Origin of the sequence: Krasilnikovia sp. M28-CT-15 (assembly GCF_047159595.1) — a bacterium.
In the GTDB taxonomy this organism is placed as follows: Bacteria; Actinomycetota; Actinomycetes; order Mycobacteriales; family Micromonosporaceae; genus Actinoplanes.
Genome location: NZ_BAAGAK010000001.1, coordinates 1 through 114526 on the forward strand (window position 1 = coordinate 1; position 114526 = coordinate 114526).

The following is a 114526-nucleotide window of genomic DNA, read 5'->3' on the forward strand; positions in this document are numbered from 1 at the left end:
AAAAAAGGTGAGGGCCGCCCCTTGTTGGGGGCGGCCCTCACCATGGTTTGAGTCCGGCGGCGTCCTACTCTCCCACACCCTCCCGAGTGCAGTACCATCGGCGCTGGAGGGCTTAGCTTCCGGGTTCGGAATGAGACCGGGCGTTTCCCCTCCGCTATGACCACCGGCACACTGGCCAGCGCACCAACCCCCCACTCCTGTCTGCCCCGGGTGTTGCACCCAGGCCTATAGGGGGGGTGGTTGTTTGCTGAGATATCACACAGTGGACGCGTGTCGAGCACCTTGTTTAATGTGGTTAAGCCCTCGGCCTATTAGTACCGGTCAACTGAACCAGTTACCTGGCTTACATCTCCGGCCTATCAACCCAGTCGTCTAGCTGGGGGCCTTACCCACTCAAAGGTGGTGGGATACCTCATCTCGAAGCAGGCTTCCCGCTTAGATGCTTTCAGCGGTTATCCCTTCCGAACGTAGCCAACCAGCCGTGCCCCTGGCGGGACAACTGGCACACCAGAGGTTCGTCCGTCCCGGTCCTCTCGTACTAGGGACAGCCCTTCTCAAGTATCCAACGCGCACGGCGGATAGGGACCGAACTGTCTCACGACGTTCTAAACCCAGCTCGCGTACCGCTTTAATGGGCGAACAGCCCAACCCTTGGGACCTGCTACAGCCCCAGGATGCGACGAGCCGACATCGAGGTGCCAAACCATCCCGTCGATATGGACTCTTGGGGAAGATCAGCCTGTTATCCCCGGGGTACCTTTTATCCGTTGAGCGACACCGCTTCCACTCGCAAGTGCCGGATCACTAGTCCCGACTTTCGTCCCTGCTCGACCTGTCAGTCTCACAGTCAAGCTCCCTTGTGCACTTACACTCAACACCTGATTGCCAACCAGGCTGAGGGAACCTTTGGGCGCCTCCGTTACCCTTTAGGAGGCAACCGCCCCAGTTAAACTACCCACCAGACACTGTCCCTCGACCCGATCAGGGCCGCAAGTTAGATACCCAAATCCAACAGAGTGGTATTTCAAGATTGCCTCCACCCGAACTGGCGTCCGAGCTTCACCGGCTCCCACCTATCCTACACAATTGCATTCAGATACCAATGTCAAGCTATAGTAAAGGTCCCGGGGTCTTTCCGTCCTGCCGCGCGTAACGAGCATCTTTACTCGTACTGCAATTTCGCCGGGCCTGTGGTTGAGACAGTGGGGAAGTCGTTACGCCATTCGTGCAGGTCGGAACTTACCCGACAAGGAATTTCGCTACCTTAGGATGGTTATAGTTACCACCGCCGTTTACTGGCGCTTAAGTTCTCCGCTTCGCCCCGAAGAGCTAACAGGTCCCCTTAACGTTCCAGCACCGGGCAGGCGTCAGTCCATATACATCGTCTTACGACTTGGCATGGACCTGTGTTTTTAGTAAACAGTCGCTTCCCCCTGCTCTCTGCGGCCATACCACGCTCCACCCGCAAGGGGCTTCACGCGTCCGGCCCCCCTTCTCCCTAAGTTACGGGGGCAATTTGCCGAGTTCCTTAACCACAGTTCGCCCGTCGCCTCGGTATTCTCTACCTGACCACCTGTGTCGGTTTGGGGTACGGGCCGCTCGGAACATCGCTAGAGGCTTTTCTCGGCAGCATAGGATCACTGACTTCACCTGAATCGGCTCGGCATCACGTCTCAGCCACATGCGCCACGGATTTGCCTATGGCACGGCCTACACGCTTACCCCGGCACAACCACCGGCCGGGATCAGCTACCTTCCTGCGTCACCCCATCGCTCAACTACTACCCACCAGGATCCCAACCTCACCCACCTCACCCCGAAGGGATCAGCAGACTCAGATGGTTAGCACAGTGAGGTTCATCGCTGGCGCTCCTACGCGGGTACGGGAATATCAACCCGTTATCCATCGACTACGCCTCTCGGCCTCGCCTTAGGCCCCGACTCACCCAGGGCGGATTAGCCTGGCCCTGGAACCCTTGGTCATCCGGCGGAAGGGTTTCTCACCCTTCATTCGCTACTCATGCCTGCATTCTCACTCGTATGGCGTCCACACCTGGGTCACCCCGGCGCTTCACCCGCCATACGACGCTCCCCTACCCACCCACACACCTGCACCACAACCTCAAGGATCATGGCGAAGTACTTGTGTGAGTGCCACAGCTTCGGCGGTGTGCTTGAGCCCCGCTACATTGTCGGCGCGGAACCACTTGACCAGTGAGCTATTACGCACTCTTTAAAGGATGGCTGCTTCTAAGCCAACCTCCTGGTTGTCTATGCGATCCCACATCCTTTTCCACTTAGCACACGCTTAGGGGCCTTAGCTGGTGATCTGGGCTGTTTCCCTCTCGACTACGAAGCTTATCCCCCGCAGTCTCACTGCCGCGCTCTCACTTACCGGCATTCGGAGTTTGGCTGATTTCGGTAAGCTTGTAGGCCCCCTAGACCATCCAGTGCTCTACCTCCGGCAAGAAACACGCGACGCTGCACCTAAATGCATTTCGGGGAGAACCAGCTATCACGGAGTTTGATTGGCCTTTCACCCCTAACCACAGGTCATCCCCCAACTTTTCAACGTTGGTGGGTTCGGTCCTCCACGCAGTCTTACCCACGCTTCAACCTGCCCATGGCTAGATCACCCCGCTTCGGGTCTAGAACACGCGACTCAACGCCCTCTTCAGACTCGCTTTCGCTACGGCTACCCCACCCGGGTTAACCTCGCCACGTGCCACTAACTCGCAGGCTCATTCTTCAAAAGGCACGCCATCACCCCGAAAGGCTCTGACGGATTGTAGGCGAACGGTTTCAGGTACTATTTCACTCCCCTCCCGGGGTACTTTTCACCATTCCCTCACGGTACTCGTCCGCTATCGGTCACCAGGAAGTATTCAGCCTTACCAGGTGGTCCTGGCAGATTCACGGCAGATTACAGGGGTCCGCCGCTACTCGGGATATCTGCAAAGAGGTCGAAAGCTTTCACCTACAGGACTCTCACCCTCTACGGTTGGCTTTCCCACACCATTCAGCTAACCAACGACTTTGTAACTCTCCGGAAGACTGTCAGATCTTCCCCGCAGATCCCACAACCCCGATGACGCAACCCCTGACAGGTATCACACGCCACCGGTTTAGGCTCCATCCGCTTTCGCTCGCCACTACTCACGGAATCACTATTGTTTTCTCTTCCTACGGGTACTGAGATGTTTCACTTCCCCGCGTTCCCCCCACCACCCTATGAATTCAGATGATGGTGACACGACATGACTCGTGCCAGGTTTCCCCATTCGGACACCCTGGGATCACAGCTAGGTTGACAGCTCCCCCAGGCCTATCGCGGCCTCCCACGTCCTTCATCGGCTCCTGGTGCCAAGGCATCCACCGTTCGCCCTTGACAACTTAACCACAGAAAACAAGATGCTCGCGTCCACTGTGCAATTCTCAACCAACAACCAACCCACAACCCCCCGCCCCCCACCAAACCCCGAAACACACCACCACAAACCAAGGTGGCCAACCCACAAACAGGATCTCCGCGTTTCGAGCGGTATGAGGAGCCAGGTCATGCCTGGCGCTGAACAACAACCCCCAACCCTCCCGGGCCGGGTGCCCGTGCCGCTGTCCGCAGCATCCGGGCCTGGTTGTTCCTTCAGGACCCAACAGGGTGTCTTGATCTGAACGCCTCGTCCCCGCCGCACCCACCCACCGTTCCCCCACCCCTCACAGGATGCGTACTAGATGAATCGGCCGTTGCCGGAACCAAACTGGGCCAGTGTCTCCGCCATCGAGCACCCCGCCACCACACTCGGGCGACGCGGGCTCCTGGCCCGCTTTCACGGGCTAGGTGCTCCTTAGAAAGGAGGTGATCCAGCCGCACCTTCCGGTACGGCTACCTTGTTACGACTTCGTCCCAATCGCCAGCCCCACCTTCGACGGCTCCCTCCCACAAGGGGTTAGGCCACCGGCTTCGGGTGTTGCCGACTTTCGTGACGTGACGGGCGGTGTGTACAAGGCCCGGGAACGTATTCACCGCAGCGTTGCTGATCTGCGATTACTAGCGACTCCGACTTCACGGGGTCGAGTTGCAGACCCCGATCCGAACTGAGACCGGCTTTTTGGGATTCGCTCCACCTCACGGCATCGCAACCCTTTGTACCGGCCATTGTAGCATGCGTGAAGCCCTGGACATAAGGGGCATGATGACTTGACGTCATCCCCACCTTCCTCCGAGTTGACCCCGGCAGTCTTCGATGAGTCCCCGCCATAACGCGCTGGCAACATCGAACGAGGGTTGCGCTCGTTGCGGGACTTAACCCAACATCTCACGACACGAGCTGACGACAGCCATGCACCACCTGTCACCCGCCCCGAAGGACCCCGTATCTCTACGAGTTTTCGAGTGATGTCAAACCCAGGTAAGGTTCTTCGCGTTGCATCGAATTAATCCGCATGCTCCGCCGCTTGTGCGGGCCCCCGTCAATTCCTTTGAGTTTTAGCCTTGCGGCCGTACTCCCCAGGCGGGGCGCTTAATGCGTTAGCTGCGGCACAGAGGACCGGAGAGGTCCCCCACACCTAGCGCCCAACGTTTACAGCGTGGACTACCAGGGTATCTAATCCTGTTCGCTCCCCACGCTTTCGCTCCTCAGCGTCAGTATCGGCCCAGAGACCCGCCTTCGCCACCGGTGTTCCTCCTGATATCTGCGCATTTCACCGCTACACCAGGAATTCCAGTCTCCCCTACCGAACTCTAGCCTGCCCGTATCGGCTGCAGGCCCGCGGTTGAGCCGCGGGTTTTCACAGTCGACGCGACAAGCCGCCTACGAGCTCTTTACGCCCAATAAATCCGGACAACGCTCGCGCCCTACGTCTTACCGCGGCTGCTGGCACGTAGTTGGCCGGCGCTTCTTCTGCACCTACCGTCACTCTCGCTTCGTCGGTGCTGAAAGAGGTTTACAACCCGAAGGCCGTCATCCCTCACGCGGCGTCGCTGCATCAGGCTTCCGCCCATTGTGCAATATTCCCCACTGCTGCCTCCCGTAGGAGTCTGGGCCGTGTCTCAGTCCCAGTGTGGCCGGTCGCCCTCTCAGGCCGGCTACCCGTCGTCGCCTTGGTAGGCCATCACCCCACCAACAAGCTGATAGGCCGCGAGCCCATCCCACGCCGAAAAACTTTCCACCCCCGACCATGCGGCCAGAAGTCATATCCGGTATTAGCCCCGGTTTCCCGGGGTTATCCCAAAGCATGGGGCAGGTTACTCACGTGTTACTCACCCGTTCGCCGCTCGAGTACCCCCGAAAGGGCCTTTCCGCTCGACTTGCATGTGTTAAGCACGCCGCCAGCGTTCGTCCTGAGCCAGGATCAAACTCTCCAACAAAAACCTGTTGAAAAACAATCCCAGCAACAAACAAATTGTTGCCAAAGGAATCCCACCAACAAAACACGTTGGCCAGGGACATAACAATCACAATTGGCACTGGCTTATCAAAACACCCTGTTGAGTTCTCAAAGAACAACCACACACCAAAACCAGACCCCCAACCGGAGGCCCAACCCCGGGGCACTCGTTCAACTTTACCGGGTCTTTCAGTCCCTGTCAACCGGATTCTCCCGGTTGGTTCCTGTCTGCCCCAGTACGCCCGCCTGTCCGGGCGCGCGGCGTTACCACGCACTCGAAGTCGTTGGGCTTGGCAGGCCGGCCGCCGCGGTCTAGCCGCTGGCTCGTCCGTTCCCCTGCCGAGAGAGAACATTACCCGGTCGTATCCAGCGCACCAAATCGACCCCCCTGGGTCCATCAAATGCGCAGGTCAGCACGGTTGTCCGGTCAGTCGAGGGCGCGGAGCGCGTCGCCGATCGCGCGGTGGAACGTGGGGTACGCCCAGATCGTGCTGCGCAAGGTCGCCACCGGCACCTCCGCATGCACCGCGACCGACAGCGCACCGAGGACCTCGCCGCCCGCCGGGCCGGCTGAGGTCGCACCGACGAGGACGCCGCGCGCCCCGTCGGCAACGAGCTTGATGAAACCGTCGTTGCCCGGCCCATGGATGAACCCCCGTGACGAGGACGGCAGGGACATGTGGCCGACGCGTACCTCGATTCCGGCGTCCTGAGCCTGCCGTTCCGTCAAGCCCACTGCGCCGATCTCGGGGTCGGTGAAGGTCACCCGTGGTCGCGCACGATAGTCCGCGCTCGGCCCTTCCCGGCCGAGGATGTCACGGACCGCGACATCTCCCTCGTACATGGCCATGTGCGTGAAGGCGCCGTTGCCGGTGACGTCGCCAACCGCCCACACCTTGTCGGCGACCCGCATGCGGTCGTCCGTCACGAGGTGGTGTGCGGTCGGGTCGAGCCCGATGGAGTCGATACCAAGGTCGCCGAGGCGGGCGGTGCGGCCGGTGGCGACCAGCAACCGCTGGCCGGTGACCGTCCGGCCGTCGCTCAGCGTCACGGTAAAGCCGTCGCCGGAGTGCGCCACCCGCTGTGCACGTATCCCGGTCAGGATGGTCACTCCGTCGCGGGCCAGCGCCTGTGCGGCCAGCTCGGAGGACTCAGGCTCCTCCATCGAGAGCACCCGATCGCTGCCCTCGATGACCGTGACGGCGACCCCGAAACGCGCCATGACCTGGGTCAGTTCGAGGCCGATGGCGCCGCCGCCGAGCACCAGCAGGGTCTCCGGCAGCCGCTCGGCCTCGACGGCCTCGCGGTTGGTCCAGAACGGCGTGCCCGCCAGACCGTCGATCGGGGGCACCACCGGCGCCGTACCGGTCGCGAGGACCAGGGCGCGGGCGGCCACGTACTCCTGATCGTCGACGCGGACGCGGCCTGGGCCGACGATCGTGGCCCGGCCCCGCACGAACCGGCCGCCCTTGCCCGTGAAGCGGTCCACCGCGACCTTGTCGTCCCAGGTGTCGGTGGCTTCCGCGCGGATGCGGCGGGCGACCGGGGCCCAGTCCGGCTGCACGGTCGACGCACCGGCCAGGCCGGGGATGCGGCGGGCCTCGGCCAGCGCATTACCCGCCCGGATCATCATCTTGGTCGGGATGCAGCCCCAGTACGGGCACTCGCCGCCGACCAGCGCCTGCTCGATGCCGACCACGGACAGACCGGCCTCGGCCAAGCGACCGGCGACCTCCTCGCCGCCGACGCCGAGGCCGACGACGACCGCGTCCACGTGCTGCGCTTCGCCCATGGGCACCAGCTTGGCATCGCTGCCCACGACGACACGGCAACTGCGCCGGACATTTTCGTCGGGAAATCCTTGAGTGGCTCGGCCGGTGGCCGATTCTCAACGCCGCGGAAGAGGTCACACCGAAGGTGCGGCTGTGAGGGGGCGAATGGCGGGCAGGGCTGGTGCCCGCCAACCTCATGGCCGCGACACCGCGCTCGCGCTGTCCGGGGATTCCCCGGGCAGCGCGAGCCGCGGCGCCCGGCTCCACCGCCTGCCGGGCCACCTGCTCGGCTGTCAGGCCCGCAGCCAGCTCGCCTCCCCGTGGGGGGACTCCAGCGGTGGCGGATAGTCCAGGTCGCGGCGTACCGGGTCGGACAGCCGCCAGGGCTCGTGTATGGCGCCGCCCGGGACTGCCGCGAGTTCGGGAAGGTAGCGCCGGACGTACGTCCCCTCCGGGTCGAAGCGGCGCGCCTGCCGGATCGGGTTGAACCGGCGGTATGGCCGGGTGTCGTTGCCGGTGCCTGCCACCCACTGCCAGTTGCCGGCGTTGTTGGCGATGTCGCCGTCGAGCAACCACCGGAAGAACCAGCGCACCCCGTCGCGCCAGTCCAGGTAGAGGTGTTTGGCGAGGTAGGCGGAGGTGATCAGCCGCGCCCGGTTGTGCATCCAGCCCTCGGCACGCAGCTGCCGCATGCCGGCGTCCACCACGGGCACTCCGGTCCGGCCGTCCTGCCAGTGGCGTAGCGCGTCCGGCTCGCGGCGCCAATGAGGCTCGGCCGCCGCCCGGTAGGCGTCGGTCGCCAGCCGGGGGAAGGCGCTCGCGACCTGGTGGTAGAAGTCGCGCCAGCACAGCTGGCGGAGGAACGCGGTGGGTCCAGGCCCGTCGAGGGCGCGCGCCGCGTTTGCCACCGTCAGCGGGGACACACAGCCGAAACGCAGGTACGGGCTGAGGCGTGAGGTCGCGTCGGCGGCGAGATCGTCGTGGTGGTCGGAATACCCCACGACGCCCGCGGAGATCCCGTGTCCGTTGCCGTTGTCGCTGGTCAGCCAGGAACGCAGGCGGCGCAGTCCCGCACTCTCGCCGCCGGGCACGGCGTCCGGCGACTCGCCGGGCGGAGCCGGGGGCAACTCGCCGGGGTCGATCCCGTCGGGTAGCCGGATCGCACGGGGAGCGGCTTCCTCCGCACGCCACGAGGCTGCCTGCCACGCCCGGTGGTACGGGGAGAAGACGCGGTAGTGGTCGCCGCCACCGGTGGGACGGATGGCACCCGGATCGACAACGGTGACCCCTGGGAACGTGTGCAGGGCGATGCGGTGCCGGGCGCATTCGCGCGCCAGGCGGTGCTCGCGCCTGCGGGCGTACCCGCTGATGTCGGCGGTGATCGTGACGGTGTCGGCCGCAACGGCCCGGGCCACGCGAATGGCCTGCGCGACCGGGTCGCCCTGGCGGACCACCAGGTCGCCGCCGCGACCGCGCAGGGTGTGCCGCAGATCGGTGAGCGCCTGGTGCAGGAACCGGGACCGGTTCGCCGAGATCGCCCGCAGATGCGGATCGAACACGAACAACGGCACGACCCGGTCGGCGGTGGAGCAGGCCGCGGTGAGCGCGGGATGGTCACGCAGGCGCAGGTCACGGGTGAGCAGGACGACCGCGGTGCGCATGTCAGGCCACCGCCGCCACCGGGGTGCCGGGGCGGGTGAGCAGGCACCGCAGCGCGACCGTCGCCCGGCGCCGGTGGGGCACCGCGGCGCGACGTGCGAAGACGTCGTGGTCGGCTGCGGCCACCTCGTCGAGAATGCCGGCGTAGAGCCGGAACGCCGTGCGGAGACATGCCTGCGAGGTGGGCGCCAGCAGGGGGATACCGGGGGCGGCGGCCGCGTAATGGTCGCGGGCGCGCTGGCATTCCGCCCGGATCAGGGCCTTGATCGCCGGGGTCGCCCGCCCGGCGGCACGGGCGGCGCGCAGGTCGTCCCGGGTGACGCCGTGTTCGGCGAGGTGGGTGTCCGGCAGGTAGGTGCGGCCGCGGTCGAGGTCCTCGGCGACATCGCGGATGAAATTGGTGAGCTGGAACGCCAGGCCCAGCTGGCGGGCTGGTTCGCGGGCCGCGGCCGGATCGGTCGAGCCGAGGATCGGCAGCATCATCGTGCCGATGACCGCGGCCGAGCCCTCCATGTAGCCGAGCAGGTCGGCGTAGGTGGGATACGAGGTGACCGTGAGATCCATCGCCATGCTGCGCAGGAACGCGGCGAAGTCGTCGGGGTCGAGGTCGAACACGGCGATGGTGTGCAGCACCGCGGGGAGCAGGGGGTCCTCGACCGGCTCGCCGCGCAACCCGGCGAGGAAGCGGTCGGACCATGCGGTGAGGCGGGCGGCGCGCTCATGTGGTGGCAGCGCCTCCGTGCGGTCCACGATCTCGTCCGCGAATCGGGCGAAGCCATACAAGGCGTGGACATGCCGACGTTTCCATCCGGGCAGCATCCGGGTGGCCAGAAAGTACGTTCGGCCGTGGCGCCGGTGCAGCTCACGGCACCGGTCATACGCAACCGTCAGGTCCACGCGGGCCCCCTCCGTCAGGAATCCCATCACGCCGAATCGACGCACGGATCGACGCAACTGCCTCGATGAGCGTACTCTCATCCCGTGGCCAACGACATCCTCGCCGGACATCCGCGTCGGACCCTGCCGCTCCAGGCCGTCCGCCGCGACGACGTGATCGGCGCGGTGGAGGGCACGCTCGCCGACTTCCTCGCCGGCCAGACCGCCGCGCTGGACGGGGTCGATCCGGCACTGGGCGGATTCGCCCGCGCGGCCCGCGACCTGGTGCTCGCGGGGGGCAAGCGGCTGCGGCCGACGTTCGCGTACTGGGGTTGGCGGGGAGCGGTCGATGCGGCCGAGGCGGTCGATCCGGTGCTGCCCGCGCTCGCGGCGTTGGAGCTTATGCACGCGTTCGCGCTGGTGCACGACGACGTGATGGACGACTCGGCGACCCGGCGGGGACACCCGGCGGTGCACCGGGTGTTCGCGGCTCAGCACGAGAGCGCCGGGCGTCGCGGCGCATCGGTCCACTTCGGGCAGAGCGCCGCCGTCCTCGTGGGCGACCTGATGCTCGTCTGGGCAGACCAGCTGCTGGCCCGCGCCCCGCTCGCCCCGGCCACCCTGCTCGCCGCCCGCGCCTGCTATGACCGGATGCGCGCCGAAGCGGTCGCCGGGCAGTATCTGGACGTGCTCGGGGAGGCCGAGCCACCGAAGTGGTCCGTGGAGCGGGCGCTGCGGGTTGCCCGGCTCAAGACCGCCGGTTACACCGTGCGTCACCCGTTGCAGTTCGGCCTGGCGCTGGCCGGACCGGCCGGGGACCCAGCCGCACAGGAGGCGTACCACCGGTTCGGCACCGCGGTCGGTGAGGCGTTCCAACTGCGCGACGACCTGCTCGGGGTGTACGGCGACCCCGCGGTCACCGGCAAGCCCGCCGGCGATGACCTGCGTACCGGTAAGCCCACCGTGCTGCTCATGCTCGCCCGCCAGCTCGCCACCCCGGCCCAGCGCGCCGTCCTCAACCGGATCCCCGGTCTCGCGCCGGACACCGGCGACGTGGACCAGCTCGCCCGGGTGATCGCCGCGACCGGGGCGGTAGCGCGGGTCGAGACACTCATCCGGCACCGGGTCGCCGAGGGGGTCGCCGCCCTGGCCGACGCGCCCATCCACCCGGACGCCCGCGCCGCCCTGACCCGGCTGGCCGTGACCGCCACCCACCGACCGGCATGATGAGGCCCCCGGACATGTTCGCCGTCCCGAATCCCAGGAGGCGCTGACGTGCGCACCGTGACAGGACCCACCGATCGGGTGGTGGTGGTGGGTGCCGGGCTGGGCGGGCTGGCGTGTGCCCTGCACCTGGCCGGGGCCGGGCGGCAGGTGACCGTTGTCGAGCGCGAGTCGGCACCGGGCGGGCGGGCCGGACGGCTCTCCATCGACGGGTACGAGTTCGACACCGGGCCCACCGTGCTCACCATGCCGGAGCTGATCGCCGAGCCGCTGGCCGCCGTCGGGGAGAACCTCGCCGACTGGCTGGATCTGATCCCGCTCGACCCGGCCTACCGGGCGTACTACCCGGACGGCTCGACATTGGACGTACGCACCGACACGGTGCGGATGGCCGCCGAGGTCTCCCACGTTTGCGGGCCCCGGGAAGCCGACGGATATCTGCGCTTCGTCGAGTTCGCGCGACGGCTGTGGCAGCTCGAACGCGACCACTTCATCGACCGCAACCTCGACGGCCCCGCTGACCTGGTGCACTTCAACCTGCTGAAGCTCCTGGCCATGGGCGGGTTCCGGCGGCTCCAACCGAAGATCAACGAGTTCTTCCGCGATCCCCGTACCCGGCGGATCTTCTCGTTCCAGGCCATGTATGCGGGCCTGGCCCCGCACGACGCGCTCGCGCTGTACGCCGTCATCGCGTACCTGGACGCGGTCGCCGGTGTGTACCACCCCCGCGGCGGCATGCACGCCGTGCCGAAGGCGCTGGCGGGCGCCGCCGGCAAACACGGTGTGGACATCCGTTACGACACGACCGTGACCCGGGTCGAGATGAGCCACGGCCGCGCCACCGGCGTGCACACCGCGGACGGTGAGCACATCCCGGCCGACGTGGTCGTGCTCAACCCCGACCTACCGGTCGCCCGGCGTCAGCTGCTGCCCCCCGCCGGCCGCCCACGCCGCCTGCGCTACTCGCCGTCCTGCGTGGTGGTGCATGTCGGGTCGCGGCAGGCCTACCGCAAGGCCGCACACCACAACATCCATTTCGGTACGGCGTGGCGGAACACCTTCGACGAGGTGATCCGCCGCGGGCTGCTGATGAGTGACCCGTCTCTGCTGGTCACGAACCCGAGCCGGACGGACCCGTCCGTCGCGCCCGCCGGACGACACACCTACTACGTGCTCGCGCCCACCCCCAATCTCGACACGGCGCCGCTGGATTGGCGTGGCGGCCTGGGCCAGCGGTACGCCGACGAGTTGCTCGACGTGCTGGAGCAGCGTGGCTACCTGGGCTTTCGTGCCGGAGTCGAGGTCGAACGGGTCGTCACTCCGGCAGACTGGGCCGGCCAGGGCATGGCCGCGGGCACCCCGTTCGCCGCCGCGCATACGTTCCGGCAGACCGGCCCGTTCCGGCCCGGCAACCTGCACCCGACGGTGCCCAACGTCGTGTTCACCGGCTCCGGCACCCAGCCCGGCGTCGGAGTGCCGATGGTGCTGATCTCGGGCAAGCTCGCCGCCGCGCGGGTCACGGGGGGCGTCAGATGACCGAGCGCACTGCGGGCCGCGATAGCCTGCCCGGCCGGCACCACATGACCGGGCGCAGCGAGGGCCTCGGGAGCACGGGTATGACCTCCCGCGAGCAGCACCTCGTCGAACTGGTCGACGCCGACGGCGCGCCGGTGGGCTCCGCCACGGTCGAGCAGGCCCATCAGGCACCCGGTTCGCTGCACCGGGCGTTCTCCGTCTTCCTACGCGGCCCGGACGGCCGGGTGCTGCTGCAGCAGCGGGCCGACATCAAGACCCGGTTTCCGCTGCGCTGGGCCAACACGTGCTGCGGGCATCCCGCGCCCGGGGAGGACCTCACCACCGCGGCCGCGCGTCGCCTCGCGGAAGAGCTCGGCCTCGACGGCGTGGCACTCACCGAGGCCGGGGTGTATGCGTACCGCGCGCAGGACCCGGCCTCCGGGCGGGTCGAGCACGAGTACGACCACGTCCTCGTCGGTGACCTGCCCGCCGCGCGGGCGCCCAGCCCCGACCCCCGGGAGGTCGCTGCGATCCGGTGGGTGGAGCCGGGGGAGCTGCGTTCGGCGCTGGCGGCGGATCCCGGCTCGTACGCGCCGTGGCTCGCGGGGGTCACCGAGTGCCTGATCCGGCATCTGGACTCCGGCGGGGAGTCCGCGGGTGGCCGATGACGCGCTCACCGCCGGGGCCGCCGCCCGGCGGCTCGGCGTCGCCGTCACCACCCTGCGCACCTGGCACCAGCGGTACGGACTGGGTCCGAGTGCGCACAGCCCCGGGCGACATCGGCGCTACACCCCCGAGGACATGGACCGCCTGGAGGTGATGCGGCGGCTCACCGCCCGCGGCATGACGCCCGCTGAGGCCGCGGGATGGGCGCGGCGGGCGGTCGTACCGATGGATGTCGCCTGGCCGTCGTCGCACGGCCGTGACGCGACCGCCGAGGGCGCGGCGCCCCGGCGCGGCGGCGGCCGGACCGTTGCGCATGCCCGGGCCGGACCGGGCGCCCGAGGTGTGGCCCGCGCCGCCGCACGGCTCGACGCCGCGTCCGTGCGCGATCTGCTGGAAGCGAACGTCGCCGACCACGGCGTGGTCGGGGCCTGGCACGAGGTGATCGTGCCGGTGCTCGTCGGAATCGGCGAACGCTATGCCGCGACCCAGCGCTTCATCGAGGTGGAGCACCTCGTCTCCCGCTGCGTGACCGAGGTGCTCGGCGCGGTGCCGCGGCCGTCGCCCGGCACGGACGCCCGCATCCTGCTGGCCGCCACCGACGAGGAGCAGCACACCCTGCCGCTGGAGGCACTGGCCGCAGCACTCGCGGAGCGGGGGGTGCCGTGCCGGTTGCTCGGTGCCCGGGTCCCCCCGCAGGCGCTGGACGACGCCGTGACGAGGACCGGGCCGACCGCGGTGGTGCTCTGGTCCCAGCAACGGCTCACCGCCGACCCGGGCCAGCTCGGCCGGTTGCTCGACGGCCCGCACCGCCCGCTGCTCGTGGCCGCGGCCGGACCCGGCTGGGACCGGGCCGAACTGCCCGACGGGGTGCCCGTACTCGGCAGCCTGCCGGAGGCGGTCGCGGCGGTCACCGCGGCGGCCGACCCGGCACGGCCGCGGATTGATCTCCGTTGGTGCTGATCGGCGGGCCGCCACGGCGACGGGGATACCGGTTTGGAGACCGCCCGGCCCATCACGTATGCTTTCGAAGCCTCAAGCGGGGCCGGTAAGGGCCCACGCCGCCAGGATTGCGGGTATGCAATGATGGCGGAGTTGCCCTCATCGTCTAGTGGCCTAGGACGCCGCCCTTTCAAGGCGGTAGCACGGGTTCGAATCCCGTTGGGGGTACGGACCGGCCTCGGTCGGGTAGTTACGCGGGTTTATGCAAGGTCCTGTGGAGCAGTTGGAGTGCTCGCCGCCCTGTCAAGGCGGAGGTCGCGGGTTCAAGTCCCGTCAGGACCGCCAGCGCCACCACGGCCAGGTAGCTCAGTTGGTACGAGCGTCCGACTGAAAATCGGAAGGTCGGCGGTTCGACCCCGCCCCTGGCCACCAGCGCCCAAACGGGCTTCCGAAGCGCCGACCAGCGGAAACGCAGGTCGGCGCTTCGTCGTTGCGGCCTCCGTCCCGGAGGACGATGTAGCCGTTGCTCACCGCTGGAAACCCATGATCACCGCCCTGAGTTGCACGCTCGCTGCACGCCGCCGCTCGTCCTTCGGCCATCCCGTTCACCGTCGACCCACCCTCCGGGGCGCGGGCCGCCGCCGGGGCCGCCATAACGCGGCCACCGCGAGAACGCGTACGGAGGCTGGCGGCCCCGGCGGTGGTCTGCTCGGCTTGCCTGGGTCGATGGTGGGCGGGATGGCTCCCCCATCCCGTGATCCCGAGCGCCCCCGCCGGAGGCGCTATGCGCGGGGTCGGAAGATCCGGCGGAGACCGTTGTGTCCGAAAGCCCAGTACAACGACGTGGAACGGTGACCGTTCATGCCCGTCCGGGACCGCTATGCAACCCCGGCTACCGACCCGTGGATAGCCGATCTTGCCTAGGGTGAGCGGCGTGCCAGGACAGGTACCCAAAAAGTATCGGCTCGGCGTCGCGGCGCTCGCCGCCCTGACTGCTGCAGTGGCCCTGGCAGGCTGCTCGGACGCTCGGCCGTCGGGCGACGGCTGCGCCAACGACCACGACCGGCAGCGTGCCCAGTCTCTGGCCTCCTTGCCATTCATCACAGCTCATCCGGATCCGGCGGAGGTTGTCGATCAGGGCGGCGGGTGTGGCTCGGACAGTGGGCAGATCGGTGCCGGGCGTGAGTACTACTGGGAGAACTTGGACCAGCGCGGGGTGGCCGCCTTCCATCGGGCGATCGCCATGCAGGACGGCTGGACGGTGGTGCCGGCACCCGCCGAGAGCCAGGCCGCGAGCAACGCCGCCCGGGACCCCGACGCCGATCTGGGTGCGGCCAGACCCTCGACGCTGAGCGAAGACGACGACCTCTGCTTCACAAAGACGATCGACGGCAGTGCGGCGTTCATGCAGCTCGAGTTTCCCGATTCCTCAATCCATGGCGCCTACGGCAACGTCTACACGGTCAGCGCGTGGTTCCCGGGACCCAGCGAATCGCCTGGATGCTGACCAGCGCCCTTACCGTCGCCGTCCAGGTGCCTCTGCCGTAAGGCATTCTTCAGTTCGGCACCCCGCTGGTGCGGCGCGCCGCGGTGCGCGATGCCGGCCGCAGGCCGCCAGCAGCGGGCCGCGAGTGCGCACGGTGCGCCGCGCTTGCGCGGCGCCTTGATCCTGAAAAGGTCAATTCGGCAGTACAACGGGCATGGTTTTGCCCTCCATCTCCGCAGCTTCGAGCTGCGCCTGCCGATATAGCGGCCCGTGACGCGAAACTGGGGCCTCCACGCAGTAGCCGTGCTCGCCGGTTTCGCGATGATGCTCATGGTCGCGTCGGTCGTCGTGAAGAACCGACGCGAAGAGCAGATGGCGCAGTCGTATCGGGCCGCTCTCGCTAAGAGCAACGTTCTCGCAGAAGATCCGCTCGCTGCCAAGGACGCCAGGCGGGCCGCCGATGACCTCATCCGCAAGTACGCGCCGTTCGTCGGTCCGGTGGCTCTCGGTGAAGTCTTGGCCGTGACGGGCGACTTCGGCTTCACGGCACGACTCCGGGTCGTCCCCGGGAACGATGCGGCGTCCTACACAGTCCGGATCCAAAACGGCGGGACCAAGCCGTTCGATGGCTCGTTCTCCAAGGGCGGCGCATGGTTGGACACCGACCACGGCAGGTTCTATCCGCCAACGGTACGGATCCTCCCGACCGGGACTGCCGCACCGTCTGCGATCGGTCCGAACACCGAGGCCAACCTTGCTCTCACTTTCAAGATCCCAGCCCAGGCCCGGCCCACCGGGCTAGTACTCTCCCTCCGCCTCGGGAAGTACTACCCGAACGCGCAATGGACCCTGACCCCATGATCTAGGCGGATTCCCGGACAGTCATGGAGCCGGGGCGGACGAACGCGCAACTCGAGTCGGTGTTGAGCCGGGGGCTCCCTCGAGGTAGTCAACTGCGAGGTCCCGGGCGCCCTCGTCAATCTCGCCAGGACTGAGGCGTTCCTCGGCCGACGGGTGAGGGAATCGTCGGCCCCGGCTCCATCAGCCCGCGCCTTGAGCGGCCGAAATTTGTGGAGGCGGCTCCCTGGTCCCTGGAGGCCGCGTTCACCCTTATCGGACTCTGGAAGGCCTACATGGAACAGGACGTCACCGCCGCACAGAAGCGACGCCCCACTCTGCCGCGGGTATCGGTCGGACTATTCGGCCGGATCTCGGTCGGTACGAGGATTCTCGCCGCGGTCGGCCTGATGGCCCTCATCGCGGTGGTGGTGGGTGGCGCGGGTCTGGTCGCGCAGGCCAGGGCCAACAGCGCGGCGAAGGCGACCTACCAGCACGCGCTGGTGCCGGCCACCACGCTGGCCCGGTTGAAGTCGTCCATCCAGCGGAACACGATCTTCATGAGCTTCGGCGCGATGTCTCCCGACCCAGCCGTTGCGGACAAGATGGTGGGCGTCGCCGCCGCCGAGGACCCGGTCCAGGACCAGACCCTGGCCGCCTACAGGGCCACCAGCACGTTCGCCCACGACCCGCGGCTGACCGAAGTCGCCGAGCTGGTCACCTTCTACCGCCAGGTACGCCACGACAAGATGGCCGCGCTCGCCAGGGCGCACAACACCGACGAGTACTTCCGGGTGTGGAACACCGAGGTCAACCCGAAGGTCCAGAAAGCCAACGTCGCCCTTGAAGGCCTGATCAAAGCCGAGACCGAGGCCGCAGAGAAGCAGGCCAAGGCGAGCGCGGCCTCCTATGCGGCCAACCGGCTGTTCCTGATCGCGGCGCTTACCGTCGGGCTTCTCGTGTCGCTCGCGGTCGCGTGGACGGTGACTCGCCGGATCAAGCATTCGCTGGGCGCGGTCGCCGGCGCACTGCACCAGGTCGGCGACGGTAACCTCACCGCCCGGGTCGAGGTGTCCACGCAGGACGAACTCGGCCAGATGGGTCAGGCCCTCAACCGGGCCACCGAGAACATGAGCCAGCTCATCCGGGCGATCGACGACTCGGCGGGCGAGCTGACCGGCGCGTCCCGCGACCTGTTCGACGTCTCCGGTCAGATCGCCACCAGCGTCAGCGCCATCAGCTCCCAGGCCGAGGTGGTGGCGAGCTCGGCGGACAACGTCTCGGCGAACGTCGCCGAACTCGCCGCAGCCAGCGAGGAGATGGGCGCGTCGATCACCGAGATCTCCCGCAACGCCAGCCACGCCGTCGGCGTCGCCGACCGGGCCGCCGACGTGGCCGACTCCACCAACCGGATCGTCACCGAGCTGGGCGAATCCTCCGGCCGCATCAGCGAGGTCATCCAGACCATCAACAACATCGCCGAACAGACCAACCTGCTCGCGCTCAACGCCACCATCGAGGCCGCACGGGCCGGCGAGCAGGGCAAGGGCTTCGCCGTCGTCGCCGGCGAGGTCAAGGACCTGGCCCAGGAGACCACCCGGGCCACCAGCGACATCGCCAGCCGCATCGCCGCCATCCAGAACGACATCACCAAGGCCGTCGACGCGATCAGCGAGATCACCTCCATCGTCGGTGGGATCAGCACGCACCAGACCAGCATCGCCACCGCCGTCGAGGAACAGTCCGCCACCGCCAGCGAGATCAACCGTACGGTCAGCGCCGCCGCGCTCGCCTCCGCCGACATCGCCGGCACCATCGCCGCAGTGGCCAACGCCAGCCAGGTCGCCAACGCCGGCGCCGGTGACGCGCACACGGCCGCCGAGGCGGTCTCCCGCAGGTCGGACCACCTCAAGACCCTGATCGCCAACTTCACCGTCTGACACCTGTGGCACGTACGACGGACGTCCCCTGAAGCCAGAGCCGCCACCGTCCCGGAGCAGCACGGGACCGAGGTCAAGCGCTCAAGCCAGGGGGGCGTCCGTGGTGCGTGCGGCGAATCGCGGCTGGCGCACAGCGCCGGCAAGCAACCAGGATGATCATGGCGCCCACCATCCGGTCGGCGGTTCGACCCCGCCCCTGGCCACCAGCGCCCAAACGGGCTTCCGAAGCGCCGACCAGCGGAAACGCAGGTCGGCGTTTCGTTGTTGTGGCTCGGTCTCCACCGCCGATGTGGCCCCGCTGCATACCCATGATCGCCCTCGTGAGTTGCACGTCCGCTGCACGACTGGCACCGCTCTGCTGCCATCCCCCGGACCGGTGCCAGAACTACGACTCCCACCCGGGGCGATCGGCTGCCGCGCCAGCAAGCTGGCCTGCGGCCAGCCGATCGCCCCGCCTCGATGGGTCTCAGCCCCCACTGGGCCTCAGCCCCGCTGGCGATCGTCACGGCCTCGGTGGCGTGCTCACATTGGTCTGTACCGCGCCGATGATGTCGGCGGCAGCGCCTCAACGAAGGTCTGCGGTGGGGCGCGCGTGGTTTACCGCCACGCTGGGACGGAGGTGGGAGGTCTGCATGTCCGGACGCGCGGATCGGCGAGCCAGGCACGCTTTGATATACCCGCCGGAAGAGCGCGGTCGTCGAATTCTGTGGCGCACGGTTACCTTCGCTGGTTTTACGGCGCTCACTGCCCCCGTCGTTTGGTTTACATACATCCGTGGATGGATCGACGAGCCGTTCATCCGGAAGGGGCTCCTCGCGCTCGTTGCATTGCCGTACTGGGCCGTGGTGATGGCCGTCTGGAAGCGTCGCGGTCCGTACCTGCCGAAACTGCACGGTAATGAGCGGCCTGCCACGACGACCCCCGAGGAAAGGTCGTCCGACGACGCCCAGTCCGATCCAGGAGATCAGACTGGGGCCCTAGTCGAGGATGCAGGAACGGCCCGCTGAGCAAATGGGGCGGCCCGCCGCGCCGGCATGGGTCCGAGGGCAAGCCAGCTTGCTGGCGCGGCAGCCGATCGCCGCGACCTCGACACGGCTCAGCCCGCTGGCGATCGTCGCGGCCTACCGGGTTTGTCGGCGTCGCGGACGCCGCTCACATCGGGCCGCGGGTGCTCAAGCTGATAAGCGAAGCGCCGTTGAGATCGTCATGGCCCTGTTCACCAAGCCGCCTGCGTCCCCGGTATGGGTCATGCTCTACGGCTTCCTAGCTGGGAGTTTCGTCACCGACGGTGCCGGTGATCTAGTGGATCACGATTGGTTCGGATGGGTCGGGCTCGTCGGCAGCGCCGTGTTCCTGGCCTTCATGATGCGGATGTTGCGGGAGCTGGTCGGTCGACGGGTAGGTCGAGGATCGGCCGGATGGCGGCGGTTGCGGCGTCGACGGCTCAGCTGCCGGTGTGGTTACTACGCGGCGGTGCCTCACGCGGCCGGCGCGTGTTCGTGCCGGCGCAGCACCAGCAGTTGAGCGCGCCGCTTCGGGGCCTCCGCCGCCAGGAACAGCTCGGCCTCCAGCAGCAGGTTGTCGGCCGCACGCGCGCCGAGCTCCGCGCGCAGCCCCGCCGCGTTCCCGGGGTACGACATGAATAGTCGCCGCCAGAAGCCGTCGTGCTCGGTGTTGTCCAGGACCAGCTCCGCATCGAATCCGGCGACCGCCGCCATCGTCGGCCAGTCGTCGGCGTCGGCAGGCTGTTCGCGTACGGTCAGCACGAAGCGGCCGCCGGGTGCCAGGATCCGGCTGGCCTCGCGCAACGCCCCCTGCCGGTCCGGGCTGAACGGCAACCCGTCGACGCTGACCAGCCCATTCGCGTAATGGTCGGGTAGGCCGGTTCGCTCGAAGCTGCCCTGGCGGAACTCTGCCCGGCCGGGAGCGACGAAATCGCCAGCCCGCTGGGCCGCGAGCTCGACCGCAGCGGCGCTGAAGTCCACGCCGGTGAGCCGAACCGACAACGCTCTGGCCAGCCAGAGGCCCGGCCCGCCGCGACCACAGCCGAGGTCGACGAGTCGCGCGCCCGCGGGCAGGCGGAGCGCCGACACGGCGTGCCCAAGCAGCCACCAGGAGCAATAGCTGGTGGGCTCCACGCCGGTCGGATACTCGTCGCCCATCGCGCGCGCCCACAGCGCGTGGAGCAGCGGGCTGTTCTGCGCCGCGTGGTGCATCGCGTCGTAGTCCTCGGGTGAGGTACCGACCGTCCTGGACTCCGTCATGCGGCCATTCTGATCGATGAATGCCACGCGCCGCTCTCCGGTGGGCCCAAGGGTTGCTCCGCGCGGCGACCTCCCACCGTCCACACCATCCGTTCCCATCCGGGAACCGCGTCGGCGCGCAGCGGCTATCGGGCCGGGCCGAACGTGGCGGCCACGCCGGGACCGGTGCACCGCGGCAGCCGGATGACCCCCGGCGCACCGTCCGGCACCAGCACCCGGCGGTCGGGACCGCCCATTCCGCCGGTCCGCGGGAACGGCGCGCGCCGCGGCACCCGGCACGGCCACTGGGCGTCGACCAGGCGTTGCAGCAGGGCCAGCTGCTTCGCCGGATCGGTGATGGCGGTGCGCGCCCCGTCGTACGAGACGACCGCGCCGTCGTCGAGCTGCAGCACCACGAAGCCTCCGGTGCCCGGCGGGGCGGGCGGGGGATCCCGCGGGGCGGCGTGTGCCCACCACGCACCGGCCAGCGCCAGCACGGCGGCGGTACCCGATGCGAGCACGGCGGCCGGCAGCACCCGGCCTCGGCCCTCGGCCATAACCGCAGGTTACCGAAGGTACGCGGGTCAGGCCCCGACGAGGGCGGTGATGGCGGCGGCGCAGTCGGCGGCGGTCCGGGTGGGCCGGTACGGCAACCCGTCAGGCCATGATCGTCCGCGCGGCAACCACACCGTGTCGAGCCCGACCGCGGCGGCGCCGCCCACGTCGTACTCGGCGTGGTCGCCGATCATCCAGCCGCGCAGGGGCAGCCCCGCCTCGGCCGCCGCGAGTGCGAACACGCGGGCGTCGGGTTTGCGGACGCCGACGCCTTCGGAGATCACCCAGCCGGAGACCAGCCGGTCCAGGCCGGTGCGCCGCAGCTTCGACTCCTGCTGGCGTACGGTCCCGTTGGTGACCACGACCGGCGACCAGCCGGCCGCGGTCGCCTCGACCAGCGCCTGCCCCACCCGCGGGTCGAGTTCCAGCTCCTGGACCATCCCTTCGCGCAACTCGGCCAGCACCGATTCGGGGTCCGGCAGATCGAACCGCGCCGCGATGCTGCGGGCGAACCGCTCCCGCGGCTCGTAGCCGTCGTTGTCCGTCGAGATCAGCCAGTCGACGTCGGCGGGACCGCCGCCGTGGGCGGGCGCCCAGCCCGTCGCCCACCGCCGGAATGCTGCCGTACGGTCAACGAGGGTGTTGTCGAGGTCGATGAGCAGAAGCACCGCACCAGTGTGACCGTTCGGGCAAAACCGCGCGGCGCGCGGGCGCCGGTACCGGGGTTCCGCACCGCCGTCAGGGAGTATCGATCTCGGTCACCGGTTGGGGAGGAGCGACGTGCCGAAGTTCACCAACGCCGCCGAGCAGGCGGCCTGGACGCTGGCCGAGGCCCTGAACGAGAAGGGTTTCGCCTGCATCAAGCAGGCGGAGGAGGCCGCGGAGATCTTCCGGTCCGGGAAGATGCAGATGCGGCAGGCGTTCAAGGAGCGTGGGCGATCCGAGGTGGATGCGGACATCCGCTGGTCGGGGATGACCCGGGCGAAGAAGGCATTGTCCGACAACGGGTGGTACATGGCCCAGGCGACGATGTATCACCAGGCCGCCGCGGCCCAGTACGCCAAGGCGCTCTACCTGCGTACCAGCGACGACCTCTGAGCGGGGTCAGGCCGCGCGGTGGCGCAGCGTGGCCACGGTCGAACCGGCCAGGGTGAGCAGGCAGTCGGGCAGCTGCCCGTCTGCGATCGCCGCGCTGAACAGCGCCTCGCTGGTCGGCACGTCCCCGTTCGCGTACGCGCTGACGAACCGCGCCACCCAGCGCTTGTCGTAGCGCGCGTCGTCGATGCCGGGGAACTCCAGGGTCCAGGCGCCGCCACGCACCACGTCACGCCCCACCATGGCGGCGGCGAGGCACCAGGCGACGTCCCAGGCCCCGACCACCCCGGAACGGTCCACCACCGCGTCGAACGTGTCCACCACAGCATCGCTGTCGCCGCTGAGCGCGCAGTGCAGCACCTGCGCCGCGTCGTCGAGGGCGTGCTGGGGTACATCCGTCACGAGGAAAAAGGTACGTGGATCCGTCAAGAATCGCGCGCGAACCCCGCTGCTCACGCCGCCCGGAGCAGACAGGTCAGGCGGGCGGTGCAGACTCGGGCGCCGTCGGAGTCGGAGATGACGATCTCGTACGTGACCGCGGTCCGGCCCTGGTGCACCGGGGTAGCGACACCGGTGACGACGCCGGAACGCACCGCCTTGTGGTGGGTGGCGTTGATGTCCACGCCGACCGCGTACGGGCGGTCCACGGTCGCGCCGTGCAGGGCTGCGCCCACCGAGCCGAGCGTCTCGGCCAGCACGCACGACGCCCCGCCGTGCAGCAGCCCGTACGGCTGGGTGTTGCCGTCGACCGGCATCCGGCCGACGATCCGCTCGGGGCTGGCCTCGGTGATCTCAATGCCCATCCGGTCGCCGAGCGCCCCGGTGCTGCTGCCGAAGAGTTCGGCCATGCCGTTCGCCGCTGTGTCCACGAGCCGGAACGTTACCGGCGGCCCCCGGCCGGGCGTGCGATGACGGTCACATGGCGGATGGGCGGTGTTGTGCGTCAGCCCTACGTTGGCTGGGTATCGAATCAGCCAGTCCACACGAGGAGGCAGTCCATGACCGAGCCCCGGGAGACCATCGAGACGCGCGGCACCGACCGCGTCGACCTGATCGCTGGTGACACCGACGGCGACGGCCGCACGGACGTCTGGGTGTCGGACACCGACGGCGACGGCAAGCCGGACCTGTTCCAGTTCGACACGGACCAGGACGGCAAGGTCGACATCACCATGGTCGACCTCGATCAGGACGGCACCCCGGACGTGGTGGTCGACGGCGACGGCGGCCTCCCGCCCGCGCTCTGACCGGCCGGCAGACGCGCCGCCCCGCCGCGCCGCCCCGCCGCACGGCCCCGCCGGGCCCACGCAGCTCGAACCGGGTCAGCCGCCGTCCAGTGCACTCAGCGCGGCCCAGACCACCGCGACGGCCAACGCCACCGTGACCACGGCCCAGGCCCGTCTGGCCCAGGCGTCGCGACCGGTGCGCGGGGCCACCGCCTCGGGCATGCCGAGCCCGCTCAGCACGGCCCGCTGCGTACGGACCTCGGCGCACCGCCGCCGCACCCGCGCTCCCGGGTCTTCGCCGGAAACCGCGCTGGTGGCAGGCGGCGGACCGGGGGCAGGCGAGCACGCCCAGGCGCGGCTCAGCTCGACCGCGAGCCGGGCCTGGACACGCTGCAGCCGACGGACCGCCAGTAGGCCGCGTCGGCCGTACCGGATCCGCGCGTGCTGGCGGGCCGCCGCACGCAGCCCGCCGGAGCGCAGGACGGTGAGTTCGCCCGGGGTGATCAGGCCGGGGTCCATGAGCCGGGCCAGGTGGGCGGTGTAGAAGTCGGCCTCCCGGTCGTGCGCGCGCCGCACCAGCAGCAGGATGAGCAGCAGGGGCGGCAGGCCCTTGAACACGAGCACCGCCAGCAGTCCGGCGGCGCCGTTGCCGGGGCCGTCGCCGAACAGCGGCGCGTTCCACAGCACGTGCGCGCACCAGGCCCCGAACACCGCCAGCAGGGCCACCCCGAGCCGCGCCGGGCGGGACCGGTCCGTGCCCACGACCAGGTAGCCGATCCCGGCACCGGCCAGCGCCCCGAACAGCGTGTGGCTCCACACGCCGGACAGGAACCCGCGCAGCAGGAACGTCGCCACCACGGGCTGCACGTCGTCGGCGCGTCCGGCGACCGCGACCGCGCCGAGCGAGAACACGATGTCCTCGACGATCTGAAAGCCGAGCCCGACGATCGCGCCGTACACGATGCCGTCGAGCACGCTGTTGATCTGGGACCGGGCGATCAGCACGATGGCGACCACGCCGAGGGTCTTGGCGATCTCCTCGACCGTGGGCCCGGTGAGGGCCGCGCCCCACCCGGCCGCGAAGCCGGGCGAGGTCAGCTTCGCGACGATGTCCCCGAGGGCCGCGCCCGCCGGGATGGACACGGCCGTTGCCACCAGACCGCCCCAGGCGAGCGCCACGGCCAGCAGCGCGGTCGGCTCCCGTTCGAAGAAGTCCAGCTCCGTGACGAACAGCCAGAACGGTACGGCCAGCAGCCCGAACAGCACGGTCGCGGTGAGCGTGGCCAGCGGGAAGGCCGCCACGAACCGGCCGCCGATCTGGGCGATCCGCAGCCCGCCCGCGACGAGCAGGCCCGCGACGATCCAGCAGGCGGGGAGCCGGGCGAGCCGGGCCGGTGACAGGCCACCGGGCTGCACCGGGGCGTGCGCGGTCACGACACCGCCTGATAGCTCAACGTACGGGTACTCGTGTCGATCATGGGCAGCCGCAGCCCCAGGTCCAGCTCGGTGCCGCTGACGGTGACCTCGATGGTGCGCCCGTCCGCGACGAAGACGGCGTACCGGCCGCCCCGCCCGGGTGCGGTGTATCCGCCCTGCAGTCCGCTGATGCCGCTGGCGGTCGCGATCGCCAGCTGGGTGCCGGTCACCTGATAACCGGGGGTGCCGGTGATGCGCGCGCGCAGCCGCGTCGCGGCGGCGGTCAGGGTGCCGTCGAACGGCTGCACGGAGATCGCGTACCGGACCGGGCCGATCCGGAACAGCGCGGTGCCGTGGTCGTCGCCGGGCCGTGTCCCGGTCACGTCGACGGTGGCGCCGGGCGGCGGCACCACGGTCACCCCGGCCCCGACCGCGTACGGCCGGTCGTCCCGCACGGCCCGCTCGGCGGGCATCGCGCGGTCCAGCGCGGGCAGCCCGAACGCGAGAACCGCGAGCGTGGCGACGACGGCCAGTGCGCCGAGGAGATTCGCCAGCTCATGCCGAGTGAACCTCCGCATCACTAAACGCTAGCGGGTGAACGCGGCGGGTGCTGGGCGGACGGATCCCTAGGGCAGGTCGGCGGCGAGGTATCCCGGCGGCACGGCCGCGGTCAGCCAGACACCGTTGTCGGTGCGATGGAAGAGGTGCCCGGCGGCCGCCATCTCGGCCGCGGCCACGCGCAGCACGGCGACATCGGCGGAGCGCCGCCGGCCCACGACCACCGCGGTCGGCACGTCGACGGACAGGTGTACGTGATGCCTGCTGCCCGGGCGCAGCCCGTCGCGCCGGATCGAGGCCAGGTTGGCCGCCGGGGTGCCGTGGAACAGGGTGTTCGGCGGTTGCACCGGCGGCAGATCCAGGTCGACCGGGACCCGGCGGGAGTGGCCCTGCCGGGCCCGGATCCGGTCCACGCCGTCCGGCCCGGTCTCGATCGCGAAGCGCTGCTTGTCGTTGCCCGCGACCACGGCGTCCAGGTCCGCCCGGTCGATGCCGAGCGCGGCCAGCAGGGCGGCCACCGGGGTCCAGCCGTTGCAGTCGAGGGTGAGACCGGCCCGTTCGGGGCGGTGTCGCAGCAGCATCGAGATGCGCCGGCTCACGCGCACCTGCTGGCTGGTGAGCGCGGTCATCCGGTCAGCTCCATGACCGCAAGGTAGTACGGCCGGTCGGCGTCGTCGATCGATATCAGTCGCCACCCGGTGCCCACCAGCAGCGACTCCAGTTCGTCGACGGAGCAGACGAGGTAGTCGAACCAGTCGGTGGCCAGCAGCCGGTACCGCAACCGCAGGCGCAGCTGGCCGCCGAGCCGCCCATGCTCCCGATTGCGCTGGTGGTACGCCACGTGCACCGGATCGGTGGTGCCGTACGGGTCGGTGCCGTGGGCGATGATCCGGGCGCCGGGCCGGGCCAGGGCGGCCAGCGCGGCGAGGAACGCCGGGGCGCGCTCGCGGCCCTCCAGCAGCCCGAGGTTGTTGCCGAGCAGCAGGAACGTGTCGTAGCGGACGGTGGCGCGGGCGTACTCGTCGACCGTGCAGCGCACGGTGTCGCGCAGGCCGCGCCGCCGCGCGATCTCGATCGCCCCGGCGGAGATGTCCAGTCCGGTGACCGCCGTGCCGCGGCGTTGCAGTTCGAGCGCGATGCGCCCGGCGCCCACGCCGATGTCGAGCACCGCGCCGCGGACCAGGCGCAGGGCGCGGTGGTCGTGCGGCTGCCACTCGTCGGGCTCGCCGAGGTACTGGTCGGCGGGGGCGCCGTTGATCAGGCCGTCGTCGCGCTCGATGATCTCGATGACCGGCCGGGGCACCCGGCCGCCCGCGAGAGGGCGCGGTCCGATCCCGGTCCGTATCGCGTACGCGTCCTTGAGCAACTCGCCGATGACGTCACCGATGGCTGGTTGGTCCATTGGCACGAGTCTTGTGCGCATGGCGACGTTGGAGCAACTTGCCGCGGAGAAAGTACGCCTTGGTCAACTGACCCCGGATACGAAGAAGGGGCGATCGCCTACCCCAGCGCTCGCCCCTTGCTCCGGTCCCTTGGTCGACTGTTTGCGTCAGTCACCCTGCCGCTGCGTGGGAATCTGCCCCTGCAGCAGTGCGCGAACCTCCGACTCCCGGTAGCGACGGTGCCCGCCCAGCGTTCGGATTGCGCTGAGCTTGCCGGCCTTCGCCCACCGGGTGACGGTCTTCGGGTCGACGCGGAACATCGACGCCACCTCGGCCGGCGTTAGTAGCGGCTCAGGATCGTGCGTACGCGATGCCATCGGTTACTCCTCCACAGGTACCTAAAGACATCGGCCGGGGTCCCGCCGGCCGGTGCGTCTCTCATGGTCCGGCTAGTCCCCGATGTCCGACATGGGCCGAACGGCCGAACGTCCCTAGATAGACGGATGAAGCATGCCCGATTTATCCATGTTTTCTACGCCAGAAAGTGTCTCGTTTGGACCGAAAATCACGCTTCGAGCGACGGCGATTACGAAGAGTGTTCGTCTTGGGAGCGCTCTCTCGTGCCGTGATCATGCCCGTTCGTCCGGATTCACTCGGTTGGGCCGACAACACCGGTCGATCAGTTGCAGCGCTCCAGCAACTGCACCCCGCGCCACCGCGCCACCAGCTTCTCGTACGCCTCCGTGGCCGCCTCGGCATCGCCGCGCGACAATGCCGACAGCCCCGCCGCCACCAGCCCGGGCGAGTCGTCCTCGGCCAGCATCTCGTCGGGCAGCAGAGTCACCAGGCCGCCGTAGTCCAGCTCCACGATCGAGCGCGGATGGAACTCCTCCAGCCACCGGGCCCCCTCCTCCACCGCCTCGGTGATCGGGGCCTCGCCCAACGCCTTGCGCAGCACCGACACCCCGCGATGGGCACGGCGACGCGCCTTGCTGATCTCCGTCCGATATCGCAGGACCCGGCGGCGCCCGCCCAGCGCGATCTCCCGCTCCTCCAGATCCACGAAGACGAACCAGCGCAGCGGCACCCCCCACGTGGCGATCTGCTCGTGCACCCGGGGCACCCCGCGCTCCAGCACCTTCGCCCCGTTGCGCCAGTCCTCCACGACCGCCTTGGCCTGCCCCGCCAGCACCGGCGGCACGAACGCGTCCGCCAGCACACTCGGCACCCCGCTGCGGGCGCTCAGCGCCGCCTCGGCCACCCGCAGCCGCAGATTCCACGGGCACACCAGCAGCGATTCCTCCCACTCCAGCACGTACGCCTCGTCGGGCAGGTCGGGCAGCCGGGTCCAGCCGGCGCCCAGCGCCTCCAGCACGGCGGTGCGCTGCTTGACCGGTCCCTCGACCGGGCCCAGCGCTCGCCCCTCGGTCGCGTACCGGCGCCAGAAAACCTGCCGGTCGCGGTCGAAGGCGGTCAGGGGCTCGTAAACCCGCAGGTACGACGCGAACAGTGACGGCACGGCGCGAGTCTTTCACGAAATCGGCGCCAGCTGACTTCCCGCGCGGGGGGAATCCGAAGGTCGATTTCCCGATTAGGCTTCCGGTGTCGGCACACCCCGCCGATCAGGGCCTCACGAGGGCCCTCACCAATGAATCAGGAGAGCAAGCGATGGGCGTGTTCATCAACGACGGCAGCGACGCCGACGGGCACGAACAGGTCGTCTTCTGCCAGGACCGGCACACCGGCCTGCGGGCGATCATCGGTATCTATTCCACCGCCCTCGGGCCCGCCCTGGGCGGCACCCGCTTCTATCCGTACGCCTCCGAGGAGGAGGCCCTCACGGATGTGCTGCGCCTGTCGCGCGGAATGGCCTACAAGAACGCTCTGGCCGGGCTGGATCTCGGCGGCGGTAAGGCCGTGATCTGGGGCGACCCGGGCCAGCTCAAGAGCGAGGGGCTGCTGCGCGCCTACGGCCGCTTCGTGGAGTCGCTCCACGGCCGGTACTACACCGCCTGCGACGTCGGCACGTACGTCGCGGACATGGACGTCATCGCCCGCGAGACCCGCTTCGTGACCGGCCGCAGCGTCGAGCACGGCGGCGCCGGGGACTCCTCCATCCTCACCGCCTGGGGCGTCTTCCAGGGCATGCGGGCCGCCGCCGAGCACCTGTGGGGCAGCCCCACCCTGGCCGGGCGCCGGGTCGGCGTCGCGGGTCTGGGCAAGGTCGGCCGCTACCTGGTGGCGCACCTGATCGACGACGGCGCCTCCGTCGTCGCCACGGACGTCAACGAGGCCGCGCTGGCGTGGGCACGCACGACGTACCCGCAGATCGACCTCGTGTCGGACACCAACGCCCTGATCACCGGCGACATCGACGTGTACGCGCCGTGCGCCCTGGGCGGCGCGCTGGACGACGACACCGTGCCGCTGCTGCGCGCCAAGGTCGTCACCGGCGCCGCGAACAACCAGCTGGCCCACCCCGGCATCGAGAAGATGCTGGAGGAACGCGGCATCCTCTACACCCCCGACTACGTGGTGAACGCGGGCGGGGTCATCCAGGTGGCGGACGAGATCGAGGGGTTCAACTTCGAACGCGCGAAGCTGCGCGCCACGAAGATCTTCGACACCACCGGGCAGATCCTGCGACTGGCCGACGACGAGGGCGTACCGCCCGCGGTCGCCGCCGACCGGCTGGCCGAGCGCCGCATGGCGGAGGTCGGCCGCCTGCGCACCATCTACCTCGGCTGACCCGCCTCTGACACCGTCGCGCGTCCGGTCGCCGACATGCCGCGACGCGCGGCGGTGTCACCCGAGAACCCGAGGTGCCGAAGGCGGCATCGTCCATGTACCGTAAGAGCCACGAGAGATGCCTGACGTCATCGGGGCCCGCCTTCGGGCTGCCCCGAATTCTGTGCGAGGGGGTCGAGCCATGGGGCGCGGCCGTGCTAAGGCCAAGCAGACAAAGGTGGCCCGGGAGTTGAAGTACCACTCCCCGAACACCGACCTCACCGCCTTGCAGCGCGAACTGGCGAGTGCTGGTAAGTCCGATCATCACTTCGACGACGACCCGGACGAGTTCGTCGACGACGATGAGGACGACGCGGACGACGACCAGGATTCCTGGTCGCCTTCGCGGCGCTGACCTTCGTACTGCGCAGAGCACGCGGCACTCCGCGTGCTCCTGTGTGTCGCGGGCCGAGGCAGAGCGGCGTTTTCGGTAGGGGACAACACGACGCCCACGCGGGGTAACCCGCGTGGGCTCACCTTGCTGCAGTGTCAGCGGGGGCGGTTGTTCCAGTTGTAGAACGTCGGGATGTTCTCGAAGTGGTTCCACGCGCAGACCGCGGAATCCTCCTGCGTACCGGTCTCGGCCCGGTGGCGCCGCGCGACCTCCGCCTCACGCAGCAGTGCCGCCAGCCCGGCGCGGTTCTCCTGCACGCGGGCCGTCACGGGATCCGTGTCCCCGCGGTCAGACTGCGGCCGTGGGCTCGTGATCTCGTGCATGGTTCAGCACTCCCTCGAGTAGGCGAATCTTGCTGTTGCGGCAATGGTCCGTCGTCGTGCCATCGAAACGACCGTGCTCGAAGTAGCGGTTCGCCGCGTGGGCGCCACCGCAGAACCCGAAGTACGGGCAGGTGTCGCGGCAGGCCTCGACCCCGTCGATGAACTCCCGGATCCAGGGCGTGTCCAGGGCACCCGCAAGGATCTCCGCCAGCGGCGTGGTCAGCACGTTGCCGCTGGTGAAGTCGCCGTATCGCGGGTCCGAGAACCCGGCCAGCTCCGGCGAGAGCAGGACGACCGAGCCGTCATGGGCAACGGTGGGGATCGGGTCGAGGCGGCGCGGCAGCACCTCGTCCGCGGTGCCGTCCAGCACCGACGCCACATACCGCAGCGACCATTCGACCTCGCGTAGGTGGATGCGGGGGTCGCGGCGCCACGCCGCCACCAGCTCGGCCCAGAACCCGGTCACCGCCGCGGCGGGATGGCGGTTGGTCCTGGTGTTGACCCCCTCGAGTTCCTCGACGTTGATGCCAAGCACGTCGCAGCCGAGGTCGAGGAAGTACGAATACAGCTCCGCGGCCAGGCCCGGCTCGGGGTTGGCGACCACGCACAGGGCCGAGAACGGAATGCCGTGCCGGCGCAGCGCCGCGATCCCCGCCACGATCCGGTCGTACGCCGGCCGCCCGCCCCGGTTGACCCGGTCGTCGTTGCGCTGCCGGGGCCCGTCCACGCTCACGCTGACCCGGATCCGGTGCTCGGCGAAGAACTCGCACCACGCGTCGTCGATCAGGGTCGCGTTGGTCTGCACATGGTGCTCCACCGCCGGGCCGAACGGCGCCAGCAACGTGGCGAGGTGGTCGCGGCCTGCGGCCAGGGGCTCGCCGCCGTGCCACACGACCGAGAACCGCCCGGTACGGGCCCACGGCTCGACCGCTTCCGCCACCGCCTCGGCCACAGCCACGGGCATGCGCCGATCATCGGCGCGGAACGGCAGATAACAGTAGGAACAGTCGAGGTTGCAGAGCGTGGTGGGTTGCATGACGACGTAGGTGGGCACGGCCGAAATTCCGCGCATGCCGTTGAAGGGACCACCGTGTCGCGGCCGCGAAACGGCCACCCGTCCACCTCCGTCCGCCAACGTCGTCGACTCAGGTCAGGCTAAGTGCAGCCGTCCACCCGAGTTAGTCCACCCCTCCGCTTGCTGAGACACCGTGCTACCGAAACGACGATCCGCGCGCGCCGAACGATCGACACGCGCGGATCATTGCACACCCATCGCGCAGAAACTCACCCGCGCGTGTGCTGCCCCATCATCTGCACCTGACCGGTGCCCTCGACGACCTCGCCGACCTGCCACGCCTCGACGCCACGGCCGGTCAGGTACGCCATCGCCCGGTCCGCGTCCTCGGCGGAGACGATCGCGAACATGCCCACGCCCATGTTGAACGTGGCCTCCATCTCCGCGTCGTCGATCCGCCCCTTGGCCTGGATCAGGTCGAAGATCGACTGGGGGCGCCAGGTGGCCCGGTCGACGACCGCGTCGACGTGGTCCGGCAGGATCCGGACCAGGTTGCCGGGAATGCCGCCGCCCGTGACGTGCGCGAACGCCCGGACGTCCGTCTCCTCGATGAGGCCCAGGCAGTCCTTGGCGTAGATCTTGGTGGGGGTCAGCAGCTCCTCGCCGAGGGTCCGCTGCCCGCCGAAGTCGTCGACCACCGTGTCCAGCCGCATCCGGCCCGCGCCCAGCAGCACGTGCCGGACCAGCGAATACCCGTTGGAGTGCAGGCCGGACGAGCGCATCGCGATCACCGCGTCGCCGATCTCGACCTTTTCCCGGCCGAGGATCTCGCTCTCCTCCACGACGCCGACGCCGGTGGCGGAGACGTCGTACTCGTCCGGGCGCATCACGCCGGGGTGCTCGGCCGTCTCGCCGCCCAGCAGGGCACAGCCCGCGTACCGGCAGCCGTCGGCGATGCCGGCGCCGATCTCCGCGACCCGGTCCGGCACGACCTCGCCGCAGGCGATGTAGTCGAGCAGGAACAGCGGCTCGGCGCCGCAGGCCACCAGGTCGTCGACGACCATGGCGACCAGGTCGATGCCGATCGTGTCGTGGATGTCGAGCTGCTGCGCGATGACCAGCTTCGTGCCGACCCCGTCGGTCGAGGAGGCCAGGATCGGGCTGCGGTACTTGCCGGCGTTGAGCCGGAACAGGCCCGCGAAGCCACCCAGGTCCCCCATCACCTCAGGGCGGGTGGTCTTCTTGACCTTGGTCTTGAGCAGCTCGACGGCGCGGTCACCGGCGTGGATCGAGACCCCGGCGTCCGCGTACGTGACCGTCCGCTTCCGCGGGGCGCGGCCCGCACCCGCCGTCCAGGGCTGGCGGTCGGCGCCTTCGGCGCCGGCGCTGTTGCGCTCGGACACGTGCGTCACGGTTCTCCCCTTTGTGCGCGTGGTGCGCGGTTACTGTGCCGGTGCTGCCGGTTCTTACGACGTCTGTGTGCTGCGGTGGGTTCCCGGTCAGGGACGATTGAGCGCGTCCCCGCCGCCGGGACTGGCGACGAGGGGTGCGCCCCGATTCTCGTCGGTGTGCTCGGCGTTCTCATACTCGGCCTCCAGCTCGGCGACCGCGGCGGTCGCCTCCTCCGGCGTGGCCGACGGCATGGCGGCGCGACGGCCGACGCCTTCGAGCAGGTGCTTGCCGATCAGATCCCCGGCCGGCAGCTCGATCGGATACTGCCCGTCGAAGCAGGCCATGCAGAGCCGCGTCTTCGGCTGCTCGGTGGCCGCGACCAGGCCGTCCAGGGAGACGTAGCCGAGGGAGTCCGAGCCGATGGAGCGGCGGATGCCGTCGATCTCCAGGCCGTTGGCGATCAGCTCGGCCCGGGTGGCGAAGTCGATGCCGTAGAAGCAGGGCCATTGGACCGGGGGCGAGGAGATGCGTACGTGCACCTCGACCGCGCCGGCCTCGCGCAGCATCCGGACCAGCGCGCGCTGCGTGTTGCCGCGCACGATCGAGTCGTCGACCACGACCAGGCGCTTGCCCCGGACCACCTCGCGCAGCGGGTTCAGCTTGAGCCGGATGCCGAGCTGGCGGATGGTCTGCGAGGGCTGGATGAAGGTACGCCCCACGTACGCGTTCTTGGTCAGCCCCGCGCTGTACGGGATGCCGGACGCCTCGGCGTACCCGATCGCGGCGGGGGTGCCCGACTCCGGCACGGGGATCACGAGGTCGGCCTCGACCGGGTGCTCGTTGGCCAGCCGGCGGCCGATCTCCACCCGGGCCGAGTACACGTTGCGGCCCGCGATGGTGGTGTCCGGGCGGGCCAGGTAGACGTACTCGAACAGGCAGCCCTTCGGCTCCGGCGCGGCGAACCGGCTGGAGCGCAGGCCGTGCTCGTCCACCGCGATCATCTCGCCCGGCTCGACCTCGCGGACGAAGCTGGCGCCGACGATGTCGAGCGCGGCGGTCTCGCTGGCGACCACCCAGCCCCGCTCCATCCGGCCCAGCACCAGCGGGCGGACCCCCTGGGCGTCGCGCGCGGCGTACAGAGTGCTCTCGTCCATGAAGACGAAGCTGAACGCGCCGCGCAGCCGCGGCAGCACCTCGAGTGCCGCGGCCTCGACCGACAGGTCGGGGCGGGCGGCCAGCAGCGTGGTGACCAGCGCGGTGTCGGAGGTGGCCAGACGGTCGTTCTCCAGGCCGCGCTCGGCGACCTCGCGGGCCAGCTCGGCGGTGTTGACCAGGTTGCCGTTGTGGGCCAGCGCGATGGTCGTGCCGGCCGTGGTGGCGCGGATGGTCGGCTGGGCGTTCTCCCAGTTCGAACCGCCCGTGGTCGAATACCGGGTGTGACCGATCGCGAGGTGCCCGCGCAGGCTGGCGAGGGTGGGCTCGTCGAAGACCTGCGAGACCAGACCGAGGTCCTTGTAGACCACGACCCCGGAGCCGTCACTCACCGCAATGCCCGCCGCCTCCTGACCGCGGTGCTGTAGCGCGAAAAGCCCGAAATAGGTGAGTTTCGCGACCTCTTCCTCGGGGGCCCAGACACCGAAGACGCCGCAGGCATCCCGGGGGCCGTGCTCCTGTGGGTCGAGATCGTCGGTCAACCGGCCGTCGCCTCGGGGCACCTGCTCGCTCCCTCACGTGGTCTGCTCGACTCGCGGGTCAGTTCCGACGGACCAGTGTACGCGAGGCGGCAGCACACTACCCGGGCTCAGTCGCCATCGACCAGCGGCAGAAGGGCCGACAGGTCCGTCCGGGTCCCGCTGGCGACGACCCGGCCGGCCGCCACCGCGTCCGCCCAGCCCAGGCGTCCCGCGGCCAGCAGCACCCAGGTCGCCGGATCGGTTTCGACCACATTGGGCGGTGTCCCGCGGGTATGCCGCGGACCCGCGACGCATTGAATCGCACCGAACGGTGGAACGCGGACCTCCACCGATCGGCCGGGGGCACGGCGCGCAAGGTCCGCAAGGGTGTACCGGACCGCGTCACGCAGCATCGTTCGGTCGGGTTGAAGGCCGCGGCTCAGCGCGTCCACCACGACGGCCAGGGACTCGGATTTATTGTGCGCACGGGACACAGCGGGACGATACGACCCGGCCTACGAATATTGCTCGGCGGCCCTGGGTCGCGCAGAAGACGGTGAACAAGGCATAGTGACCGACGGTGTGTACTCGTCGCGGGATCTACCGGGCAACCTGAGCAGCCGGAGACCGTGCGACCGGAAGGCGGTGGACGTGACAACGCACCTACGTGCCCGGGCTGTCCAGGCCGGTGCGTTCCTGGCACTGACCGGTGGGATCCTGATGATCGCACCGGCGGCGGCGCAGGCCGCCCAGCCGTCGGTCTCGATCGACAGCCTGTCGTCCACGGAGCTGCCCTCCGGCGGCCGCACGACGCTGAAGTACACCGTCACCAACGCCAACACCGAGGGACCCGGCGACGCGACGGTCCGGGTGTCGGTCACGGGGATGAACTGCAGCGGCGACTGCACCCCCGCCGCCAAGATCGAGCCGGGGCAGAGCCAGAGCTTCACCGCGCAGCTGACCGCCCCAGCGGTCGACGCGGGGCAGAGCAGGACGGTCCAGGTCCAGATCACCGCGTCCCTCGGCTCCGACAGCGGGAACGCGTCCCAGACCGTGACCGTGCGTGGTGCCGACAAGCCTAAGACCGTGCGGCAGATCTCCGGCCGGGTCAAGGACGGCGACGGCAAGGCCCTGTCCGGCGCCACGGTGGGCCTGCAGGACAGCGCCGGACACCGGTACAGCACCACCAGCAGCAACGACGGTGGCTACCAGTTCACCTCGTCGGACCAGCAGCAAATCGCCACCGGCAACATCATCGTCGGCGCGGCGAAGCCCGGCTACAAGACCGTCACGGTCAACGTGCAGGGCGGGGCCAACCGGGCCATCAACGTGCCGCTCACGCTCGCCTCGGTGGCCACCACCCCGTCCGCGACGCCGACGGCGACCGCCACGGCCACCGCGCCGCCCTCCACGGACGCCGCGATCGACACGCCGACGGAACCCGCACAGACGCCGACCGCGGGCCCCACGCCGACCAACGCCGCCTCCACCGAGGACAGCGGCTCCGGCTCGCTGCTGTTCATCATCCTCGGCGGACTGCTCGTCGCCGCCGGGGTCGGCGCGATCGTGCTCGTGCTGATGCGGCGCAAGGGCAACGACGACACCGACGGTGCTGCCGCCGACGGCGGCGCCCCGAGCCCCAACCGGTATCCGGGCGGCGACGCCACCCGGGTCGCCGCCCCGGCCGGCAACCGCGCCAACGAGGCCACGATGGTCACGGCAGCGCCGTCCATCGGCGACGCCCCGACCATGCTGCACCAGCCGGTCCCGGCAGTGGACGAATTCCCCGACCCGTACGGCGCACCGCCGCTCCCGCAGGGCAGCTACGCCGGACCGGGCGGCTGGGGCTCGGCACCCGCCGCGGCCGGCGCCGCCGGGGCGTACGGCGCACCGGCCGTCGCCGCCGGTGGCTACGGCGCTGCCCAGTACGGCGCCGCCGCCGTTCCGGCGCAGGCCAGCGGCTACGACGACTACGGCTACGCGGCCGCGCCCGACCACGCGGACGGGTACGGCGGTTACGGCGCGGCCGACGGCTACGGCGACGGGGCGCAGCAGCGCTATGACGAGCCGACCGGAATGTACCGGCCGCAGCCCACCGGCGGCGGCTACGAGCAGGGCCCCGGCTACGACCAGGGGTACGGCGACCAGGGCGGCTACGGAGCCGAGCCCGAATACCCGCCCGCCGGACGAGGCCGCCCCGACGCGGGCGGTGGCGCCTACCACGCCGGTGGCTACCCACCCGCTCCCGCCCCCGGCGACCAGGGCGGCTACGGCGGCTGGGCAGGCCCGGCCGGTGGCGCACCGCCAGCCGGTGGCGGGTACGGCGGCGCCCCCGCGGCCGGTAGCGGCTACGGTCCGCCGACCGCTGGATACGGCCCGGGCGAGGGCTACGCCCCCGCACCCGGTTACAGCCAGCCCGGCGGGTATCCCGACCAGGGCGGCCCCGGCTACGCGGGCGGCCAGGGCGGCTACGACGCCCGCGCCATGTACGGCCGCCCCGGCGGCGCGCCGGACCAGGGCCAGGGCCGTGGTGGACACCGCGACGACGACGGGTACTACGAGCAGGGTGGCCGCCCGGGCGGGCCACCGCCCCAACAGCAGTGGCATAACGGCTGATCAACGCATCACCGAAGGCCGGCCCCGAGGCACCGGGGTCGGCCTTCTGCGTTCACTGGGGTCGGCCTTCTGCGTTCCGGCCGACAGTCGTTGTCGTTGCCCGGGCTCGTCTCGGCCCGGCAGGCGGTGCGGATCAGCCGCGGTCGGTGCCGCTGCTGTCCGCCTCGCCCTCGGTCGCCGACTCGCGGTCGGTCATGTCGTCGCCGGACTGCCGCGGCGTTTCCGGGGTGGTCGACGCCGCGCCCTGTTCCGCCACGGCCGGCTCCGCCTTGGCCGCAGTGGGCTCTGCCTTGGCCGCGGCGGGCTCGGCCACATCCGCCGCGGGTTCGTTCTGCGGGGACGCCAACGCGTCCGCATCACCTGCGGCCGCCGGTGCCGTCTCATCCAGCCGGGACGCGGCCTCCTCGACCTTCTGCCGGGCGGTGAGCTCGGCGGCGCCGCCGAACAGCCGGGGCATCGTCTCCGAGTACGCCGTCCGCAGCTCCTCCAGCCCGATGGTGAACTGGCCCTGCAGCTCCAGCGCCGGCTCCCCGGTCGTCACGCCGACCGGCGTACAGGTGACCTGGTGTTCGGCCGCGAGCGCGACGAACGCCTTGTCGTGTCCGCGCGGCACCGCGACCAGGGCCCGGCCCGCCGACTCGCTGAACAGATGGACGAACGCGGTCATCTCGCCGTCCGGCGCGGGCAGGATGATCCGCGCGCCGACGTTCCGGCGCAGGCAGGACTCCACGAGCACCTGGGCGAGGCCGCCGTCCGACAGGTCGTGCGCGGCGTTGACGTGGCCGCGCACGGACGCGGCCGCCAGCAGCGCACCGAGCCGCTGCTCCTGCCGCAGGTCCACCTTGGGCGGTCGACCACCGAGGTGGCCGTGGGTGACCCACGCCCATTCGGAGCCGGACAGCTCGCAGGCCGTGTCGCCGAGCAGGAAGAGCAGGTCGCCGTCGGCGGGCGGGGGCTGGAAGCCCATCGGGACGCGGCGGGCGACGTCGTCGAACACGCCGAGCACGCCCACGACCGGCGTGGGGTGGATCGCGGCGGCACCGGTCTGGTTGTAGAAGCTGACGTTGCCGCCCGTGACCGGGATGCCGAGCTGCTGGCAGCCGTCGGCCAGACCGCGCACGGCCTCGGCGAACTGCCACATGACGGCCGGGTCCTCAGGGGAGCCGAAGTTCAGGCAGTCCGTGACGGCGACCGGCTCGGCGCCGGTGACGGCGACGTTGCGGTACGCCTCGGCCAGCGCCAGCTTCGCCCCCTCGTACGGGTCGAGGCGAGCGAACCGGCCGTTGCCGTCGACCGACAGCGCCACGCCGAGCCCGGTCTGCTCGTCGAGGCGCAGCACCCCGGCGTCCTCGGGCTGGGCGAGCACGGTGTTGCCGAGCACGTACCGGTCGTACTGCTCGGTGACCCAGGTCTTGTCGCACAGGTTCGGCGAGGCGATCATGCGCAGCACGGTCTCGCGCAGTTCGTCCGGGGTGGACGGACGGGGCAGGGTCTCGGCGCGGTCGGCCTGCAGCAGGATCAGGTCGGCGGGCTCGCGGATCGGGCGGGCGTACACCGGGCCGTCGTCGGCCAGCGAGCCCGGGGGCACGTCGACGACGGTGTAGTCGTTCCAGCTGATGACCAGGCGGCCGGGCAGTCCCGGGGTCTCGCTGGGGGTGACCTCGCCGATCGCGGTGGCCCACACGCCCCACTTCTCCGCGGTCTGCAGCACCGCGTCGAGCTTGTCCGGCGCGACGATGAGCAGCATGCGCTCCTGCGACTCGCTGGCCAGGATCTCGGTCGGCGACATCGACGGCTCGCGCAGCGGCACCCGTTCCAGGTAGATCCGCATGCCGGTGCCCGCCGCGGCGGCGGTCTCGGTGAGCGCACAGGTCAGGCCCGCGCCACCGAGGTCCTGGATGCCGACGACCAGGCCCGCGTCGTACATCTCCAGGCAGCTCTCGATGAGCAGCTTCTCCATGAACGGGTCGCCGACCTGCACCGACGGGCGGCGCTGCTCCGCGCCCTCGTCGAAGGTGGCTGAGGCCAGCACGGAGACGCCGCCGATGCCGTCGCGCCCGGTACGCGCGCCGAGCAGCACGACAACGTTGCCAATGCCCGCGGCTTCCTTCCTCTGCAACCGCTCTACCGGCAGCACGCCGATGCTCAGCGCGTTGACCAGCGGGTTGCCCTGGTAGCACGGGTCGAAGACGACCTCGCCGCCGATGTTGGGCAGGCCCAGGCAGTTGCCGTACCCGCCGATGCCGGCGACGACGCCGGGCAGGACGCGGGCGGTGTCCGGGTGCTCGGCCGCGCCGAAGCGCAGCGGGTCCATCACGGCGATCGGGCGGGCGCCCATGGCGAGGATGTCGCGCACGATGCCGCCGACGCCGGTCGCGGCGCCCTGGTACGGCTCCACGAAGCTGGGGTGGTTGTGCGACTCCACCTTGAACGTGACCGCGAGGTCGTCGGAGATCTGCACGACGCCCGCGTTCTCCCCGATGCCCGCGAGCATCCGGGTGTTCTCCGGCGCCTTCTCGCCGAACTGGCGCAGGTGCACCTTGCTCGACTTGTAGGAGCAGTGCTCGCTCCACATGATCGAGTACATGGCCAGCTCGGAGGCGGTGGGGCGGCGGCCGAGGATCTGCCGGATGCGCTCGTACTCGTCGTCCTTGAGGCCCAGATCGGTGTGCGGCTGGAGCTCCTCGGGCGTGGCGAGAGCGCGCTCCACCGTGTCGGGGCCGCCGTCGAACTGGTTCACCAGCACGTCCGTCGCCGCGAAGCCGGACGGTTTGGCCGGTCCGGCCGACGCGGCGGGCGGCTGGTTGGGCACCCCGCGCGGCGTGGCCGCCCCGCTGGTCGCGGTGTCCGGCTGCGTGGTCATCGCTGTGCTCCCTGTCCCCCTGCGAGCTGCGCGCCCTGTTGCCCTGCGAGATGGCCTCCCGCGACCTGCGCGCCCTGTCCCCCTGCCAGCTGCGCGCCGGGTCCCCCCTGGACCTGCGCGCCGACGAGTTCACCGACGCCCGCCGCCCCGCCCTGCCCGCCCCCGGCGAGGTGGCGCAGGACCGAGGTGAAGAAGCCCAGCCCGTCGAGCGAGGGGCCGGTCAGCGCCTCCACCGCGTGCTCCGGGTGCGGCATGATGCCGACCACGTTGCCGGCCGCGTTGGTGATCGCGGCGATGTCGCGCTGGGAGCCGTTCGGGTTGCCGCGCAGGTATCGGGCGACGACCCGGCCCTCGGCCTCCAGCTCGTCGAGCGTGCGCTGGTCCGCGGCGAAACAGCCCTCGCCGTTCTTCACCGGGATCAGGATCTCCTGACCCGGCGCGTACGCGTTCGTCCACGCGGTGCCGGTCGCCTCCACGCGCAGCCACTGGTCGCGGTTGCGGAAGTGCAGGTGCTGGTTTCGGGTGAGGGCACCCGGCAGCAAGTGGGCCTCGCAGAGGATCTGGAAACCGTTGCAGATGCCCAGGACGGGCAGCCCGCCGCGGGCGGCGTCCGCGATCGTCTCCATCACCGGGGCAAACCGGGCGATGGCGCCGCAGCGCAGCGCGTCGCCGTAGGAGAAGCCGCCGGGCAGGATCACCCCGTCGACCCCGTGCAGCTCCGGGTCGCCGTGCCAGAGGCGGACCACCTCGGCCCCGGCGATACGTGCCGCGCGGGCCGCGTCGCCGTCATCGAGCGAGCCGGGAAACGTGACCACACCGATCCGCATGGTCACGCGCCCTCGGCAACCGTGTCGTCGAGGCGGATCGAGAAGTCCTCGATCACGGGGTTGGCCAGTAGCTTGTCCGCGATCTCACGGGCCCGGTCGAGGTCGGGCTCACCCGCGAACTCGATCTCGATGCGCCGGCCGATGCGGACAGAGGAGACATCGGAGATCCCGAGCCTCGGCAGCGCGTTGGCGACCGCCTGGCCCTGCGGATCAAGGATCTCCGGCTTGAGCATGACGTCGACGACGACGCGGGACACGGGCACTCCTGACTGTAGGTGCGCAGCGGGTGCCCCGGGAACGGGGCGAGCGGCCAAAGCCTACCCTGTGACGTTCCCCCACAGCGTATCGGCCGGTGTCGGCAGGCCGACGATCACACGTGCTGAACAGGTAACTTCGGTGGGCGTCTCAGCCCCTTCACCGAGCGTGACCATCTCACGGTGATAGGGGGTAGGTGAACTGTTGTCGCAGGCCAGGGCGCCCCTTACGGTCAGTCGATCAACGTCGATGGGCTCGGACGCATGGCTACCCCCCTCTCGGCCGGCGCGCCGCCTCGACCAGACTGGAAGGAGTCCGGCGTGCGCCTGCGTGCCGTCGTGGTCTCCCTGGCCACCACCCTCACTACAGTTCTCGCCCTGCCCGGCGCCGCCTCGGCGGTCCCCAAGGACCCCGGCGGCCCGAGCAACATCATCGGCGGTACCACCACCCGCTCGGCACCATGGGCCGCCGCGGTCTTCAGCGACGGCGATTTCACCTGCTCGGGCACGATCATCTCGGCGAACTACGTGCTCACCGCCAAGCACTGCCTCGGCGGGACGATGTCGGTGCGGATCGGCAGTGTGAACCGTCAGTCGGGCGGGGTGACCCGGGCGGTGACCGCCACCGCCAGCCGCCACGACTTGGCGCTGCTGCGGCTCGCGTCGCCGGTCAACACCTCCTTCATGCCGCTGGCCGACGCGGACCCGCCGGTCGGGTCCACGAATTCGATCTACGGCTGGGGGCGCACCTGCTTCAGCGGCTGTTCCGCCGCGGTCACCCTCAAGACCGCGACGGTCCGGGTCGACGCCACGGACGCGGAGGACGACGGCGGCGGGCGGGCCTTGCAGAGTACGGGGCGCAGCGGTGCCGCCTGGCGTGGCGACTCGGGCGGTCCGGAGGTCTACAACGGTGCACAGGTCGGAGTCGCGTCGCTGGCCGACGGCCAGACCCTGCAGATCTACGGCAGCGTAGCGGGCAACCGGGCCTGGATCACCTCGATCGCGGGGGTGTGAGACACCGCCGGGCGCGGCGCGCGGCAGATCCGCCGCGCCCGGCGGCTCCAACGCGCTACCGGGTTCCCGCGCAAGCAGGACCGGGCGCGCGCTACAGGATCGGGGCGGGGGTGTAGCGGGCCGCCTCCGGGTGGGCCGCGACGATCTCCGCGATCCGGGTGGCGACCGCCTGGACCTGGGCGGGGGCCGCACCAACGAACGCGGCCCGGTCGGCGACCAGGGCGTCGATCTCGGCGCGGGACAGCCCCAGCCGCCCGTCGGTGGCCAGCCGGTCGAACAGGTCGTTGTCGGCGGCGCCCTTCTCCCGCATGGCCAGCGCCACGGCCACCGCGTGCTCCTTGATGACCTCGTGCGCGACCTCCCGGCCCACCCCCTTGCGGACCGCGGCCACCAGGATCTTCGTGGTGGCCAGGAACGGCAGGAAGCGGTCCAGCTCGCGGGCGATCACCGCCGGGTACGCACCGAACTCGTCGAGCACCGTGAGGAACGTCTGGAACAGCCCGTCCGTGGCGAAGAACGCGTCGGGCAGCGCAACCCGGCGCACCACGGAGCAGGAGACGTCACCCTCGTTCCACTGGTCACCGGCCAGCTCCCCGACCATGGACAGGTAGCCCCGGACGATGACGGCGAGCCCGTTGACCCGCTCCGAGGAGCGCGTGTTCATCTTGTGCGGCATCGCCGAGGAGCCGACCTGCCCCGGCTTGAAGCCCTCCGTGACCAGCTCCTGGCCGACCATCAGCCGGATCGTGGTGGCCAGCGACGACGGCGCCGCCACGATCTGGGCGAGCGCGGAGACGACGTCGAAGTCGAGGGAGCGCGGGTAGACCTGCCCGACGCTGGACAGCACCCGCCGGAACCCGAGGTGGGTGGCGACCCGCTGCTCCAGCTCGGCCAGCTTCGCGGCGTCGCCGTCGAGCAGGTCCAGCTGGTCGGCGGCGGTGCCGACCGGACCCTTGAGGCCGCGCAGCGGGTAGCGCCCGATCAGGTCATCGAGCCTTTCGTACGCGATGAGCAGCTCCTCGGCCGCGCTCGCGAACCGCTTGCCCAGCGTGGTGGCCTGGGCCGCGACGTTGTGCGAGCGCCCGGTCAGGACCAGGTCGCTGTGCTCGACGGCGCGGGCGGCCAGCCGGGCCAGGGTGGCGACGACCCGGTCCCGGACGAGCTCCAGCGACGCCCGGATCTGCAGCTGCTCGACGTTCTCGGTGAGGTCGCGCGAGGTCATGCCCTTGTGGATGTGCTCGTGCCCGGCCAGCGCGCTGAACTCCTCGATGCGCGCCTTCACGTCGTGCCGCGTCACCCGCTCGCGCTCGGCGATGCCGGCCAGGTCGACCTGGTCGACGACCCGCTCGTACGCGTCCACCACCCCGTCGGGTACGGCGACGCCGAGGTCGCGCTGCGCGCGCAGCACGGCCAGCCAGAGCCGGCGCTCCATCCGGATCTTCTCCTCCGGGGACCACAGGGCGACGAGGTCGGCGGAGGCGTAGCGGGCGGCGAGGACGTTCGGTACGGTCACGCCGCGATTCTTCCATGCGCCCGGGTGGCCGCCCGGGGGCGCCGGAACCTCCCCGCTAGGCAGGGTGTGCCGGGTTCCCGGGGCTGGCAGACTGCGGAACGTGCCCGTTGTCGCTAGGGTTACTCGTCAGTAGGTCCGGCGTTCATTGCGAAAGGTCCACGATGACTGATTTCAGTTCCGAGTCGCTCGCCTCGATCGGCCCGAAGGAGTTCGCCCAGCTCGTCAAGTCCACCCCGGACGCGAAGATCGCCGAGGTGATGGCCTCCGGCGACCGCGGCAAGATCCTTGACGAGGTGTTCGACCGGATGCCCGGGCTGTTCCGCGCGGACAAGGCCGGCAACACCCAGGCCGTCATCCACTGGGGCATCACGGGCGGCGCGGCCGGCAACGACACCTACGAGACCGTGATCGAGAACGGCGCCTGCACCGTCACCAAGGAGCCGGCCCGCGACCCGAAGCTGTCCATGACCATGGACCCGGTCACGTTCCTCAAGGTCGTCTCGGGCGACGGCAACCCGATGATGATGTTCATGACCGGCAAGATCAAGGCGAAGGGTGACCTCGGGCTCGCCGCCCAGGTCGCGAAGCTCTTCGACCTGCCGAAGAGCTGAGCCTCTCCGATCAGCTGACGGGCCGCCCCCCGGCCCGATCAGGACCCAGGCCCGATCAGGGCACGGTGATCCGCCCCTGGGCGGCCCGCAGCGCGATGTCCGTGCGATGGTGCGAGCCGTCCAGGGTGATCCCGTCGACCAGCGCGTACGCGGCCTCGCGGGCGCCCGCGAGGTCCGCCCCGGTGGCGGTCACGCTGAGCACCCGGCCGCCCGCCGACACCAGCGCACCGTCCGCGCGCCGCGCCGTACCCGCGTGGATCACCCCGGGAGCGTCCGCACCCGCGATGACATCACCGGTACGCGGCGTACCCGGGTAGTTGTGGCTGGCCACCACCACGGTCACGGCCGCGCCGGAACGCCATTGCAGCGGCGGATGCCCGGCCAGGGTGCCCGTGGCGGCGGCGTGCAGCAGCCCGGCCAGCGGCGTCTCCAGCAGCGCCAGCACGACCTGGGTCTCCGGGTCGCCGAACCGGGCGTTGAACTCGATCACCTTCGGCCCGCCCGGGGTCAGGGCCAGCCCCACGTAGAGCAGCCCGGCGAACGGCGTGCCGCGGCGGCGCATCTCCGCCAGTGTCGGGTGCACCGTCTCGGCCATGACCCGCTCCACCAGGTCGGCCGGCGCCCACGGCAGCGGCGCGTACGCGCCCATCCCGCCGGTGTTCGGCCCGGCGTCGCCGTCGCCGACCCGCTTGAAGTCCTGCGCCGGCATCAACGGCAGCGCCGCGGTGCCGTCGGTCACCACGAACAGGGAGACCTCGGGGCCGGACAGGAACTCCTCGATCACCACCCGGCCGCATTCGCGGGCGTGTGCCTGCGCGGCCGCGCGGTCCTCGGTCACCACGACACCCTTGCCCGCGGCCAGCCCGTCGTTCTTCACGACGTACGGCGCACCGAACTCGTCCAGAGCCTGATCGACCTCGGCCCCGATGGTGCAGGCGTACGCCCGGGCGGTCGGCACCCCGGCGGCCGTCATCACGTCCTTGGCGAACGCCTTCGAGCCCTCCAGCTGCGCGGCCGCGCCGGACGGCCCGAAACAGGCGATGCCCTTCGCGCGCACGGCGTCCGCGACGCCCGCCACCAGCGGCGCCTCCGGACCGACCACGACCAGGTCGGCGCCCACCTCGACGGCGAGGGCGGCCACCGCGGCCTGGTCGGTCGCGGTCACGTCCCGCAACTCGGCGATGTCGGCGATGCCCGGGTTGCCGGGAGCGGCCACGAGCTGGACGGAAGGGTCAGCGGTGAGTCCGAGCGCGAGCGCGTGCTCGCGCCCCCCGGACCCGATCAGAAGTACGCGCACGTTCGCCGATCCTACTTTCCACCGCGGTCGCGATGCCCGCGCGGCGGCCCTTGATCACCAGGTGGGCGCGGGGGCCGTGGGCGGGTGGCGGATTCGCGTAAACTTCGGCAGTACCCGGGCCTCTCCGCGTACGTGTTCCGACGGAAGGCGTGGAACCGAAGTGCCAGTGATCGTGTTGGTCGGCGCCCAGTGGGGCGACGAGGGCAAGGGCAAGGCGACCGACCTGCTGGGCGACCGCCTCGACTACGTCGTCAAGTTCAACGGCGGCAACAACGCGGGCCACACCGTGGTCATCGACGGCGAGAAGTACGCCCTGCACCTGCTCCCCAGCGGCATCCTCACCCCCGGGGTCACACCGGTGATCGGCAACGGCGTGGTGGTCGACCTCTCGGTGCTGTTCCAGGAGATCGACGCGCTGCAGGCCCGCGGCATCGACACGTCCCGGCTCCGGGTCAGCGCGAACGCCCACGTCATCGCGTCGTACAACCGGTCGCTCGACAAGGTCACGGAGCGGTTCCTCGGTGCCCGCCGGATCGGCACGACCGGTCGCGGCATCGGCCCGACGTACGCGGACAAGATGAACCGCCTCGGCGTCCGCATCCAGGACCTGTTCGACTCCTCGATCCTGCGGCAGAAGGTCGAAGCCGCGCTCGGCTACAAGAACCAGGTCCTGAGCAAGATCTATAACCGCAGCGCGATCAAGCCGGACGAGGTCATCGCGGAGCTGCTGTCCTACGTCGACCGGCTGCGCCCCATGGTCGCGGACACCGCGCTGGAACTGAGCCAGGCCATCGACGCGGGCAAGGTGGTGCTCTGCGAGGCCGGCCAGGCCACCCTGCTCGATGTGGACCACGGCACGTACCCGTTCGTGACCAGCTCGAACGCGACCTCCGGCGGCGCCTGCACCGGCTCCGGCATCCCGCCCACGAAGATCGACCGGGTGGTCGCCGTGCTCAAGGCGTTCACCAGCCGGGTCGGCGAGGGGCCGTTTCCCACGGAGCTGCACGACAAGTTCGGCGACCACCTGCGTGACGTCGGCCACGAGTACGGCACCACCACGGGTCGCCCGCGCCGCATCGGCTGGCTGGACCTGGTGATGGCTCGGTACGCCCAGCGGATCAACGGGGTCACCGACTTCGTGCTGACCAAACTGGACAATTACGACCAGCTGGACGAGATCCCGGTCTGCGTCGCGTACGAGGTGAACGGCGTGCGGCACGACGAGATGCCGGTCAGCCAGTCCGACTTCCACCACGCGGTGCCGATCTACGAGACCCTGCCCGGCTGGAAGCAGGACATCTCGGGCTGCCGGACGTTCGAGGACCTGCCCAAGGACGCGCAGCGCTTCGTCGAGTACGTCGAGCAGCGCATCGGCGCGCGCATCTCCGTGGTCGGCGTCGGCCCCGGCCGCGAGGCGGCCATCGAGCGGCACTCGATGCTGGGCGAGGACTGACGTGTACGACGTCGTGGTACTCAGCCTCGCCGAAGGGGGTGGCGGTGGCTGCGGCTCCTCCTGTGGCTGCGCCGCGGACACGAGCCCCGCGGCCGAGGGCGGCCGGGCCCTGGACGACAGCGGCCACGCCCCGGGCGACAGCGATCGCGCCTCGGGCGGCAGCGGCTGCGCCGAGGGCGGTTGCGACTCGGGGGGCAGTGGCTGTGGGGACCACGCGGTGTGCGGGCCGCGTCAGGGCGGGCCGCGTACTCCCGTGCTGGCCTGTGCGGATGCGCTGCGGGACGCGGGCGCCCGGGTGGAGACGGTCACGGCCTCCTCCGACGCGGAGATCGACGCGGTGATCGCCCGCTTCGACTCGGAGCCGCGTACCGATGGTCTGTCCTGGCCCGATGCGGACAGCAAGCTGCGCCTGGTGATCGCGACCGCGGCGGACGGCCAGCTGCGCGCGGTGCTGCGCCGGCTGGTCCGGCGCTACGCCCCGCCGCCCAGCTGCCGCCCCGCCGACCTGGCCGACGGCCGTACTGTGCCGGATCTGCCGCCCGTGGCGATCCTGCCGCTCGATCCCGGCGGCACCACCGACCTGGCCGCCCAGCTCGGCCTCCCCCGCGAGCCGGCCGCGGTGGCCGAGGCGGTGCTCGGCAGCAGCGTGCGCCGCCTCGACCTACTCCGCAACGACGGCGGCTCGGTCACCCTGGACGGCGCGCTGGTCGGCGGCGCCGACGACGCCGGCCGGGCGGTGCCGTGGCGGGGCCGGGTCGAGGTCGACGACGCGGTGCTCACCGACGGTGACGATCCGGTGCTCGCATGTGCCATCGGCAACGGCTCCGGATACGCCGAATTCGACGGGTTGCCGCTGCTCACGGGCGTCGATCCGACGGACGGGCGGGTCGAGGTCGCGGTGGCGGTCCCGGTAACGGTCAAGCGACGTCTGCGGACCACCCGGGTACGCGTGGAGGTGCGCCGCGCCCGAGGCCGTGCCGTCAGTATCCTTCCGCGCGACGGCGAGCTGCCGTTTCTTGACGACGGGGTGCACGGGACGCTGAGCCGCAAGCGCTCCTGGTGGACCGAACCCGGAGCCTGGGCGGTGTACGCCAGCTGACTGGCTGTGCAACTCTGGGTACGAACTGAGGTACGAGAATCACCGGAGGTAGCACCCGTGGAGGACGAAAACGCTGAGCGCGTCTACGTCCCGGGCTCGAACGCCACGCCCCCAGCCCGGGACGTGGAACCGTTCTGGCCGCCGGAGGAGCTGGGCGCCCCCGTGCACGGCGGAAAACCCGTCCCGCACGCCGCGCCGCCCGCGGTTCCCCTGTCCGGCAGCCACCCCCCGGTGTCCGGCAGTCACCCCCCGGCGGAACCGGGGGTGTACCGCCCTGCCGACCGCGCGGTCGTACCTCCGCCGCCCCCGCCGCCCACCAACCCGTCCCGGCCGCCCTTGCCTTCGGCGCCCGCCGCGGAACCGGCCGCCCGCTCCTGGCCGGGTGTCGTGTCGGGGACGGCGGCCGTGCCCGTCTCCGGGCCCGGCGGCGCCGTCCCGGTGTCGGGGCCCGGCGGCGCCGTCCCGGTGTCGGGGCCCGGCGGTCCCACCGCACCGGTCTCGGGGACCGCATCCGTTCCCGGCGCCACTCCGGTCTCGGGGGCCGCACCGAATCCGCGCTCGACCGGGCCGGACGCGACCGTTGCGGCAAACGCCGCGGGGAGTCCGCGGTCGGCTGCTCATCTCAACGGATCGATGCCGGCCACGGGTTCGGCCACTGTCCCGGTCTCCGGCGGCTCCCCCGATGCGGGTGGGCCGCTGGGCGACCCGGCAGCCGATGCCACGACCGCCTCGGCGGCGTCGCCGTGGGCTCAGCCGCCGCACCGCCACGCGGCCCCCGAGCACACCGATCCACGACCGGCTCGATCAGGCCCCGGGCAAGCCGGACCGGCACCAGCCGGACCAGCGCAATCAGGACCAGCGCAATCAGGACCACCGCAATCAGGACCAGCGCAATCAGGACCAGCCCAGCGAGGAGCCGGGGCTCAGGAGCGTCCCGGCGGGGGATATCTCGGCGGCGACCGGGCCAGCCATTACCCGACCGTGAGCCCACGCCGTGGGTCGGCTGCCGGCGAGGAGCAGGTGGCAGGCCCGGTCTACCGGCCGGGCCCGGTTCCCGCCGCCCCGCCGCCCGAGGCCGCCCGGCGCGCCACGGCTGAGCGGCCAGCCCAGGCCGGGTCCCCAGCCCAGGCCGGGCCCCCAGCCCAGACGGGGTCCCACACGGCCCACGGCGGGCCGCAGACATCCGCCGCTCCGGCCCGGCCAGCGGCCGCCCAGCCCCCGGGCACTGCCCAGACCCACCCCGGGCCTGGCCCACAGCCGGGTCAGCAGGCAGCGCGCGGGACCGGACAGCAGGCACCGCAGAGCCCGCACGGTGGCGGCCCGCACGGTCCGCAGGCGAACGCCCCGCAGGGCATGCAGGGAAACCGCCCGCACGGATACGGGGCACCCGCCGGGCCCGCAGCGCCGGCGCCGGGCCCCCAGCACTGGCCGGCCGACCAGCAGCCGGGAGACCCGCGGGTCCGTGCGCCGCACCAGGCCCCGCCGGGCCCGTACCCCCCGGCGGTGGACCCGCGCGCCGTTCCGCCGCACCCGCAGGTGCACCAGCCGCAGGCGGGTGGCGAGCAGCCGACCATGGACCCCTTCCAGCAGTTGCCGTGGGTCTCCGACGGGACGCCTACGGCCGAGGAGTTCGCCCGGCGGCGCCTGGCCAAGCCGCCCGAGCCGACCGCCACGATGGGTGCCCGGGCGATCGTCACCAAGGGCACCATGGGCCTGCTCCGGCTGGCCCCGGGCAAACGCGAGCTGGAGTACAAGCAGGACGTCGAGAAGGTACGCCGCAACTTCGGCGGCCTGCGCCAGGTGACCGTGGTCAACCCGAAGGGCGGGGCGGGCAAGACGGTCGCGGTGCTGCTGCTGGCCATGACGTTCGGGCAGAAGCGCGGCGGGTACGTGCTGGCGTGGGACAACAACGAGACCCAGGGCACCCTGGGTATGCGGGCGCAGCAGGACTTCCACGCTCGCACCGTCCGCGACATGATGCGTGACCTGCACCTGTTCCGGGGCTCGCACGGGCGGGTGGGCGACCTGTCGCAGTACGTCCGGGCTCAGGGCGAGGGCATGTTCGACGTCCTCGCCTCGGACGAGTCCGCGACCGCGGGCGAGATGCTGACCGCCAGCGCGTTCGCCGAGATCCGGGAGATCGTCAGCCGGTTCTACAAGTTGATCTTCGTGGACACCGGGAACAACGTGCGGGCGCAGAACTGGCAGGCGGCGATGGACGCCACCGACCAGCTCGTCATCACGATGTCCGCCCGTAACGACTCGGCCGAGACCGCCGCGCGCATGCTCGACCACCTGGAGCAGAGCGGCCGCCAGCGGCTGGTCCGGCAGGCGGTCAGCGTGGTGTCGATGCCCCCGACCCGCAAGGACATCGACCTGCCCGCGATCCAGCGGCACTTCGCGGCCCGCACCCGGGCCGTGCTGCTGGCACCGTACGAGCGGCTGATCGACTCGGGTGAGCCGCTGCGCTACGGGCAGCTGTCCGCCAACACCCGCGACGCCTGGCTCAAGATCGCCGCTGCGGTCGCCGAGGGCCTGTAGCCGTTCAGCCGGTCCAGTCCGATCCGGGACGGCCGCGTCAGCTCAGGGCGTGCCCGTCAGCGCAGAGCCTGCCCGTCAGCTCAGGGCGTCCGCGGCGGCCGGGTCGCTGTCGCGCAGGAACTGGGCGCACCGTGCCGCCTCGTCGGACTCGCCGATCGCGGCGGCGGCCTGGGACAGCGCGTGCAGGCAGCGCAGGAAGCCCCGGTTCGGCTCGTGCGACCACGGGACCGGGCCGTGCCCCTTCCAGCCGTTACGCCGCAGCGCGTCCAGCCCGCGGTGGTATCCGGTACGGGCGTAAGCGTAAGCGGGCACGGTGCGTCCCGCGGCGAGCGCGTTCTCGGCCAGCCCGGCCCAGCCCCCGCTGTACGCCGGGAACCGGGCGGCGACCGCCTCGTACGCCTGATCCGTGCCGGCCTGGACGGCCTCGGCGAGGGCCTTGTCGGCCTCGTCGTCGGCGGGCAGGCGGGTGGCGGGCGGCTCGGGAAGCAGGTTCTGCATGAACCCATTCAACCCGCCCGCCCGGTGCCCGCGCCGCCGGGGTACGCGCGGACCGCGCCCGGGCTTGGTATCCGGGGGCTAACCTCCTAGGAGTGCCCGGTGATCCACTTCAACCCGTCTTCGGCGACGAGACACCGTTCGACGCGACCGCGTACGAGATCGAGTCACGCGCCGAACTCGACGGGCACCTGGCCAGAGGCTCACTCGCCCGCCTGATCGTGCTGGGTCTGCGGCTGGACCAGGATCCGCCCGACCTGAGCCGGGTCGACGTCCACGGCACCCTCTTCGTGGGCTGTCGCCTGCTCTCCGCCGACGTGGAGATCGACCTGATCCGCCGTGGCGCCCACCTGATCCCGCCGTTCGACGCCCGGCCGTACCCGACCCACCCCGCGCTGCTCTACACCCCGGAGGACCTGTCGTTCGGGTTCGAACGGCACGGCTTCGCGGGCATGTACGACACCGTCGTCTACGACCATTTCGGCGAGCACGGCGGAGCGGCCCCCGACATCCGGGAGGCGCTGGCCCAGCGGCTGCACGACGCGGGCATCGACAACGCGCTCGGCAAGGCGCTGAATGCGTGGGTGCGGGCGCACGGGCCGGACGGGACCGTGGGGATCAGCGGCGCGGTCGGGATCATGGGCGGCCACGCGGAGCCGCGCGGTTCCGCCGCGTACCGGATGGCCGCGACGCTGGCGTGGCGACTGGCCAACGCGGGCCGACTGGTGATCACGGGCGGCGGGCCGGGGGTGATGGAGGCCGCCAACCTCGGCGCGTACTTCGCCAGCCGCGCGGAGGGGGAACTGGCGGCCGCGATCGACCTGCTGGCGGTGGCGCCGGACTTCCGCGATCACGATCCGTACACGGCGGCGGCGCTTCAGGTACGCGCGACGTACCCGGCCCCGGCGGTCGGCGACGTGGTCGCTCGGCTCACCCACGGCGGCCTCGCGCTGCCCACCTGGCTGTACGGCCACGAGCCCGCGAACCTGTTCGCGGGCCAGATCGGCAAGTACTTCTCCAACGCCGTACGGGAGGACTCGATCCTCCGGTTGTCCCGCGGCGGCATCGTGTTCGCACCCGGCTGGGCGGGCACGGTGCAGGAGGTGTTCCAGGCCGCGACGAAGACCTTCTACCGCACCGACGGCCCGAGCGGCGCGTTCGTGTTCCTCGGTACGGCGCACTGGTCCGGCCTGCCGGTCGAGGACCTGCTGCGCCCGCTGCTGGCCCGCTCCCCGCACGGCGACCAGTCCGGCCTGATCGTGGTCACCGACTCCCTCGACGAGGCGATGACGGCCCTGAACGGCTAGGCCACCCGGACCCGCCGCCAGCTGTGTACGGGCAGGTCCACGTCGGGAACGTCGGTCAGCCCGTTCTCGTCCATCGCGTTGTAGACGGCCAACCGGGCCCTGTCGAACCGGAACTCCACCGCGTGCAGCACCCGGGGCAGCCACTCGGCGACCGTGATCCGCTCGATGATGTTGACCTCGCGCAGCACCTGTCCGCGGGCGCGGCGCAGGGCGGCGTGCGGGTCGGCGCGCCAGTCGAGCTGGATGCCGGTGCCGAACCAGTCGATCGGGGCGGTCATGTCGACCTGATCCCAGGTGATCGCGCACTCGTCGAACTTGCGGTGGGTGATCTCCACATTGGCGCCGCCGAGGCCGTGCGGGCCGGCGAAGCCGAGGATGACCGGGCCGTCGGCGAACCAGCCGCGCGCGGAGATGTCCCACATGAGCCAGCCCGCCAGCAGTTCGCGGCCGATGAGCCGGGCGAAGCGCTGACGGTGGACCGCGGCCAGGGCCGCAGCGTCGTGCTGCCACTCGGGTTCATAGCCCTCGATGCCGAGCACGATCACCTACCACCGGTCGATAACCGGACGATCGTACCCACGCCGTGGCGGCGGGCGGCAAACGCGGCAGCGGCCGGTCCCGCGTACGGGGGCCGGCCGCGACGCCATGGCTACTTGGCGGTGGTGCCGGCGGAGCGCAGGTGCTCGCAGGCCTCGACGACGCGCTTGGCCAGGCCGTTCTCGGCCAGCTTGCCCCAGGCGCGCGGGTCGTAGGTCTTCTTGTTGCCGACCTCGCCGTCGATCTTCAGGACACCGTCGTAGTTCTTGAACATGTGGTCCGCCACCGGCCGGGTGAAGGCGTACTGGGTGTCGGTGTCGATGTTCATCTTGATCACGCCGTAGTCGAGGGCGGCGCGGATCTCCGACAGCAGGGAACCGGAGCCGCCGTGGAAGACCAGGTCGAACGGCTTCTCCTTGCCGACCTTGGCGCCGACCGCCTCCTGGATCTCCTTCAGGATCTCCGGGCGCAGCTTGACGTTGCCCGGCTTGTAGACCCCGTGCACGTTGCCGAAGGTCAGGGCGGCCATGTAGCGGCCCTTCTCGCCCGAGCCGAGCGCGGCGACCGTGGCCATGGCGTCCTCGACGGTGGTGTACAGCTTCTCGTCGATCGCGCCGACGACGCCGTCCTCCTCGCCGCCCACGACGCCGATCTCCACCTCCAGGATGATCTTCGCAGCGGCGGCCTGGGCCAGCAGCTCCTCGGCGATCCGGAGGTTCTCGTCCAGCGGCACGGCCGAGCCGTCCCACATGTGCGACTGGAACAGCGGGGCCTTGCCCGCCGCGACCCGCTCCTTGCTGATCGCCAGCAGCGGGCGTACGTACCCGTCGAGCTTGTCCTTCGGGCAGTGGTCGGTGTGCAGCGCGATGTTGACCGGGTAGTGCTTGGCCACCTCGGTGGCGAACTCGGCGAGCGCGACCGCCCCGGTGACCATGTTCTTCACCGTCGGGCCGGAGACGTACTCGGCGCCGCCCGTGGAGATCTGGATGATGCCGTCGCTGCCCGCCTCCGCGAAGCCCTGCAGGGCCGCATTCAGCGTCTGCGAGGACGTCACATTGATCGCGGGGTACGCGAACGCGCCGGCCTTGGCGCGGTCGAGCATCTCGGCGTAGACCTCAGGGGAAGCGATGGGCATCGGTGATCTCCTTGATCTTTCGTACGGAATCGTGCGTACGACCGGAGGGTGCCAGAGGGCAGGACCGCGCTGTCCTCCAGCAGGCAGTATTCCGCAGCCACCCGGGTCGGGGGAAATCGCCCCGTTTTCCGGCGCCCATCCGGCGGGATCGGGCTCCGCGGTGTGCCGCCGCGGTCGTACCGTGGAAGGCGCAGTCCGCCCCACCGGAGGGAGCCGACGATGACCCAGCCGTACCACCTTGACGTGGACGCCTCGGAGGCCGACGCCGCCGAGCAGGCCGCGATCGCGGACCCCAGCTGGGAGGACGTCGCCGAGCCGCGGGTCCCCGAAGACCTGGAGGCGCCCGACTGGGACGCGCAGGAGCAGGCCCAGGAGGTCCCGTTCGACGACGACTACCGCTGAGTCGCCGCGCAGTAGTCCGGACGGGTCCGCGGCCCGAACGCGGCGAAATTCCTCCGACGGGCGCTCCGTGGCACCCAGTCGGAGCACAGCGGGTCCACAGCCTGCCCCGGTACCCTGCACTGCGTGACCATCCGTGCCCTGTCCGAGCAGTTCGCCCTCAACCCGATGGACCCCCGGGGGCTTCTGCAGACCTTCGGGCTGATCGGCGTCTGGGCGATCCTGTTCGCGGAGACCGGCCTGCTCGTCGGCTTCTTCTTCCCCGGCGACTCGCTGCTGTTCCTGGCCGGGATCGCCGCGTCACCGGTCGCCGAATCGATCTTCGGCTCGGGCACGAAGCTCTCCCTGGCCGGCCTGCTGATCGGTGCCCCGCTCTGCGCGATCATCGGCGCCCAGTTCGGCCACTGGCTGGGGGCACGTTACGGCCGCCGGATGTTCGACCGGCCCGACTCCAAGATCTTCAAGAAAGAGTACGTCGAGAAGGCCGAGTACTACTTCGAGAAGTTCGGCCCGGCGAAGGCCGTGGTCCTGGCTCGGTTCATCCCGATCGTCCGGACCTTCCTGAACCCGGTCGCCGGCACCCTCGGCATGCCCGCGCGCCAGTTCCTGGTCTGGAACATCGTCGGCGCCATCCTGTGGGTGGACGGCATCCTGCTGGTGGGCTACCTGCTGGCGGACCAGATCTGGCACGCGGTCGGCGACAAGATCGACCGGTACATCCTGCCCGTGGTCGCGCTGATCATCGCGATCTCGGTCCTGCCGATCGTCATCGAGATCCTCCGCGAGCGCCGGGCCAGGAAGCGCGGCGCCACCCCCGGAGAGCCGGAGGCGGCGGCCGCGATCGGGGTCGTGGCGGCGGCGAGCATCGCCGGGCTGGCCGAGGCGATCCACGACGACGAGGACGAGCAGCGCCCGCACCGCCGGGGCAACCACCGGGCCTGAGCCCGGGCGGTCAGACCGTCACGGGGGCCGAACCGGCGAGGCGGTCCAGGAACTCCTGGGGGCATTCGCGGAGCCGATCCAGACGCCCCGCGGCCAGCGCCCGGTAGGTCAGCCCGGCCGCCTCCTCCAGGTTCCTGGCCCGTTTGTGGGCCAGTTCGACGCTGTCGGCCATCACCACGCAGCCGTGCTGGCTGAGTACGAGGCAGTCGGTGCCGTCGGCCGCCATGGCCGCGGTCAACGCGGCGAGCTCGCGCCCGCCGGGCAGGCGGAACGGCACCGTGACGACCCGGCGCAGGTAGAACGCGTGGTCGGTGGTGACGAGACGGACGTGTTCGGCCAGCGCGTCGAGCAGCAGCACGGTCTGGGGATGCAGGTGGACGATGGCGTTCACGTCGGGCCGGGCCCGGTACAACGCCAGGTGCAGGGGGAGTTCACTGGTCGGGGCGACGCCCGACGGGACGGCCCCGATCACCGTCGGCGAGCCGTCGGAGATCCGTACCCCCGCGAAGGTCACCCGGCTGAGCCGGTCCAGCCAGGCACCGGCACCGGTGACCCAGCAGGCGTCGTCGTCGGGCACGCGCGCGGACAGGTTGCCACCCGACCCGCAGACCAGGCCGGCCTGGACGACGTCGTAGCCCACATGGGCGAGTTGGTCGCGCAGGTCACCAGGCACGTAGTTCACCGGTAGCTCCTCGGGTCCTCGGGGGTGGACTTGTTGGAGGTCTCGCGATCCAGCCTGGCGTCACGCTGGTCGAGGTGACGCCAGGCGTCGGCTTCCGGTCAGCGCGCCTTCTTCGTGGCCCGCTTGCGCGGCGGGGTCAGCAGGTCGGCGATGGTCGCGATGGCGGTCGGCACCAGGCGGTAGTACGCCCAGACACCGCGCTTCTCACGTTCCAGCAGACCCGCCTCGGTCAGGATCCGCAAGTGGTGGCTGACGGTCGGCTGTGACAGACCCAGTGGGGCGGTCAGATCACAGACGCACGCCTCGCCGTCCGTTGCGGACTGAATGAGGCTGAGCAGACGTAGCCGCGCGGGGTCGGCGAGTGCTTTGAGCACTCCCGCCAGTCGCTCGGCGTCAGCACGTTCAATTGGCTCGCCGGCAAGCGGCGAGATCTGAGGCATTGTCATTTCCGCCAACGCAGTTCCCACGATCTCCATCCTTCCACCAACTGCATCGATTCTCCTGCATGTGGGCAGGAACGAACCGGCTAACTTTCAGGCCGTAAGGCCGAGATCGGTCGTCGGGTCAGCCGATCGGTACGCCAAGCCGGCGACCCGGGCGGTCGCTTCAGTTCGCCGATCGACCATTACCTCGACACCGACTTCGGTCCCTGCCTCCTGCAACGCCTCAGCAGCCGTCTGGTCGCTGTCCATCGCTGTCGGGCTCTCGATCCACACCCGGGGAGTGAGACGCCCCACATTGTCGATGTGTCGATCCGCGCCCCTTTGGATCGACACACTCCGCATTCGTACAACCGCGCTGTGGCGCGTGGTCGCACTGTCCGGATCGCCACCGTCACACAACGCTGCACGACCCGATGAAAGCACGCGACGACTCTGCGCGACGGTCGTTTCAGTGATGAATTTACGCAGGTCGTGGTGCGCTTCCATGACATCGAGGGTACTGGCTGGAAGGGAAGGGAACGTTCCGCCCTGCCGGGGCCGAAAGGGAACTATAGACCCTCGGCATTGCCATCCTCGATCTGTAAGCGTTGTTTACAGTAGGGTCGTCCAATGGGTCCCCGCATCCATAGAAGCAGCTCAAAGGGGGTTTTCGTACGACCGCCGGGTTATCCGCCTGTACCCAGCGTCCTCAGATCGAATCCTCAGCACTTACACAACATTGACAAACATCTGTCCATCCAGTGGGCGGAACGACCCCGAGCCGACCTGCGGAAGACATCCGGACAGTCGGCGCAGGCTTGTCCTTCGGCGCCAAACGATACCCGTTCGGGTGACCCACAAACGTCGATGCGTGGGCCGATCAACTCGACGGACGGGACCAGAATTCGTCGTCCTGCCCCGGCGTGGGCGTTATGGATACAACCGGCGGGTAACCAGGGGCATATGTCGGCCCGGCCGCCCCATACGGCGCTCCGTGGCCGACGAGCACACCGGGACCGTACGGCGGGCCGGCACCCTGCGCGGCTCCGGCAGCGGAGGCCCCGGCCCGGCCGAAGAACGACCCGGGAGCGGCCAGCAACAGCACCGCCACGATCAGGTAGCCCACCGTCTGGGCGACCGCCACGCCCACGTTCAGGCCGATCCACCCATCCGGGTACGCCCCGCTGAGCGCCGCACCGAGCGACCCCGGATCCCCCTCGCCACTGCGCTGCACCAGCACCGTGGCCAGGGAGCCGCACCCCGCCAGCACCCCCAGGCCGGACACGATCCAGGTGCCGATCCGCGCCGCGTTGCTGCCCCGGCGCAGCCCGAGCGCCAACACCACGCACAGCGCGAAGAGGATCACCGCGACGACCGCGCCGACCGCGGCACCGATCCACACCACGGTCACGAAGCCGTCGACCTCCGCGTCGGCAGCCCCCTGCGCGGCGTCGCGGAACCGGCTCACGATTCCCGGGGCGAGCGCGATCGTGGTGATCGCGTACGCGAGGCCGCCCAGGGCCATCAGGCCGAGCAGCACCGCCGCGAGCGTCACCGAGATCGGCCTACGGCGCGAGGGAACGGCCGTCGCGGCCGTGGACACGGCGGCGGGCGGGACTGGGTACGACATGTGACGGCTCCCCGGGTGATGCGTTGCGCCCCGAACCTACCCGGGGGAGGGCTCCGCCGCTGACCTTCCTCCGCTGCTCAGGGCCGGCCTCCGCTGCTCAGCGCCGGCCTCCGCTGCTCAGGGCCGGCCTCCGCTGCTCAGGGCCGGCCTCCGCTGCTCAGGGCCGGGTGGTGGGATCGGCGGGCGGTCCCGGCCGGTCGTCGCTCTCGGTCGCGTCGCCGGACGGCGAACTGTCGCCGGTCGAGTCGTCTGCGGGTGAGTTGCCGGCGGGCGCCTTGTCAGCCGGCGAAGCCTGCGCTGGGGTGTCCGGCGAGGTCGTGCCCGGCGCCGCACCAGGCGACGGCGGCTGTTCCCACCCGGTCGAAGGCGGAGGCGCCGCGTCGGCCTGGCCCCAGGACGGGTCGGCCTGGCCCCAGGACGGCTGGGTCGCCTCCGGCGGCGTCGGCACCACCGGCGGAATCGCCTCCGGAGCCGGACCCGTCGGCTGACCGATCCCGGGATAGGCCGCCTGGCCGGGGTAACCCAGCCCACCCGCAGCAGGTGCCTGACCGGGATATGGCAGCTGGCCGGGCAGTGGCTGGCCGGGCAGTGGCTGGCCGGGCAGTGGCTGGCCCGGGAACGGCTGGCCCGGGAACGGCTGGCCCGGGAACGGCTGGCCGGGTGGCTGTGCGGAATACGGCTGCTGGCCCGGATACGGCGGCTGCGCCCCGGGATACCCCGGGTAGGCGGGATATGGCTGCGACGGATCCCAGGCCGGCTGCGCCGCGCGGAAGTACGCGTTCGACGCGGGCAGCGCCAGCAGCACCAGCGCGCCCAGCAGGGTCAGCAGCATCAGCACCGAGAGGATGGTCGTGACCGGCGCGTACCAGGAGGGCAGCGCCTCATTGAGCCGGCGCTCCAGCTCGCGCGCGCTGGGCCCGGTGGAGCCGCCGCCGGTGTCGACGTTCAACGAGCTGGAGACCGCCGTCCCGGCCAGCCCCACCCCGCTGCAGCACAACGCGATGCCACCGAGCACCCAGGTCGTGATCCGGGACCCGTTGCGGCCCCGGCCGTTGAAGATCGCCAGCACGGCGAGACCCGCGGCGAACAGCACATTGACCACGATTCCGATCACGCTGGCCACCACGGCCACGGTCTCGGTGCCCTCGGCCGCGGTGCCCCGGTACGCCTCGCGGTAGACCTCGGACATGGTCCCGGCGCTGCTGAGCCCGATCACCGCCCCGATCAGCGACAGCGCTGCGGTCGCGTACAGCAGGTAGGACGAGATGGTGACGAGCGCCGGTCGAGTCTTCGGCGCAGGTGCTTGTGGATACATGGGAACGGCCACGGAGATCCCTCCTTGATCCACTGACGGTACCGTTCGGACGCTACGCCCGCGACCGCGGATCCGCGCACCGTAACGAAGGACGCCAACGGAGCGAATCGGGCGGGTGCGGACCGGATCGCTCGATCGAGGGGCGACAGCGTCAACTCCAGGCACGTAAACTCCGTACTCGTGGCGCCTCGTCGGCTGGAGACCTCCCTGACGGCGCCCGTTGTCCGACCGCGTCGCCGCCCCCGCCCACAGACCGCCGGGGCCCAGGCTGACCGGATCCGGGCACCTTCCCCATTACGCGAGCCGCGTGACCATGCCGCGGCCGCCCCAGACCTGACAAGGACCGGTGAGTCCCATGCCACACGCCGACACGCTGACCGTCGTGCACCATGACGACACGAAAACCCGGTATACCGACGTCCGCTATCAACTGATCCGCGACGGCATCCGGATCTGGTCCAACGAGGGGGAACACTCCCTCACGGACATTCTGATGACCCACGCCTACCGGCGCGGGAAACCGAAGAACTGATCCGTACGTGGCGAGGGCCCCGCCGCACCGGCGGGGCCCTCGCCCGTTCTCGGGTCCTACCCGCGGCTCACCGACAGGCCGTCCTTGGCGTCGTTGAGGTCGACCAGCACGGTGTCGCCGTCGACGATCTCGCCCGCCAGCAGCGCCTTCGCCAGCGCGTCACCGATCGCCGACTGGACCAGGCGACGCAGCGGCCGGGCACCGTAGATCGGGTCGTAGCCGTGCTCGCCGAGCCAGTGCACCCCGGCGTCGGTGACCTGCAGGCTCAGCCGACGCTCCGCCAGCCGGCTGCGCAACCGGCCGAGCTGAATGTCCACGATGGCCGCCAGGTCCTGCGCGGTCAGTGCGTGGAACACCACGATGTCGTCGAGCCGGTTGAGGAACTCGGGCTTGAAGTGCGCCCGTACGGTCGCCATCACCTCGTCGCGCCGCTGTTCCTCGCTCAGGGTGAAGTCGGAGATCACCGACGAGCCCAAATTGGAGGTCAGGATGAGGATCGCGTTGCGGAAGTCGACCGTACGGCCCTGGCCGTCGGTGAGCCGCCCGTCATCGAGGACCTGCAACAGCACGTCGAACACGTCCGGGTGGGCCTTCTCCACCTCGTCCAGCAACACCACGGAGTACGGCCGGCGCCGGACCGCCTCGGTGAGCTGGCCACCCTCCTCGTAGCCGACGTACCCGGGCGGGGCTCCGACGAGGCGGGCGACGGAGTGCTTCTCGCCGTACTCGCTCATGTCGATGCGGACCATGGCCCGCTCGTCGTCGAAGAGGAACCCCGCGAGCGCCTTGGCCAGCTCGGTCTTGCCGACGCCGGTGGGGCCGAGGAACAGGAAGCTGCCGGTGGGCCGGTCCGGGTCGGCGACGCCGGCCCGGGCTCGGCGCACCGCACCGGAGACCGCCTCGACCGCCTCGCGCTGACCGACCACCTTGGCCCCGAGCGAATCCTCCATGCGCAGCAGCTTGGCGGTCTCGCCCTCCATCATCCGGCCGGCCGGGATGCCGGTCCACGAGGAGATCACCTCGGCGATGTCGTCCGCGCCGACCTCCTCCTTGACCATGGGCGGCTCGGCCTTCTCCTCCTCGGCCTCCGACGCGCTGGCCAGCTCCAGCTCCAGCGCGGGAATCTCCTGGTACTGCAGCCGGGACGCCCGCTCCCACTCGGCGTCGCGTTGCGCGCGTTCCAGCTCGACGCGGGCCTCGTCGAGCCGCTTCTTCAGCTCGCCGACCCGGTTGAGGCCGCCGCGCTCGCGTTCCCAGCGGGCGGTCAGCGCGGTCAGCTCCTCCTCCCGATCGGCCAGGTCGCGTTCCAGGCGCTCCAGGCGGGCGACCGAGGCGGGGTCGGTCTCCTTGCCCAGCGCCAGCCGCTCGACCCGCATCCGGTCGACCTGCCGCTGGAGCTGGTCCAGCTCCACCGGCCGGGAGTCGATCTCCATGCGCAGCCGGGAGGCGGCCTCGTCGATCAGGTCGATGGCCTTGTCCGGCAGGAACCGGTCGCTGATGTAGCGGTCCGACAGGCTGGCGGCCGCCACCAGGGCCGCGTCGGTGATCTGCACCCGGTGGTGGGCCTCGTACCGGCCCTTGAGGCCGCGCAGGATGCCGATGGTGTCCTCGACCGTGGGCTCGCCGACCACGACGGGCTGGAAGCGCCGCTCCAGGGCGGGGTCCTTCTCGATGTGCTCGCGGTACTCGTCCAGCGTTGTCGCGCCGACCATGCGCAGCTCGCCGCGGGCCAGCATCGGCTTGAGCATGTTGCCGGCGTCCATCGAGCCCTCGCCCTTGCCGGCGCCGACCACCGTGTGCAGCTCGTCGAGGAACGTGACCACCTGGCCGTTGGAGTTGCGGATCTCCTCGAGGACGCTCTTGAGCCGCTCCTCGAACTGGCCGCGGTACTGCGCCCCGGCGACCATGGCGCCCAGGTCGAGCGAGACCAGTTTCTTGTCGCGCAGGGTCTCGGGGACGTCCCCGGCCACGATCCGCTGGGCCAGGCCCTCGACGATCGCGGTCTTGCCGACACCGGGCTCGCCGATCAAAACCGGATTGTTCTTCGTACGGCGCGAGAGCACCTGCACGACCCGGCGGATCTCGGTGTCCCGGCCGATCACCGGGTCGATCTTGCCCTCGCGGGCCAGCGCGGTGAGATCCACGCTGTACTTCTCCAGCGCCTGGTACGTCTGCTCCGGGTCCTGGGTCGTCACCCGCCGCTCGCCGCCGCGCACCGAGGGGAACGCCGCGACCAGCGTCTCCTCGGTGGCGCCCGCGTCGCGCAGCGCCTTGCCGACCGCGCCGCCCACCCGGGCCAGCCCGGCCAGCAGGTGCTCGGTGGAGACGTACTCGTCGCCGAGCGGCTTGGCGATCAGCTCGGCCTCGCCGATGGCGTTGACGAACTCGCGGGACAGGCTGGGCTCGGCGATGCTGGCGCCGCGGGCGGACGGGATCTGCTCCACCGCGCGGACCGCCCCGCGACGGATGTCGGCCGGGTTCGCGCCGACCGCGCGCAGCAGTCCGGGGGCGGTCGAGCCGCCGGTGTCCAGCAGTGACAGCAGCAGGTGCCACGGTTCGACCGAGGCGTGCCCGCGCGTACTGGCGGAGGCGACCGCACCGGTGATCACATCGCGGCTCTTGGTGGTGAGGCGTTCGGCGTTCATGTGCTCCCCTGATCGGTGGTTCCGCCCGGGTACAGCGCCCGCAGACTTGAGCGTATTCCACTCAACCTTAAGACCGGCCGTCCACCCCGACAATGGGACGGTGTGCGGGCCTGGTGACCGTCGTCACATCGCCGGCGGATTCCTCAAGTCGGCGCTCAGCGCCCCGGACGACCGGTCGATAGGGATGTCGGACATTTTCCGGAACCGGGGGAAGGCGACGCGTGAGCGTGCTGGGCAACGTAGCGGGCGAAGCCCGCGTGGCCGAGGGTTCGGTGCACCCGATGAGCGTCAGGGTCTCGCTGCTGCGGTCGGCCGGGTTCGCCGCGATCTACGCGGTCGCGTTCGTCGCCGGGCGGATGACCGTGATCAGCGGCAGTCGCCTGGCCCTGCTGTGGCCCGCCGCCGGGGTCGCCCTCGTCTGGTTCGGCGCCCAGCGCCGCGCTCGCCTGCGCTGGGTGGACGCCCTGGCCCTCGTCACGATCGGCCTGATCGGCAACGCGGTCACGGGGGCCGGCCCGGCCCTGGGCGCCGCCCTCGCGCTGGCCAACCTCGTGCAGGTGATCGTCTTCACCGCGCTGGTGGCCCGGCGCCGTCCGAGTGCCGGCGGGAACCTGCGGTTGTCCACCCCCAGGGACCTGGCGGGTGTGCTGGGCCTGGCCACGGTCGCGGTGGTCGCCGGGGCGATCACCTGCCAGGCGGGGATGTGGCTGGTCACCGGGCAGCTCTCCGCGTCGTTCCTCGGCCTGATCATCCGCGACGTCGCCAGCGTGGTCGTGATCGGCGCGGCCGGACTGTGGTTCGGTCCCGCCGTCGGTGCCTTCCGGGACCGGCACGGGTCGGTGGCCGGCTGGTTGTGCAACGCGCGCCGGGAACTCCGCTCGACGTCCGGGCGGCGGGTCGCCGAGTACCTGATCGTGGCGTCCTGCTCGGCAGGCGCCTACCTGATCGGGTTCGCGTACCAGAACGGGCTGCCGCTGATCGCGGTGACCACCTGGGCCGCCTTCCGGCTGCGTACCGGTTTCGTGGTGCTGCACAACCTGGTGCTCGGTGGGGTCGTGATCGTACTCACCCTGCGCGGAGACGGCGCCCTGGCCACGATCGCCGACCCGCACCTGCGCGCGGTGATCGCGCACCTGCTCGTCGCCGGGATCGCGATCGGCGCGCTGGGCCTGGCCCTCGAACGTGACGAGCGCGCGAGCCTGCTCCGCGAACTCGCCGGCCAGCGCACGCAGGCCCGGGAGCACGCCACCCTGCTGAGCACGATCATCGACTCGATGGGCGACGGCCTGTCCGTGGTCGACGCCAGCGGCCGGGTCGTGCTGCGCAACCGAGCCGCGGTACGCCTGCTGGGCGAGGTCAGCGTGGTCGGCGACGCCCACCGGCGGCTGCGCCACCTCGACGGCACGCCGGTCGCCACCGAGGCACTGCCGCACACCCGGGCCCTGGCCGGCGCCCACGTCGAGGGCGACGACCTGCTCGTGCACAGGCCCGGCGAGCACGACGCCCGGATCGTCCAGGTCACCGCCACGCCGCTGCCCAGCGGGTACGGCTGCCACAGCGCGGTCGTGCTCTACCACGACGTCACCGCGGAACGCCGCCACCGCGACCAGCTCGCCAACTTCGCCGGCGCCGTCGCGCACGACCTGCAGAGCCCGCTGACCGCCGTCGAGGGCTGGACCGAGGTCGCCACGGACGCCCTCGACGCCGAGCAGCCCGCGATCGGCCGTTCCCGGGACGGCCTCAGCCGGGTCTCCCGCGCCGCCACCCGCATGCGCGGGCTCATCACCGACCTGCTGTCGTACACCGCCGCCCGCGACGCCGAACTCGCCCCCGCCCGGGTCGAGCTCACCGGCCTGGTCGCCGACATCACCAGCGCCCGCGCCGACGCCGCCGTCGCCGACGGGCGCCCCGCCCCGCAGGTCGCCCTGGCCCGGCTCGACCCGGTGCAGGCCGACGCGGGAGCTGTCCGGCAGCTGCTGGACAACCTCATCGGCAATGCGATCAAGTACACGGAGCCCGGCGTCACGCCCCGCCTGACGATCACCAGCCGACGGCGCGGCGACATGGTCGAGGTCACCGTCGCCGACAACGGCATCGGCATTCCCGCCGGACAGCACGAGGCCATCTTCGACGACTTCCACCGCGCCCACTCCGGTGCCGACTACGCGGGCACCGGCCTCGGCCTGGCCATCTGCCACCGCATCGTCACCCGCCACGGCGGCACCATCACCGCCGACGACAATCCCGGCGGCGGCTCCCGCTTCACGGTCACCCTGCCCGCGGCCGACCCGGCATCCGCGACCCGCGATCCGGACGCTGAGCCGTTCGCGCTGCCCACCACCGCGGCGGCGCCGCGCATCGCCGACCGGGTGCCCGCGCACACCTGAGCAGACACCGGGCGCAGTGCGGTCCGATACGGTGGTCGGGTGCGCGTACGGGTAGAGCAGACCCCCCTCCCGGGCATCGGTGTCCGGCATGACCTGGTCACGTCGTCCGGCCGTACGGTTGGGGTGGTCTCGCACCGCAACGGTCGCCGCGACCTCGTCCTCTACGACGTGGACGATCCCGACGCCAGCCTCGCCTCGATCCCGCTCACCGACGACGAGGCGGAGGCGCTGGCCGACGTGCTCGGCGCCTCGCTGATGCTGGGCCAGCTGTCCGGCCTGCGCCAGCAGGCGGCCGGCCTGCTCACCGAGCAGGTGGCGATCCCGGCCGGTTCGATGTTCGTCGGCCGCCGGCTGGGCGACACCCGCGCCCGCACCCGTACGGGCGCCTCGATCGTGGCCGTGCTGCGCGACCGCGAGGTCATCGCCTCGCCCGGGCCGTCCTTCATCTTCGAGGCGAACGACGTGGTCGTCGTGGTCGGCACCCGCCAGGGCCTCGACGGCGTCACCGCCATCCTGGCCGGCGAGAACGGCGACTGACGCGCCGTGCACGACACCGCGGTCCTGCTCGTCGAAGTCGGCGCGGTGCTGTTCGCGCTCGGCATGCTCGGCCGGCTGGGGCGGCGGGTCGGGCTGTCCCCGATCCCGCTGTACCTGCTGGCCGGGCTGTTCTTCGGCCACGGCGGCCTGGTCCCGCTCTCGGCCAGCGAGGAGTTCATCGCGATCGGCGCCGAGATCGGGGTCGTGCTGTTGCTGGTCATGCTCGGCCTGGAGTATTCGGCGACCGAACTGGTCGGCAACCTGCGCGCGGCCGCGCCCGCCGGGGTCATCGACGGCGTACTCAACGCCCTGCCGGGGGTGGGGTTCGCGCTGCTGCTCGGCTGGAGCCTGGAAGCGGCCGTCGTGCTGGGCGGCATCACCTGGGTCTCCTCGTCCGGGGTGATCGCCAAAGTGCTCGGCGACCTGGGCCGCCTCGGCAACCGGGAGACCCCGGTCATCCTGTCGGTGCTGGTCATCGAGGACCTTGCGATGGCCTTCTACCTGCCGCTGGTCACCGCGCTGCTGGCCGGGATGGGCGTGCTCGGCGGCGTCCAGGCCCTCGCCATCGCGCTCGCCACGGTGGCCGCCGTGCTGCTGGTGGCGCTGAAGTTCGGCAACGCCATCTCCAGCTTCATGTCCGTACGCGACCCGGAGGCACTGCTGCTCAGCGTGCTGGGCCTGACGCTGTTCGTGGCGGGGGTGGCCGCCCGGCTCAACGTGTCGGCCGCCGTCGGTGCGTTCCTCGTCGGCATCGCCCTGTCCGGGCCGGTCGCCCACCACGCCACGCAGATCCTGACGCCGCTGCGGGACCTGTTCGCGGCCGTGTTCTTCGTGTTCTTCGGACTCTCCACGAACCCGGCGGACATGCCGGCCGTCCTGCTGCCCGCGCTCGGGCTCGCGGCGATCACCGCGGCCACGAAGATCCTGACCGGGTATCTGGCTGCCCGCCGGGTCGGCATCGCCCTGCCCGGGCGGCTGCGGGCGGGGCTCGCCCTCATTCCCCGCGGCGAGTTCTCGATCGTCATCGCGGGGCTGGCGGTCGCCTCGGGGCTGGAGCCGAGGCTGGCGCCACTGGCCACCGCGTACGTGCTCATCACGGTCGTCAGCGGACCGCTGCTGGCGCGACTGCCCGACTACGCGTGGTTCAAGACGGCGGTGCGGCGGCGGATGGGTGCCACCCGGCGCCCACCGGAGCCGCTGCCGACCGGCGACTGAGCGCTGCCCGCCGCCTTCCGCGCCGGCACGCAGCGCATTGCTACTTCTCAGTACCGGAATGTGATCCTGGGGCCTTCCGCAGCGCGGTTTGGTCGCGCTACCGTGTCGCGGCGACAACTTCGTGTTATTGAGGCAGTTCACGGCGTGGTGCGCCGTGCGTTACAGGGCAGGGCGAGGGCGGCGGCGTGAGCGTGCGTGAGTCGACATTCTTCGGATTCGCCAACCCGGTTGATCCGCGGCCAGAAGAACTGCAGGCATGGGCGTACCACCCGGAGGCCGTTCCGCTGGACGCGATGCCGCCCGACTGGGATCTGCTCATCGCGGGCGACGTGCTGGCACCGACCCTGTTCGAGCTGGCGATGGACCGCCAATGCCCGGCTCGCCGGTTCGCGCTGCACTGCATGTACATCTACGCGGCCGACGGCGTCCGCCCGAACGCGTCCAGCCAGCGCAAGCGCAGACTCAAGAAGTACATCGAGCGCGCCGAGGAGGTCGGCGACGAGCCGATGTCGATCTGGGCGCACAACTGCCGGGTCCTGATGACCCGGCCGGAACTGTTCGAATACCAGGAGTGGATCGAGGGCGGCCTGGTCCGGCATCCGCGTCGGCTGGGCCTGTTCGGCCGCCGCTGACCGCTCCCGGGCCACGGCGCGCGGGTGATGGCGCCGGAGACCTCCCGGACGTGCGGCTGCGCTCCGCCGCGCGACGATACGGCGGCGCCCCCGGAGTCACCCGGGGCCGCCGCCGTATCGCGTCAGCGGTCGGCGCTGCGGCGCGGGCGCCACACCACTAAGGCGGTCGACGGACGGTCCTGACGGACCAGGTCCCGCCCGGGGTACGGCCCGACCGCCTCCAGCTGGGCGATCCTGGTGTACGCGTCGTCCAGCTGGCTCTCCAGGTCGAGGATCCGCTGCTGGAGGTCCGCCACGAGCTGCTCCAGCCCGATGATCCGCTTGATGCCGGCGAGGTTGACGCCCTCATCCTGGCTGAGCTTCTGCACCTCCCGCAGCAGCGCGACGTCCCGCTCGCTGTACCGGCGGCCGCCGCCCCCGGCCCGGCCGGGCTGCACCAGCCCGAGCCGGTCGTACTGCCGGAGGGTCTGCGGGTGCATCCCGGCGAGCCGGGCCGCCACGGAAATGATCAGGACCTTCGCGTCGGAGGCCTGCTCCACCGAGATCTCGACCTCTTCGTACATGTGCCACCTCCTGCTGTCCGGTCCACCCGAACCGCCGACCCGTCCTACCCGAAGCGGCGCCGTCGCGCCTCGATGCGATCCCGCCCGGCGGGCGGGGTGAGCTTGGCGAACGTCTCCAACGCGTCCCGCGCCTCGTCGGAGATCGTCGAGGGCACCTGCACCTCGACCGTGACCAGCAGGTCCCCGGCCGGGGCGTCGCGGCGCGCGACCCCCTTGCCGCGGGCCCGCAGCTTGCGGCCGCTCGGCGTGCCCGGCGGCACCCGCAGCGTCACCGTGCCGTCCAAGGTCGGCACGGGCAGGTCGGTGCCGAGCACCGCCTCGGCGATGGTGATCGGCACGGTGAGCGTGAGGTCATCTCCGCTGCGCCCGAACAGGTCGTCCGGGCGCACCTTGACCTGCACGTACAGGTCGCCCGCGGGGCCGCCGCGCTCACCCGGCTCACCCCGGCCGGAGAGCCGGATCCGCTGGCCGTCCGCGACCCCGGCGGGGAAGCGTACGTTGATCGTCCGGTTCTTCGTGACCCCGCCGGTGCCGCGGCACTCGGGACACTTGACGTCGACGATGGTGCCTGCGCCCTGGCACTCCCGGCACGGCTCGGAGAAGCTGAACGAACCCTGGTTGCGGGAGATCAGGCCGGAACCGTGGCAGGCCGGACAGGTCCGGGGCATCGTCCCCGGCTTGGCCCCGTTGCCGTGGCAGGTGTCGCAGACCCCGGGCGAACGCAGGGTCAGCGGCAGCGTGGTGCCCTGCACCGCGTGCGCGAAGTCGAGGGTCACCTCGGCCTCGACGTCGCGGCCGCGCTGCGGACCACGCCGGGGACCGGCACCCCCGCCGGAGAAGATCGAGCTGAAGATGTCCGAGAAGCCGGCGCCGCCGAACCTGCGGTCACCCGGACCACCGGGGGCACCGGCGCCGCCGAAGTTGCCGAACAGGTCCGACGGGTCGAACTGCGCACCGCCCGGTCGGGCGCCACGGCGGAACGCACCGGAGCCGAACAGCGAGCGCATCTCGTCGTACTCTTTGCGCTTCTTGTCGTCCGACAGCACGTCGTACGCCTCGGAGGCCGCCTTGAACTTCTCCTCCGCCTCGTGGTTGCCCGGATTGTGGTCGGGGTGCAACTGGCGGGCGAGCTTGCGGTACGCCTTCTTGATGTCGTCGGCGGAGGCGGACTTGCCCACCCCGAGAACGGCATAGAAGTCCTTCTCCAGCCAGTCCTTCGAACTCATCTAGTCCACCCCCTCCAACCCGACGGTCCCGCCCGCCTCGCGGCGGACGGGACTCCTACAACCTTCATGCGGGGTCGGCGACCGCGACCAGGGCGGGCCGCAGCAGCCGCTCGCCCAGCGTGTAGCCGCGACGCATGACCTCGATGCAGGTCGGCTCCGTGACGTCCGCGGACATCTGGTGCGCGACCGCCTCGTGCCGCGTCGGGTCGAACGGATCGCCCTTCTCGCCGAAGGCCGCCAGCCCGTACTTGCCCAGCGCGGCGGTGAGCGCCTCGGCGACGGTCGCGAACGGCCCGACCAGGTCGCCGTGCTCCCGGGCCCGGTCGAGGTCGTCCAGGATCGGCAGCAGCGAGGTGAGCACCGAACCGATGGTCTGCTCGGCCGCCGCGCCCCGGTCGCGGTCGACCCGCTTGCGGTAGTTGGCGTACTCGGCGGTCACCCGCTGGAGGTCGCGGGTGCGCTCCTCCAGGTCGGTACGCAGCGCCCCCAGCTCGGCACCGAAGGCACCCGCGGCGTCGTCGTCCTCCTGCCCCGGAGCCCGGTGCGCGCCCCCGCCGCTGGACTCCTTGGCCTTGGCGGCCGTGGCGGCGGAGTCCTTCGCGCTCGGGTCGATCTTGCGCCGGTCGCGGATGACGACGCGTTCTGCCGCCTGAGGTTCGTTCTCGTCGTCCGCGGTGCTCACTTCTTGTCGTCCTCCACGATCTCGGCGTCCACCACGTCGTCGGCGCCACCGGCACCGGCACCGGCCGCACCCGCACCCGCACCGGAGCTGGCCTGCTCGCCGCCCGCACCGGCACCGGCACCGCCCTCGGCGCCCTCCGCACTCTGCTGGGCGTAGAGCAGCGAACCGGCCTCCTGGGAGACCTTGGCCAGCTCCTCGTGCGCGGACTTGATCTTGTCGATGTCCGTGCCACCGAGCGCGCTGCGCAGGTCGCCGAGTGCATCACTGATCTTGCCCTTGGTGTCCTCGGGCAGCTTGTCGCCACTCTCGGCCAGGAACTTCTCGGTCTGCCACTGGAGCTGCTCGGCCAGGTTGCGGGTCTCCGCGTCCTCGCGCCGCTTCTTGTCCTCGTCGGCGTGGTCCTGAGCGTCGCGCATCATGCGCTCGATGTCGTCCTTCGGCAGCGCGGAGCCGCCGGTGATCGTCATCTTCTGCTCCTTGCCCGTACCCATGTCCTTGGCGGCCACGTGCACGATGCCGTTCGCGTCGATGTCGAAGGTGACCTCGATCTGCGGCACGCCGCGGGGCGCGGGCGGCAGGCCGGTCAGCTCGAACGTGCCGAGCTTCTTGTTGTACGCCGCGATCTCCCGCTCGCCCTGGAAGACCTGGATCAGCACGGACGGCTGGTTGTCGTCGGCCGTGGTGAAGACCTCGGAACGCTTGGTCGGGATCGTGGTGTTGCGCTCGATCAGCTTGGTGAAGATGCCGCCCTTGGTCTCGATGCCCAGCGACAGCGGGGTCACGTCGAGCAGCAGGACGTCCTTGACCTCACCCTTGAGCACGCCGGCCTGCAGGGCGGCGCCCACGGCGACGACCTCGTCCGGGTTCACGCCCTTGTTGGGCTCCTTGCCGGTGAGCTGGCGGACCAGGTCGCTCACCGCGGGCATCCGGGTCGAACCGCCGACCAGGATCACGTGGTCGACGCTGGCGACCTTGATCCCGGCGTCCTTGATCGCCTGCTCGAACGGCCCCTTGCAGCGGTCCAGCAGGTCCTGCGACATGCGCTGGAACTCGGCGCGGGTCAGGTTCATGTCCAGGTGCAGCGGGCCCGACGGGCCGGCCGTGATGTACGGCAGGTTGATGCTGGTGGTGGTGGCGGCGGACAGCTCGATCTTGGCCTTCTCGGCGGCCTCACGCAGCCGCTGCAGCGCCATCTTGTCCTGACCCAGGTCGATGCCGTGCTCGCCGCGGAACGTCTTGACCAGGTGGTCGATGATCCGCTGGTCCCAGTCGTCGCCGCCGAGGTGGTTGTCACCGGAGGTCGACTTGACCTCGATGACGCCCTCACCCAGCTCCAGCAGCGAGACGTCGAAGGTGCCGCCGCCGAGGTCGAACACCAGGACGGTCTGCTCCTTGGAACCCTTGTCCAGCCCGTACGCGAGGGCGGCCGCCGTGGGCTCGTTGACGATGCGCAGGACGTTGAAGCCCGCGATCTCGCCGGCCTCCTTGGTGGCCTGCCGCTGGGCGTCGTTGAAGTACGCCGGGACGGTGATCACCGCGTCGGTGACCTGCTCGCCCAGGTACGCCTCGCTGTCGCGCTTGAGTTTCATCAGCACCCGCGCCGAGATCTCCTGCGGGGTGTACTTCTTGCCGTCGATGTCGATCGACCAGGTCGTGCCGATCTCCCGCTTCACCGAACGGATGGTCCGGTCGGGGTTCGTCACCGCCTGGCGCTTGGCGACCTCACCGACGAGCACCTCGCCGTTGCGCGCGAAGGCGACGATCGACGGAGTCGTCCGGGAGCCCTCGGCGTTCGCGATGACGGTGGGCTCGCCGCCCTCCAGAACGCTGACGCAGGAGTTCGTGGTGCCGAGGTCGATGCCGACCGCACGTGCCATGTTCGCTTCCTCGCTTCTTGCGGGCCTGGTTGTCCCCGGGCCGTTGGGCGCTGCCCGAGGGATGCGCTCTCAAGTTGAGTGGATCGGACTCAATGATGCCACGCCAGGGGCAACCGTCAAGTCGGACTTGAGCCTACCCCGCGCAAGTCCAGGGAAGGGACATACCTGTCCGGTCACGGCCGGGCGGCACCTGTTGTCTGCGTTGCATAGATCGGGCACGCTTTACCCGTGACGACGCACGGTGACGCGGTCGGACCGTCGGCCCTGCCCGCCGTCGCCCCCGCACCAGACCTCGAAGGTCCCACCGCCGGAAGAAAGCCCAAGGTGCGGGTGACGGAGGCCACCGCCCGAAGGAACACGGCCCCGGTCGAGACATCGACAGACATGAGTGACGCAGCCGGACCGCAACCGCCGACCGAACCGGCCCCGGACGCGGCCGGGCTCGACGACGCCCCGCTTCCGGACTCTCCGCCCCGCGACGCCCCGCCCAGCGACAGCCAGCCCCGTGACGCCCAGCCCCGTGACGTCCAGCCCCGTGACGCCCAGCCCAGCGGCACCCAGCCCGCCGAGGGTGGGGATCAGCCTGCTGAGCTCGGGGATGCCCAGCCCGGAGACCGAGCGGGCGGCGACGCACAACCGGCGGCGGGAGACAACACGGCGCCCACCACGCCGGCCGCCGCCGAGCCACCCGCCGCCGTCCGGAGGCTCGCGACCGCGCTCACCCAGCTCCGGAAGACCCTCGAGAGTACGGCGTACCCGCTGGTCATGCCGTCGGCCGACGAGGCCGGACGGGTCCGCGCCGCCCTCGTCTCCCAGCTCGACGACTACCTGCTGCCCCGGCTCACCCGGCTCGACGCCCCCTTGCTGGTCGTGGTCGGCGGCTCCACCGGCGCGGGAAAGTCCACCCTGGTCAACAGCCTGGTCCGGGCGCCGGTCAGCCCGGCCGGCGTGCTGCGGCCGACGACCCGCTCCCCCGTGCTGGTCAGCCACTCGGCCGACCTCGCCTGGTTTCGCCAGGGAGAGCTGCTGCCGGGGCTGACGCGTACCGCCGAGTCCACCTCGGACCCGGGCGCGCTGCAGCTCGTCGCCGCGCCCGCCCTCGGCGCGGGGCTGGCCCTGCTGGACGCGCCGGACATCGACTCCGTCGTGGACCGGAACCGGGCCCTGGCAGCCCAGCTGCTGGCCGCGGCGGACCTGTGGCTGTTCGTCACCACGGCCGCCCGGTACGCCGACGCGGTCCCGTGGGAGCTGCTCACCACCGCGCGGTTGCGCGGCACCGTGATCGCACTCGTGCTCGACCGGGTGCCGGACGAGGCCGCCGGTGAGGTCTCCGCGCACCTGCGGGAGATGCTCGCCGCGCACGACATGGCGGCCGCGCCGCTGTTCGTCCTGCCCGAGACCTCCCTCGACGGTCAGGGCCTGCTGGCCGAGGACGTCGTCCGGCCGCTGCGCGACTGGTTCGCGCAGCTCGCCGCGGATGCGACCGCCCGTGCCACGGTCGTGCGGCAGACCCTGGACGGGGCCCTGGCGGCATTGCGCCCCGCCGTGGAGGGCCTGGCGGCCGCGGCCGACGAACAGGCCGCCGCCGCGGTGTCGCTGGACGAGCGGGTCGCCGCGGCGTACCGGACGGCGCGGCGGGCGGTCGAGGACGGGCTGCGCGACGGGCGCCTGCTCCGCGGGGAGGTGCTCGCCCGCTGGCAGGAGTTCCTCGGCACCGGCGAGTTCCTGCGCAGCCTGGAGTCGCGCGTCGGCCAGCTGCGGGACCGGATCGTCTCCGCCGTCACGGGCCGCCCCGCCCCGGGGCAGAACCTGCAGATGGCATTGGAATCCCAGCTGGTGACGCTGCTGCGCGGCCTCGCCGCCGACGCCGCCGAGCAGGCGTACGCGGCCTGGCAGGCGCATCCGGCCGGGGTCGCGCTGCTGGCCCCCGAACTGCAGCAGCCCTCCCCCGACCTCCCCGAGCGGGCGGAACGGGTGATCCGGGACTGGCAGCAGTCCGTGCTCGACCTGGTGCGCACCGAGGGCGGAGACAAGCGGGCCACCGCCCGCGGGGCCGCGTACGCGGTGAACGGCGCCGGACTGGCCGTGATGGTCGCGGTGTTCACCGCGACCGCATTCATCCCCACCGGACTCGAGGTCGCCGTCGGCGCAGGCACCACAGTGGCCGCCCAGAAGGTGCTCGAGGCTCTCTTCGGCGACCAGGCGATCCGTACCCTGGCCACCCGGGCGCGTGCGGACCTGCTGTCCCGGGTGGAGGCGTTGCTGGACGCCGAGGCCGCCCGGTACCGCGACCGGACCGCCGCCACCGGCCTGGACCCCGAGCCCGGCGCCGCACTGCGCCGGGCCGCCACCGACGTGGAGAGCGCCCGGGAGGATCTCGCATTGACCGTCCCGACACCCGCCGAGGCGGGTACGCCGTGAACCTGGTGGACCGGGTCCGCGACGCGCTGACCGGCGACGACCAGCCGGAGGCGGACGCGGCACGGACCGCAGACCGGCTCGACGCGCTGAAGCGGTTCCTGCGCGCGGTCGACCCGTACCTGCCGGACCACGATCTGGTGGCCGCACACACCCTGGTCGAACGCGCGGGCAACCGGCTCGCCCTGTCCCGGGAACACACCGTCGTCGCGCTCGCGGGCAGCACCGGCAGCGGCAAGTCCAGCCTGTTCAACGCGCTGGCCCGGCTCAAGCTGTCGCCCGTCGGCGTGCGCCGCCCCACCACCGGCGTCGCCCACGCGTGCGTCTGGGGCCCGCTGGAACCGGCCGCCAAGCTGCTCGACTGGATCGGCGTGCTGCCCCGGCAACGGTTCCTGCGCGAGAGCGCCCTCGACGGCGACGACGAGGCAACCCTGCACGGCCTCGTGCTGCTGGACCTGCCGGACTTCGACTCGGTCGAGCGCGGCCACCGGCTGGAGGTGGACCGGCTGCTGGGCCTGGTCGACCTGGTGATTTGGGTGGTCGACCCGCAGAAGTACGGCGACCGCATCCTGCACGAGGCGTACCTGCGGCAGTTCCGGCGGCACGCGGACATCACCATCGTGGTGCTCAACCAGGCCGACCGGCTGTCCTCCTCGGACACCGACCTGGTCGTCGCCGACCTCACCCGCCTGCTCGACCTGGACGGCCTGGGCGGCGCGCCCGTCCTGGCCACCTCCGCGAAGCAGCCGGGGATGCTGGCCGACCTGCGGGCCGCCCTGGAGCAGACCGTGGCCGGGCGGCAGGCCGCGCTGCGCCGGCTCGCCGGTGACCTGGATACCGTGGGCGAGCAGCTGGCGGCCACCATGGGGCCACCGGCCGCCGAGGACGAAGTGGACCGGGCCACCGTACGCCAGCTCGCCGGCTCCCTCGCCGCCTCGGCCGGGGTGCCCGCGGTGGCCGAGGCGGCGGGTAACGCGTACCGGCACCGGGCCGTGGCCAGCACGGGCTGGCCGCTGGTGCGCGGGCTGAGCCGCCTGCGACCGGACCCGCTGCGGCGGCTGCACCTGGGCAGCCCACCCTCGGACCAGGGCGACAACCCGGGCACGGACGCGCCCGCGCCGGTTGCCCGTACCTCCCTGCCGGAGGCTAGTGCGGCGCAGCGCGCTGCGGTGACCCTCAGTGTGCGGGCCGTCGCGACGCGGGCCGCCGCGGCGCTGCCCGCGGTGTGGGCACCGCCGCTGCACACCGCCGCGCGCTCGCGCGCCGGCGATCTGCCGGACGCGCTGGACCGGGCGGTCGCCGCCACCGATCTCGGCCTGGGCCGCACCCCCTTGTGGTGGCGGGCCGCCGGCCTGCTGCAGTGGCTGCTCACCCTGGCCGCGCTGGCCGGCCTCGGCTGGCTGATCACCGGGTACGCGCTGCGCGCGCTCGGCCTGCCGCAGCCGCACCATCCGACCGTGGGCACGGTGCCACTGCCGACGTTGCTGCTGCTCGGCGGGTTGATCCTCGGTGTGCTGCTGGCGTGGCTGCTGAAGCCCGTGATCGCCGTGGGTGCCCGGCGCGCCCGGCGGCGGGCCGAGCAGCGCCTGCGGGTGGCGGTCACCGAGGTGGCCCGGGAGTACGTCGTGGCGCCCGTCCGCGAGGTGCTCAACGGGTACGCGCAGGCGCGGGAGGCGCTCATCGCGGTGCGTTCCGACTAGCTGCACAGCGCGCCCGGACCGGTACGCTGAGCGGCATGGCGGCACCCCAGACTCCGTACGAAGCGGTCCTGCACGCTGCCCGCGACGTGGCGAAGCTGGACTGCGCCCTGGACGCCGAGATGCTCGGCACGGCCCTGCTGGGCAGCGTCTACGCGGTCGCCGAGCAGGACCGCGCCGCGGCCGTACGCGAGTTCGTCGGCCGCTTCCTCACCGCGACCGCCCGCCGCCGCACCGCGTCGGCCACCACGATCCGCGAGGTCTTCGCCACCCTGGTCCCGGACGCCGCGGGAGCCGCCGACGTCCGGCCCGGCCCGCAGGCCCCGGCGTGGAGCGCGCAACTCGGCCGGGTCCATCCGACCGGCTGCTACGCGTACGGCGACGTGTACGGCGATCAGACCTCCTATCTGATCACGTTCGCGTACGAGGACGGCCGGGACGGCGGCCCGGACCATGCGGTCGTGGCGCTGGTCGACCACAACATCGGCATCACCAAGGACGTCTTCGTGGGCGGGTCGGCCCAGACCATCCTCGGCCAGGTCCGGGACATGTGCGCGACCGACGAGCTGACCTGGTTCCGCGAGGAGGATCCGGGCCGCGTGCGGGTCGAGGTGGGCCGGCATCTGCGGATCACGGACGGCCTGAGCGACCTGCCGTCGGACGGATCCCTGGCGACCGACCGCGCCCTGGCGGCGGCCCGGCTGGCGCTACTGCCCGCCGCCACCACGCCGCCGCTGCCCGAGCCGCACGAACTGTCCCATCCCGACCGTGAACGGCTGATTCGCGACTTCCTCTCCGCACCCGAGGCGAGCAAGGGCGGGCTCAGCGGGATGCAGAGCGACGACGAGCTGTCCTCACTGCACTTCTGCCTGAGCCTGATCCTCGACCACGCGATGAGCCTGCCCGGCGCCGACCCGCTGCGCTGGAGTCCCGCGGTCGCCGGGCTGTTCCTGCTGGACTGGGTGCACCGCCGGGCCGTGTTGGACATGGACGACGCCGCGATGCTGCCGCGGGTCACCCGGGCCTGGTCGGCGTACGCGACCCGGCGGCGCGGCCTGCCCGACGCGGCGGTCGAGCAGGCGAACTCGGTGGTCGAGGAGATGATCGACGAATTCGTCCGCCTCTACGCGACCGGGGAACGGCGCAGCCCGGCCACCGCCGCGGTGGCCCAGCTCATCTCCGAGGGCGTCGACCCGAACGACACCGCGGCCATCGATGCCTGGATCGACGCCAACCGGCACCGGCTGAACGACGACCCGTCCTGAGTCACCACCACGGCGCCGGGTCGTCGGGGTCGGCGTGGTGCCGCCCCGCCCGGGAGCCGGGCCAGCGGTAGTCGTCCCACCGCCGGTCCCCGGCCCGGTGGCTGCCCCAGTACGGGCGGCCCGGCGCGCATTCGTCGCCGTACGCGGTGAACCGGTGGCTGTTGTGGGCACGCGCCGCGGCGGTGGCGAAACGCAGGTTGCGCGGTCGTTCAGCCATGCCTGACCTCCATGTCTCGGCGGACGGGTCCGGGTTCGGGGTGGCGCCGGGGCCGGGCGGCGTCCAGCATTCGCCGTCGTCGGTGCACCAGGGTGCCGGTCCGGGCGGATCATCCGGCTCGCCGGGCGGGTGGTGTCCCGGCGGTTCGGGGTCCCCGGGCGGTGGAGTCCCAGGCTCACCTGAGCCTGGTGGGTCGTCGGGGTCGGGGTCGCCCGGTGTCGGCGTTCCCGGGTTCTCCCCCTCGCCCGGTGTCGGCGTTCCCGGGTTCTCCCCCTCGCCTGGGGTCGGCGTGCCGGGGCTCTCTCCCTCCCCGGGTGCGCCCGGGTTCTCTTCCTCGCCCGGTGTGCCAGGGTTTCCGCCTTCGCCCGGTGCTGGGGTGCCGGGATTCTGGGCGCCGCCCGGTGTCCCTCCGCTCGGCTTGCCGGAGGGGACACCCCCGGGCTTGCCGCCACCCGACGGCGATCCACCGGGCTTGCCCCCGCCCGACGGTGATCCGGTGCCCCCACCCGACGGCGATCCGGCGCGCTTGCCACCACTCGACGGCGCGCCGTTCGGCCGTCCACCGCCGGAGGATTGCGTGCCGCCCGGCTCCGGGGCTTCCGACGGCGTGCGGTCCGGCCGGGGCCGGATGTGGCCGTACCGTTCGAAGTCGGATTCCGGACCCTCCGATCCGGACGGCCCGGGGTGCGCTGGTTCGGTGTCTGCGCCACCGGACGGCGGGGTGTCCCCCGGCTGCGCGCCGGTGCCGGTGCTGGCCGGTGGGGTCGCCTGCGGGACACCGCCCGGCACGGGCCGCACCGGGCCCGAGGAGGCGGGCGGCAGCAACGGGACGTCCATCGCGCCGGAACGGCCCCGGCCGATCGAGTCGCGGCCGGCGGTGATGGCGGCCAGGGTGGGCAGCGAGGCGAGCCCCACCAGCAACACGACGATCAGGATGTAGCGCCGGGTCGGCGCGGTGAGCCCGTCGGCGCGGTAGACGCCGTTGAGGCGCTTGCGCAGCACCTTCATGGGCGGCACGAGTCCGTCGTCGTCGTCCGGCTCCGGCACGACCTGCACCCTCCTCTGCACCCGATCTCTGAACGGGGAGCCGCCGGAAGATCAACGAAATCGCATCCGGCTATCTGTCCCAGTGCTGAGGTGAACGACGGTTCCGCGGTTCGGCAGCGGCACAACTCCGCCGTTCGTACGTTCGTGACCACACGAAAAGTGCTTAACCGGACAAAGGGTTCTGCCTATCGCTCGCGAAGATTTCCCGACTGTGATCGACCCGACCTGTGGTGGCACTCACGTTCTCTGTCAGGATGGGGGGCGACGGCACCGCCGCCGTCGCCTTCGCCGACCAGCGGGGCGCCTGGCGGGACCGTCGCTCCCCGGCGGGGCCTGCCCCGCTGACAACGCCGCGCGGCAACCCCACCCGGGCCAGGCGCGGCGATACAGCTTCCGGCGGGTGCCGGAGGCGTGGTCAGCCGCGCGGACGGGCAACACCCGCCGCAGGCCCAGATTTTGGAACAGGGAGACACGGATGGCGAAGGGCACGAGCGAACCCGGGGCCGACGCACCGGCCGGTGGGTTCGTCCAACTGCTCACCCCCGACGGGGAGCGCGTCGACAGCGTCACCACCGACGACGGCGTGACGTACTCGGTCGACTTCACCGACGACGAGTACCGGGAGCTCTACTCCGACCTCGTCACGGTCCGCCGGCTCGACGCCGAGGCGACCGCGCTGCAGCGGCAGGGCGAGCTGGGCATCTGGGCCAGCCTGCTGGGGCAGGAGGCGGCCCAGGTCGGTTCCGGCCGGGCGCTGCGCCCGCAGGACATGGCGTTCCCCACGTACCGCGAGCACGGCGTGCTCTACTGCCGCGGCATCGACCCGATCATGCCGTTCGGCCTGTTCCGCGGCGTGGACCAGGGCGGCTGGGACCCGAACGAGTTCAAGTTCAACACGTACACGATCGTCATCGGCTCGCAGACGCTGCACGCCACCGGCTACGCCATGGGCATCACCATGGACGGCAAGACCGGCACCCCCGACGGCGAGGCCGTGATCGCCTACTTCGGTGACGGCGCGACCAGCCAGGGCGACGTCAACGAGGCATTCGTGTGGGCGGGCGTGTTCCACGCCCCGATGGTGTTCTTCTGCCAGAACAACCAGTACGCGATCAGCGAGCCGCTGGAGCGCCAGACCCGCATCCCGCTCTACCGCCGCGCGGCCGGCTACGGCTTCCCCGGCGTCCGGGTGGACGGCAACGACGTCCTGGCCACGTACGCGGTGACCCGCGCCGCGCTGGACCACGCCCGCAACGGCCAGGGCCCCACCCTGATCGAGGCGTACACGTACCGGATGGGCGCGCACACCAGCTCGGACGACCCGACCCGCTACCGGATCGCCAGCGAGGTCGAGGCCTGGCAGGCCAAGGACCCGATCCTGCGGCTGCGCTCGTTCCTGGCCAAGCAGCAACTCGCGGACGACACGTACTTCGCCGAGGTCGACGACTCGGCCGCCAAGATCGCCCTGTCCCTGCGCGAGCGGGTCCTGGCCATGCCCGACCCGCAGCCGGTCACCATGTTCGACAACGCCTACCCCCACGGCTCGCCCGAGGTGGACGCGCAGCGTCAGCAGTTCGCCGCCTACCAGGCATCGTTCGAGGGGAGTGCCCACTGATGGCCGAGACGATCACCTTGGGCAAGGCCCTCAACCACGGCCTGCGCCGCGCCCTGGAGAGCGACCCCAAGGTCGTCATCATGGGCGAGGACGTCGGCAAGCTCGGCGGCGTCTTCCGGATCACCGACGGCCTGCAGAAGGACTTCGGCGAGGACCGGGTCATCGACACCCCGCTGGCCGAGTCCGGCATCATCGGCACCGCGGTCGGCCTGGCCATCCGCGGGTACCGGCCGGTGTGCGAGATCCAGTTCGACGGCTTCGTGTTCCCGGCGTTCGACCAGATCGTCACCCAGGTGGCGAAGATGCACTACCGGTCGCTGGGCAAGGTCAAGGTGCCGATCGTCATCCGGATTCCGTACGGCGGCGGCATCGGCGCGGTGGAGCACCACTCCGAGTCCCCCGAGGCGCTCTTCGCGCACACCCCCGGCCTCAAGGTCGTGACCTGCGCCAACCCGACCGACGCGTACGTGATGATCCAGCAGGCCATCGCGTCCGACGACCCGGTGATCTTCTTCGAGCCGAAGCGCCGCTACTGGGAGAAGGGCCCGGTCGAGCTGGACGCCCCGCTGTCCGGCGCGTACCCGCTGCACGCCTCCCGGCTGATCCGCCCCGGCACGCACGCGACCGTCCTGGCGTACGGCCCGATGGTCAAGACCGCCCTGGACGCCGCCACCGCGGCCGCCGAGGACGGGCGCGAGCTCGAGGTCATCGACCTGCGTACGCTCTCGCCGCTGGACCTGGCGCCGGTGTTCGAGTCGGTGCGCCGCACCGGCCGCTGCGTGGTCGTGCACGAGGCTCCGGGCAACGTCGGCCTCGGTGCGGAGATCGCCGCCCGGGTCACCGAGGAGTGCTTCTACTCCCTGGAGGCCCCGGTGCTGCGGGTGTCCGGCTACGACATCCCGTACCCGGCCGCGCGCGTCGAGGAGGAGTACCTCCCCGACCTCGACCGGGTGCTGGACGCCGTCGACCGTACGTTCGGCTGGTGACCCGGATGTCGCGGATCAAGGAGTTCAACCTGCCCGACCTGGGCGAGGGCCTCACCGAGGGTGAGATCCTGTCCTGGCTGGTCAAGGTGGGCGACACCATCGAGCTGAACCAGCCGATCGTCGAGGTCGAGACCGCCAAGGCGGCGGTGGAGATCCCCGCCAAGTGGGCCGGCATGGTCACGAAGATCTACCACGAGGCCGGTACGACCGTGGAGGTCGGCGCGCCGATCATCGCGATCGACACCGAACCGGGAGCGGGCCCGGTCGACGAGCCCGTACAGTCTCCGGCCGCCCCCGTGCCGTCCGCCGCGTCGCTGGCGGCGGTGGAGGTGGCGCCCGCCGAGGGCGCGGTGGAGCCGGGCCTCATCGGCGGCCCGGCGCCGGGCGGCCGCACGGCCATCCTGGTCGGGTACGGCCCGCGCAACACCGCGGCCAAGCGGCGGCCCCGGGTCACCGGCACGGAGACGGTGGCCGCGGCACCCGCCGCCGTGGCGAGCCCCGTGCCCCCCGCTGCCGTGGCAGCACCTGCGGCACCCGCGCCCGCTCCGGTCTCCCCGGCTCCGGTCGCGCACCGCGCCGGGCCGGTGCTGGCCAAGCCGCCGGTCCGCAAGCTGGCCCGGGACCTGGGGATTGATCTCGCCGCGCTCACCGGCACCGGACCGCTTGGTTCGGTGACGCGGGACGACGTCCAGCAGGCAGCGGCCCGCCCGGCCGTCGAGGCGGAGCCGATCGCCGTGGCTCCGGTGGTGGCCGCCGGGGACGGCACCCGTGAGCAGCGCATCCCGATCAAGGGCGTCCGCAAGCTGACCGCGGAGAACATGGTGGCGTCGGCGTTCACCGCGCCGCACGTGACCGAGTTCCTCACGCTCGACGTGACCCGGGCGATGAAGACCCTGGAGAAGATCAAGGGTCGGCCCGAGTTCCGCGACGTGCGGGTCTCGCCGTTGCTGCTGGTGGCGAAGGCGGTGCTGGTCGCGCTGCGGCGGCACCCGATGGTCAACTCGACGTGGTCCGGCGCGACGAACGAGATCGTCGTCAAGGAGTACGTGAACCTCGGCATCGCCGCGGCCACCGAGCGGGGTCTCATCGTGCCGAACGTCAAGGACGCCGGGCGCCTGACCCTGCGCGAGCTGGCCGACGCCCTCAACGCTCTGGTGCAGACCGCGAAGTCGGGCAAAACCCCACCGGCGGACATGCAGGGCGGGACGTTCTCGATCACGAACGTCGGGGTCTTCGGTGTCGACACCGGCACGCCGATCCTGCCGCCGGGCGAGTCGGCGATCCTGGCGTTCGGGGCGATCCGCCCGATGCCGTGGGTGCACAAGGGCAAGATCAAGATCCGTCAGGTCACCACGCTGGGGCTCAGCTTCGACCACCGGATCGTCGACGGCGAACTGGGTTCCAAGTTCCTGCGCGACGTCGGCACGTTCCTGTCGGACCCCGAGGGGGCACTGCTGTCCTGGACATAGACCCGCCGATGTTTATTCGGCAAGTGGGTTTCCCGGCCTTCGATCCTTAGGTGAAGTAAGCACCGTCACCCCATAATCGTTTGCCGCCTCGTCCTCGTGTGCGCCACACTGGTGGTGCCACGAAGACGAGCAGCAAAGACGAGGGCAGTGACAGTGAGCAGCACCATGGACCGCATCCGAAGCCGCCGAATCGCCAAGCGTCAGGAGCGCGCCATCGACCGCGCCTGGCACTCGGCACCCACCCAGGCCATGCGGGACGAGATCGCGATTTTCGCCCAGCGCCGGCCGATCTGACCCAGACAGCACGACGGCCCGCCCGGTCCAACCGGGCGGGCCGTCGCCTTTCCCCGGCGCCATCCGCCATCGGGACAGGCCAACTTTTCCGGTACCGCCGGTGATCGCAAACCCACAGGTCGCGGCGCCGGTTCGCGCAACCAGCGCCGGTTTACGAGCACCTTAAGGAAGTACACCGGGATTCCGACGACCCGCACCGCCCGGTACGGTGGGGCACTGGTCGCCTTACCCGGCGTGGCCGGCCGGAGGGCGACCGGGGCCACCGCTCCTTCCCGGAGCCGGCGACCCCGCACGGCCCGGCCGGGGCAGTTCGGCCCGGTCGCCGGTCCGACGGACCGGGCGGCCGCGTGCGTGTGCGAGGCCGGCACGGTGACAGGTATGGAGGAGGCGCGTATGACGTCCGAGGGGCAGCACGCCGGTAGACAACCGGCCGAGGCCACGTCGGGCGGAGCAGCCGAGCAGTTCGGCGCCGACTGGTTCCCGCCCGATTCCGACGGAAACCCGCCGCCCGGCCGCCCGGCCGCCGGGCAGGAACCGTTCCCGCCCGCTCCCGGGCAGGCACCGTTCCCGCCCGCTCCCGGGCAGGCACCGTTCCCGCCCGCTCCCGGGCAGGCACCATTTCCGCCCGCCGCTGGGCATGTCGTTCCGCCTGCCGCCGGATCGGCGCAGCTCCCGCCCGCCGCCGGGCAGGCGCACGTACCTCCTGTCGCTGGCCGGGCGCAGGTCCCGCCCGCCGACCCCAACGTCTACGCCCCGCCGCCGCACGCGACTCCGAACGGCGGCTCGCCGTTCGTGGTCCCCGCGGTGCCCCCGCCCAGTCAGGCGGGCGAGGTCCCGGGCGGGCGTCCCTTCTCCGGTGACCCCGGCGCGTTCCCGGGCAGCCCGGCCGCGGACCAGTCGCCACCCTCGGCGTGGGCCCCGCCACCCCCGGCCGCACCCTTCCCGGCGCCGGAGCGCAACCCGTTCGCCGCGTCGCAGGAGCCGAACCAGCACCGGCCCGCAGACCGTGACCCGTTCGACAGCCGCCCCTCGTTCGGCAGCCCGTCCGCTGAGGGTGGCCCGCTCGGCAGCCCGTCCGCGGGCGGAAATCCGCCGGACCGCCCGGTGGGGGACATCCAGGGGTTCGCCCCCGGCTCGCCCACCCGCGGCATGATCGGCGACGATCGTGGTCCGGCGCCCTCGTCGCCGTTCGCGCCGCCCGCCTCCGCCGCCGGTTCACCGGCACCGGTGTGGGGTTCGAGCTTCGAGCCGCCTCGCGCACCCCGGAACTCGGACGAATCGGGGCGCAATGGCGCGCCGCAGGTCAGCGGGTTCGGCCCGGACGTTCGCGGCACCTTCCCCGGCGCCCGCGGGTCCGCCGAATCGCCGGCCGACCGGGACGGCCTGTCCGGCGCCGCGCCCTTCGGCGACCAGCAGCCTCGAGTCCCTGGTGCCACGCTCGGAGATCTCCCTGACGCCCCTGCCCCCTCGCTCCTCGGCGACAGCGGGGGCTTCGCGGCGCGCACCACCGCTTCGGCCGATGCTTTGGGCGAGCGAGTCGCCGACAACGGCCTGCCGATTCGCACCCGCCGTCCCGCGGGCGACCCGGAGGCTGGCGGGCCGGCGTCGACACCGCTCGACGGCCCGTCGCCGCTCGATCGGCCTCGGCCGTTCACCGCCCCACCCGTCGACGGTCGGGGGCCGTTCGATGCCCCGCCGACGGCACCCGCCCCTCCCGGCCGTCCCAGTTCCGGGGGTCCGGCTTCCCATGGCACGGCCTTCGGGAGCCCGGCATCCCATGGCCCGGCCTTCGGTGGCGCGGCGTCCAACAGCCCGGCCTTCGGTAGCCCGGCGTCCAGCAGCCCGGCGTTTGGCAGCCCAGCGTCCAGCAGCACGGCATCGGCTGGCCCGGCGTTCGGCGGGTCGGCATCCGGGGGCGCACCATCCGGTGGTCCGGACCACGATGATGCCGCCCGTGGCTTCGCCCAGCGCATTCCCGGCGCGTCGTTCGGCGCGGACGGGCCACCCGCCGCGCCGGGCTCGCCGGGTGCCGCTCACGGCAACGGCGGTCCGCTCATCGCCGAGGCACGCCGCAGCGTCCCGCAGCCGCGGGACCCCAGCGACCCGTCCGGCTCCGCGCCCGGCGCGGGGCGACCGGTGTCGGCCAGCGCCTCCGTTCCGGTCAACAGCCGGGTGGCGCCGGACGCGGACGGGCCACCACCCGCCGCACCCCCGCAGGCGCGCGTCTACGGTCGCCCCGCCGCACCCGCCGACGAGGGCCTGCCGCCGGTGACGCCGTTCCCCGGCCGCAGGGGCGGCGAAGCCGCCGATGAGCTCGGCGGTCCGTCCCAGGACCTTCCTCCGCTGGGTCCGAAGACCCCACCGCCCGGCGGCAACCACGGTCCTGCCCGGGCCGCGGCCAGCGCGCGAGTGGCGCCGCCCTTCGCTCCCGCCTCCCCGGCACCGGAGCAGCCGAGCGGGTCTCACCAGGAGTTCGCGACGGACGGCGCGGGCCGGGGACGGAACAACTCGCTGGACCGCTACAGCGAGGACACCACGGACATGGCGGGCCGAAACCCGGTGGACAAGCCGTACGTGCCGGAGCCCGCACTCCCGTCGATGCATTCCCGTCCGCCCATGGTGGACGGCTACCCGGCGCCACCCGTGCCGGAGGCCGCGCCGCAGCCGGGCGCCCCCGGGGATCGGCCGCAGCTGGGCGGGGTGTTCCCAGGTCCGGCGACCCGTGCCACGGTGACCCCGCCAGGCCCCGACGCGACCGCACAATGGCCCGGCGCAACCGGGTCGGAGGCGACCGCACAGTGGTCCGGCGCCAGCGAATCCGACGCGACCGCACAGTGGTCCGGCGCCAACGGATCCGAGGCGACCGCACAGTGGTCCGGTCCAGCGCGCCCGGAGGGAGCGGCTGCCTGGCCGGGTCCTGCCGGGCAGTCTGAGGCGACCGCCGCGCCCGGCTCGGCCGACACGGCCGCGCCGACCCCGGACAAGCCCGACACCCCGCACGTGCGAGTGCTGCCGGTCACCGTCCTGGTGGTCCTGGGCGCGACCATCGTGCTGGCACTCGTGTTCGGCGTCGTGTGGCTGATCTCGCGCGGCTCCGGCTCCGACACCAGCGGCGGCGGTATCAGCGTCAGCCAGGGCGACTGTGTGAAGCGCTCGGGCGATGACGCGGTCAAGGCGGCCTGCGGTGACGGCGGGGCCTATTCGGTGGTGTCCATCGTGGACGCCAAGGAGAAGTGCCCCGACCCGGGCCAGCCGTACGTGCTGAATCCCACCTCGGACAACAAGACGCAGGTCCTCTGCCTCAAGCCCAACGGCTGACCGCTCGCGCGGCGCAGCCGGGGCGTTACGGCTGACGGGACGTTCGGACACACGCGGCGGCGGGGCCACCCGCCGCCGCGGCTTTCCCGCACCCGCCACGGGAAGCACGCGCGTCTAGAAGATGGTGCGCAGGTAGGGAACTCTCGACGCGCCGATGGAGATGGCGAACGAGGTCACCACGACCAGCCCCCAGGCGATCAGCGTCGCCGACAACGACCTGCCGATCGGAAAGCCGGGCACGGCCCACTGGATGAACGCCAGGACGAGAAGGTGAACCAGGAACACGCCGAACGAGGCCTCGGACAGGCGCACCAGCAGTGCCGCCATCCTCGGGCCTGGTTCGTACCGCGAGCCCAGGCTCACCGCCACCGTGAAGACGCAGAGCGCGGCGAGGGCCGTGGTCGCACCGAGGTGGCTCACCGGAAACAACACCCCGAGCGCGGCGTGCGGGTATCCGGCCCCGTACCACCAGATCGTCAGGGCGAGCGTCGCCAGCCCGACGAGCGCGACCACCGCGGTGCCGCGGGCGCCCAGCCGGGTCCGGCGCAGCGCCCACCCGGCGAGGAAGAAGCCGACGAAGGGCCACCACATGCTCCAGGCGCCCAGGCTGACCGGCCGGCTCAGACCGATCGCTCCGGCCAGGTTCGGGATCATGAAGGCCACCAGGATCCAGCCCAGGGCGACACCGGCCATGATCTTCGCGCGCCGCTCACCACCGGCGTGCAGGAACGCGGCCAGCACCGGCGCCACGGCGTACAGCCCGACGATGAGCCACAGGAAGTACAGGGCTGTGTAGACCTTGCCGTCGATCACCATCCGGGCGACACCGCTCGGCGTCAGCTCCTCGCCCCTGAACACCACACGGACGACCAGGTAGGTCACATGCCAGGCGATCAACGCCGGGATGATCCGCGCGAACCGCTTGCGATAGAACGCGGCAGGCCCGGCACGGTGTGCCGTGGGAGCGAGGACCAGCGCACCGCTGATCATCACGAAGACCGGCACGGTCCACACCGCCCCGACGTCGATGCCGACCGCGATCCACCAGCTCCCGCTGCCACGGACCTGCTTGTTCACCATGTACAGACCGACGACGTGGATGCCCACGACGCCGCAGATGGCGACGATCCGCAGTACATCGAGAGCGTACTGGCGGGGGGCGAGAACGGGCGAGGCCGCCGGTGCAGATCCGACATCGGTGGACAAAGCAGATGCGGTCACCAACCGGATGGTAGACCCGCGCTCCGCCGACCCCGGGCGAGCCACACCACGGCCCGTTGTCGCGTGTCCGACCCGCGTGGTGACCCATCCCGCCCGTTGGCACACTGAACGCCATGAGCGCGCGCCCCTCCACCCCCGGTCCCCGCGTACGTGCACCCGAGCTGCGTGGCCGGGCGTGGCTGAATACCGGCGGCGAGGCATTGAGCCTGGAGTCGCTGCGGGGACGCTGCGTGGTGCTCGACTTCTGGACGTTCTGCTGCATCAACTGCCTGCACGTGCTCGACGAGTTGCGCCCGCTGGAGGAGCGCTACGGCGACGCGCTCGTGGTCATCGGCGTGCACTCCCCGAAGTTCGAGCACGAGCGCGACCCGCAGGCCCTGGCCGCGGCGGTCGAACGGTACGGGGTCAGCCACCCCGTCCTGGACGACGCCGACATGGAGATGTGGCAGCAGTACGCGGCCCGGGCGTGGCCCACCCTCGCGGTGATCGACCCGGCCGGCTACCTGGTCGCCTCGATGGCCGGGGAGGGCCACGCCGAGGGGCTGTCCCGGCTGCTGGACGAGCTGATCGCCGAGCATGAGGCCGCGGGCACGCTGCGCCGCGGCGACGGCCCGTACGTGCCGCCGCCCGCGCCGGACACGACGCTGCGCTTTCCCGGCAAGGCGATCGAACTGCCCTCCGGGCACCTGCTGGTCTCGGATTCGGCCCGGCATTCGCTGGTCGAGCTGGCGGCCGACGGCGAGAGCGTGGTGCGCCGGATCGGCACGGGCGACCGCGGCCGCGCCGACGGCCCGGCGGACGCCGCGACCTTCTCCGAGCCACAGGGCATGTGCCTGCTGCCCGTCCCGGTCGCCGCTGGGGCCGGCTACGACGTCGTCGTCGTGGACACGGTGAACCATCTGCTGCGCGGCGTGAGCCTGGCGACGGGGCAGGTCCGTACGGTGGCCGGAACGGGCCGCCAGTGGCGCGCCGCGCCGGACGGCCCGGAGCAGGACGCGCTCGCCGCGGACCTGTCCTCCCCGTGGGACGTCGCCTGGTACGACGGCCGGATCGTGATCGCCATGGCCGGCATCCATCAGCTCTGGTGGTTCGACCCGGCACGGGGCACCACCGGGGTGTACGCGGGCACCACGGTCGAGGCGCTGCGGGACGGCCCGCTGCCGGACGTGTGGCTGGCGCAGCCGTCGGGGCTCGCGGCGGACGGGGACCGGTTGTGGATCGCGGACAGCGAGACGTCGGCGCTGCGCTGGATCGCGGACGGGGTCCTGCACACCGCGGTCGGCCAGGGGCTGTTCGACTTCGGGCACGTGGACGGTCCCGCCAAGGGGGCGTTGTTGCAGCATCCGCTGGGTGTCGCCGCGTTGCCGGACGGCTCCGTGCTGGTCGCGGACACGTACAACGGGGCGGTGCGCCGGTTCGACCCGCTGGCGCAGACCGTCTCCACGGTGGATGCCGGGCTGGCGGAGCCGAGCGATGTGCTGGTCACCTCCGACGGCTCGGTGCTCGTGGTGGAGTCGGCCGCGCACCGGCTGACCCGGCTGGCGCCGGGGGCGGTGCGGACGGTGGCCGGTGAGCGGCACCGGGTGGAGCGCCCCGCGTCGCCGCTGGCGCCCGGCGAGGTGACGCTGGACATCGTCTTCACCCCGGCACCGGGACAGAAGCTGGACGATACGTACGGTCCGTCCACCCGGCTGGAGGTGTCGGCGTCGCCCCCGGAGCTGCTGCTGGCGGGCGAGGGTGTCGGCACGGAGCTGTCCCGGCGGCTGGTGGTGAACCCTGCCGTGACCTCCGGCGTGTTGCAGGTTGTTGCCCAGGCCGCCACGTGCGACTCTGACAACGAACACGCCGCATGCCATCTGACCAGGCAAGACTGGGGGGTGCCGGTAGTTGTCGAGGAGGGTGCGCCAGCCCGCCTGCCGCTGGTCCTGCGGGGCCTGGACGAAGCGGCCGGGTCGTGAGCGCAAACACTACCTGTCAGTAACCTACGGTGCCGTAACCTAGAGCCGTGACGACTTCCGCCCCGTCCCGGATGACGCCGGCCGACCTCGGCAAACCGCGCCTGCGCGGCCGGCTCCACCAGTACGCGTTCTTCGTCGCGTTGGTGTGCGGCATCGTGCTGTGCTCCATCGCGGCCAGCCGTCCCGGCGTCGCACCGTTCCTGAGCTGCCTGCTCTACAGCCTCACGGTGTGCGGACTGTTCGGCGTCAGCGCCCTGTACCACCGCCGGGTCTGGTCCGACCGCGGCTACCAGATCATGCGGCGCATGGACCACTCGATGATCTTCATCTTCATCGCCGGCACGTACACACCGTTCTGCGTCCTGCTGCTGCCGCCCGCCACCCGCGACGTCATGCTCGCCATCATCTGGGCTGGCGCACTCGGCGGGGTCGCCCTGAAGATGATCTGGCCGCATCTACCCCGGTGGGCCGGTGCGCCGCTGTATCTCGGGCTGGGCTGGGCCGCGGTCGCGATCCTGCCGGACGTCCTGCACCACGGCGGCGTGACCGTGCTGGTGCTGCTGGCCGCCGGTGGCGCGGCGTACAGCATCGGGGCGGTGTTCTACGCCCTGCGCCGGCCCAATCCGTGGCCGACGGTCTTCGGCCACCACGAGTTCTTCCACGCCTGCACGCTGGTGGCGGCGATCCTGCACCACATCGCGATCTACTTCGCGCTGTACGCCTGACCGCCGCCCACCGCGTTCAGTAGCCGGGCGGCGGGGGCGGCGGCACGTCGTCGCGGCGCGTCTCCCGGTACTCGGTCACTGTTCCGCCGCCCACCACGCCGGGGCGGGCCTGGTTGACCACGACCGCGCGGCGCCGGCTGTTCCAATACCAGATGGTGACGATCAGCCCGACCAGGCCCGCCGCCATGAGGACCCAGCCGACGACATTGAGGTCGAGTCCGCTGATATCGGCATTGACGGCGAACGCGAGAATCGCCCCCAATGCCAGGAGAAAGATACTTCCGCCGATCCCCATGGGGGCCTCCTTGGCTCGTCGGTACGTCGACGCGCGTGTTTACCCCGGTGAATCGACCGCTAATCAGGCAAGCTGTCGGCATGACCGCACGCACCGTCGTACTGCTGCGCCACGCGAAGGCGGAGACGCCCGGCGAGCTGCCGGACATCGAGCGGCAACTCACCGATCGGGGACAGGCCGACGCGGGCGCGGCGGGAGCCTGGCTGGCCGCCGAGGGCCTGCGCCCGGAGCTGGTGTTCTGCTCACCCGCCATGCGGACCCGGCAGACCTGGCACGCGGTCGCGGTGGCGCTGGCCGAGGCCGACCCGGCCGGCTCCGCGCCCGAGGTGCGCTACGACCCCGGCCTGTACGCGGGCGGCCGCACCGAGGTCATCGACCTGCTCCGGACCGTGCCTGAGGGGACCGCAACGGTGCTCGTGGTGGGTCACAACCCGACGATGTCCGACGTCTCCCTGCTGCTGGGCACCTCGGACGGCGAGCTCGGCCTCGCGGGCCTGCGGACCGCCGGGCTGGCGGTGCACCGGGCGGACCTGGCGTGGTCGCAGACCGAGCCGGGGGCGCTACCCCTGGTGCAGACACACACCGCCCGCGCCTGACAACCCGCGAGAACACCACGGCGCAGGACGCCGACGCCACGCGGGCAACAAGACCCGTACAAACGCCGAGGGCCGGCGGACACCCTTGTCCGCCGGCCCCCGTCGCTCAGGGGGGAGGGTCAGCCTCAGAACGCCTCTTCGGGCAGGTCCATCAGGTCGAGGTTGGTGTTCTCGATGATCCGGCGGTCCGCGCCGACCCGCGGCAGGATCTCCCGGGCGAAGAACCGGGCGGCGGCCACCTTGCCGGTGTAGAAGTTCTTGTCCGCCGGGCTCAGCTCGCCGCCGAGCGCCTTGAGGGCGACCTCGGCCTGCCGCAGCAGCAGCCAGGAGATCACGACGTCGCCGATGGCCAGCAGCACCCGGCGGGAGCTGAGGCCCACCTTGTACAGCTCGCGGGCTTCGCCGCCCTGGACGGCCTGCAGCCAGCCCATCTCGATGCCGAGGATGGCCTGCAGCTCGCCGAGGGCCTTGGCCAGCGCGGCCCGCTCCTCCTTGAGCTGGCCGTTGCCGGCCTCGGTCTCCACGAAGGACTGCATCTCGGTGGCGAGGACGGACAGTGCCCGGCCCTGGTCCTTCACGATCTTGCGGAAGATCAGGTCGAGGCTCTGGATCGCCGTGGTGCCCTCGTAGAGGGTGTCGATCTTGGCGTCGCGGACGTACTGCTCCAGCGGGTAGTCCTGCAGGAAGCCGGAGCCGCCGAAGGTCTGCAGCGACTCGTGGCCGAGCAGCTCGTACGCCCGCTCCGAGCCGACGCCCTTGACCAGGGGCAGCAGCAGGTCGTTGACCCGGGCGGCGGCCTTGGCGGCCTTCTCGTCCCCGGCCGCCTCGGCGATCGCGACCTTGTCCTGCCACGTGCCCGTGAAGATCACCAGGGCGCGCATGCCCTCGGCGTACGCCTTCTGCAGCATCAGCGAGCGGCGTACGTCCGGGTGGGCGGTGATCGTGACGCGCGGGGCGTCCTTCTCCGCGTTCTGCAGCAGGTCGGCGCCCTGGACGCGGTTCTTCGCGTACTCCAGCGCGTTGAGGTAACCCGTCGACAGGGTCGCGATGGCCTTCGTGCCGACCATCATCCGGGCGTACTCAATGATCATGAACATCTGGCGGATGCCCTGGTGGACGTCGCCCAGCAGCCAGCCCTTGGCCGGGATGCCGTGCTCGCCGAAGGTCATCTCGCAGGTGTTGCTGACCTTGATGCCCATCTTGTGCTCGACGTTGGTGGCGAAGGCGCCGTTGCGCTCGCCCAGCTCACCGGTCTCCGGGTCGAAGTGGAACTTCGGCACGATGAACAGCGACAGGCCCTTGGTGCCCGGGCCGCCGACACCCTCGACGCCGACCGGGCGGGCCAGTACGTAGTGGATGATGTTGTCGCTCAGGTCGTGCTCACCCGAGGTGATGAAGCGCTTGACGCCCTCGATGTGCCACGTGCCGTCCGGCTGCGGGATGGCCCGGGTGCGACCGGCGCCGACGTCCGAACCCGCGTCGGGCTCGGTGAGCACCATGGTCGAGCCCCACTGCTTCTCGACGAACAGCTTGGCCCACTTCTTCTGCTCCTCGGTGCCCTCGACGTGCACGACGTGCGCGAAGGACGGGCCGGAGGAGTACATCCAGATCGGCGCGTTGGCGCCGAGCACCTGCTCGGCGATGGCCCACCACAGGGAGCGCGGGGCGAGGGTGCCGCCGAGCGCGCCGGGCAGGTCGAGGCGCCAGAACTCGGACGCCATGAAGGTCGCGAAGGACTTCTTGAACGACTCCGGCAGGTTCGCCGTGTGGTTCACCGGGTCGAACTTCGGCGGATTGCGGTCCGCGTCCGCGTAGCTGGCCGCGAGGTCTTCCCGGGCGAGGCGGTTCACCTCGGCGAGAACGTCGCGCGCGGTCTCGGCGTCGATCTCGTCGAACGGCGCCTGGCCGAAGGCCTTATCAGCCCCGAACACCTCGAAGAGGTTGAACTCAAGGTCACGCAGGTTGCTCTTGTAGTGAGTCATGGTGCTTGGCCCCGCCTCCCGAACGCGAGTTACTCGTCAGTAACCAACACTGTATTACCCGCGGGTAGGCATCGACAACCCGCGTGAGATCTTTGCCGCACGTCAAAAAGCGGACTAAACGCCCTCGATCAGGTACAACCGGAGTCGTCTTTCGGTCATTTGCCGGTCGCCGGGTCGCCCGGAAGTATCGGCGGGCGCCCCGGCTCGTTGCTCCCGATGTACGCGTCACACGCGTACCTCGCAGAGCAGGGACAGCTCGCCGACCGCCGACATGGCGGCGAACGACCTGGGGAGGTCACCATGTTCGCCACGATCAAGAGTCTGATTCCGGAGCCACGCCAGGCCAACCAGCAGCCCCGCGCATACGTGGGCCGGCACCGCCAGGCCGAGAAGTTCACCGCGCGTGCCCAGGTCACGGTCGTGCCGGGGCCGGCCGGGCGGGACCCGGACTCCGACGGCGCCGCGGCGCAGGCGCCGGAGGACGACGCACCCGCGGACGCGGCCTGACCGGATCACTCAGCTGCCGGCGGCGCCGACCTCCCAGCTCGGCATGGGTACGGAGGCGCCGCCGTCGCGGCCGGAATACTCCAGCAGGACCAGGGCGATGTCATCGTCCAACCGGCCGTGGACCCAGTCCACGAGAGCGGTTTCCAGCGAGGCAAGCCCGTCACCTACGGTGCCGTGACCCAGCAGCCGCCAGGCACGGTCCGCGGTCGGGAAGAACTCACCCTCCCGGCGCGCCTCGCCCAAACCGTCCGTGAACAGCAGCAACCGGTCGCCCGGCTCCAGCCGCTCCACGCGGGGCCGGGCCACCGGCATGAAACCCAGCGGCGGCGCGGGCGCCGGCGGCTCCAGGGCGATCACCTCGCCCCGGCGCAACAGCAGCGGGGCCGGGTGTCCACAGTTGACGATCGTCAGCGTTCCGCCCCGCTCCTCGACCAGCGCGGCGGTGACGAAGTCCTCGTCGCCGACGCTGCGGGCCACCGCCCGGTCCAGGTCCGCGACGATTGCGCGCAGATCCGCCCGCTCGTACGCCACATGCCGGTACGAGCCGAGGACGATGCTGGCCAGGCGCACGGCGTCGAGGCCCTTGCCCCGGACGTCGCCGATGATGATCCGCACTCCGTACGGGGTGTCCAGGGCCTCGTAGAGGTCCCCGCCGATGTCGGCGGCGGCCGACGCCGAGATGTAGCGGCCCGCCACCGCCAGCGAGCCGACCTGCGGGCCGATCGGGCGCAGCACCGCCTGCTGGGCCACGGCCGCCAGCCGGACCAGCTCCGCGATCCGGTCGGCCTGGCGCTGCCGGATGGTGGCCACGGTCGCCGCGATGCCGGTCGCCAGCATCACCCCGAGCACGTTGACCATGCCGACCATGTCGAACCGGCCGTGCGACCCGGCGAACCCCGTGCCGACAAGCGCGGCCAGCGCGCCCGCCCCGAGGACGGTCTGCCAGGAGGCGAACACCGCGGCCAGGAACGGCACCGCCGCCAGCAGGCCGACGAAGTTCACCTCGCGGCCGTCCGCGAGCTCCACCGCCGACACGACGGCAAGCAGCACGAGGGCCGCGCCGAGTCCGGCGCGGGATCCTGGGCTGAGCGAGCGTCTGCCCGCCGGGAGAATAGGCATGGCTTCGCCGAACAGCATGCCTGATCGACGCGAGCGACTGCATCACCTTGGACGCGGAGTCTGCGCACGTTGCGCGGGCGGATGCCGGTTGACGGGCGCGGCGCACGCGGCGGTGACAGGATGTCCGCGTGCCGAGCGACCTGCGTGATCAGCTGCGTGCCGCGTTCCGGTGGACCGACCCGGGCCCGGACAGCGGGTATCTGGTGAGCGACCGGTCCGGCTGGTGGCGCGATCCCACGATCCTGGACGGGCTCGGCCCCGCGCTCGCCGGGCTGTTCCCCGGCTCGGCGCCCACGGTGGTGATCGCCCCGGAGATCACCGGCTTCCTGGTCGGGCCGCTGGTGGCACGGGCCGCGGGCGCCGGCTTCGTCGAGGCGTACCGGGAGGGGGTGCGGCTGCCCATCGCCGAGCCGATGACCTGGGCCGACGTGCCCTCCGACCACCGCGGCGCGCGGCAGCGGCTCGGTCTGCGCACCCGCCTGCTCGGTCCGGCCGACCGGGTCCTCGTCGTGGACGACTGGGTCGCCACGGGCGCTCAGGCCCGGGCCGTGCACGCGCTCGCCGCGGCCTGCGGCGCGGCGGTCATCGGTACGGCGGTGATCGTCGAGGAGTGCGACCCCGCCACGGCGGCCGAACTGAACCTGCGCGGCCTCCTGACCGGCGCCGAGCTGGATGCGCCCGTCTGAGCAGCGCTCGGCTGGGGCGCCACCACGCAGGGGCCTGTGGGTGTCCTCGCCGCCGGGCCGCGTCCGGCAGATCAGCTTGACGATGATCCACAAACGACGGGATCGCCGGGGAGCAGCCTAGTCGCGCGGGGTGGCCTGACCGCTCGTCCAGTCGGCGAGCACCCCGACGGTCGGCCGCCAGCCGACGGGCTCGTAGCGGGCCAGCCCGCGCCGCACGTACGGATCGTCCGCCATCAGGTCCCGGGCCTGCTGGGCGGTCGCCGCGTCCAGCAGCACGACGCCGCCGTCCGGCGGGTCCTGCCGCCCGGCCGAGACCAGCACGCCCGCCTCGCTCAGCTCGCCGAGGAAAGCCAGGTGGTCGGCGCGGGCCTGGTCGATCTCGTCGAGCGGCGCGAGATAGGTGGAGATCATCAGATACACGGTGGTTCCTCTCACCGGTGACGGACGATGGCCATCGTACGAGCGGCGAGCACCGGATGGCCGATCCTGAAACGGTGGTTTCCGGCGTAATCGGATAATTCGGGGCGTCGATCGCCGGCAGCGCCGCGTTGGCTGGGATGACCTCCCCGCCGACCCGAAAGGCATCGTCACGATGTACCGGAACATCATCCGCTGGTTCAGTGCCGCGGCGGCGGCCGCCTCATTGATCGGCATGACCGGTCCGGCCGCGCTGGCCGCACCGGCACCCGTACAGATGACCTTCAACGCGGCACCGGAGCCCGCGGACCAGGGCAAGGCCCTGACCCTCTCCGGACGGGTGTGGCTGGGCGCGACCGGCAACCGGTCGCGGATCTACTTCTACTTCCGGCGCTCCACCGCGACCACCTGGGTGCTCACCGGATTCGCCAACTCGGACGACAAGGGGTACTTCAGCACGCGGACCACGGCCCGGTACTCCGGCACGTGGCGCGCCGTGTACCGGGGCACGGCCACCCGGGCCGCCGCGGCCCGCCTCGACGCCGTTGCCGTGCTGCACCCCGTCCCCCGGCCCATCGTGACCTACACCGGGACGGACAGCTCCTGGCAGGGCCCGCGCACGTTCCTCCCCACCGTCGACTACCGGGCCGTGGTCACCTACCGGTGCCCGGCCGGGGGGTACATGTATCTGCGCTGGAACGGCGACTCGTTCGGGTTCGAATCGGTGAGCTCCGCGAAGGCGGCCGGGACCCTGACCCTGAACGGGCACCAGGGGGCGCGCGGCGGATACTTCGACATCGACACGTATTCGGACTGCACCTGGTCGATCATCGTCTACTCGGGAACGGTACGCGTTCTGGCGTGAGCCCTTCGGAGGGCCGGGCGGCCTGCCCGGTCCTCCGACTCGCCCGGCGTGGACGACGGCCTCGCGGGTCAGCCCTGCGGTACCCAGATCCACGGCGGGTCCGGGCGCTCCTCGGCCCGCGGATACGCCTGCGCGACCGCCAGGGTCGACCACCCCTGCCCGCAGCCGAGGTCGGCGAGCCGTCCACCGCCGGACACCCGCTGCGCAGCCGGGCCGAGCGCGGGCAGCCACTCCTGCACCAGCGCCGAGGCGAACGCGGGCCGGTTGATGCCGCCCTGCCCGATGCGGAAGTCGGCGCCGTAGCGGGCGTACGGCACGCCGGTCCCGGCGCGGTAGGCGTCCACCACCTCGTCCAGTACGGAGGCGATGCCGACCACCATGCGGGCCAGCGGCGCGAGATGATCCGGGGCTACCGGCGCCGTGAGGACCCCGACGTGCGCCTCGGGCAGCCGGTATCGGCGCGACTGCGCCTCGGCGGTGACGTCGTCCACGCCGAGGATCCCGGCGACCGCCTGCTGCTCCAGCCATTCCCGCGCGTACCGGGGGGCGATGCCGGCGGCCTCGGCCAGTTCGCCGTACGTGCTGCCGTCCCGCCCGCGCAGCGCGTCGTAGAGGCCCAGCCGGCTGCCCAGGTAGATCCCGAACAGCTCGAGTGCGCCGATCGTGGCCTGCATCATCCGCTCGTCCAGGGCGGGTTCGTCGATGGCGGTCATAGCCGTTGACTCCCATGCGATCGATCTACCGATACGCACTTGCGGCGGTATAGGCCACTTTTCCATAGTTCCGCCGTCGACGGTCCGCCCCGCGGGCGTGTCCCGGTGTCACGAGCTGTGGCCTCTGGCCCGGCGATCAGAAGGTGCTGTTGGACCACCACTGCGCGAAGAGCTCCTGGTCGCCGATGATCTCAACGTCCGCCGTTTCCACCGACAGGCGGCGATTGAGCAGGAGCAACAGGTGGAGGGCGGGCCCACGTACCTCGACGTCCGCCCGGCCGCGGCCGTTGCGCCAGGTGACACCGGCCGGGCTGCGAACGACCGACCACTCGCGGTTCGACCCGAGATCGGCGTCGGTGGCGGCAAACTGCAGTGACTCACCGGCACCGGCCAGGTTGACGAAGGCGCTGGAGACACCGATGTCCGGCCTGGACAGGGTCGCGGCAGTCTCCAGCAGGTCGGACACGCCGTCAGCCGCAAGATCCGCAGCCAGGTCACCCTTGATGCCGAGGGCCAGTTCGGCGTCGAAGCGATGCACCACCTCGTCGTGCAGCAACCTCCGGAGCCAGAAGCCCGCCGACCGGTCCTTCTGCCACGTCCACACGGGCTGCTCCGGTCCCACGACCCGTACCGCGTCGGCGAGCATCCGAGCGCCCGCCATCAACCAATCGCTTCGCTCATCCGGATCCGCAGGCACGTCCACCTCCTGCATGGGGATCGGCTCCAGCAGGCGCTGGCGGATGATCTCGGCCGCCCACCGGTGCCCGCGGCCGACGTGCCCCACCAACTGCTCCAATGTCCAGTCAGGACAGGTCGGGATCGGACGCTGACCGTCCGCGTCGCGCGCCAACCTGGCCAAGCTCGCGGTTTCGGCTTCGAGCTCCAGGAAGTACCGGTCGAAATCAAGCACGGATATCGCACATCCTCGGGGCGACGGGGCAACTAATCGCCGTCAATGATCCCGCCTCGACCTGAGCCTGCGGTCACGGCGTCCGGATGGCCGGCCGGGCGCCGCGACCGCGCAGGTCAGATCAGCGGGCGGCGGGTCACCGTCAGCGGAGTGTCACGCGGGCCGCCTCCTGCTTGCCCTGGGCGAAGCCGGCACGGGCGGCCGGGATGCGGGTCGCCGGGTCCATCTGGTTCGTACCCATTGCGGCTCGGGAATCGGCGTCCGGTGTGATCACCTCGACGTGGCTGCCCTGCTGGCGCAGGGCCTCGACCTGGCTTGCCAGGTCCGCGCCCGGAAATCTGCGCAGGCCCTCGAACTGGCCCTCCGGCAGTGGCCCGCGCCGTTCGCTGAACGGCGACAGCACCACGACGTTCGCATAGCCCGAGGCGAGGTCGGCGTTGTCGGCGGAGCGCACGCCGCCGTTGATGTAGCGGGTGCCGTTGATGTTGTGCGTGGGGGCACCACCGGGCAGTGCGATGGCCGCGGTCACCGCATCCACCAGGTCGACGCCGGAATCGCGGTCGAACGCGACCAACTCGCCGGTGTGCGCGTTGAGGGCCACCACGATCATCGGCCGGTCCGGCCATTCATGGCGGGGCAACCGGGCGGCGACCAGTGCCCGCCGCTGTCGCGCCGCCGCAGGTCCGAGTCGGGAGTCGCTCTCCAACCCGAACGCGCCCATCGCCCGTTGCAGATCGGCGGCCGAAGTGGCGGCGGCACCGATGGCCCGCATCCGCTCGAACACCGTGTCCATCGGCGGGGACGGTTGCCGTTCCCGGTGCTGTCCGACCGGTTGAACCGGCGCGGAGAGGACCGAGGCCAGCAGTTCGGCCGCTGGTATCCCGCTGCGCACCTGCGCCGCCGTGGTGGAGCCGGACGAGGTGCCGATCACCAGATCGGCGGCTTCCGCCAGGTCGAGACCGGCTTCGGCCAGGCCTGCGATGACGCCGATCTGCCACGCTTGTCCGGCGGAACCACCGGCACCGAGCACCAGAGCAACGTTGTGAACCATGGTGTCGCCTTTCAGGAGTGCCTGATTGTCTAGGCGCTCCCGGCGATACCTCCGTCAATCACCCGACCGTGACGGGCAGGGGGAGCACCCACATCGATACGACGTTCATGGGTCTCACCTCCTCGGGTGGTGTCACGGTCGACTGCAAGCTACCAGCTCGATGCGGCCCCACCCATCCATTTCCCCATGCCACGGCAGTCGTGGCGCCGGACCTGCTCGGCAGGTGACCCTACGGCGTTGCTGCCTGCTGGATGATGGTTGCGATCTTCCGTCCGAGGACAGCGACGCCGACGGCAACGCCCGCGGCCAGGACAGCAGCAGACGGCGACCCGTTGAGGGCGACCAGAACACCGGCCAGAGCTGTGGCCAGTGCGGTGCCCATGGACAACGTCTGGCCGGTCATGGTGACGGCAAGCATGATCCGCATGCGTGCCGGCGGCGCCTGACCGCTCGCGACGGATCGGTACGCCACCGCGGCGCCGACGACGTACAGCGACAGCGAACCGCTCAGTCCCAGGACGGCTACGAAGATGGGTACGGCGACCAGTGTGCCGCTGACCGCCAGCCTGGCCGTCATGGCACTGGCGGCTACCGCGCAGACGAGGAGCACTGTGGACAGTGCCGTGACCAGCAGACAGGTCCGCCTGACTGCCACCCGGGACGTTGCCGCTCGGGCTTGCACCAGGGCTGACCACCGCCGGGACTCATCCCTGATGGCGGTTATGGCGTCGGATATCTGGTCGTCTGTCGACCTCGACACAGCCGCGCCTCCCCGCTGCTCGACATGGTTCGCCACACTACCGTGAGCGTGCACCGCCCAGGAGCGCCGACGAGCCATCGCCGACGCGTTCAGCGCGCAGATCAAGAAGGGCCGCGATCTTGCGGCGTCAGGTACCCGAAATTGCCGTCCGGTCGGCGGGGCATCATGGTAGACAGCCCCGGTGGAGACGATTCTCAACTTCCCCGAGCTGCTGCGCATGATCGACGAACGATCGGCCGCCTTTCGCGCCGCGGTCGCTTCCGCACCCAGCCTCGACGTGCCGGTGCCGACCTGCCCCGGGTGGACTCTCTTCGATCTGGCGCAGCACCTGGGCATGGGTCGCCGCAAAGCGGCCGCCATCGTCGCCGCAGGGCCTGCCGACGCACCCCCGGCCACCTCGGCATGGGACGACGGCAAGGGTGCGCCTCGCGATCGCGAAGCTCTCGTGGCCTGGTTGACCGATTCCATCGAGCAACTGGCGAGCACGCTGCACGAGGCCGGCCCGGATCGCGGTTGTTGGACGTGGTGGGGGGACTCGCAGTCGCCGCAGACCTCCGGCGCCGTCGCCCGGCACCAGGTTCAGGAGGTCGCGGTGCACACCTACGACGCCCAACTCACCCTGGGCGCCCCGCAGCCGCTACCGGACGACGTCGCCCTCGACGGTGTCGAAGAGTTCCAGTTCACCTGCTGCGCAACGGACGTCGCCTGGCCGCACGAACCCGCCGTCATCGATTACCACGCCAGCGAGGGCCGTTCCCTGCGTGTTCGGCTTGACCGCGACGGCGCACGGGTCACCCGCCTCCACACGTCCGCGGCCAGCGAGGACCCGGACCCGGCCGACGCCTCCGCCTGGGGCACGGCCAATGACCTGGTCCTGGCCTTCTACGGCCGCATCCCTCTGAACTCCCTGAAGCTGGAGGGCGACCGCCGCATCTTCGACCAGATCGTCGCCTGGGACCCCGGCGCGTAACGGGGTTCGAGTCTGGCGTACGCCACACCCTGGCCATCACGGGGTTGTCGTCGCAGCTCAGCGGTTGCTACGGTCACGCACCGTCGCTGGGGAGGGGTGCCCGTGAGCGTTACCCGCCGTCGGCTCGTCGTGGCCGCCACCACGCTGGCCTGTGCCGCGGTCGGCGCCGGGGCGGCGGGCTTGCAGGGCATCGGACCACTGGCGCGCCTGGCGGTGACCGAAACACGGCTTGAGCCACAGGTCGTCACCCTCTTGAACCCGCCCGGTGACCCTCTCGCGGTGCTGGTGGGGGTGCCCTGGACCAAAGAGGGCTACTGCGTGGGGCAGTTCGAGGTCGAGGCCACGGAGACGCCGACGGAGGTGACAGTGGGGGCGGTCGTGAGCCGTGAGGATCCCACTGGGCCGTGCGCGGGTGTGGGCACCGTCGACAACCTGGCCTGGGTCGACTTTCAGCTGGTCGCACCGCTGGGGAGCAGGGCGGTGGTACGAAGCAGCGACGGTGCCGCCTTGCCGATCCGTCATTGGTGAGGTGGCATACGCCACGCGGAGCCGGATTCGCTGGCCGACGGCATCAGCCTCGCTCACCGGCCCTGGATTGACAGCTGCCCGGGCATCCGACTGGATCAGGGCGTCAGAGGAACCATTTCGCGTGGTGGTCCGGCGCGATGCGCACGGAGAGTACGCCGCGAAGGGGATCGGCCCACAGCGGCACAGGGTCGCCGTGCCTGTCGGTGGAGACTGGGATCTTGAAGGTGAGAACGAGGCGGGACTCGGCGCCCGGCGCGAGTGCGGACGGTGGAGCACTCCAGGTCGTGAGGGTTCGTACCTCGTGTGGATGCCATGTGTCCCCGCCGGTGACCAACGCTGCATTGCGGGTCAAGAATGAACAATCGATCGGCGTGGTCCCGACGTTCTTGATCCGGACGATGTACGACGCCACGTGGGCGCCGTTTCCCGCGTGGTCGGCTTGGAGCCATGCCGAGAGGCCGAAGTCGTCCCTGAGGGTCTGGACGCTGCCAAGGGGAACCGCATCAACAAAGGGTTTCTGCGCGGCGACGAACTGCTCGAGGACGCGGACCGCGCCTGGGTCGAGGGTGATCTGAGGAGGTGGAACGCGTCGGGGGGTCAGCTGCACACCGGGGCCCTCGCGCGCATCGCCGCCGTCGGTGACCCCGGCGGCGTCATACCGCCTCCCAGCGGCGAATCGGTTCGCCATGACGGACAACGCGACCAGGACCGCCGCGATACCGACGAGCGCGGTCACCACCCGGGCCGACGGGTATCTCGCAGTCACGGGCCGCTACATCGGCAGAAACCGCTCGAAGCTGAGGGCACCGGCCGCCCGGACTGAGTTGACTCATGATGAAGGGAGCCCGCGGCGCCGTGAACCACAGCGCCGCGGGCTCCGTCAGGCGGTACATATGGAGTGGATGATGACTCTTGCTCTCTGATGCAACCTGTCATGTCTGATTCAGAGGCGATCACCTGCCCTTTCTGGTCCTGCCGCTGGCGTGTCAGGTCCTGGCGCTGGCGCGGTCACGGCCGCCGTCGCCGGGTTCACGGTGGGGCGCGTTGACGGCGCCGTTCGGTGTCCGGCACGTGGCCCATCAGCCGGCGCGCGGCCTCGCCGAGGAGGCGAACGAGGCCGGACGGCCAGGGCACGGGCCGCGGCGGCACCGGTGGCACGGCTGGCGGGGTAGGCCAGGACGCGGCGATCAGCGCGTCGAACTCGCCACGCACCAGGTCGTCGTCGGCGCACACCAGGTCGATGAAGGCGTCCTCGACCGGTGTGGCGCCCGGCGGGATGCCGATCACTGCGCAGTCCACGGCCATCGCCCTTTCCAGGGGTTCTTCCCGAGGAGCCGGGTAGACGGGAGCCGGTTCAGGCGTTGATCGCGGTGGGCTCGTCAGCGTTGACCGCGACGGTGACCTTGCGCGGCCTGGCCCTCTCGGTCACCGGGATCCGCAGGACCAGCACGCCGTTGTCGTAGCCGGCCCGGATCCGTTCGCTGTCGAGCACGTCGGACAGGATCAGCTGTCGGGAGAACACCCCGAGGGGCCGTTCGGAGGCCTGCATCTGCGCGTCATCGCCCAGATCGAGTGGGCGCCGTTCGGCCTTGACGGTCAGCACGTTGCGTTCGATGTCCACGTCGATGCTCTCCGGGGCCACCCCGGGCAGGTCGAACGCGACGATGTACTCGTCGCCGGCGCGGTAGGCGTCCAGCGGCATCGCGACGGGCCGGGACCAGGTGCCGGGCTGGGGTTCACCGAACAACTGCCGGGTCAGCCGGTCCATTTCCTGGAACGGGTCGGTGCGCATCAACATCGATCCACCTCCGATTGCTCTGTCGACTACAGGGTGCCAATGCGCTCACCACCCGTTGTATCATGCCATCGGAACGATGACAACCAGGTTGTCATCGAAAAGATGACGGAGTGGCGATGAGTGAACCCGATGGTCCCGACAATCAGGCCGCCCTCGCGCGGATCCTGGCCGCCACCAGCGCACCCGAACTCCCGACCCGGGAAGCGGCGCTGGCCGCGCTGATCACCCTGCGGCACCTGCGGGACCGGCTCGACGCCTGGGAACCCCAACTCATCGCCGCCGCCCGCGCAGCCGGCACCAGCTGGGCCGAACTGGCCCCCGCCATGGGCGTGGCCAGCCGCCAGGCCGCCGAACGCCGCTACCTCCGGATCCGCCGCACCGACCACGACGACACCGGCGCGACCGCCGACCAGCGCGTCACCGCCGAACGCGACCGCCGCGCCGGCACCCGCGCCATCACCGACTGGGCCCGCGCCAACAGCGCCGACCTTCGCCAACTCGCCGGCCAGATCACCGCCCTGACCGACCTGGGACCCGACGCCCAACCCAGCCTCGACCGGCTGCACCACGCCCTCGGCGCCGCCGACCCCGCCGCCCTGCTTCCCCTGCTCGCCGCCGTCCACGAACACCTGCAAACCCAGCACGCCGGCCTCGCCGACCAGGTCACCACCGTCTCGCAGAACGCCAACCAGATTCGCCACGACACCCAACAACGACGCGAACACCGCCGTGGCCCCGACCCAGGACAGACCAGCCGGACCGACCCGACCCGATGAGCACCGGCAGTGGGTCACCGTGGCGCAGTTCGCCATGTCGCAGGCGGCGCTGGTCGCGCCGAACACGCTCGCGCTGATTGCCAGCACGTTCCCGGCGGGCACGCCGCGCAACAAGGCGATGGCCGTCTACAGCGCGATGTCCGCCCTCGGTACCACCGGTGGCGTCCTGCTCGGCGGGCTGCTGACGTCACCGACCAAGCCGCTCAGGAACTCGCCGGACTGGTCGCGGCGCTGCGTTTTCCAGGGAGCCGGTTCAGGTTCGGACAGTCAGGGCCCAGGACGGCCCGGTGCCGTCTCCCCACAGCCGGCCAAGTCCGCTCAGCGGGGCGGAAGCTTCACGATGCTGACGAAGAATTCGTCGATCTGGCGGATCACGGCGATGAACTGTTCGAAGTCGACCGGCTTGGTCACGTACGCGTTGGCGTGCAGCTGGTAGCTGCGCAGAATGTCCTCGTCCGCGGCCGAGGTGGTCAGCACCACGACCGGGATCCTGCCCAGGTCGGGGTCTTTCTTGATCTCGGCCAGCACCTCCCGTCCGTCGCGGCGGGGCAGGTTCAGGTCGAGCAGGATCAGGTCGGGTCGGACGGCATCCGCGTACTCGTCCTCTCGGCGCAGGTAGGCGAGGGCTTCGGCGCCGTCGGGGACGACGGTGAGCCGGTTGCGGACCTTGTGCTCATCGAACGCCTCCTGGGTCATCAGCACGTCGCCCGGGTCGTCCTCGACGAGCAGCACCTCGATGAGGGAGCCTTCCTGCCGGGTCATGTGGATCTCTCCTTCGCCGGTTCCGTGGGCACCTCAGCCGGCATCGGCAGGGTGAACCAGATCGAGGTGCCCTCGTGTACGTCGAGGTCCAGCCAGATCCGGCCGCCATGGTATTCGACGATCTTCTTGACAATCGCCAGCCCGATGCCGGTGCCCTCGTAGGCATCCCTGGCATGCAGCCGTTGGAAGATCACGAACACCTTGTCGGCGAACTCCGCCTCGATGCCGATGCCGTTGTCCCGGATGTTGATCCGCCATTCCCGCTCGCCCTGTTCGGCGCTGACCCGCACCACCGGGGGAACGCCGGGGCGGCGAAACTTCAACGCGTTGCCGATCAGGTTGACCAACAGCGTGGTGAGCAGCGGCTCTTCCCCCTCGACCGGAGGCAGCTCGGACCACTCGATCGTGCCGCCCCGCGACTCCAGCTGGGCGGACACCTGCTCCATCACGTGGTTCAGGTCGACCTCGGCGAACCCGGCGGTCAACCGCCCGATCCGGGAGAACGCCAGCAGGTCGTTGATGAGCTGCTGCATGCGCTGCGCACCATCCACCGCGAACGCGATGTACTGGTCAGCGCGCTCGTCGAGCTGGCCCGAGTACCGGCGCTGCAGCAGCTGACAGAAGCTGGCCACCTTGCGCAGCGGCTCCTGCAGGTCATGCGAGGCGACATACGCGAACTGCTCCAGGTCGCGATTGGACCGGGTCAGCTCATCGGCCTGCTGTTTGAGCTGGTCGTTGACCCACTCGACCTGCCCCCGCGCCTCGCGTACCTCGGCCAGCTCCGAAGCGATCTGGCGGCGCATCGCGTCCACGTCCGCGGCCAGCGCGACCAGCTCCGGCGCGCCACCACTGGTGATACGCCGCTCGTAGTTGCCCGCAGCCACCTCCCGTACCTGGGTGGCCAGCTCGACGATCGGGCGGGTGACCATACGGTCCAGCAGGAACAGCAACAGCGCGCCGGCCAGCAGGACCACCCCGGCCCCGACGGTTTCCAGGACCAGGAGCGTGCTGCCGATCTCCTGGGCGGCGGCGACCTTCTGATCACGTACTGTGGCGATGCGGTGCTGAAGCTGCGTGACGGCGGCCCGGACCGGATCGAACGCGGTCGTGTCCGCGGCCAGCCGCATGATCTCGACGGAGCCGGGCCCATCGCGGCGGACTGCGGCGATGACTGGTTCGGCGACCTCGGCCCGCCAGGCGTCGGCGCGTCGCTGGACGTCGCGCATCGCGTCCCGGATCGCCGGGTCGGCGCCGGACGCCGCTTCGATCTGCCGGAAACTCTGCTGCTCGGTCACCTGCCCCTCGATGTACGGCGCGAGGCTGCTGTCCCGGCCGCTGATCGCGAAGCCGCGCACGGCCGTCTCCTGGTCGACCAGCGCCGTGTACAGGCTCTCCGCCGCGGTGCGCATCGGGCCGGTGCGGTGGACCAGCCCGTCGATCTGCTGGTTGGCGCGAGCGGCGGTGACCAGGGCTAGGACGCCCAGCGTGGTCAGCACGAGGCCCACGGTGACGCACAGCACGATCAGCCGGCGGCGAATCGTCCACGTCCGGACCCAGGTCATCGGCCACCGCCTCGTGAGATGAGCAGCATGGCCACGTCGTCCGCGAGTGGCCCGCCGTTGGCCTGTTCGGCGCGGCCGACCAGCCATCCCGGGAGGTCGGGCACGGCGATCCCGTGGCCGGCCGGCTCGTCCAGCAGCGTGCACAGGCCGGGCACGTCGAGCCGCTCGGGGCCGGCGCCGGCGTGTCCGTCGATGAGGCCGTCGGTGTACATCAGCAGCGACCAGTCGGCGCCCGAGAAGTCCAGTTCGGTGGCCGGGGTGGGGGTGGGGCAGACCCCCAGCATGATGCCGCGGCGTGCCGCGACCGGCTCGGCCCGACCGGCGCGCAGCAGCACCGGCGGCGGATGCCCGGCGAGGCGGACGGTGGCCCGGTCGCGGCCGAGGTCGAGAACTACGGACGCGACGGTCGCGAAGATCTCCCGGGCGCGACGCTCGCTCATCAGGACCTGTTCCAGCGCGCCGAGGATCTCCTCGTCAGGCACCCCGGCCAGGACCAGCGCCCGCCACGCGACGCGCAGCTCCACGCCCAGCGCGGCCTCGTCGACGCCGTGTCCGCAGACGTCGCCCACGATCAGGTGCAGCCGGTCCGCGCCGATCTGGACGACGTCGAAGAAGTCGCCGCCGAGCAGGCCGAGTGCCCGCCCTGGCCGGTAGAACGTGTGCACCGCGACCTCGGTGGTTTCCATCAGCGGCTGCGGCAGCAGGCCGCGCTCCAGCCGGGCGGACTCGGCTTGAAGCAGTTCCATCTCGCGCAGCCGCTGGGAGTTCTCGTCGGCGCGCTTGCGCTCGACCGCGTACCGCAGCGCCCGGCTCAGCAGCACCCCGTCGACCTGGCCCTTGACCAGGTAGTCCTGCGCACCCTCAGCGACCGCGGCGACCCCGAGGTGCTCGTCGGTGCGGCCGGTGAGCACACAAACCGCCGCTGGGCCGGCGACCAGGAGCAGCCGGCGCAGCCCATCGAGGCCCTCGGCGTCGGGCAGCCCGAGGTCGAGCAGGACGCAGTGCACGCCGTCCATCAGCGCGCTGGCCTCGCTCAGCGTGGTGGCCACCAGCAGGTCGAACGCGATGTCCGTCTCGGCGAGCAGCTCCCGGACGAGGTATGCGTCGCCGTCGTCGTCCTCGACCAGAAGGACGCGTAGCCGCTCAGACCGGTCCACCGCGGTCGGTGACGAGCGCGGGCCGGCGAACCGGTCGGTCACCGCGTCAATCCACCGAGGGAGCGGTACGGTGCGATGGCACCGGCGCGGCTGTGGTGGTCTATGGCGCGCCTCCTTCGAGTGGGGTCCGCCGATCATGGACCGCCAGCGGGAGTCGCACAAGACGGCCACCCGCACCGGTGGTGCAGAACACCGGGCCCGGGCCCGGGGCCTGCTGACACGGCGAGTCGCCGTGCTGCTCGGCCGCTGTTCTTGGCCTGAATCGCTGTGGCGCCCTTCCCGCCTGTGGTTCGGGCGGCAGGCATCCTCAGTGTGGTTGAAACACGTCGGCGTCGAGGTGCCCCCGGAGCTTGCCGATAGCCTTGGTGAGCAGCCGCGAGACGTGCATCTGGGAGATCCCTACCTGCTCGGCGATCTGGGACTGGGTCAGGTTGCCGTAGAAACGCAACGTGATGATCTTCTGTTCCCGGTCGTCAAGCGTCGCCAGAGCCGGTGCCAGGGTGGCGCGCAGATCGACGTTGTCGTACTCGTTGGTGTCATCGCTGAGGGTGTCGCCGAGCTCGGCGGTGCCCTCGGCGCCGATCGGGGTGGACAGGCTGGTGGCGTTGTAGGCGCGAGCGCCTTCGAGGCCTTCCAGGACTTCCTCCTCGGTGATGCCGAGGTGCGTGGCGATGTCCGCGACCTGGGGCGACCGGCCCAGGCTGTGGGTCAGGGTGCTGTTGGCCTCGGTGATCTGCAGGCGCAGTTCCTGCAGCCGGCGCGGTACCCGGATCGACCAGGTGCGGTCGCGGAAGTGCCGCTTGATCTCGCCGACGATGGTCGGGATGGCGTAGCCGGCGAAGTCGACCCCACGGCTGGCGTCGAACCTGTCGACAGCCTTGATCAACCCGATCGTCGCGGTCTGAACGAGGTCGTCGGTGGGTTCGCCGCGACCCGCGTAGCGGTGGGCGAGGTGGCGGGCCAGCGGCAGCCACGCCTCGATGGTCTGCTCTCGAAGCGCTGAGTGGGAGGGGTGACCGACGGGCATCGCGGCCAGCGCGTTGATCAGGTCGCCGGCGACGCTCGTTGCCTGGTCGCTGGTCAGGTTGTCACCGTTAGTAGCGGACGGCGGGTTGGTCTGCGCTACAGATGTCGTGGTCATCAGTCGGTCCTCCGGTCGGTCAGCCAGTGCGGATACCCGTTCGGCGACATGACCCTAGCCGAATGATCGTCTCAGAGCTAGCCGAAAGTATGAGTCACAAATCACGCTCCGTGAGTGGTGCGGAAAGCCAATGCCGAGATGCCGGGAGAACCGTCAGGGCCACCACTGTCGGCCTGCGGCTGTCGCACTTGATCTCAAGGCAGGGGGAACCTCGGGACGAGCGCCAGCACCGGTGACCTTCTTGCGTTCAGCGGCCACGGCCACCTGCCCGCCCCACGCACACGCTCGCAACAACCCGGTGCGGAGGATTTCGGCTCGCTGAGCCGAGCTCGCGTGCAGCTCTCAGCTCGGGGCTGAGGTCAGCACGTCGTGCAGGCCGGTCGCCTGCATCAGCCTGCGGGTCATCCCGCTCGGGTTGATCACGAGAAAGGTGGTGCCGTTCTCGGTGGCCACGGCTTGGGCTTTGAGCAGCGCACCCAGCCCGGTGGAGTCGCAGAAGGTGACCCCGGTCAGGTCGATCACCAGCCGGCGCGGCGGCGGGTCAGCGATGATCTCCTGCTTGACGTGCTGGTGCAGTCGGTCCACGGTGGCCAGGTCCAGCTCACCGGCCAGCGCCAGCCGGACCTCGCCGGCAGCGCCGGTGTGCCTGGTGATGTTCATGCCGTCTCTGCCCTGCCGCTTCCGGATCGGGTGGGCAGCGGGCCGGGGTAGGGCTCCAGCTGCACCAGGACCTGCTTGCCACCCTGATGGTCCCGCACGTCCCAGCGCGCGGCCAGAGCCTCGATGACGGCCAGGCCGCGCCCGCCGTCCCCGCCGGGTTCCCGGTGCCGCGGCACCACCGACGAGCCGTCGGCCACGCACAGCACCACCCGCTCATCGTGGGCCTCGACCGCGAGCGCGACCGCGCCGCCGCCGTGGCGGACCGCGTTGGTGACCAGTTCACTGACCACGATCGCCGCCGTCTCGAGCCACACCGGGTCGTGGAATCCCCAGCTGCCGAGCACGGCAGTGACCGCACGGCGGGCAGCCGCAGGCGCCTCCACATCCAGGGGTAGATCAAGGTGGGCGGTCAGTTCGCTCATGGTCGGCAGGTCCCCTGGCTCCGGTCGGGCAACGGACTGTGTGGCGAAGATACCCAATGGGGCCAAGTACCAACCAGCGACCTCGCAGCGCGGGCAGGCAGTCGGCAACGTCACGGAGCTGCGTACGGATGCCCGCCATCGGCACTGCCCGAAGCCGGTACTCACGTAGTCGCGGTGCCATTCCACCGATCTACCGACAGGACCTGACCCTCGCGACATGAGCATCGTGGCCGGTTCCAGGGCCAAGCCTCGGCCTCGGCGACTGTCACCGGGCTGCGGCACCGCCCACCAGGCGGGGCCGGGGCCTCGCAACCCCTGCCGAGCAGGTCAGCGGTTGACGTAGGCGGCCAAGCCGCCGAGTTGTTCGCTGGCGATGAACACCGACCGCACGTTGAGGATCGCCTCCTCGACATGAGCGGGACAGCCCCACGCCGCGTCGCCCCACGAATCAGCGACCTTGATCTCGGCGGGCGCGGTGCACCCGCGGGCGCCCCCGAGCTGGCAACGTTCGGGGTGCGGCGTGGCGGCCTGCGTGGCCGCGGCGGCGCGCATGCGGGCGGTGAGTTCCGCGGCGGTGGCGGCGCGTTGTTCCGCATCGGCGCGCAGTTCCCGTTCCGCCCGTACGGCCTTGGCCAGAGCGTCATGGGCCGCCTTGGCCTGTGCTTCGGCGGCTCGCCGCGCCTGCTCGCTGTGGTGGTTTTCGATGGCGAGGGCGGCGGTGCCGGCGAAGACCCGGGCGAGGGCGAGGTCGGCGTCCTGCGGGACCCGTGGGGTGCGGTGGTACATCGCGAAAGTGCCCAGCAGGCTGCCGTCGCGGGCCAGGATCGGCGTGGACCAGCAGGCGGCCAGTCCGGCCCGGCCGGCCAGCTGCCGGAAGTCCTTCCAGAACGGGTCGGTGGTGATGTCGGTGACGATGACCGGTTCCCGCCGATGCGCGGCGGTGCCGCAGGAGCCGACGCCTTCACCGGTGGCGATCCCGTCGATGGCCTGATTGTAGAAGTCGGGCAGGCTGGGCGCGGCGCCGTGACGCAGGTGCCGGCCGTCGGGATCGGCGAGCAGGACGGAGACCAGCACCTCCTGCGGTGCGAGACTCTCGATGCGACGGGCCATCCCGTCGAGCACCTCGGTCAGGGGTGCCTGCCGGGCGATCTGCTCCAGCAGGGCACGGTGTTCGGCCATCAGCCGTTGGGCCTGCTTGACCTGCGTGGTCTCCACGCCGATCACCCGGATCCCGGTCACGGTGCCACCGGCGTCGCGGCGCGGCTCGTAGCTGAAGTCGAAGAACGCCTCCCGCGCGTGCGGGCCGCTGCCCAGCACGAACCGCACGTCACGGCCGGTATAGGGCTCACCGGTGCGGTAGACCTCGTCCAGCACGACGATCACGCCTTGATCGGCCGTTTCGGGCATCAGCTCCCCGAGCGGGACCCCGGTGCGAGCCCGTTGGTCGCCGATGGCGGCGAAGAACGCCGGGTTCGCCGTCTCCACCAGGTGCGCCGGCCCCGCCAGCGACGCGAAAACGGCAGTCGACTGCCCGAACAGTGCCCGTTGATCCTCTTCCACCACGTGCCCGGCGACCGCCGGATCCGCAACGGGGGGTGGCTGGCCTGATACCGCCGTCATGTCGTGGTCTGCCTCTCGACTGCGGATACGTGGAATGATCGATGGCTCACCGCCGGTGACGGCGGTCGGGCTGCGCAGGCAAGTGGCGAGGCTGCCGGGGGAGCGTACCGGCGAAGATCCGAGATTGCACCCAGCGGCGGCCGCGGCAGCCCGCTGCGGCCCGAGGGGCCTGCCGACCGGATGGATGCCGGCAGAGAACTCGCCTGCCCGGAGGGGTGTTCCGCACGTGGATCAGAATGAATGGGCCCCCTCCTGGCTGAAGAAGGACCGGAGGCGAGGTTCAGGTGGCGCCGGTGTGCTGGCGCCGGTAGTTGTCGTTCTGTTGGAGGGTCCGCGGCGCGGTCCATCGTGTAGGGGCGACCCGTGCGCCGCCGTGCCGAGCGAGCCACGGAGGGGTAGGAAACCCTGTTCCCCAGCAAAAAACGGCCCCGCCATCGAAATCGATGGATTGGGGGCCGTTTACAGGGCTGTGTCCTGCGGCGATACGTGGAGCGGGTGACGGGAATCGAACCCGCACTGTCAGCTTGGGAAGCTGATGTTCTGCCATTGAACTACACCCGCGGGCCGCCCCACTGTACCCGATACCCGGCACTCGTGGCGCAACCGCCTCACCGCACCCCGGCCAGCGGCCGGGATAACCCCGTCGCCGGGTCATGCCACGTCTGGGTGACCGCGCGGGCACGCGGCGCGGTGGGCATCAGCACGGCGCCCGCGGGGCCGTGACGGCGGATCATGACGACCTCGATCATCAGCTCGAACAGGCGCCAGTCCACCGTCGGGGAGGCGTGCAGCGCCGCGGCCAGGCGGTTGATCACCACCGGGTCGAGCACCGGAACCGCGACCCCCGACAGGTACGCCTCGTCGTCGGTCTCCTCCGGCGGATACGAGTGCAGCGCGTAGCGGCCGTCGCGTTCCAGGTCGTGGCGCTTCGGGGAGTCGATGACGAAGCAGTACAGCCCTTCGTCCGTGATGACCGGGGAGACCGGGTGCAGGCGCGGCCCGCCGTCGGGGCGGACCGTCGCCAGGTAGCCCAGGCCGGGGCCGTACTGCTGCAGGAGCGCGCGGACGGCGGCGGCGAGCCGGGGCTCGGCGGCGGCGAATTGGGACCAGGATGCCATGGGAACATGATATCGAACATACGTTCGACGGAGCCACTGAATGTACTCGTTCGGGCAGGCCGTACAGTGTGGCGATGCTGCTCTCCGACCGTGACCTGGTCTCCGAGATCAAGTCGGGCGATCTGGCCCTGGAGCCCTTCGAGCCGGCGCTGATGCAGCCGTCCAGCATCGATGTGCGGCTGGACCGCTTCTTCCGGGTGTTCAACAACCACCTGTACACGCACATCGACCCGGCCGAGCAGCAGGACGACCTGACCGCGCAGGTCGAGGTGGCCGACGGCGAGGCGTTCGTGCTGCACCCGGGCGAGTTCGTGCTCGCCTCGACGCTGGAGGTCATCACGCTGGGCGACCAGCTGGCCGGGCGCCTCGAAGGCAAGTCCAGCCTCGGGCGGCTGGGGCTGCTGACGCACTCCACGGCGGGCTTCATCGACCCCGGCTTCTCGGGGCACGTCACGCTGGAGCTGTCCAACGTGGCCAATCTGCCCATCAAGCTGTGGCCGGGCATGAAGATCGGCCAGCTGTGCATCTTCCGGCTCTCCTCGCCGGCCGAGCACCCGTACGGGTCGGCGGTGTACGGCTCGCGCTACCAGGGGCAGCGCGGTCCGACCCCGAGCCGCAGCTCGCACAACTGGCGCACCTGGCCCACCCCGCGCCCCTGACGGTCGCTCCTGGCGCGGGGAAGCAGACCCCCGATCAGGGGATGTCGAGGAAGACGTTGTCGATCTGGCCGGCGTACTGATCATTGCCCTTGTTGGGGCCTTTACCGCCGACGCGCAGCGGCTCCGCGTTGGCGATCGACAGGGTGTGCGGGACCGGCACCGAGGCGCGCTCGACGCGGTCCACCATGATGGCCAGGCGGGTGGCCGAGCGTTCGCAGACGAGGTCGTGCCACGCCCCGTCGGCCACGTCGAGGGCGGGCTCCGCGCGGTAGATGTGCGTCTGGCCGACCACCACGCAGCTGGGATGCCCCTGCTCGTGGTCCACCTGGAGCTTGAACTGGCCCACCCCGCCGACGGAGTACCCCTTCTGGAGGACGTTCGCACCGTCCGCGAGATCCGCGCGGGCCATGTTGACCGAGGCGCCATAGCGCATCGGGCGGGTTCCGGGGTTCAGCGCGTCGTCGCGTTCGCCCTCGAGGATGGCCCGCGGGCAGTCGCGTTCGCGGGACAGCCGGCACCGCTCGGGGAACTCGACCGCGAGGCCCAGGCCCTGCGGCACGAGCGAGAGCGTGCCGCCGTTCTGGCCGAGGACGCGCAGCTCGTGCTCCCCGTTCGTGTCGGTGACGGGGTGGCCCGCCCCGGCGTCGAAGGTGTACCGCACCGAGACCGGCTCGATGCCCACCAGCACCGCGCCGCTGCGGGCGGACGGCGCTGCCGACTCGGACAGCGGCAGCACACCCGGTGCGGGCGGCGGCACCACGGCGAACGCGGGCTGCGCCCCCGATCGTGGGGCCGGGTCGGGGCGCGTCGCGAGATGGCCGGCCCCGAGTAGTCCCGCGGCGAGGATGCCGGTGGCGGCGATGGCTCCCAGCGGGCCGATACGCCGGCTCAGCGGTCGGTTGTCAGGCATTCCCCTATTGTCCGGATGCGCCCATCCCGCGCTACCCGCACCCCCGGCTACCGCGCCGAGAAGCGGCGAACTACCCCTACGCGGTCGGCCGAACGGCGGGTTCTCCGACCACGGCGTGCAGGACGTCATCCAGTGTGATCACGCCCAGCGGCACGCGGCCGTCGCTGACCAGCAGGATGTGCAGACGGTCGCGGCGCATCGCCAGCAGCAGGTCGGCCAGGGAACGCTCTGGCGGCACCACCGCCAGCGGGCGGACGATCGTCGCCGGGACGGGCTCGTGCCGCTGCGCCGCGTCGTCGCCCAGCAGGTCCTTGATGTGTACGAAGCCCAGCACCCGCCGGGTGCCGCGCTGCACCACCGGGAACCGGGACCGGCCGCTCTGGGTGGCCAGTGCCTCGAGCGTGGCGGGGGTGACGTCGTCCGGCACCGTGATGGTCTTCGCCCAGGCCCGCAGCGCGTCCCCGGCGGTGCGGTCGGCCAGCCCCAGTGCGGCGTGGATGCGGGCGTACTGCTCGGAGCCGAGCAGGCCCTCGCTGCGCGCCTGGGTGACCATGCCGGCCAGCTCTTCGGCGGTGAAGACCGTCTTCACCGCGTCGGTCGCCTCGATCTTCCACAGTGCCAGCACGGCCCGCGCGGCCCACCGCATCGCGGTCAGCACCGGCTTGGTGGCCACGCAGAAGGCCAGCATGTACGGGCCCAGCCA

General features: G+C 71.1%; 101 protein-coding genes, 4 tRNA genes, 3 rRNA genes and 2 pseudogenes (1 of these 110 cut by a window edge). 46 read left to right on the plus strand and 64 right to left on the minus strand.

Annotated elements, in window-relative coordinates:
• Positions 1 to 51 precede the first annotated feature (51 nt).
• The 6 genes from rrf to ACMCNO_RS00030 form a co-directional block, all read right to left on the minus strand.
• Positions 52 to 168, minus strand: a 5S ribosomal RNA gene (rrf, locus tag ACMCNO_RS00005).
• Between the two features lie 123 nt (positions 169 to 291).
• Positions 292 to 3399: ribosomal RNA gene (locus ACMCNO_RS00010) — 23S ribosomal RNA — on the minus strand.
• A 450-nt stretch (positions 3400 to 3849) separates the two neighbouring features.
• Positions 3850 to 5368: ribosomal RNA gene (locus ACMCNO_RS00015) — 16S ribosomal RNA — on the minus strand.
• The 16S, 23S and 5S rRNA genes sit together here, the layout of an rRNA operon.
• A gap of 447 nt (positions 5369 to 5815) precedes the next feature.
• Complete coding sequence (locus tag ACMCNO_RS00020) at positions 5816 to 7180, minus strand: dihydrolipoyl dehydrogenase family protein (RefSeq protein WP_412753562.1); 1365 nt, start codon at positions 7178 to 7180, stop codon at positions 5816 to 5818.
• Between the two features lie 273 nt (positions 7181 to 7453).
• The gene (locus tag ACMCNO_RS00025; RefSeq protein ID WP_412747375.1) at positions 7454 to 8821 is read right to left on the minus strand and encodes a cryptochrome/photolyase family protein; all 1368 of its coding nucleotides are present in this window, start codon (positions 8819 to 8821) and stop codon (positions 7454 to 7456) included.
• Position 8822: 1 nt separating this feature from the next.
• Entirely contained in the window at positions 8823 to 9743 is a 921-nt protein-coding gene (locus ACMCNO_RS00030) for a phytoene/squalene synthase family protein (protein WP_412747376.1), read from the minus strand.
• 57 nt (positions 9744 to 9800) lie between these two features.
• On the opposite strand from ACMCNO_RS00030, the gene ACMCNO_RS00035 reads away from it, so the two are divergent.
• From ACMCNO_RS00035 to ACMCNO_RS00080, 10 genes are all read left to right on the plus strand, one after another.
• On the plus strand, positions 9801 to 10922 hold the full coding sequence (locus ACMCNO_RS00035) for a polyprenyl synthetase family protein (protein ID WP_412747377.1): 1122 nt from the start codon (positions 9801 to 9803) through the stop codon (positions 10920 to 10922).
• 48 nt (positions 10923 to 10970) lie between these two features.
• Positions 10971 to 12455 (plus strand): phytoene desaturase family protein, encoded by a 1485-nt coding sequence (gene crtI, locus ACMCNO_RS00040; RefSeq protein WP_412747378.1) that lies wholly within the window; start codon positions 10971 to 10973, stop codon positions 12453 to 12455.
• A gap of 80 nt (positions 12456 to 12535) precedes the next feature.
• Entirely contained in the window at positions 12536 to 13102 is a 567-nt protein-coding gene (gene idi / locus ACMCNO_RS00045; RefSeq protein WP_412753563.1) for an isopentenyl-diphosphate Delta-isomerase, read from the plus strand.
• On the plus strand, positions 13092 to 14060 hold the full coding sequence (locus tag ACMCNO_RS00050) for a MerR family transcriptional regulator (RefSeq protein ID WP_412747379.1): 969 nt from the start codon (positions 13092 to 13094) through the stop codon (positions 14058 to 14060). Before idi ends, ACMCNO_RS00050 begins: the two co-directional genes overlap by 11 nt.
• Before the next feature lie 134 nt (positions 14061 to 14194).
• A tRNA-Glu gene (locus tag ACMCNO_RS00055) sits at positions 14195 to 14267 on the plus strand.
• Between the two features lie 40 nt (positions 14268 to 14307).
• Positions 14308 to 14384: transfer RNA gene (locus ACMCNO_RS00060), tRNA-Asp, on the plus strand.
• A gap of 10 nt (positions 14385 to 14394) precedes the next feature.
• Positions 14395 to 14471: transfer RNA gene (locus ACMCNO_RS00065), tRNA-Phe, on the plus strand.
• Between the two features lie 502 nt (positions 14472 to 14973).
• The gene (locus tag ACMCNO_RS00070; RefSeq protein ID WP_412747380.1) at positions 14974 to 15546 is read left to right on the plus strand and encodes a hypothetical protein; all 573 of its coding nucleotides are present in this window, start codon (positions 14974 to 14976) and stop codon (positions 15544 to 15546) included.
• Positions 15547 to 15828: 282 nt separating this feature from the next.
• A complete protein-coding gene (locus ACMCNO_RS00075) occupies positions 15829 to 16386 on the plus strand; it encodes a hypothetical protein (protein ID WP_412747381.1) in 558 nt (185 codons plus the stop codon).
• Between the two features lie 272 nt (positions 16387 to 16658).
• Positions 16659 to 18302 carry a methyl-accepting chemotaxis protein gene (locus ACMCNO_RS00080; protein WP_412747382.1) on the plus strand — a complete coding sequence of 548 codons (1644 nt, stop codon included), beginning with the start codon at positions 16659 to 16661 and terminating at the stop codon, positions 18300 to 18302.
• 1478 nt (positions 18303 to 19780) lie between these two features.
• Here the strand turns inward: ACMCNO_RS00080 and ACMCNO_RS00085 are convergent.
• The 3 genes from ACMCNO_RS00085 to ACMCNO_RS00095 all read right to left on the minus strand — a co-directional run bounded on the left by ACMCNO_RS00085 (position 19781) and on the right by ACMCNO_RS00095 (position 21768).
• The gene (locus ACMCNO_RS00085) at positions 19781 to 20566 is read right to left on the minus strand and encodes a class I SAM-dependent methyltransferase (RefSeq protein WP_412747383.1); all 786 of its coding nucleotides are present in this window, start codon (positions 20564 to 20566) and stop codon (positions 19781 to 19783) included.
• A gap of 125 nt (positions 20567 to 20691) precedes the next feature.
• Positions 20692 to 21102 carry a hypothetical protein gene (locus tag ACMCNO_RS00090; protein ID WP_412747384.1) on the minus strand — a complete coding sequence of 137 codons (411 nt, stop codon included), beginning with the start codon at positions 21100 to 21102 and terminating at the stop codon, positions 20692 to 20694.
• Between the two features lie 27 nt (positions 21103 to 21129).
• Positions 21130 to 21768 (minus strand): HAD family hydrolase, encoded by a 639-nt coding sequence (locus ACMCNO_RS00095; RefSeq protein ID WP_412747385.1) that lies wholly within the window; start codon positions 21766 to 21768, stop codon positions 21130 to 21132.
• A gap of 112 nt (positions 21769 to 21880) precedes the next feature.
• Between ACMCNO_RS00095 and ACMCNO_RS00100 the strand changes: the two genes are divergently transcribed.
• Positions 21881 to 22198 carry a hypothetical protein gene (locus tag ACMCNO_RS00100; protein WP_412747386.1) on the plus strand — a complete coding sequence of 106 codons (318 nt, stop codon included), beginning with the start codon at positions 21881 to 21883 and terminating at the stop codon, positions 22196 to 22198.
• Between the two features lie 6 nt (positions 22199 to 22204).
• Here ACMCNO_RS00100 and ACMCNO_RS00105 read toward each other — a convergent pair whose 3' ends face one another.
• Together ACMCNO_RS00105 and ACMCNO_RS00110 are read right to left on the minus strand one after the other, a co-directional pair.
• Positions 22205 to 22597 (minus strand): hypothetical protein, encoded by a 393-nt coding sequence (locus tag ACMCNO_RS00105; RefSeq protein WP_412747387.1) that lies wholly within the window; start codon positions 22595 to 22597, stop codon positions 22205 to 22207.
• Positions 22598 to 22647: 50 nt separating this feature from the next.
• A complete protein-coding gene (locus tag ACMCNO_RS00110; protein ID WP_412747388.1) occupies positions 22648 to 23064 on the minus strand; it encodes a hotdog fold thioesterase in 417 nt (138 codons plus the stop codon).
• Positions 23065 to 23193: 129 nt separating this feature from the next.
• Between ACMCNO_RS00110 and ACMCNO_RS00115 the strand changes: the two genes are divergently transcribed.
• A complete protein-coding gene (locus ACMCNO_RS00115) occupies positions 23194 to 23442 on the plus strand; it encodes a hypothetical protein (protein WP_412747389.1) in 249 nt (82 codons plus the stop codon).
• 75 nt (positions 23443 to 23517) lie between these two features.
• On the opposite strand, the gene ACMCNO_RS00120 is transcribed toward ACMCNO_RS00115, so the two are convergent.
• The 6 genes from ACMCNO_RS00120 to ACMCNO_RS00145 form a co-directional block, all read right to left on the minus strand.
• Positions 23518 to 24855: a PrsW family intramembrane metalloprotease gene (locus ACMCNO_RS00120; RefSeq protein WP_412747390.1), complete on the minus strand. Its 1338-nt coding sequence runs from the start codon at positions 24853 to 24855 to the stop codon at positions 23518 to 23520.
• A complete protein-coding gene (locus tag ACMCNO_RS00125; RefSeq protein WP_412747391.1) occupies positions 24852 to 25415 on the minus strand; it encodes a hypothetical protein in 564 nt (187 codons plus the stop codon). Before ACMCNO_RS00125 ends, ACMCNO_RS00120 begins: the two co-directional genes overlap by 4 nt.
• 48 nt (positions 25416 to 25463) lie before the next feature.
• On the minus strand, positions 25464 to 26024 hold the full coding sequence (locus ACMCNO_RS00130) for an RNA 2'-phosphotransferase (RefSeq protein ID WP_412747392.1): 561 nt from the start codon (positions 26022 to 26024) through the stop codon (positions 25464 to 25466).
• Complete coding sequence (locus ACMCNO_RS00135) at positions 26021 to 26797, minus strand: class I SAM-dependent methyltransferase (RefSeq protein ID WP_412747393.1); 777 nt, start codon at positions 26795 to 26797, stop codon at positions 26021 to 26023. Before ACMCNO_RS00135 ends, ACMCNO_RS00130 begins: the two co-directional genes overlap by 4 nt.
• Before the next feature lie 147 nt (positions 26798 to 26944).
• Positions 26945 to 27154, minus strand: coding sequence for a BldC family transcriptional regulator (locus ACMCNO_RS00140; protein ID WP_014687221.1), 210 nt, complete (start codon positions 27152 to 27154; stop codon positions 26945 to 26947).
• Between the two features lie 302 nt (positions 27155 to 27456).
• Positions 27457 to 28296, minus strand: coding sequence for a hypothetical protein (locus ACMCNO_RS00145; RefSeq protein ID WP_412747394.1), 840 nt, complete (start codon positions 28294 to 28296; stop codon positions 27457 to 27459).
• 149 nt (positions 28297 to 28445) lie between these two features.
• Between ACMCNO_RS00145 and ACMCNO_RS00150 the strand changes: the two genes are divergently transcribed.
• Both ACMCNO_RS00150 and ACMCNO_RS00155 read left to right on the plus strand, forming a co-directional pair.
• The gene (locus tag ACMCNO_RS00150) at positions 28446 to 29525 is read left to right on the plus strand and encodes a Glu/Leu/Phe/Val family dehydrogenase (protein ID WP_412747395.1); all 1080 of its coding nucleotides are present in this window, start codon (positions 28446 to 28448) and stop codon (positions 29523 to 29525) included.
• A 181-nt stretch (positions 29526 to 29706) separates the two neighbouring features.
• The gene (locus ACMCNO_RS00155; RefSeq protein ID WP_412747396.1) at positions 29707 to 29919 is read left to right on the plus strand and encodes a DUF3073 domain-containing protein; all 213 of its coding nucleotides are present in this window, start codon (positions 29707 to 29709) and stop codon (positions 29917 to 29919) included.
• Positions 29920 to 30053: 134 nt separating this feature from the next.
• On the opposite strand, the gene amcA is transcribed toward ACMCNO_RS00155, so the two are convergent.
• The 5 genes from amcA to ACMCNO_RS00180 all read right to left on the minus strand — a co-directional run bounded on the left by amcA (position 30054) and on the right by ACMCNO_RS00180 (position 34774).
• On the minus strand, positions 30054 to 30281 hold the full coding sequence (amcA, locus tag ACMCNO_RS00160; protein ID WP_412747397.1) for a multiple cyclophane-containing RiPP AmcA: 228 nt from the start codon (positions 30279 to 30281) through the stop codon (positions 30054 to 30056).
• Positions 30247 to 31353, minus strand: coding sequence for a cyclophane-forming radical SAM peptide maturase AmcB (amcB, locus tag ACMCNO_RS00165; RefSeq protein ID WP_412747398.1), 1107 nt, complete (start codon positions 31351 to 31353; stop codon positions 30247 to 30249). The genes amcA and amcB overlap by 35 nt, the downstream gene beginning before the upstream one ends.
• Before the next feature lie 212 nt (positions 31354 to 31565).
• Positions 31566 to 32708: a phosphoribosylformylglycinamidine cyclo-ligase gene (purM, locus tag ACMCNO_RS00170; RefSeq protein ID WP_412744097.1), complete on the minus strand. Its 1143-nt coding sequence runs from the start codon at positions 32706 to 32708 to the stop codon at positions 31566 to 31568.
• 87 nt (positions 32709 to 32795) lie between these two features.
• Positions 32796 to 34403, minus strand: coding sequence for an amidophosphoribosyltransferase (gene purF / locus ACMCNO_RS00175; protein ID WP_412747399.1), 1608 nt, complete (start codon positions 34401 to 34403; stop codon positions 32796 to 32798).
• 86 nt (positions 34404 to 34489) lie between these two features.
• Positions 34490 to 34774, minus strand: a complete 285-nt coding sequence (locus ACMCNO_RS00180) for a sterol carrier family protein (protein ID WP_412753564.1) — start codon at positions 34772 to 34774, stop codon at positions 34490 to 34492.
• A gap of 238 nt (positions 34775 to 35012) precedes the next feature.
• Between ACMCNO_RS00180 and ACMCNO_RS00185 the strand changes: the two genes are divergently transcribed.
• Positions 35013 to 36977, plus strand: a complete 1965-nt coding sequence (locus tag ACMCNO_RS00185) for a carboxypeptidase regulatory-like domain-containing protein (RefSeq protein ID WP_412747400.1) — start codon at positions 35013 to 35015, stop codon at positions 36975 to 36977.
• Between the two features lie 133 nt (positions 36978 to 37110).
• On the opposite strand, the gene purL is transcribed toward ACMCNO_RS00185, so the two are convergent.
• From purL to purS, 3 genes and pseudogenes are all read right to left on the minus strand, one after another.
• Positions 37111 to 39840 carry a phosphoribosylformylglycinamidine synthase subunit PurL gene (gene purL / locus ACMCNO_RS00190; protein WP_412747401.1) on the minus strand — a complete coding sequence of 910 codons (2730 nt, stop codon included), beginning with the start codon at positions 39838 to 39840 and terminating at the stop codon, positions 37111 to 37113.
• Positions 39841 to 40007: 167 nt separating this feature from the next.
• Positions 40008 to 40673, minus strand: a pseudogene (gene purQ, locus ACMCNO_RS00195) (phosphoribosylformylglycinamidine synthase subunit PurQ); the annotation flags it as partial.
• Entirely contained in the window at positions 40670 to 40924 is a 255-nt protein-coding gene (purS, locus tag ACMCNO_RS00200; protein WP_130509738.1) for a phosphoribosylformylglycinamidine synthase subunit PurS, read from the minus strand. The gene purS and the pseudogene purQ, both read right to left, overlap by 4 nt.
• 318 nt (positions 40925 to 41242) lie before the next feature.
• On the opposite strand from purS, the gene ACMCNO_RS00205 reads away from it, so the two are divergent.
• Entirely contained in the window at positions 41243 to 41935 is a 693-nt protein-coding gene (locus ACMCNO_RS00205; protein WP_412747402.1) for a S1 family peptidase, read from the plus strand.
• 91 nt (positions 41936 to 42026) lie between these two features.
• On the opposite strand, the gene purB is transcribed toward ACMCNO_RS00205, so the two are convergent.
• Positions 42027 to 43448 carry an adenylosuccinate lyase gene (gene purB, locus ACMCNO_RS00210; protein WP_412747403.1) on the minus strand — a complete coding sequence of 474 codons (1422 nt, stop codon included), beginning with the start codon at positions 43446 to 43448 and terminating at the stop codon, positions 42027 to 42029.
• A 161-nt stretch (positions 43449 to 43609) separates the two neighbouring features.
• Here purB and ACMCNO_RS00215 point away from each other — a divergent pair, with 161 nt between their 5' ends.
• The gene (locus tag ACMCNO_RS00215) at positions 43610 to 44059 is read left to right on the plus strand and encodes an SCP2 sterol-binding domain-containing protein (protein WP_412747404.1); all 450 of its coding nucleotides are present in this window, start codon (positions 43610 to 43612) and stop codon (positions 44057 to 44059) included.
• A gap of 55 nt (positions 44060 to 44114) precedes the next feature.
• Here ACMCNO_RS00215 and purD read toward each other — a convergent pair whose 3' ends face one another.
• The gene (purD, locus tag ACMCNO_RS00220) at positions 44115 to 45356 is read right to left on the minus strand and encodes a phosphoribosylamine--glycine ligase (RefSeq protein WP_412747405.1); all 1242 of its coding nucleotides are present in this window, start codon (positions 45354 to 45356) and stop codon (positions 44115 to 44117) included.
• A gap of 160 nt (positions 45357 to 45516) precedes the next feature.
• Between purD and ACMCNO_RS00225 the strand changes: the two genes are divergently transcribed.
• The 3 genes and pseudogenes from ACMCNO_RS00225 to ACMCNO_RS00235 all read left to right on the plus strand — a co-directional run.
• Entirely contained in the window at positions 45517 to 46809 is a 1293-nt protein-coding gene (locus ACMCNO_RS00225; protein WP_412747406.1) for an adenylosuccinate synthase, read from the plus strand.
• Position 46810: 1 nt separating this feature from the next.
• Positions 46811 to 47908, plus strand: coding sequence for a diacylglycerol kinase family protein (locus ACMCNO_RS00230; protein WP_412747407.1), 1098 nt, complete (start codon positions 46811 to 46813; stop codon positions 47906 to 47908).
• Positions 47909 to 49519: 1611 nt separating this feature from the next.
• Positions 49520 to 50449: pseudogene (locus tag ACMCNO_RS00235) on the plus strand (MinD/ParA family protein); the annotation flags it as partial.
• Between the two features lie 75 nt (positions 50450 to 50524).
• Here the strand turns inward: ACMCNO_RS00235 and ACMCNO_RS00240 are convergent.
• A complete protein-coding gene (locus tag ACMCNO_RS00240) occupies positions 50525 to 50947 on the minus strand; it encodes a DUF3151 domain-containing protein (RefSeq protein ID WP_412747408.1) in 423 nt (140 codons plus the stop codon).
• A gap of 92 nt (positions 50948 to 51039) precedes the next feature.
• Between ACMCNO_RS00240 and ACMCNO_RS00245 the strand changes: the two genes are divergently transcribed.
• Positions 51040 to 52251 (plus strand): LOG family protein, encoded by a 1212-nt coding sequence (locus tag ACMCNO_RS00245; protein WP_412747409.1) that lies wholly within the window; start codon positions 51040 to 51042, stop codon positions 52249 to 52251.
• On the opposite strand, the gene ACMCNO_RS00250 is transcribed toward ACMCNO_RS00245, so the two are convergent.
• Complete coding sequence (locus tag ACMCNO_RS00250) at positions 52248 to 52796, minus strand: hypothetical protein (protein ID WP_412747410.1); 549 nt, start codon at positions 52794 to 52796, stop codon at positions 52248 to 52250. The two genes, ACMCNO_RS00245 and ACMCNO_RS00250, sit on opposite strands and share 4 nt — an antisense overlap.
• Positions 52797 to 52900: 104 nt before the next feature.
• Positions 52901 to 53923, minus strand: a complete 1023-nt coding sequence (gene fbaA, locus ACMCNO_RS00255; protein WP_412747411.1) for a class II fructose-bisphosphate aldolase — start codon at positions 53921 to 53923, stop codon at positions 52901 to 52903.
• A 219-nt stretch (positions 53924 to 54142) separates the two neighbouring features.
• Between fbaA and ACMCNO_RS00260 the strand changes: the two genes are divergently transcribed.
• A complete protein-coding gene (locus ACMCNO_RS00260; RefSeq protein ID WP_412747412.1) occupies positions 54143 to 54325 on the plus strand; it encodes a hypothetical protein in 183 nt (60 codons plus the stop codon).
• A gap of 123 nt (positions 54326 to 54448) precedes the next feature.
• Positions 54449 to 55264: a DedA family protein gene (locus ACMCNO_RS00265; protein WP_412747413.1), complete on the plus strand. Its 816-nt coding sequence runs from the start codon at positions 54449 to 54451 to the stop codon at positions 55262 to 55264.
• A 10-nt stretch (positions 55265 to 55274) separates the two neighbouring features.
• Here the strand turns inward: ACMCNO_RS00265 and ACMCNO_RS00270 are convergent, their stop codons facing one another.
• The 5 genes from ACMCNO_RS00270 to ACMCNO_RS00290 all read right to left on the minus strand — a co-directional run bounded on the left by ACMCNO_RS00270 (position 55275) and on the right by ACMCNO_RS00290 (position 59325).
• Positions 55275 to 55946: a class II aldolase/adducin family protein gene (locus tag ACMCNO_RS00270; protein WP_412747414.1), complete on the minus strand. Its 672-nt coding sequence runs from the start codon at positions 55944 to 55946 to the stop codon at positions 55275 to 55277.
• Between the two features lie 98 nt (positions 55947 to 56044).
• Positions 56045 to 56422, minus strand: coding sequence for an ArsR/SmtB family transcription factor (locus tag ACMCNO_RS00275; protein ID WP_014440216.1), 378 nt, complete (start codon positions 56420 to 56422; stop codon positions 56045 to 56047).
• A gap of 57 nt (positions 56423 to 56479) precedes the next feature.
• Positions 56480 to 56875, minus strand: coding sequence for a hypothetical protein (locus tag ACMCNO_RS00280; RefSeq protein ID WP_412747415.1), 396 nt, complete (start codon positions 56873 to 56875; stop codon positions 56480 to 56482).
• A 373-nt stretch (positions 56876 to 57248) separates the two neighbouring features.
• Entirely contained in the window at positions 57249 to 57998 is a 750-nt protein-coding gene (locus tag ACMCNO_RS00285; protein ID WP_412747416.1) for a hypothetical protein, read from the minus strand.
• A gap of 157 nt (positions 57999 to 58155) precedes the next feature.
• Entirely contained in the window at positions 58156 to 59325 is a 1170-nt protein-coding gene (locus ACMCNO_RS00290) for a hypothetical protein (RefSeq protein ID WP_412747417.1), read from the minus strand.
• A 343-nt stretch (positions 59326 to 59668) separates the two neighbouring features.
• On the opposite strand from ACMCNO_RS00290, the gene ACMCNO_RS00295 reads away from it, so the two are divergent.
• On the plus strand, positions 59669 to 59845 hold the full coding sequence (locus tag ACMCNO_RS00295; RefSeq protein ID WP_412747418.1) for a hypothetical protein: 177 nt from the start codon (positions 59669 to 59671) through the stop codon (positions 59843 to 59845).
• A 56-nt stretch (positions 59846 to 59901) separates the two neighbouring features.
• Here the strand turns inward: ACMCNO_RS00295 and clpB are convergent, their stop codons facing one another.
• Positions 59902 to 62490, minus strand: a complete 2589-nt coding sequence (gene clpB / locus ACMCNO_RS00300; RefSeq protein ID WP_412747419.1) for an ATP-dependent chaperone ClpB — start codon at positions 62488 to 62490, stop codon at positions 59902 to 59904.
• Between the two features lie 281 nt (positions 62491 to 62771).
• Between clpB and ACMCNO_RS00305 the strand changes: the two genes are divergently transcribed.
• From ACMCNO_RS00305 to ACMCNO_RS00320, 4 genes are all read left to right on the plus strand, one after another.
• Entirely contained in the window at positions 62772 to 64877 is a 2106-nt protein-coding gene (locus ACMCNO_RS00305) for an ATP-binding protein (protein WP_412747420.1), read from the plus strand.
• Positions 64878 to 64916: 39 nt separating this feature from the next.
• Complete coding sequence (locus tag ACMCNO_RS00310) at positions 64917 to 65414, plus strand: cation:proton antiporter regulatory subunit (protein WP_412747421.1); 498 nt, start codon at positions 64917 to 64919, stop codon at positions 65412 to 65414.
• 6 nt (positions 65415 to 65420) lie between these two features.
• The gene (locus ACMCNO_RS00315) at positions 65421 to 66629 is read left to right on the plus strand and encodes a cation:proton antiporter (protein WP_412747422.1); all 1209 of its coding nucleotides are present in this window, start codon (positions 65421 to 65423) and stop codon (positions 66627 to 66629) included.
• Positions 66630 to 66814: 185 nt separating this feature from the next.
• Positions 66815 to 67261 (plus strand): hypothetical protein, encoded by a 447-nt coding sequence (locus ACMCNO_RS00320; RefSeq protein ID WP_412747423.1) that lies wholly within the window; start codon positions 66815 to 66817, stop codon positions 67259 to 67261.
• Between the two features lie 122 nt (positions 67262 to 67383).
• Here ACMCNO_RS00320 and ACMCNO_RS00325 read toward each other — a convergent pair whose 3' ends face one another.
• The 4 genes from ACMCNO_RS00325 to dnaK form a co-directional block, all read right to left on the minus strand.
• A complete protein-coding gene (locus ACMCNO_RS00325; protein ID WP_412747424.1) occupies positions 67384 to 67824 on the minus strand; it encodes a heat shock protein transcriptional repressor HspR in 441 nt (146 codons plus the stop codon).
• A 44-nt stretch (positions 67825 to 67868) separates the two neighbouring features.
• Entirely contained in the window at positions 67869 to 69050 is a 1182-nt protein-coding gene (dnaJ, locus tag ACMCNO_RS00330; protein ID WP_412747425.1) for a molecular chaperone DnaJ, read from the minus strand.
• A 64-nt stretch (positions 69051 to 69114) separates the two neighbouring features.
• Positions 69115 to 69732 carry a nucleotide exchange factor GrpE gene (gene grpE, locus ACMCNO_RS00335; protein ID WP_412747426.1) on the minus strand — a complete coding sequence of 206 codons (618 nt, stop codon included), beginning with the start codon at positions 69730 to 69732 and terminating at the stop codon, positions 69115 to 69117.
• The gene (gene dnaK / locus ACMCNO_RS00340) at positions 69729 to 71609 is read right to left on the minus strand and encodes a molecular chaperone DnaK (protein WP_412747427.1); all 1881 of its coding nucleotides are present in this window, start codon (positions 71607 to 71609) and stop codon (positions 69729 to 69731) included. The genes grpE and dnaK overlap by 4 nt, the downstream gene beginning before the upstream one ends.
• 384 nt (positions 71610 to 71993) lie before the next feature.
• Between dnaK and ACMCNO_RS00345 the strand changes: the two genes are divergently transcribed.
• From ACMCNO_RS00345 to ACMCNO_RS00355, 3 genes are read left to right on the plus strand one after another with little or no spacing between them, the layout of a single operon-like run.
• On the plus strand, positions 71994 to 74030 hold the full coding sequence (locus ACMCNO_RS00345) for an ABC transporter (protein ID WP_412747428.1): 2037 nt from the start codon (positions 71994 to 71996) through the stop codon (positions 74028 to 74030).
• The gene (locus ACMCNO_RS00350) at positions 74027 to 75727 is read left to right on the plus strand and encodes a GTPase family protein (RefSeq protein WP_412747429.1); all 1701 of its coding nucleotides are present in this window, start codon (positions 74027 to 74029) and stop codon (positions 75725 to 75727) included. The genes ACMCNO_RS00345 and ACMCNO_RS00350 overlap by 4 nt, the downstream gene beginning before the upstream one ends.
• A 35-nt stretch (positions 75728 to 75762) precedes the next feature.
• Positions 75763 to 76989 carry a hypothetical protein gene (locus tag ACMCNO_RS00355; protein WP_412747430.1) on the plus strand — a complete coding sequence of 409 codons (1227 nt, stop codon included), beginning with the start codon at positions 75763 to 75765 and terminating at the stop codon, positions 76987 to 76989.
• Between the two features lies 1 nt (position 76990).
• Here the strand turns inward: ACMCNO_RS00355 and ACMCNO_RS00360 are convergent, their stop codons facing one another.
• Positions 76991 to 78253, minus strand: a complete 1263-nt coding sequence (locus ACMCNO_RS00360; RefSeq protein ID WP_412747431.1) for a hypothetical protein — start codon at positions 78251 to 78253, stop codon at positions 76991 to 76993.
• A gap of 475 nt (positions 78254 to 78728) precedes the next feature.
• On the opposite strand from ACMCNO_RS00360, the gene pdhA reads away from it, so the two are divergent.
• The 5 genes from pdhA (at position 78729) to ACMCNO_RS00385 (ending at position 85935) form a co-directional block, all read left to right on the plus strand.
• On the plus strand, positions 78729 to 79868 hold the full coding sequence (gene pdhA, locus ACMCNO_RS00365) for a pyruvate dehydrogenase (acetyl-transferring) E1 component subunit alpha (RefSeq protein ID WP_412747432.1): 1140 nt from the start codon (positions 78729 to 78731) through the stop codon (positions 79866 to 79868).
• Positions 79865 to 80854, plus strand: a complete 990-nt coding sequence (locus ACMCNO_RS00370) for an alpha-ketoacid dehydrogenase subunit beta (RefSeq protein WP_412753565.1) — start codon at positions 79865 to 79867, stop codon at positions 80852 to 80854. Before pdhA ends, ACMCNO_RS00370 begins: the two co-directional genes overlap by 4 nt.
• A gap of 5 nt (positions 80855 to 80859) precedes the next feature.
• On the plus strand, positions 80860 to 82323 hold the full coding sequence (locus ACMCNO_RS00375; protein WP_412753566.1) for a dihydrolipoamide acetyltransferase family protein: 1464 nt from the start codon (positions 80860 to 80862) through the stop codon (positions 82321 to 82323).
• Between the two features lie 153 nt (positions 82324 to 82476).
• Entirely contained in the window at positions 82477 to 82617 is a 141-nt protein-coding gene (locus ACMCNO_RS00380) for a hypothetical protein (RefSeq protein ID WP_412744063.1), read from the plus strand.
• A 393-nt stretch (positions 82618 to 83010) separates the two neighbouring features.
• The gene (locus ACMCNO_RS00385) at positions 83011 to 85935 is read left to right on the plus strand and encodes a hypothetical protein (protein ID WP_412747433.1); all 2925 of its coding nucleotides are present in this window, start codon (positions 83011 to 83013) and stop codon (positions 85933 to 85935) included.
• Between the two features lie 114 nt (positions 85936 to 86049).
• Here ACMCNO_RS00385 and ACMCNO_RS00390 read toward each other — a convergent pair whose 3' ends face one another.
• Positions 86050 to 87156, minus strand: coding sequence for an acyltransferase (locus ACMCNO_RS00390; RefSeq protein ID WP_412747434.1), 1107 nt, complete (start codon positions 87154 to 87156; stop codon positions 86050 to 86052).
• A gap of 113 nt (positions 87157 to 87269) precedes the next feature.
• Here ACMCNO_RS00390 and ACMCNO_RS00395 point away from each other — a divergent pair, with 113 nt between their 5' ends.
• Together ACMCNO_RS00395 and trhA are read left to right on the plus strand one after the other, a co-directional pair.
• On the plus strand, positions 87270 to 89114 hold the full coding sequence (locus ACMCNO_RS00395) for an NHL domain-containing thioredoxin family protein (protein WP_412747435.1): 1845 nt from the start codon (positions 87270 to 87272) through the stop codon (positions 89112 to 89114).
• A 47-nt stretch (positions 89115 to 89161) separates the two neighbouring features.
• Positions 89162 to 89839 (plus strand): PAQR family membrane homeostasis protein TrhA, encoded by a 678-nt coding sequence (gene trhA / locus ACMCNO_RS00400; RefSeq protein WP_412747436.1) that lies wholly within the window; start codon positions 89162 to 89164, stop codon positions 89837 to 89839.
• Positions 89840 to 89855: 16 nt separating this feature from the next.
• On the opposite strand, the gene ACMCNO_RS00405 is transcribed toward trhA, so the two are convergent.
• Complete coding sequence (locus ACMCNO_RS00405; protein WP_412747437.1) at positions 89856 to 90134, minus strand: DUF6458 family protein; 279 nt, start codon at positions 90132 to 90134, stop codon at positions 89856 to 89858.
• An 80-nt stretch (positions 90135 to 90214) separates the two neighbouring features.
• Between ACMCNO_RS00405 and ACMCNO_RS00410 the strand changes: the two genes are divergently transcribed.
• Positions 90215 to 90730 carry a SixA phosphatase family protein gene (locus tag ACMCNO_RS00410; RefSeq protein WP_412747438.1) on the plus strand — a complete coding sequence of 172 codons (516 nt, stop codon included), beginning with the start codon at positions 90215 to 90217 and terminating at the stop codon, positions 90728 to 90730.
• A 125-nt stretch (positions 90731 to 90855) separates the two neighbouring features.
• On the opposite strand, the gene ACMCNO_RS00415 is transcribed toward ACMCNO_RS00410, so the two are convergent.
• Entirely contained in the window at positions 90856 to 92712 is a 1857-nt protein-coding gene (locus ACMCNO_RS00415) for an acyl-CoA dehydrogenase (RefSeq protein WP_412747439.1), read from the minus strand.
• Positions 92713 to 93012: 300 nt separating this feature from the next.
• On the opposite strand from ACMCNO_RS00415, the gene ACMCNO_RS00420 reads away from it, so the two are divergent.
• On the plus strand, positions 93013 to 93219 hold the full coding sequence (locus ACMCNO_RS00420) for a hypothetical protein (protein ID WP_412747440.1): 207 nt from the start codon (positions 93013 to 93015) through the stop codon (positions 93217 to 93219).
• A 9-nt stretch (positions 93220 to 93228) separates the two neighbouring features.
• Here ACMCNO_RS00420 and ACMCNO_RS00425 read toward each other — a convergent pair whose 3' ends face one another.
• Positions 93229 to 94356 carry a PP2C family protein-serine/threonine phosphatase gene (locus ACMCNO_RS00425; RefSeq protein WP_412747441.1) on the minus strand — a complete coding sequence of 376 codons (1128 nt, stop codon included), beginning with the start codon at positions 94354 to 94356 and terminating at the stop codon, positions 93229 to 93231.
• Positions 94357 to 94466: 110 nt separating this feature from the next.
• Here ACMCNO_RS00425 and ACMCNO_RS00430 point away from each other — a divergent pair, with 110 nt between their 5' ends.
• On the plus strand, positions 94467 to 95024 hold the full coding sequence (locus ACMCNO_RS00430) for a phosphoribosyltransferase (RefSeq protein ID WP_412747442.1): 558 nt from the start codon (positions 94467 to 94469) through the stop codon (positions 95022 to 95024).
• Between the two features lie 117 nt (positions 95025 to 95141).
• Here the strand turns inward: ACMCNO_RS00430 and ACMCNO_RS00435 are convergent, their stop codons facing one another.
• Entirely contained in the window at positions 95142 to 95435 is a 294-nt protein-coding gene (locus ACMCNO_RS00435) for a YciI family protein (protein WP_412747443.1), read from the minus strand.
• A 181-nt stretch (positions 95436 to 95616) separates the two neighbouring features.
• On the opposite strand from ACMCNO_RS00435, the gene ACMCNO_RS00440 reads away from it, so the two are divergent.
• The gene (locus tag ACMCNO_RS00440) at positions 95617 to 96306 is read left to right on the plus strand and encodes a hypothetical protein (RefSeq protein WP_412747444.1); all 690 of its coding nucleotides are present in this window, start codon (positions 95617 to 95619) and stop codon (positions 96304 to 96306) included.
• A 68-nt stretch (positions 96307 to 96374) separates the two neighbouring features.
• On the opposite strand, the gene ACMCNO_RS00445 is transcribed toward ACMCNO_RS00440, so the two are convergent.
• The 4 genes from ACMCNO_RS00445 to ACMCNO_RS00460 form a co-directional block, all read right to left on the minus strand.
• Positions 96375 to 97019: a hypothetical protein gene (locus ACMCNO_RS00445; protein WP_412747445.1), complete on the minus strand. Its 645-nt coding sequence runs from the start codon at positions 97017 to 97019 to the stop codon at positions 96375 to 96377.
• Between the two features lie 136 nt (positions 97020 to 97155).
• The gene (locus tag ACMCNO_RS00450; protein WP_412747446.1) at positions 97156 to 97929 is read right to left on the minus strand and encodes a maleylpyruvate isomerase family mycothiol-dependent enzyme; all 774 of its coding nucleotides are present in this window, start codon (positions 97927 to 97929) and stop codon (positions 97156 to 97158) included.
• Between the two features lie 142 nt (positions 97930 to 98071).
• Entirely contained in the window at positions 98072 to 98980 is a 909-nt protein-coding gene (locus ACMCNO_RS00455; RefSeq protein WP_412747447.1) for a patatin-like phospholipase family protein, read from the minus strand.
• Positions 98981 to 99209: 229 nt separating this feature from the next.
• The gene (locus tag ACMCNO_RS00460; protein WP_412747448.1) at positions 99210 to 99590 is read right to left on the minus strand and encodes a hypothetical protein; all 381 of its coding nucleotides are present in this window, start codon (positions 99588 to 99590) and stop codon (positions 99210 to 99212) included.
• A 331-nt stretch (positions 99591 to 99921) separates the two neighbouring features.
• Between ACMCNO_RS00460 and ACMCNO_RS00465 the strand changes: the two genes are divergently transcribed.
• Entirely contained in the window at positions 99922 to 100710 is a 789-nt protein-coding gene (locus ACMCNO_RS00465) for a maleylpyruvate isomerase N-terminal domain-containing protein (protein WP_412747449.1), read from the plus strand.
• Between the two features lie 102 nt (positions 100711 to 100812).
• Positions 100813 to 101238: a hypothetical protein gene (locus ACMCNO_RS00470; RefSeq protein ID WP_412747450.1), complete on the plus strand. Its 426-nt coding sequence runs from the start codon at positions 100813 to 100815 to the stop codon at positions 101236 to 101238.
• A gap of 103 nt (positions 101239 to 101341) precedes the next feature.
• Here the strand turns inward: ACMCNO_RS00470 and ACMCNO_RS00475 are convergent, their stop codons facing one another.
• The 3 genes from ACMCNO_RS00475 to ACMCNO_RS00485 all read right to left on the minus strand — a co-directional run bounded on the left by ACMCNO_RS00475 (position 101342) and on the right by ACMCNO_RS00485 (position 103036).
• On the minus strand, positions 101342 to 101974 hold the full coding sequence (locus ACMCNO_RS00475) for a hypothetical protein (RefSeq protein WP_412747451.1): 633 nt from the start codon (positions 101972 to 101974) through the stop codon (positions 101342 to 101344).
• Positions 101975 to 102267: 293 nt separating this feature from the next.
• A complete protein-coding gene (locus ACMCNO_RS00480; protein WP_412747452.1) occupies positions 102268 to 102537 on the minus strand; it encodes a hypothetical protein in 270 nt (89 codons plus the stop codon).
• Positions 102538 to 102592: 55 nt separating this feature from the next.
• Positions 102593 to 103036, minus strand: coding sequence for an Hsp20/alpha crystallin family protein (locus tag ACMCNO_RS00485; RefSeq protein WP_412747453.1), 444 nt, complete (start codon positions 103034 to 103036; stop codon positions 102593 to 102595).
• Between the two features lie 116 nt (positions 103037 to 103152).
• On the opposite strand from ACMCNO_RS00485, the gene ACMCNO_RS00490 reads away from it, so the two are divergent.
• Positions 103153 to 103812 (plus strand): hypothetical protein, encoded by a 660-nt coding sequence (locus ACMCNO_RS00490; protein WP_412747454.1) that lies wholly within the window; start codon positions 103153 to 103155, stop codon positions 103810 to 103812.
• Between the two features lie 318 nt (positions 103813 to 104130).
• On the opposite strand, the gene ACMCNO_RS00495 is transcribed toward ACMCNO_RS00490, so the two are convergent.
• The 9 genes from ACMCNO_RS00495 to ACMCNO_RS00535 form a co-directional block, all read right to left on the minus strand.
• Positions 104131 to 104574: a response regulator gene (locus ACMCNO_RS00495; RefSeq protein ID WP_412747455.1), complete on the minus strand. Its 444-nt coding sequence runs from the start codon at positions 104572 to 104574 to the stop codon at positions 104131 to 104133.
• The gene (locus ACMCNO_RS00500) at positions 104571 to 106136 is read right to left on the minus strand and encodes a sensor histidine kinase (RefSeq protein WP_412747456.1); all 1566 of its coding nucleotides are present in this window, start codon (positions 106134 to 106136) and stop codon (positions 104571 to 104573) included. The genes ACMCNO_RS00495 and ACMCNO_RS00500 overlap by 4 nt, the downstream gene beginning before the upstream one ends.
• Complete coding sequence (locus ACMCNO_RS00505) at positions 106133 to 107335, minus strand: PP2C family protein-serine/threonine phosphatase (RefSeq protein WP_412747457.1); 1203 nt, start codon at positions 107333 to 107335, stop codon at positions 106133 to 106135. Before ACMCNO_RS00505 ends, ACMCNO_RS00500 begins: the two co-directional genes overlap by 4 nt.
• A 265-nt stretch (positions 107336 to 107600) precedes the next feature.
• On the minus strand, positions 107601 to 108434 hold the full coding sequence (locus ACMCNO_RS00510; RefSeq protein ID WP_412747458.1) for a SigB/SigF/SigG family RNA polymerase sigma factor: 834 nt from the start codon (positions 108432 to 108434) through the stop codon (positions 107601 to 107603).
• A gap of 342 nt (positions 108435 to 108776) precedes the next feature.
• Positions 108777 to 109094: an STAS domain-containing protein gene (locus ACMCNO_RS00515; protein WP_412747459.1), complete on the minus strand. Its 318-nt coding sequence runs from the start codon at positions 109092 to 109094 to the stop codon at positions 108777 to 108779.
• Positions 109091 to 109516, minus strand: a complete 426-nt coding sequence (locus ACMCNO_RS00520; RefSeq protein ID WP_412747460.1) for an ATP-binding protein — start codon at positions 109514 to 109516, stop codon at positions 109091 to 109093. The genes ACMCNO_RS00515 and ACMCNO_RS00520 overlap by 4 nt, the downstream gene beginning before the upstream one ends.
• Before the next feature lie 327 nt (positions 109517 to 109843).
• Positions 109844 to 111136 (minus strand): GAF domain-containing protein, encoded by a 1293-nt coding sequence (locus tag ACMCNO_RS00525; protein ID WP_412747461.1) that lies wholly within the window; start codon positions 111134 to 111136, stop codon positions 109844 to 109846.
• A gap of 487 nt (positions 111137 to 111623) precedes the next feature.
• A tRNA-Gly gene (locus ACMCNO_RS00530) sits at positions 111624 to 111697 on the minus strand.
• 47 nt (positions 111698 to 111744) lie between these two features.
• The gene (locus tag ACMCNO_RS00535) at positions 111745 to 112254 is read right to left on the minus strand and encodes a pyridoxamine 5'-phosphate oxidase family protein (RefSeq protein WP_412747462.1); all 510 of its coding nucleotides are present in this window, start codon (positions 112252 to 112254) and stop codon (positions 111745 to 111747) included.
• Between the two features lie 74 nt (positions 112255 to 112328).
• Here ACMCNO_RS00535 and dcd point away from each other — a divergent pair, with 74 nt between their 5' ends.
• On the plus strand, positions 112329 to 112913 hold the full coding sequence (dcd, locus tag ACMCNO_RS00540; RefSeq protein WP_130509797.1) for a dCTP deaminase: 585 nt from the start codon (positions 112329 to 112331) through the stop codon (positions 112911 to 112913).
• A 34-nt stretch (positions 112914 to 112947) separates the two neighbouring features.
• Here the strand turns inward: dcd and ACMCNO_RS00545 are convergent, their stop codons facing one another.
• Positions 112948 to 113823 (minus strand): LamG-like jellyroll fold domain-containing protein, encoded by an 876-nt coding sequence (locus tag ACMCNO_RS00545; RefSeq protein WP_412747463.1) that lies wholly within the window; start codon positions 113821 to 113823, stop codon positions 112948 to 112950.
• Positions 113824 to 113899: 76 nt separating this feature from the next.
• Positions 113900 to 114526 carry the 3' portion of a hemolysin family protein gene (locus ACMCNO_RS00550; RefSeq protein WP_412747464.1) on the minus strand. The gene runs 399 nt beyond the window's last position, so 627 of the gene's 1026 nt are visible here — the last part of the coding sequence; the start codon falls outside the window, past its right edge; the stop codon is at positions 113900 to 113902.

Bases quoted from the DNA above. Each gene is read 5' to 3' on its own strand.
- ACMCNO_RS00020 (WP_412753562.1), bottom strand. From the start codon at position 7,180: ATGGGCGAAGCGCAGCACGTGGACGCGGTCGTCGTCGGCCTCGGCGTC.
- ACMCNO_RS00025 (WP_412747375.1), bottom strand. From the start codon at position 8,821: ATGCGCACCGCGGTCGTCCTGCTCACCCGTGACCTGCGCCTGCGTGAC.
- ACMCNO_RS00030 (WP_412747376.1), bottom strand. From the start codon at position 9,743: ATGGGATTCCTGACGGAGGGGGCCCGCGTGGACCTGACGGTTGCGTAT.
- idi (WP_412753563.1), top strand. From the start codon at position 12,536: ATGACCTCCCGCGAGCAGCACCTCGTCGAACTGGTCGACGCCGACGGC.
- ACMCNO_RS00080 (WP_412747382.1), top strand. From the start codon at position 16,659: ATGGAACAGGACGTCACCGCCGCACAGAAGCGACGCCCCACTCTGCCG.
- ACMCNO_RS00085 (WP_412747383.1), bottom strand. From the start codon at position 20,566: ATGACGGAGTCCAGGACGGTCGGTACCTCACCCGAGGACTACGACGCG.
- ACMCNO_RS00090 (WP_412747384.1), bottom strand. From the start codon at position 21,102: ATGGCCGAGGGCCGAGGCCGGGTGCTGCCGGCCGCCGTGCTCGCATCG.
- ACMCNO_RS00115 (WP_412747389.1), top strand. From the start codon at position 23,194: ATGACCGAGCCCCGGGAGACCATCGAGACGCGCGGCACCGACCGCGTC.
- ACMCNO_RS00125 (WP_412747391.1), bottom strand. From the start codon at position 25,415: ATGCGGAGGTTCACTCGGCATGAGCTGGCGAATCTCCTCGGCGCACTG.
- ACMCNO_RS00130 (WP_412747392.1), bottom strand. From the start codon at position 26,024: ATGACCGCGCTCACCAGCCAGCAGGTGCGCGTGAGCCGGCGCATCTCG.
- ACMCNO_RS00135 (WP_412747393.1), bottom strand. From the start codon at position 26,797: ATGGACCAACCAGCCATCGGTGACGTCATCGGCGAGTTGCTCAAGGAC.
- ACMCNO_RS00140 (WP_014687221.1), bottom strand. From the start codon at position 27,154: ATGGCATCGCGTACGCACGATCCTGAGCCGCTACTAACGCCGGCCGAG.
- ACMCNO_RS00150 (WP_412747395.1), top strand. From the start codon at position 28,446: ATGGGCGTGTTCATCAACGACGGCAGCGACGCCGACGGGCACGAACAG.
- ACMCNO_RS00155 (WP_412747396.1), top strand. From the start codon at position 29,707: ATGGGGCGCGGCCGTGCTAAGGCCAAGCAGACAAAGGTGGCCCGGGAG.
- amcA (WP_412747397.1), bottom strand. From the start codon at position 30,281: ATGCACGAGATCACGAGCCCACGGCCGCAGTCTGACCGCGGGGACACG.
- amcB (WP_412747398.1), bottom strand. From the start codon at position 31,353: ATGCGCGGAATTTCGGCCGTGCCCACCTACGTCGTCATGCAACCCACC.
- ACMCNO_RS00180 (WP_412753564.1), bottom strand. From the start codon at position 34,774: ATGCTGCGTGACGCGGTCCGGTACACCCTTGCGGACCTTGCGCGCCGT.
- purL (WP_412747401.1), bottom strand. From the start codon at position 39,840: ATGACCACGCAGCCGGACACCGCGACCAGCGGGGCGGCCACGCCGCGC.
- ACMCNO_RS00215 (WP_412747404.1), top strand. From the start codon at position 43,610: ATGACTGATTTCAGTTCCGAGTCGCTCGCCTCGATCGGCCCGAAGGAG.
- ACMCNO_RS00240 (WP_412747408.1), bottom strand. From the start codon at position 50,947: ATGCAGAACCTGCTTCCCGAGCCGCCCGCCACCCGCCTGCCCGCCGAC.
- fbaA (WP_412747411.1), bottom strand. From the start codon at position 53,923: ATGCCCATCGCTTCCCCTGAGGTCTACGCCGAGATGCTCGACCGCGCC.
- ACMCNO_RS00260 (WP_412747412.1), top strand. From the start codon at position 54,143: ATGACCCAGCCGTACCACCTTGACGTGGACGCCTCGGAGGCCGACGCC.
- ACMCNO_RS00275 (WP_014440216.1), bottom strand. From the start codon at position 56,422: ATGGAGATCGTGGGAACTGCGTTGGCGGAAATGACAATGCCTCAGATC.
- ACMCNO_RS00280 (WP_412747415.1), bottom strand. From the start codon at position 56,875: ATGGAAGCGCACCACGACCTGCGTAAATTCATCACTGAAACGACCGTC.
- ACMCNO_RS00285 (WP_412747416.1), bottom strand. From the start codon at position 57,998: ATGTCGTACCCAGTCCCGCCCGCCGCCGTGTCCACGGCCGCGACGGCC.
- ACMCNO_RS00295 (WP_412747418.1), top strand. From the start codon at position 59,669: ATGCCACACGCCGACACGCTGACCGTCGTGCACCATGACGACACGAAA.
- clpB (WP_412747419.1), bottom strand. From the start codon at position 62,490: ATGAACGCCGAACGCCTCACCACCAAGAGCCGCGATGTGATCACCGGT.
- ACMCNO_RS00305 (WP_412747420.1), top strand. From the start codon at position 62,772: ATGAGCGTCAGGGTCTCGCTGCTGCGGTCGGCCGGGTTCGCCGCGATC.
- ACMCNO_RS00325 (WP_412747424.1), bottom strand. From the start codon at position 67,824: ATGTACGAAGAGGTCGAGATCTCGGTGGAGCAGGCCTCCGACGCGAAG.
- dnaJ (WP_412747425.1), bottom strand. From the start codon at position 69,050: ATGAGTTCGAAGGACTGGCTGGAGAAGGACTTCTATGCCGTTCTCGGG.
- dnaK (WP_412747427.1), bottom strand. From the start codon at position 71,609: ATGGCACGTGCGGTCGGCATCGACCTCGGCACCACGAACTCCTGCGTC.
- ACMCNO_RS00345 (WP_412747428.1), top strand. From the start codon at position 71,994: ATGAGTGACGCAGCCGGACCGCAACCGCCGACCGAACCGGCCCCGGAC.
- ACMCNO_RS00355 (WP_412747430.1), top strand. From the start codon at position 75,763: ATGGCGGCACCCCAGACTCCGTACGAAGCGGTCCTGCACGCTGCCCGC.
- pdhA (WP_412747432.1), top strand. From the start codon at position 78,729: ATGGCGAAGGGCACGAGCGAACCCGGGGCCGACGCACCGGCCGGTGGG.
- ACMCNO_RS00375 (WP_412753566.1), top strand. From the start codon at position 80,860: ATGTCGCGGATCAAGGAGTTCAACCTGCCCGACCTGGGCGAGGGCCTC.
- ACMCNO_RS00385 (WP_412747433.1), top strand. From the start codon at position 83,011: ATGACGTCCGAGGGGCAGCACGCCGGTAGACAACCGGCCGAGGCCACG.
- ACMCNO_RS00395 (WP_412747435.1), top strand. From the start codon at position 87,270: ATGAGCGCGCGCCCCTCCACCCCCGGTCCCCGCGTACGTGCACCCGAG.
- ACMCNO_RS00405 (WP_412747437.1), bottom strand. From the start codon at position 90,134: ATGGGGATCGGCGGAAGTATCTTTCTCCTGGCATTGGGGGCGATTCTC.
- ACMCNO_RS00410 (WP_412747438.1), top strand. From the start codon at position 90,215: ATGACCGCACGCACCGTCGTACTGCTGCGCCACGCGAAGGCGGAGACG.
- ACMCNO_RS00415 (WP_412747439.1), bottom strand. From the start codon at position 92,712: ATGACTCACTACAAGAGCAACCTGCGTGACCTTGAGTTCAACCTCTTC.
- ACMCNO_RS00420 (WP_412747440.1), top strand. From the start codon at position 93,013: ATGTTCGCCACGATCAAGAGTCTGATTCCGGAGCCACGCCAGGCCAAC.
- ACMCNO_RS00425 (WP_412747441.1), bottom strand. From the start codon at position 94,356: ATGCTGTTCGGCGAAGCCATGCCTATTCTCCCGGCGGGCAGACGCTCG.
- ACMCNO_RS00435 (WP_412747443.1), bottom strand. From the start codon at position 95,435: ATGATCTCCACCTATCTCGCGCCGCTCGACGAGATCGACCAGGCCCGC.
- ACMCNO_RS00440 (WP_412747444.1), top strand. From the start codon at position 95,617: ATGTACCGGAACATCATCCGCTGGTTCAGTGCCGCGGCGGCGGCCGCC.
- ACMCNO_RS00445 (WP_412747445.1), bottom strand. From the start codon at position 97,019: ATGACCGCCATCGACGAACCCGCCCTGGACGAGCGGATGATGCAGGCC.
- ACMCNO_RS00455 (WP_412747447.1), bottom strand. From the start codon at position 98,980: ATGGTTCACAACGTTGCTCTGGTGCTCGGTGCCGGTGGTTCCGCCGGA.
- ACMCNO_RS00485 (WP_412747453.1), bottom strand. From the start codon at position 103,036: ATGTTGATGCGCACCGACCCGTTCCAGGAAATGGACCGGCTGACCCGG.
- ACMCNO_RS00490 (WP_412747454.1), top strand. From the start codon at position 103,153: ATGAGTGAACCCGATGGTCCCGACAATCAGGCCGCCCTCGCGCGGATC.
- ACMCNO_RS00495 (WP_412747455.1), bottom strand. From the start codon at position 104,574: ATGACCCGGCAGGAAGGCTCCCTCATCGAGGTGCTGCTCGTCGAGGAC.
- ACMCNO_RS00500 (WP_412747456.1), bottom strand. From the start codon at position 106,136: ATGACCTGGGTCCGGACGTGGACGATTCGCCGCCGGCTGATCGTGCTG.
- ACMCNO_RS00510 (WP_412747458.1), bottom strand. From the start codon at position 108,434: ATGACCACGACATCTGTAGCGCAGACCAACCCGCCGTCCGCTACTAAC.
- ACMCNO_RS00515 (WP_412747459.1), bottom strand. From the start codon at position 109,094: ATGAACATCACCAGGCACACCGGCGCTGCCGGCGAGGTCCGGCTGGCG.
- ACMCNO_RS00520 (WP_412747460.1), bottom strand. From the start codon at position 109,516: ATGAGCGAACTGACCGCCCACCTTGATCTACCCCTGGATGTGGAGGCG.
- ACMCNO_RS00525 (WP_412747461.1), bottom strand. From the start codon at position 111,136: ATGACGGCGGTATCAGGCCAGCCACCCCCCGTTGCGGATCCGGCGGTC.
- ACMCNO_RS00535 (WP_412747462.1), bottom strand. From the start codon at position 112,254: ATGGCATCCTGGTCCCAATTCGCCGCCGCCGAGCCCCGGCTCGCCGCC.
- dcd (WP_130509797.1), top strand. From the start codon at position 112,329: ATGCTGCTCTCCGACCGTGACCTGGTCTCCGAGATCAAGTCGGGCGAT.
- ACMCNO_RS00545 (WP_412747463.1), bottom strand. From the start codon at position 113,823: ATGCCTGACAACCGACCGCTGAGCCGGCGTATCGGCCCGCTGGGAGCC.